At 68.8% G+C, this 115,343-nt stretch carries 88 protein-coding genes and 2 pseudogenes (2 of these 90 running past the window's edge); 32 read left to right on the forward strand and 58 right to left on the reverse strand.

Translation table 11 applies throughout. The features are described from left to right. On the forward strand, window positions 1-994 hold the end of the coding sequence (locus tag AB0O48_RS19875) for an FtsX-like permease family protein (protein WP_365067385.1). The gene continues 1,478 nt to the left of window position 1, outside the view; the window shows 994 of its 2,472 coding nt (coding positions 1,479-2,472); the start codon falls outside the window, past its left edge; it ends in the stop codon at window positions 992-994. A gap of 274 nt (window positions 995-1,268) precedes the next feature. Continuing rightward, complete coding sequence (locus tag AB0O48_RS19880; RefSeq protein WP_365067388.1) at window positions 1,269-2,243, forward strand: AEC family transporter; 975 nt, start codon at window positions 1,269-1,271, stop codon at window positions 2,241-2,243. 64 nt (window positions 2,244-2,307) lie between these two features. On the opposite strand, the gene AB0O48_RS19885 is transcribed toward AB0O48_RS19880, so the two are convergent. Together AB0O48_RS19885 and AB0O48_RS19890 are read right to left on the reverse strand one after the other, a co-directional pair. Continuing rightward, window positions 2,308-2,907: a GrpB family protein gene (locus AB0O48_RS19885; protein ID WP_357252237.1), complete on the reverse strand. Its 600-nt coding sequence runs from the start codon at window positions 2,905-2,907 to the stop codon at window positions 2,308-2,310. A gap of 54 nt (window positions 2,908-2,961) precedes the next feature. Next, the gene (locus AB0O48_RS19890) at window positions 2,962-3,558 is read right to left on the reverse strand and encodes a TetR family transcriptional regulator C-terminal domain-containing protein (protein ID WP_365067391.1); all 597 of its coding nucleotides are present in this window, start codon (window positions 3,556-3,558) and stop codon (window positions 2,962-2,964) included. A gap of 82 nt (window positions 3,559-3,640) precedes the next feature. On the opposite strand from AB0O48_RS19890, the gene AB0O48_RS19895 reads away from it, so the two are divergent. Then, window positions 3,641-4,627 carry a hypothetical protein gene (locus AB0O48_RS19895; protein ID WP_357252242.1) on the forward strand — a complete coding sequence of 329 codons (987 nt, stop codon included), beginning with the start codon at window positions 3,641-3,643 and terminating at the stop codon, window positions 4,625-4,627. Window positions 4,628-4,692: 65 nt separating this feature from the next. Here AB0O48_RS19895 and AB0O48_RS19900 read toward each other — a convergent pair whose 3' ends face one another. Together AB0O48_RS19900 and AB0O48_RS19905 are read right to left on the reverse strand one after the other, a co-directional pair. Further along, a complete protein-coding gene (locus AB0O48_RS19900; protein WP_357252245.1) occupies window positions 4,693-5,217 on the reverse strand; it encodes a hypothetical protein in 525 nt (174 codons plus the stop codon). A gap of 106 nt (window positions 5,218-5,323) precedes the next feature. Next, entirely contained in the window at window positions 5,324-5,923 is a 600-nt protein-coding gene (locus AB0O48_RS19905) for a TetR/AcrR family transcriptional regulator (protein WP_357252248.1), read from the reverse strand. 93 nt (window positions 5,924-6,016) lie between these two features. On the opposite strand from AB0O48_RS19905, the gene AB0O48_RS19910 reads away from it, so the two are divergent. Next, the gene (locus AB0O48_RS19910; protein ID WP_357252251.1) at window positions 6,017-7,462 is read left to right on the forward strand and encodes a DHA2 family efflux MFS transporter permease subunit; all 1,446 of its coding nucleotides are present in this window, start codon (window positions 6,017-6,019) and stop codon (window positions 7,460-7,462) included. Window positions 7,463-7,555: 93 nt separating this feature from the next. On the opposite strand, the gene AB0O48_RS19915 is transcribed toward AB0O48_RS19910, so the two are convergent. The 6 genes from AB0O48_RS19915 to AB0O48_RS19940 form a co-directional block, all read right to left on the reverse strand. Beyond that, window positions 7,556-8,803, reverse strand: coding sequence for a hypothetical protein (locus AB0O48_RS19915; RefSeq protein ID WP_357252254.1), 1,248 nt, complete (start codon window positions 8,801-8,803; stop codon window positions 7,556-7,558). Window positions 8,804-9,040: 237 nt separating this feature from the next. Continuing rightward, complete coding sequence (locus tag AB0O48_RS19920; RefSeq protein ID WP_357252257.1) at window positions 9,041-9,334, reverse strand: MMPL family transporter; 294 nt, start codon at window positions 9,332-9,334, stop codon at window positions 9,041-9,043. Continuing rightward, window positions 9,289-9,792, reverse strand: a complete 504-nt coding sequence (locus AB0O48_RS19925) for an MMPL family transporter (protein ID WP_357252260.1) — start codon at window positions 9,790-9,792, stop codon at window positions 9,289-9,291. The genes AB0O48_RS19920 and AB0O48_RS19925 overlap by 46 nt, the downstream gene beginning before the upstream one ends. Before the next feature lie 130 nt (window positions 9,793-9,922). Continuing rightward, window positions 9,923-10,444, reverse strand: coding sequence for a hypothetical protein (locus AB0O48_RS19930; RefSeq protein ID WP_357252263.1), 522 nt, complete (start codon window positions 10,442-10,444; stop codon window positions 9,923-9,925). Then, entirely contained in the window at window positions 10,431-10,868 is a 438-nt protein-coding gene (locus tag AB0O48_RS19935) for a MarR family winged helix-turn-helix transcriptional regulator (RefSeq protein WP_357252266.1), read from the reverse strand. The genes AB0O48_RS19930 and AB0O48_RS19935 overlap by 14 nt, the downstream gene beginning before the upstream one ends. 41 nt (window positions 10,869-10,909) lie before the next feature. Further along, on the reverse strand, window positions 10,910-12,922 hold the full coding sequence (locus AB0O48_RS19940) for a heavy metal translocating P-type ATPase (protein WP_365067400.1): 2,013 nt from the start codon (window positions 12,920-12,922) through the stop codon (window positions 10,910-10,912). A 36-nt stretch (window positions 12,923-12,958) separates the two neighbouring features. On the opposite strand from AB0O48_RS19940, the gene AB0O48_RS19945 reads away from it, so the two are divergent. Next, entirely contained in the window at window positions 12,959-13,195 is a 237-nt protein-coding gene (locus AB0O48_RS19945; RefSeq protein ID WP_365067403.1) for a hypothetical protein, read from the forward strand. 129 nt (window positions 13,196-13,324) lie between these two features. On the opposite strand, the gene AB0O48_RS19950 is transcribed toward AB0O48_RS19945, so the two are convergent. Next, window positions 13,325-13,612, reverse strand: a complete 288-nt coding sequence (locus tag AB0O48_RS19950; RefSeq protein ID WP_357252275.1) for a hypothetical protein — start codon at window positions 13,610-13,612, stop codon at window positions 13,325-13,327. Window positions 13,613-13,874: 262 nt separating this feature from the next. Continuing rightward, a complete protein-coding gene (locus AB0O48_RS19955; protein ID WP_357252278.1) occupies window positions 13,875-14,771 on the reverse strand; it encodes a LysR substrate-binding domain-containing protein in 897 nt (298 codons plus the stop codon). A 70-nt stretch (window positions 14,772-14,841) separates the two neighbouring features. On the opposite strand from AB0O48_RS19955, the gene AB0O48_RS19960 reads away from it, so the two are divergent. The 3 genes from AB0O48_RS19960 (at window position 14,842) to AB0O48_RS19970 (ending at window position 19,600) form a co-directional block, all read left to right on the forward strand. Further along, window positions 14,842-15,729, forward strand: coding sequence for a dihydrodipicolinate synthase family protein (locus AB0O48_RS19960; RefSeq protein WP_365067407.1), 888 nt, complete (start codon window positions 14,842-14,844; stop codon window positions 15,727-15,729). A gap of 116 nt (window positions 15,730-15,845) precedes the next feature. Next, a complete protein-coding gene (locus AB0O48_RS19965) occupies window positions 15,846-16,388 on the forward strand; it encodes a hypothetical protein (RefSeq protein ID WP_357571272.1) in 543 nt (180 codons plus the stop codon). Between the two features lie 233 nt (window positions 16,389-16,621). Continuing rightward, a complete protein-coding gene (locus AB0O48_RS19970; RefSeq protein ID WP_365067410.1) occupies window positions 16,622-19,600 on the forward strand; it encodes an immunoglobulin-like domain-containing protein in 2,979 nt (992 codons plus the stop codon). 65 nt (window positions 19,601-19,665) lie between these two features. On the opposite strand, the gene AB0O48_RS19975 is transcribed toward AB0O48_RS19970, so the two are convergent. Beyond that, window positions 19,666-21,342: a family 43 glycosylhydrolase gene (locus AB0O48_RS19975; protein ID WP_365067413.1), complete on the reverse strand. Its 1,677-nt coding sequence runs from the start codon at window positions 21,340-21,342 to the stop codon at window positions 19,666-19,668. Between the two features lie 588 nt (window positions 21,343-21,930). Between AB0O48_RS19975 and AB0O48_RS19980 the strand changes: the two genes are divergently transcribed. From AB0O48_RS19980 to AB0O48_RS20015, 8 genes are all read left to right on the forward strand, one after another. Further along, window positions 21,931-23,430, forward strand: a complete 1,500-nt coding sequence (locus AB0O48_RS19980; protein WP_365067416.1) for a protein kinase — start codon at window positions 21,931-21,933, stop codon at window positions 23,428-23,430. 397 nt (window positions 23,431-23,827) lie between these two features. Continuing rightward, on the forward strand, window positions 23,828-26,716 hold the full coding sequence (locus AB0O48_RS19985; RefSeq protein WP_365067418.1) for a glycoside hydrolase N-terminal domain-containing protein: 2,889 nt from the start codon (window positions 23,828-23,830) through the stop codon (window positions 26,714-26,716). 370 nt (window positions 26,717-27,086) lie between these two features. After that, entirely contained in the window at window positions 27,087-29,942 is a 2,856-nt protein-coding gene (locus tag AB0O48_RS19990) for a glycoside hydrolase N-terminal domain-containing protein (protein WP_365067421.1), read from the forward strand. A 227-nt stretch (window positions 29,943-30,169) separates the two neighbouring features. After that, the gene (locus AB0O48_RS19995) at window positions 30,170-32,311 is read left to right on the forward strand and encodes a molybdopterin oxidoreductase family protein (RefSeq protein ID WP_357252303.1); all 2,142 of its coding nucleotides are present in this window, start codon (window positions 30,170-30,172) and stop codon (window positions 32,309-32,311) included. 15 nt (window positions 32,312-32,326) lie between these two features. Continuing rightward, window positions 32,327-32,674: a molybdopterin oxidoreductase gene (locus AB0O48_RS20000; RefSeq protein WP_357571278.1), complete on the forward strand. Its 348-nt coding sequence runs from the start codon at window positions 32,327-32,329 to the stop codon at window positions 32,672-32,674. Further along, window positions 32,674-35,331 (forward strand): nitrite reductase large subunit NirB, encoded by a 2,658-nt coding sequence (gene nirB, locus AB0O48_RS20005; RefSeq protein WP_365067425.1) that lies wholly within the window; start codon window positions 32,674-32,676, stop codon window positions 35,329-35,331. Before AB0O48_RS20000 ends, nirB begins: the two co-directional genes overlap by 1 nt. Continuing rightward, window positions 35,331-35,660, forward strand: a complete 330-nt coding sequence (locus AB0O48_RS20010) for a Rieske (2Fe-2S) protein (RefSeq protein WP_365067428.1) — start codon at window positions 35,331-35,333, stop codon at window positions 35,658-35,660. Before nirB ends, AB0O48_RS20010 begins: the two co-directional genes overlap by 1 nt. A gap of 53 nt (window positions 35,661-35,713) precedes the next feature. Then, on the forward strand, window positions 35,714-37,105 hold the full coding sequence (locus AB0O48_RS20015; protein ID WP_365067431.1) for a nitrate/nitrite transporter: 1,392 nt from the start codon (window positions 35,714-35,716) through the stop codon (window positions 37,103-37,105). Window positions 37,106-37,121: 16 nt separating this feature from the next. Here the strand turns inward: AB0O48_RS20015 and AB0O48_RS20020 are convergent, their stop codons facing one another. Then, window positions 37,122-37,748, reverse strand: coding sequence for a TetR/AcrR family transcriptional regulator (locus tag AB0O48_RS20020; RefSeq protein WP_357571280.1), 627 nt, complete (start codon window positions 37,746-37,748; stop codon window positions 37,122-37,124). Between the two features lie 211 nt (window positions 37,749-37,959). On the opposite strand from AB0O48_RS20020, the gene AB0O48_RS20025 reads away from it, so the two are divergent. Then, window positions 37,960-38,892, forward strand: coding sequence for an NADP-dependent oxidoreductase (locus tag AB0O48_RS20025; RefSeq protein ID WP_357252324.1), 933 nt, complete (start codon window positions 37,960-37,962; stop codon window positions 38,890-38,892). Window positions 38,893-38,995: 103 nt separating this feature from the next. After that, the gene (locus tag AB0O48_RS20030) at window positions 38,996-39,976 is read left to right on the forward strand and encodes an aldo/keto reductase (RefSeq protein ID WP_365067436.1); all 981 of its coding nucleotides are present in this window, start codon (window positions 38,996-38,998) and stop codon (window positions 39,974-39,976) included. Between the two features lie 57 nt (window positions 39,977-40,033). On the opposite strand, the pseudogene AB0O48_RS20035 reads toward AB0O48_RS20030, so the two are convergent. From AB0O48_RS20035 to AB0O48_RS20045, 3 genes and pseudogenes are all read right to left on the reverse strand, one after another. Next, window positions 40,034-40,087 (reverse strand): annotated as a pseudogene (locus tag AB0O48_RS20035) (hypothetical protein); the annotation flags it as partial. 137 nt (window positions 40,088-40,224) lie between these two features. Then, a complete protein-coding gene (locus AB0O48_RS20040) occupies window positions 40,225-40,902 on the reverse strand; it encodes a hypothetical protein (RefSeq protein WP_365067439.1) in 678 nt (225 codons plus the stop codon). An 11-nt stretch (window positions 40,903-40,913) separates the two neighbouring features. Beyond that, window positions 40,914-41,246, reverse strand: a complete 333-nt coding sequence (locus AB0O48_RS20045) for a hypothetical protein (RefSeq protein ID WP_357252332.1) — start codon at window positions 41,244-41,246, stop codon at window positions 40,914-40,916. A gap of 77 nt (window positions 41,247-41,323) precedes the next feature. Here AB0O48_RS20045 and AB0O48_RS20050 point away from each other — a divergent pair, with 77 nt between their 5' ends. Then, the gene (locus AB0O48_RS20050) at window positions 41,324-42,502 is read left to right on the forward strand and encodes an epoxide hydrolase family protein (RefSeq protein WP_365067442.1); all 1,179 of its coding nucleotides are present in this window, start codon (window positions 41,324-41,326) and stop codon (window positions 42,500-42,502) included. Between the two features lie 235 nt (window positions 42,503-42,737). On the opposite strand, the gene AB0O48_RS20055 is transcribed toward AB0O48_RS20050, so the two are convergent. Continuing rightward, the gene (locus tag AB0O48_RS20055) at window positions 42,738-45,446 is read right to left on the reverse strand and encodes an RICIN domain-containing protein (RefSeq protein WP_365067444.1); all 2,709 of its coding nucleotides are present in this window, start codon (window positions 45,444-45,446) and stop codon (window positions 42,738-42,740) included. 562 nt (window positions 45,447-46,008) lie between these two features. Between AB0O48_RS20055 and AB0O48_RS20060 the strand changes: the two genes are divergently transcribed. Next, entirely contained in the window at window positions 46,009-47,139 is a 1,131-nt protein-coding gene (locus AB0O48_RS20060; RefSeq protein WP_365067447.1) for a LacI family DNA-binding transcriptional regulator, read from the forward strand. A 19-nt stretch (window positions 47,140-47,158) separates the two neighbouring features. On the opposite strand, the gene AB0O48_RS20065 is transcribed toward AB0O48_RS20060, so the two are convergent. Both AB0O48_RS20065 and AB0O48_RS20070 read right to left on the reverse strand, forming a co-directional pair. After that, window positions 47,159-47,308 (reverse strand): hypothetical protein, encoded by a 150-nt coding sequence (locus AB0O48_RS20065; protein WP_365067450.1) that lies wholly within the window; start codon window positions 47,306-47,308, stop codon window positions 47,159-47,161. A gap of 72 nt (window positions 47,309-47,380) precedes the next feature. Next, window positions 47,381-47,794 carry a DUF6220 domain-containing protein gene (locus AB0O48_RS20070; protein ID WP_357252344.1) on the reverse strand — a complete coding sequence of 138 codons (414 nt, stop codon included), beginning with the start codon at window positions 47,792-47,794 and terminating at the stop codon, window positions 47,381-47,383. A gap of 76 nt (window positions 47,795-47,870) precedes the next feature. Between AB0O48_RS20070 and AB0O48_RS20075 the strand changes: the two genes are divergently transcribed. Together AB0O48_RS20075 and AB0O48_RS20080 are read left to right on the forward strand one after the other, a co-directional pair. Beyond that, on the forward strand, window positions 47,871-48,176 hold the full coding sequence (locus AB0O48_RS20075) for a hypothetical protein (RefSeq protein WP_357571286.1): 306 nt from the start codon (window positions 47,871-47,873) through the stop codon (window positions 48,174-48,176). Window positions 48,177-48,613: 437 nt separating this feature from the next. Then, window positions 48,614-48,733: pseudogene (locus tag AB0O48_RS20080) on the forward strand (CGNR zinc finger domain-containing protein); the annotation flags it as partial. A 99-nt stretch (window positions 48,734-48,832) separates the two neighbouring features. Here AB0O48_RS20080 and AB0O48_RS20085 read toward each other — a convergent pair. The 4 genes from AB0O48_RS20085 to AB0O48_RS20100 all read right to left on the reverse strand — a co-directional run bounded on the left by AB0O48_RS20085 (window position 48,833) and on the right by AB0O48_RS20100 (window position 53,101). Continuing rightward, the gene (locus AB0O48_RS20085; protein WP_357252350.1) at window positions 48,833-50,059 is read right to left on the reverse strand and encodes a 3-deoxy-7-phosphoheptulonate synthase; all 1,227 of its coding nucleotides are present in this window, start codon (window positions 50,057-50,059) and stop codon (window positions 48,833-48,835) included. A 313-nt stretch (window positions 50,060-50,372) separates the two neighbouring features. Beyond that, window positions 50,373-51,011, reverse strand: coding sequence for an isochorismatase family protein (locus AB0O48_RS20090; RefSeq protein ID WP_357252353.1), 639 nt, complete (start codon window positions 51,009-51,011; stop codon window positions 50,373-50,375). 30 nt (window positions 51,012-51,041) lie between these two features. Then, entirely contained in the window at window positions 51,042-51,827 is a 786-nt protein-coding gene (locus AB0O48_RS20095; protein WP_357571289.1) for a 2,3-dihydro-2,3-dihydroxybenzoate dehydrogenase, read from the reverse strand. After that, the gene (locus tag AB0O48_RS20100) at window positions 51,827-53,101 is read right to left on the reverse strand and encodes an FAD-dependent monooxygenase (RefSeq protein WP_365067457.1); all 1,275 of its coding nucleotides are present in this window, start codon (window positions 53,099-53,101) and stop codon (window positions 51,827-51,829) included. Before AB0O48_RS20100 ends, AB0O48_RS20095 begins: the two co-directional genes overlap by 1 nt. Before the next feature lie 478 nt (window positions 53,102-53,579). Here AB0O48_RS20100 and AB0O48_RS20105 point away from each other — a divergent pair, with 478 nt between their 5' ends. Beyond that, window positions 53,580-55,559: an anthranilate synthase family protein gene (locus AB0O48_RS20105; RefSeq protein WP_357252362.1), complete on the forward strand. Its 1,980-nt coding sequence runs from the start codon at window positions 53,580-53,582 to the stop codon at window positions 55,557-55,559. 153 nt (window positions 55,560-55,712) lie between these two features. On the opposite strand, the gene AB0O48_RS20110 is transcribed toward AB0O48_RS20105, so the two are convergent. From AB0O48_RS20110 to AB0O48_RS20125, 4 genes are all read right to left on the reverse strand, one after another. Then, on the reverse strand, window positions 55,713-57,698 hold the full coding sequence (locus AB0O48_RS20110) for a multicopper oxidase domain-containing protein (RefSeq protein ID WP_357571291.1): 1,986 nt from the start codon (window positions 57,696-57,698) through the stop codon (window positions 55,713-55,715). Continuing rightward, entirely contained in the window at window positions 57,695-58,135 is a 441-nt protein-coding gene (locus AB0O48_RS20115; protein ID WP_357252369.1) for a DUF6220 domain-containing protein, read from the reverse strand. The genes AB0O48_RS20110 and AB0O48_RS20115 overlap by 4 nt, the downstream gene beginning before the upstream one ends. A 311-nt stretch (window positions 58,136-58,446) precedes the next feature. After that, on the reverse strand, window positions 58,447-59,109 hold the full coding sequence (locus AB0O48_RS20120; protein ID WP_357252372.1) for a response regulator transcription factor: 663 nt from the start codon (window positions 59,107-59,109) through the stop codon (window positions 58,447-58,449). Then, window positions 59,106-60,314 carry a histidine kinase gene (locus tag AB0O48_RS20125; RefSeq protein WP_365067462.1) on the reverse strand — a complete coding sequence of 403 codons (1,209 nt, stop codon included), beginning with the start codon at window positions 60,312-60,314 and terminating at the stop codon, window positions 59,106-59,108. Before AB0O48_RS20125 ends, AB0O48_RS20120 begins: the two co-directional genes overlap by 4 nt. Before the next feature lie 942 nt (window positions 60,315-61,256). On the opposite strand from AB0O48_RS20125, the gene AB0O48_RS20130 reads away from it, so the two are divergent. Then, on the forward strand, window positions 61,257-63,920 hold the full coding sequence (locus AB0O48_RS20130) for a BREX system ATP-binding domain-containing protein (RefSeq protein WP_357571293.1): 2,664 nt from the start codon (window positions 61,257-61,259) through the stop codon (window positions 63,918-63,920). A 69-nt stretch (window positions 63,921-63,989) separates the two neighbouring features. Here the strand turns inward: AB0O48_RS20130 and AB0O48_RS20135 are convergent, their stop codons facing one another. Next, window positions 63,990-65,960: a LuxR C-terminal-related transcriptional regulator gene (locus AB0O48_RS20135; protein ID WP_357571294.1), complete on the reverse strand. Its 1,971-nt coding sequence runs from the start codon at window positions 65,958-65,960 to the stop codon at window positions 63,990-63,992. Window positions 65,961-67,148: 1,188 nt separating this feature from the next. Here AB0O48_RS20135 and AB0O48_RS20140 point away from each other — a divergent pair. Beyond that, window positions 67,149-69,443, forward strand: a complete 2,295-nt coding sequence (locus AB0O48_RS20140; RefSeq protein ID WP_357571295.1) for an MMPL family transporter — start codon at window positions 67,149-67,151, stop codon at window positions 69,441-69,443. 140 nt (window positions 69,444-69,583) lie between these two features. Here the strand turns inward: AB0O48_RS20140 and AB0O48_RS20145 are convergent, their stop codons facing one another. Then, entirely contained in the window at window positions 69,584-69,931 is a 348-nt protein-coding gene (locus tag AB0O48_RS20145; protein ID WP_365067467.1) for a MerR family DNA-binding transcriptional regulator, read from the reverse strand. A gap of 33 nt (window positions 69,932-69,964) precedes the next feature. Between AB0O48_RS20145 and AB0O48_RS20150 the strand changes: the two genes are divergently transcribed. Further along, window positions 69,965-71,014 carry a zinc-binding dehydrogenase gene (locus AB0O48_RS20150; protein ID WP_365067469.1) on the forward strand — a complete coding sequence of 350 codons (1,050 nt, stop codon included), beginning with the start codon at window positions 69,965-69,967 and terminating at the stop codon, window positions 71,012-71,014. Between the two features lie 107 nt (window positions 71,015-71,121). On the opposite strand, the gene AB0O48_RS20155 is transcribed toward AB0O48_RS20150, so the two are convergent. The 5 genes from AB0O48_RS20155 to AB0O48_RS20175 are packed head-to-tail and all read right to left on the reverse strand — an operon-like array spanning window position 71,122 to window position 77,842. After that, window positions 71,122-72,540, reverse strand: coding sequence for an adenylosuccinate lyase family protein (locus tag AB0O48_RS20155; protein ID WP_365067472.1), 1,419 nt, complete (start codon window positions 72,538-72,540; stop codon window positions 71,122-71,124). Then, the gene (locus AB0O48_RS20160; RefSeq protein WP_365067475.1) at window positions 72,540-74,516 is read right to left on the reverse strand and encodes an FAD/NAD(P)-binding protein; all 1,977 of its coding nucleotides are present in this window, start codon (window positions 74,514-74,516) and stop codon (window positions 72,540-72,542) included. The genes AB0O48_RS20155 and AB0O48_RS20160 overlap by 1 nt, the downstream gene beginning before the upstream one ends. Continuing rightward, the gene (locus AB0O48_RS20165; RefSeq protein WP_357571298.1) at window positions 74,513-75,721 is read right to left on the reverse strand and encodes an FAD-dependent monooxygenase; all 1,209 of its coding nucleotides are present in this window, start codon (window positions 75,719-75,721) and stop codon (window positions 74,513-74,515) included. The genes AB0O48_RS20160 and AB0O48_RS20165 overlap by 4 nt, the downstream gene beginning before the upstream one ends. Beyond that, window positions 75,718-77,289, reverse strand: a complete 1,572-nt coding sequence (locus AB0O48_RS20170) for an AMP-binding protein (protein WP_365067479.1) — start codon at window positions 77,287-77,289, stop codon at window positions 75,718-75,720. The genes AB0O48_RS20165 and AB0O48_RS20170 overlap by 4 nt, the downstream gene beginning before the upstream one ends. A 10-nt stretch (window positions 77,290-77,299) precedes the next feature. After that, on the reverse strand, window positions 77,300-77,842 hold the full coding sequence (locus AB0O48_RS20175; RefSeq protein WP_357252404.1) for an SRPBCC family protein: 543 nt from the start codon (window positions 77,840-77,842) through the stop codon (window positions 77,300-77,302). 264 nt (window positions 77,843-78,106) lie between these two features. Here AB0O48_RS20175 and AB0O48_RS20180 point away from each other — a divergent pair, with 264 nt between their 5' ends. Further along, window positions 78,107-79,885: a helix-turn-helix domain-containing protein gene (locus AB0O48_RS20180; protein WP_357571299.1), complete on the forward strand. Its 1,779-nt coding sequence runs from the start codon at window positions 78,107-78,109 to the stop codon at window positions 79,883-79,885. 11 nt (window positions 79,886-79,896) lie between these two features. On the opposite strand, the gene AB0O48_RS20185 is transcribed toward AB0O48_RS20180, so the two are convergent. The 4 genes from AB0O48_RS20185 to AB0O48_RS20200 are packed head-to-tail and all read right to left on the reverse strand — an operon-like array spanning window position 79,897 to window position 83,556. Next, the gene (locus AB0O48_RS20185; RefSeq protein ID WP_357252410.1) at window positions 79,897-80,880 is read right to left on the reverse strand and encodes an NADPH:quinone reductase; all 984 of its coding nucleotides are present in this window, start codon (window positions 80,878-80,880) and stop codon (window positions 79,897-79,899) included. Next, complete coding sequence (locus AB0O48_RS20190) at window positions 80,877-81,722, reverse strand: arylamine N-acetyltransferase (protein ID WP_357252413.1); 846 nt, start codon at window positions 81,720-81,722, stop codon at window positions 80,877-80,879. Before AB0O48_RS20190 ends, AB0O48_RS20185 begins: the two co-directional genes overlap by 4 nt. A gap of 3 nt (window positions 81,723-81,725) precedes the next feature. Next, entirely contained in the window at window positions 81,726-82,535 is an 810-nt protein-coding gene (locus AB0O48_RS20195; protein ID WP_357252416.1) for an arylamine N-acetyltransferase, read from the reverse strand. 4 nt (window positions 82,536-82,539) lie between these two features. Next, window positions 82,540-83,556: an amidohydrolase family protein gene (locus tag AB0O48_RS20200; protein WP_357571300.1), complete on the reverse strand. Its 1,017-nt coding sequence runs from the start codon at window positions 83,554-83,556 to the stop codon at window positions 82,540-82,542. A gap of 171 nt (window positions 83,557-83,727) precedes the next feature. Here AB0O48_RS20200 and AB0O48_RS20205 point away from each other — a divergent pair, with 171 nt between their 5' ends. After that, window positions 83,728-84,735: a ketoacyl-ACP synthase III gene (locus AB0O48_RS20205; RefSeq protein ID WP_357571301.1), complete on the forward strand. Its 1,008-nt coding sequence runs from the start codon at window positions 83,728-83,730 to the stop codon at window positions 84,733-84,735. Window positions 84,736-84,790: 55 nt separating this feature from the next. Here AB0O48_RS20205 and AB0O48_RS20210 read toward each other — a convergent pair whose 3' ends face one another. The 3 genes from AB0O48_RS20210 to AB0O48_RS20220 all read right to left on the reverse strand — a co-directional run bounded on the left by AB0O48_RS20210 (window position 84,791) and on the right by AB0O48_RS20220 (window position 88,457). Next, a complete protein-coding gene (locus AB0O48_RS20210) occupies window positions 84,791-86,227 on the reverse strand; it encodes a transposase (RefSeq protein WP_365067678.1) in 1,437 nt (478 codons plus the stop codon). Between the two features lie 77 nt (window positions 86,228-86,304). Beyond that, on the reverse strand, window positions 86,305-87,000 hold the full coding sequence (locus tag AB0O48_RS20215) for an SDR family oxidoreductase (protein ID WP_357571302.1): 696 nt from the start codon (window positions 86,998-87,000) through the stop codon (window positions 86,305-86,307). Window positions 87,001-87,020: 20 nt separating this feature from the next. Further along, the gene (locus tag AB0O48_RS20220; RefSeq protein ID WP_357571303.1) at window positions 87,021-88,457 is read right to left on the reverse strand and encodes an MFS transporter; all 1,437 of its coding nucleotides are present in this window, start codon (window positions 88,455-88,457) and stop codon (window positions 87,021-87,023) included. A 155-nt stretch (window positions 88,458-88,612) separates the two neighbouring features. Here AB0O48_RS20220 and AB0O48_RS20225 point away from each other — a divergent pair, with 155 nt between their 5' ends. Further along, on the forward strand, window positions 88,613-89,314 hold the full coding sequence (locus AB0O48_RS20225; RefSeq protein ID WP_357571304.1) for a TetR/AcrR family transcriptional regulator: 702 nt from the start codon (window positions 88,613-88,615) through the stop codon (window positions 89,312-89,314). Between the two features lie 55 nt (window positions 89,315-89,369). Here AB0O48_RS20225 and AB0O48_RS20230 read toward each other — a convergent pair whose 3' ends face one another. Further along, the gene (locus tag AB0O48_RS20230; protein WP_357252432.1) at window positions 89,370-90,074 is read right to left on the reverse strand and encodes an NAD(P)H-dependent oxidoreductase; all 705 of its coding nucleotides are present in this window, start codon (window positions 90,072-90,074) and stop codon (window positions 89,370-89,372) included. Window positions 90,075-90,225: 151 nt separating this feature from the next. On the opposite strand from AB0O48_RS20230, the gene AB0O48_RS20235 reads away from it, so the two are divergent. Both AB0O48_RS20235 and AB0O48_RS20240 read left to right on the forward strand, forming a co-directional pair. Further along, window positions 90,226-90,645: a nuclear transport factor 2 family protein gene (locus AB0O48_RS20235; protein ID WP_357252435.1), complete on the forward strand. Its 420-nt coding sequence runs from the start codon at window positions 90,226-90,228 to the stop codon at window positions 90,643-90,645. A gap of 203 nt (window positions 90,646-90,848) precedes the next feature. Continuing rightward, window positions 90,849-91,484, forward strand: coding sequence for an NAD(P)H-dependent oxidoreductase (locus AB0O48_RS20240; RefSeq protein WP_357252438.1), 636 nt, complete (start codon window positions 90,849-90,851; stop codon window positions 91,482-91,484). A 757-nt stretch (window positions 91,485-92,241) separates the two neighbouring features. On the opposite strand, the gene AB0O48_RS20245 is transcribed toward AB0O48_RS20240, so the two are convergent. The 12 genes from AB0O48_RS20245 to AB0O48_RS20300 form a co-directional block, all read right to left on the reverse strand. Next, window positions 92,242-97,716: a biotin carboxylase N-terminal domain-containing protein gene (locus AB0O48_RS20245; RefSeq protein ID WP_357571305.1), complete on the reverse strand. Its 5,475-nt coding sequence runs from the start codon at window positions 97,714-97,716 to the stop codon at window positions 92,242-92,244. A gap of 215 nt (window positions 97,717-97,931) precedes the next feature. After that, on the reverse strand, window positions 97,932-99,092 hold the full coding sequence (locus tag AB0O48_RS20250; RefSeq protein ID WP_357571306.1) for an FAD-dependent monooxygenase: 1,161 nt from the start codon (window positions 99,090-99,092) through the stop codon (window positions 97,932-97,934). Between the two features lie 103 nt (window positions 99,093-99,195). Beyond that, the gene (locus AB0O48_RS20255) at window positions 99,196-99,957 is read right to left on the reverse strand and encodes an alpha/beta fold hydrolase (protein ID WP_357571307.1); all 762 of its coding nucleotides are present in this window, start codon (window positions 99,955-99,957) and stop codon (window positions 99,196-99,198) included. Then, a complete protein-coding gene (locus tag AB0O48_RS20260; protein WP_357571338.1) occupies window positions 99,954-102,260 on the reverse strand; it encodes a beta-ketoacyl-[acyl-carrier-protein] synthase family protein in 2,307 nt (768 codons plus the stop codon). Before AB0O48_RS20260 ends, AB0O48_RS20255 begins: the two co-directional genes overlap by 4 nt. After that, on the reverse strand, window positions 102,260-103,531 hold the full coding sequence (locus AB0O48_RS20265; RefSeq protein WP_357252449.1) for a beta-ketoacyl synthase N-terminal-like domain-containing protein: 1,272 nt from the start codon (window positions 103,529-103,531) through the stop codon (window positions 102,260-102,262). Before AB0O48_RS20265 ends, AB0O48_RS20260 begins: the two co-directional genes overlap by 1 nt. Then, window positions 103,528-103,932, reverse strand: coding sequence for a hypothetical protein (locus tag AB0O48_RS20270; RefSeq protein ID WP_357571308.1), 405 nt, complete (start codon window positions 103,930-103,932; stop codon window positions 103,528-103,530). Before AB0O48_RS20270 ends, AB0O48_RS20265 begins: the two co-directional genes overlap by 4 nt. Continuing rightward, window positions 103,929-105,185, reverse strand: a complete 1,257-nt coding sequence (locus AB0O48_RS20275) for a beta-ketoacyl-[acyl-carrier-protein] synthase family protein (RefSeq protein ID WP_357252547.1) — start codon at window positions 105,183-105,185, stop codon at window positions 103,929-103,931. Before AB0O48_RS20275 ends, AB0O48_RS20270 begins: the two co-directional genes overlap by 4 nt. Beyond that, window positions 105,182-105,622 carry a hypothetical protein gene (locus tag AB0O48_RS20280; RefSeq protein ID WP_357252455.1) on the reverse strand — a complete coding sequence of 147 codons (441 nt, stop codon included), beginning with the start codon at window positions 105,620-105,622 and terminating at the stop codon, window positions 105,182-105,184. Before AB0O48_RS20280 ends, AB0O48_RS20275 begins: the two co-directional genes overlap by 4 nt. A 170-nt stretch (window positions 105,623-105,792) precedes the next feature. Continuing rightward, window positions 105,793-106,563, reverse strand: a complete 771-nt coding sequence (locus AB0O48_RS20285) for a 3-oxoacyl-ACP reductase family protein (RefSeq protein ID WP_357252457.1) — start codon at window positions 106,561-106,563, stop codon at window positions 105,793-105,795. Then, window positions 106,560-107,066: an ester cyclase gene (locus tag AB0O48_RS20290; protein ID WP_357252461.1), complete on the reverse strand. Its 507-nt coding sequence runs from the start codon at window positions 107,064-107,066 to the stop codon at window positions 106,560-106,562. The genes AB0O48_RS20285 and AB0O48_RS20290 overlap by 4 nt, the downstream gene beginning before the upstream one ends. Continuing rightward, on the reverse strand, window positions 107,053-108,243 hold the full coding sequence (locus tag AB0O48_RS20295) for an FAD-dependent monooxygenase (RefSeq protein ID WP_357252464.1): 1,191 nt from the start codon (window positions 108,241-108,243) through the stop codon (window positions 107,053-107,055). The genes AB0O48_RS20290 and AB0O48_RS20295 overlap by 14 nt, the downstream gene beginning before the upstream one ends. 995 nt (window positions 108,244-109,238) lie before the next feature. After that, window positions 109,239-110,801, reverse strand: a complete 1,563-nt coding sequence (locus AB0O48_RS20300) for a DHA2 family efflux MFS transporter permease subunit (RefSeq protein WP_357252467.1) — start codon at window positions 110,799-110,801, stop codon at window positions 109,239-109,241. A gap of 130 nt (window positions 110,802-110,931) precedes the next feature. Between AB0O48_RS20300 and AB0O48_RS20305 the strand changes: the two genes are divergently transcribed. Beyond that, the gene (locus tag AB0O48_RS20305) at window positions 110,932-111,525 is read left to right on the forward strand and encodes a TetR/AcrR family transcriptional regulator (RefSeq protein ID WP_357252470.1); all 594 of its coding nucleotides are present in this window, start codon (window positions 110,932-110,934) and stop codon (window positions 111,523-111,525) included. A gap of 233 nt (window positions 111,526-111,758) precedes the next feature. On the opposite strand, the gene AB0O48_RS20310 is transcribed toward AB0O48_RS20305, so the two are convergent. The 3 genes in view from AB0O48_RS20310 to fabD are tightly spaced (at most 10 nt apart) and all read right to left on the reverse strand, a layout consistent with a single transcriptional unit that may run on beyond the window. Then, entirely contained in the window at window positions 111,759-113,345 is a 1,587-nt protein-coding gene (locus AB0O48_RS20310; protein ID WP_357571309.1) for an NAD(P)/FAD-dependent oxidoreductase, read from the reverse strand. Beyond that, a complete protein-coding gene (locus AB0O48_RS20315) occupies window positions 113,288-114,391 on the reverse strand; it encodes a hypothetical protein (protein ID WP_357252473.1) in 1,104 nt (367 codons plus the stop codon). Before AB0O48_RS20315 ends, AB0O48_RS20310 begins: the two co-directional genes overlap by 58 nt. A 10-nt stretch (window positions 114,392-114,401) precedes the next feature. After that, window positions 114,402-115,343, reverse strand: the 3' portion of a protein-coding gene (gene fabD, locus AB0O48_RS20320; RefSeq protein ID WP_357252475.1) for an ACP S-malonyltransferase. It continues 36 nt past the right edge of the window; 942 of the gene's 978 nt are visible here — the last part of the coding sequence; its start codon lies beyond the right edge, outside the window; its stop codon occupies window positions 114,402-114,404.

Here is a 115,343-nt window from a genome sequence, read left to right on the forward strand (position 1 = left end):
CCTGCAGACCAACCTCGAACGGCAGACCACCACGCAGAGCAGCGCGGGAACACTCGCCGAGCGGGTGCTTGTCGCTCCGGGTGGGCTGCCGACGGACACGGCCCGGGAGATCCGCGAGTTGGCCGGGGTGCAGGCGGCCACCGGTGTACGCCGTACGCAGGTGCTGGTGCGGGCGCTCGGCGGAATCGAGCCGGTCAGCGCGCAGTCGGTCGACCCGGCGGACATCACGTCGCCGATGGACCTCGCCGTGCGCGAGGGCACCCTCGCCGACCTGCGCGCCGGCACGGTCGCCCTGTCGGCGATGCAGGCGTCCTCGTCCGGCTGGGATGTCGGCGATCAGGCGGAACTCTGGCTGGGCGACGGGACCCCGGTCACGTTGGACGTCATCGCGATCTACGGCCGTGGCCTCGGTTTCGGCGACATCACGCTGGCCGCCGAGACGGTCGCCGGGCACACGGCCGGGAATACCGACGACGAGGTCCTGGTCCGCGCCGGCCCGGAGGCCGACACCGCACTGGCCACGTGGTCGGCTGCGCGACCCGGCACCGAGGTTCTCGACGCCGCCACCCGTACGCGCCTGCTCAGCAGTGATCTGGCGCTTGGCGCCTGGCTGAATCGGCTGCTGATCGCTGTGATGGTGGGGTACGCGGCGCTGGCGGCCGCCACCACGATGGTGCTGGCCGCACTGGCCCGTCGCCGCGAGTTGGCGTTGCTCCAACTGGTCGGGGTCACCCGCCGGCAGATTCGGGGGATGGTGCGGGCCGAACAGGCCGGGCTGCTCGGCACCGCGGTGCTGATCGGCGCGACGATCGCGGCGCTGACCCTGAGCGCGATCGTGAACGGACTGACCGGCAGCCCGATCCCGTACGTCCCGCCACTCGGTTGGGTGGCGGTGCTCGGCGGCGCGACACTGCTGGCCTTGACGACCACTGTGTGGCCCGTCCGACGGCTGCTCGGGGCTCCTCCGATCGACAACATCGGTGTGCGGGAGTAGGCGTCGCGGCTCGAATATCGGCAACCGTGCCGCCTCCGCGTACATTGCTGAGGCGGCACGGTCGCCCTGACGTCCCGGCCCACCCGGAGCCTCAGCCACGGCTGGTGTTCACCGGGGAGCGGCACGACTACGACGAGGGCGTGGTTGTCGTCATGGCCGACCCCGAGGACCACGAGTTCCGCCTGGTTCAGTACCACCGCTGACAGTGGACGCGTTTTCGCTCGGTCCGGACGGGATGCGAGGCTGAACGCGTGGTCTCCGGATCGGCGTACACGTGGTCAACCCCGCTGCCCGGCTCGCCCGCCCGCCCGCCGGTGACGCCCGGATGAGCCTGGTGTCGGCGTTCGTACCGATCTGGATCCTCACCGCGGTCGGCTACGCGGCCTGTCGTTGGGGCCTGCTGGGCGAGGCGGCGGCGTCGGTGCTCGGCCGGTTCGTGTTCCATCTTGCGATGCCGTCCGCCCTGTTCCTGGCCCTGTCCCGAATGCCGCTGTCCGGGTTCGCCGGCCGCCCGCTGCTCGCCTTCGGGGTGAGCACGGCCGCGGTCGTCGGGTTCGGGTGGGTCGGCGCGAGCTGGCTGTTCGGTCGCCGGCCCGGCGAACGGCCGATCTGGGGCATGGCCGCCGGGTACGTGAACTCGGCGAACCTCGGCATCCCGATCGCCACGCAGGTGCTCGGCAACGTGTCGTTCCTGGCGGAGGTGGTGCTGCTGCAGGTGCTGGTGGTGGCGCCCGTGGTCCTGGTCGCCCTGGACCGGCACAGCGACCCGGCCGGGCGGATACGGGTCGGACGTATCGCCTCCCTGCCGGTCCGCAACCCGGTGATCCTGGCGTCGCTGCTCGGTGTCGCGTGCTCGGCGACCGGCCTGCATCTGCCCTCGACGGTCGGCGCGTCACTCACCCTGCTGTCGGGTGCCGCGGTCCCGGCCGCCCTGGTCGCGCTCGGCGCGTCGATGCACCGCACGGCGCCGTCGCGGGCCGAGCCGGGCGAGCTGGGCGAGCTGGCCGTGATCACCGCGCTGAAGCTCGTCGCACAGCCGGTCATCGCGTACGCGGCCGGGCTGGCCCTGCACCTGTCGGCGCCGCAGTTGCTCGCCGTGGTGGTGTGCGCGGGCCTGCCGACCGCGCAGAACACGTTCATCTTCAGCCAGGAGTACGGCGTCGGCGAGGCGGTGGCCAACCGGGCGGTGGTGGTGACCACGACGCTGTCGCTGGCCACCCTGGCCGCGGCCGCCGCGCTACTCGGGTAGGTCCGTCAGCTACTCGCCGGCAATCCTGGTGAGTCACGCCGACCATGGCGCTGGCGGCCAGTCCTCAACGGTCGACGCCGCCCGGGGACCAACCGGTGGCGGCAGCCCATTCCTCCGCGACGGTCACGACGAGGTCGACCACCGGATCTTTGACGTCCGTGTAGACGTCCAGGTCCCCGACGGCGGCGGCCAGAGCGCCCTTGAACCGTGCGTACGCTGGCACTGCTGCCGGGTGCGCCCGGAACCAGTCCCGGAACAGCAGGGCGAGCCGCTCATTCGGTGAGCCTACGAGCCGACAGTGCAGGTTGACATCCCGCTCACCGGCGCTTTGCTTGTTCCAGTACCGCTTGGCCCACCTGTGTGGCGGATCGTCCCGACCGGCCGGTACGTGGTCTCGCTCGTATGGCCGTCGGCAGAATCCGAGGGCGGCCAGTGGTTCATCGAACGCGGCTACGGCGGCGTCGAGGTCAGCGACGCTGACCTGCAGGTCGATCACCGGCTTGGCCGCCATGCCGGGGATCGAGGTGCTGCCGATGTGATCCACCCGCCGCGCCACCGGTGCCAACACGGTCCGCAACTCGTGGACGAGCGCGGCTCCCTGTTGCGGCCAAGCTGGGTCGGGCGCGGCGATGAACATGGAGGCGTAAGAATCTGGGACGACCACGGGTGGCACGGTAGCGCAGCGGTCGGGGTCGAGCCGCTGCCCCCGTACGGCCGATCAGCGTTCAGCCGCGGCGGCTGGCGCGATCTGGTCGAGGTGTGCGCCGACGGTGGCACTGGCGGTTGCGTTCGAGGTCCGGCCGGGGCGCAGGAGGGCGTGCAGGATCACTCCGTCGACGAGGGCGTAGAGGCGTTCTGCCTCGACCTTCTGATCGAGCCCGGGGCGGAGTGCACCGGCGTCGGCCAGTCGCCGGATCATGGTGGTGAAGGCGTCGGTGAGGCGACTGTCGATCTCCTTGCGCAGGCCGGCCATTGTCGGTTCCACGACGGCGCGTGCCGTGAACGCGAGCCACACCTCGCACTCGCCACGCCGCGTCCGGTCCAGCGGCAGCATCTCGTCGATCATCGACCGGACCACCGCACGCTGGTCGCCCGTGGTGTCCACGGCTCGGATCCGCTCCTCGATCCGTTCTCCCACCAGCCGTAGGGCGAATCCGAGGAGTTCGGACTGGGTGGCGAAGTAGTGGCGCAACGAGCCCATGGACAGCCCGGCCTCGCGTGCCACATTTCGCACCGATGCCTGCTCCAGCCCGTCCCGCATCACGATTCGCCAGACCGCTTCGGCGAGCTCGGTCCGTCGGGTCTGCGCATCCACCAGCTTCGGCACCACTTTTTATAACACACTCGTGTTACCGTCTTGCTGTTAACACAACTGTGCTAGATAAGCGGGGGCTTCTGTGTCACGTCAAGAACGAGCCTGGCTCACGGCAGCGGTGGTCGGCTGGATCACACTCAACGGCGCGGTACTGCTCCTCGCGCCCGGCGACGCCCCCTTCGACTGGCCGGCTCAGCACGACCCGCCATCCGGGCCCGGCCAGGTGATCGCCGCTCAGGCCACCCTCGTCGAGTTGGTACTGCTCGCCGCCATCGCTTACGCGCTCACCCGTGGCCGAACCGCACCCGTGATCGCCGAGCGCGCACCGATGCTCCCGACCGCTCGCCGCGAAACAGGACTCGTCCTGACGTACGCCGTCCTCGCCCAACTCGGTGGCCTGCTCATCGGCCGAGGGCTCGGCTGGCACCCGATCGGCTTCCACCTGCCCGGTACGCTCGTCGGTGCCACCGATCCGGTCGGTCCCGCCGAGGCGATCGGGTGGGCCACGTACAACGTTGTGGTCTACGCGCTGGTGCCACTCCTGTGGTTCCGGCGGCGGTACACCGCCCACCAGATGTGTCTGCGCTCGGCGGATCGGCGTGGCGATGCCATCCTCATCCTCGCCGTGCTGGTCGTCGAATCGCTCGCGCAATGGGTGGTGCTCGGCCACGCGTTCGCCGGCCTGGCGCCGGGTCAGCTCGCCGTCGGAGTGCCACTGACCTTCCTGCTGTACTTCGCTGGCACGGTGCTGCCCACGGTCATCTTCGTGCAGGGCATCCTCGTCCCCCGCTACGCCCGTCTGACCGGCTCCACCACCGCGACCCTCGTTCTCGGCGGCCTGACGTACGCGGCCCTGCACGTGTTCGAGGGCTGGGGCAGGTTCGGGTCACCGCGCGAGGCCACGCTGACGATCCTGTTCGTACTCCTCATCTACACGCTGCCCGGCGCGTTCAAGACCTGGCTCACGGTACGGACCGGCAACGCCTGGGTGCACGCGTGGGCGTACCACGCCTTCGCGCCACACACGATGCACGACACCGGGCTGATAGTTCGGATCTTCCGCCTCTGACACGTACGGCTCTGCCACCGACCCGCTGCTGATGCCGGCCGACTGCATCTCGGCGCTTGTCACTGTTACGCGTTTTCGTGCTGGGGCGACGGCTCTGTTGCCGCGGCGTCGTTCAGGCCGAGCTCGGCGGGATAGCTGCCGAAGTGCTTCAGGTTGAACTTGCGGACCGCCGTGGCCCACGGATTGTGCGTGGCCAGGTGAACCAGGTGCTCGAAGTGGGACAGGTACGTCTCGCCGCGCTGGGCACGCTCGGCGAGGATGTAGGGCTCCAGGACACGCCAGGCCTGCCGGGAGCGGTAGCTGACGGTACCCACCAGGAGCCTCGGATCGACCGCCGCAAAAGCGAGCATCTGGCCCAGGCCGTTGTAGTAGAGGGACAGCCGGACCACATGGTGGCGTGCCTCGGCCGGCAGGTCACTGACACTGACACCGGGTGGCGGGTGGCGGAGGGTCAGCTCCTTGAGGACGAAGTCCTCAGCGTGGAGAAACTCGTCGCTGGATCGGTCTCGGGTCAGCAGTTCGATCGCGACGAGGGTCTGGTTGGCGGTCTGCGCCGAGCGCAGCTGGCGTACCGCGAATACGACGGTCACGACAACCGCGACCGCAGAGCCGCACGCCGCGACGACATCCGCCAGATCAGATATCACAGATCCCGAGGTTAGTAGGTCGAGGCGAACGTCAATGGCTGCACCGCCATCACCGGCAGGCTCGCGTCGCCGCCTCCCCGTCGGGTGCGGATTCGCCGTCCGGATCGGGCTTGTAGATGGTGTCGGCGATCTCCGACATCCACGGTTCCGGCGCGACCGCGTCCGGCCCGATGACGCGGATCGACGCCATCACGGTGAGCAGCATCCCGGTGGCCAGGAACTCGCGAGTCTCCTCCGCGGTCGCCCCGGTCAGGTCTCGGACCAGCTGATAGATCCGGCCGAAGCGGACGCGTACGGCGGAGCCGATCGTCGGGTCGGAGCTGGCCGCGTACCCGTGCAGCAGGACGGCGAGCAGGTCATGCTCGGTCAGTAGCTCGTCGTAGGCGGTGGCCAAGGTCGGCAGGTCCTTCTGTCGTTCGGCCGCTCGATGGAACGCCTGCTCGATCCGGCCGGCGGCGTGTTCGACAGTGGCGATGAACAGGCGCTGCTTGGAGCCAAACAACCGGATCACGTACGGCTGCGAGACACCGGCCAGCCGCGCCACGTCATCGGTGCTGGTGCCGGCGTAACCGGCGGTGGCGAACGCCTTGACCGCCGCGGCCACCAGTTGTTCGCCGCGCTCGCTGGCGGTCAGCCGGGTCCTGGTCATCGGTACTCCTTCGAAGGGATGTTGACATGTTATCAGTCGATAGCTACTTTAACAGGAGCCTAGTTATCATTCGATAACAACAAGGAGCCCCTGATGCCCTGTGCAAACACCGTCACCGAGAGCGCCGCCGTGCTTCCTCCCGGCCCACCCGACCGGCCCGACGGCCCACCCCTGGCCGCCGTGCTCGCCGCCGTCGGCGTGCCGATGTTCATGGTCACCTTGGACAATCTCGTCGTGACGACGGCACTGCCGGTGATCAGGACGGAACTCGGCGCCTCCCTGACCGACCTGCAGTGGTTCGTCAACGCGTACACGCTTCCCTTCGCCGCGCTGCTGCTCACCGCCGCCGCGCTCGGCGACCGGATCGGCCGTCGCCGGCTCTTCCTCGCCGGCATCGGCCTGTTCACGCTGGCCTCCGCCGCCTGCGCCCTGGCCACCGAACCGTGGATGCTCACCGCCGCCCGGGCAGTCCAGGGAGCGGCCGGAGCGGCCGTGATGCCGCTGTCGCTCACCCTGCTCGCCGCGGCCGTCCCCGAGCGGCGTCGCAACGCCGCCATCGGAATCTGGGGCGGAATCAGCGGTCTCGGTATCGCTGTCGGCCCGCTGGTGGGCGGAGCGGTGGTCGAAGGGCTCGACTGGACGTGGATCTTCTGGCTCAACGTACCGATCGGACTGCTCGCCATCGGACTGGCCGCGACCACCCTGCGCGAATCACGTCGCCCGTCGTCCCGGCTGGACCCGGCCGGCCTGGCCCTCTCCACCGTCGGCGTGCTGGCCCTGGTCTGGGGCGTGGTGCACGGCGAGGAGCACGGGTGGATGTCGACCGGGGTGGTGGCGGCGCTGGTCGGAGGCGCCGCGCTGATCTGCGGCTTCCTCTGGTGGGAGCGGCGAACCTCGGCCCCGATGCTGCCGCTGCGGCTCTTCCGCTCCCGCACCTTCAGCCTCGTCACCGCAGTGGCGTTCACGTTCTCGGTCGGCGTCTTCGGCTCGGTGTTCCTGCTCGCTCAGTTCTTCCAGGTGGTGCAGAAACTGAGTCCCCTGGAGGCAGGGATACGCACGATGCCGTGGACCATGGCGCCGATGGTGGTTGCCCCGCTGGCCGGGCTCCTGGTGGGCAGGCTCGGCGTCCGCAACCTGATCATCGCCGGCCAGAGCACCCTCGCCATCGCGCTCGGCTGGCTCGCCCTGGTCGTTGCGGCCGACGTCGCCTACGGCGTGCTCGCCGCACCACTGGCGCTGGCCGGCATCGGGATGGGACTGACCTTCGCCCCGATCAGCACCGCGACCATGGCCAGTGTGCCGGAAGACGCCCGGGGCGCCGCCTCCGGCACCAACAACTCCGTCCGCGAACTCGGCGTAGCCGTCGGAGTCGCCGCGCTCGCCTCGGTCTTCGCCGCCAACGGCGGGTACGCCACCGGCACGACCTTCGTGGACGGCCTGACGCCGGCGGTCGCGACGGGTGCGGCCGTGGTCGCCCTCGGTGCCCTACTCGCCCTGGGGCTACCCCGAACCACCACCCCGCCGACAACAGAACACTGAGCGGAGACCGCTGATGGACGACGCTGCGATCAACGTGCATGAGCGCCCCGGTGGGCCGTCCGGATTCCGACGGCCCACCGGGGGTACGACGGGTCAGAGGCGGCCGGCCGGTTCCGGGCGCGCGTCTGGCTTGATCAACGCCGGGAGCTTGCGCTCGAATCGGTTGAAGAGATTCATCGACGGCAGGATGGGCTTGATGCCCGTGGCCTGCTGGGCGACCTGGGCGCCCCAGACCGAGGCCCGCAGGCGCTGGTTCGGGGTGCCGTGGTGACCGGGGTCGTCGAAGTAGCAGTCGCCGACCTCGTAGAACGTCTGTTGCGCCTGGTGGATCTGGACGCCGTTGAAGTTGAGCCCGCGCGGGTGGGTGACGAAGTAGGTGCCGAAGCCGTCGGCCATCAGTTCGGTGCGGCGGGTCGCCTCGGCGCCGGTCAGCGGGCTGTCGAACAGGCCCTGTTCGAATTGAACGTGGTGGGCCATCTCGTGGGCGAGGATCGCGCGCGCGCCGGCTGTTCCCAGGCCGAGTGCGCCGATCGCGGTGAGCATGCCCTCGCCGAAGACGACCTTGTCCGGGACGTCCCGCAGCAGCGGGTCGGCCTCACCCTCGGCGGTGAAGGCGTAGGCGTTCAGGGTGAAGATCGGGTTGCGTCCTCTGTCGAGCGCGGGGACGGAGCCGATGATGGCCATGATCTCGGCGGCGGCGGCTGCCGCCTGTTCCTCGTCCAGTCCCCAGATGAAGGCGACCATCCGAGCTACCCGCGCGGGATCCTGCAGCATGTCGTTCTGCATGGCCATGAGCTTGACGTCGAACAGGTTGACGTCCCAGAACTGCTGTGCGTCCTTGAAGGTCCGCTTCAACGTGCTCTTGTGGCTGGCGGGCAGGCCGTAGTCCGCCTCGTTGTTGGGCTGGCCGTAGATGAGCGCGTCGTAGGCCGCGTAATCCAGGACGCCGAAGATGAGCAGGACCAGCAGGGTGTCCAGGTCGACGCCTTCGAGCAGGCCCTGTGTGTACGTGGTGAACTGGGTGTCCTGGCACTGGTAGAGCGACGGGTCGATCGCGCCCTCGACCAACTGCTGCGCGACGGACGGTCGCAGGCCCAGCCTCTCCCGCTTGTCGGCGAGCATGGCTTGCCAGTTGTCCGGTAGCAGCGCGGCGATGGCGGCGATGCGTGCCTGGGTCTCCGGGTCCGCGGCGGCGCGGGCGGTCGCGAAGTCGAACCGCGGCGGGGCGACGATGCCCCCGCCTGCGCTGGCGCTCGCGGGGGGCGCCGCGTGGACGGGCCCCGGGGTCAGTCCCAGGCCGAGGACGGTTGCCGCCAGCAGTGCGGGTATCCGTCGCCTCATGCACACTCCTCGTTGTCCGGCGAGCCTCAGGTGTTGAGGCCACGATCAACTATCGGTAGCGGCATTGAAACACATGGGTGTGCGGTTGCACACCCTCCGAGATCAGATCGCCCGGCGGGGGCTGCCGAAGGCGACCGGGGCGGCCGAGGCGGCGACCTCGCCCACGGCGTGAGCGACGGTATCGGGGAAACGCGGTGGACGGGACGTTTCGCCCCGCCCACCGCGTGAGGCGATTGCTCAGTGCGCTGAGGTGGCCGCTGACTCCGAAGGGCTGGCCCCGGCCGGCGTTGCCGACGGGTCGGAGCGGGCGGCGTCGCCGTGCCCGGGCCACCATGCGGCGTGGCCGCGGAGCGCGGTGATGCCGGGGACGAGGAGCAGGGACATGATGAACGCGGACAGCACGATTCCCACCGAGACCGCGAAGCCCATCTCGGTCAGGAACGACACCCCGGCGAACAGCATCGAGGTGAACGTGCCGGCGAGGATCAGACCGGCCGCGGCCACCGACGGTCCAGCGTGGTGGATCGCCAACGAGGCGGCGGTGCGGGGATCGTTGCCGGCTCGAACAGATAGAGGATGATCGGCAGGGAGAAGGACACTCCGGCCCGGTCGCCGATGCCCTGGAAGGCAAGGACGGTCGCCCCGAGCGTCGCCACGAAGCCGAGGCCGACTGCGATCATGAGGTAGACCGGGGCGACGATGCTGCGCAGGAGTAGCCCCAGGATCACGGCGATCAGCACCCTGCCACCGGGAAGATCACCAACAGGTCGCGGTTGTTCGCGTCGCGGATGTCGGCGAAGACGGAGCTGACACCGCCGACCAGCGCGGTTGTTCCGGCGGGGGGCCTGGTCGTGGGCCACCTGCCGGAGGTCGTCACCGGCCAGGTCGAGGGCCGAAGTCGAGTACGGGCTGGTGTTCAGCAGCAGGTTGATCTGAGCGATCGCGCCGTCGGAGCTGACGGTGGCAGGGCTGCCGTCGGGACCGGGCATCGTCGACGCAGACGTCCGGAGCACTTACATCGCCAACGTCCACGTCACGAGGCGCATCGACGTGGATGCTTCGAGCGCGTGGTCAGCGCGGCGTCTCGCTGACCGGCAACCTCATCCATGTAAACGGTGTTCAGCGGGTGGCGTGCTCACCGTGGTCGCCGACCTGCGCGTCGAACCAGTGGTGCAGAGCGTTGCGGAGCTCGGTGTCACTGGTGGTGTAAGTGACGCGTCCCCCGCCGGCGGTGGTCTCGTAGTCGATGGTGATGCGTCCGCCGTGCGCACGGAGCGCTTGCAGGCCGGGCATCTGGTCGCCGTGGATCGCGGCCGGGTCGGTGAAGTCGCCGCGGCGGAAGCGGGAGGTCTCCTCGTGCAGGTGCTGCTGGATGAGGGCGACCTGACTGGCGTCCTGCGGGTCGTCGGCGGTCACGGTCTGGACGCCGCCGCTACCGCTCTTGGTGAATTGGTGCGTGGTGCGTTCCAGGTCGAACGGCATGACTGATGCGCCCCGCTCGGCCACCTCGGCCTGTCGGCTGGACGTCACCGGTGTCGGCGTCGAGTCGTCGGCGCATCCGCTGCTCAGGGTGATGGCGGTGGCGGTGGCAGCGACCATGAGCAGGGTCCGGGTTCGAGAGTGGCGGTCAGGACGGTTCATCGGCGGCCTCCGCGAGGGTCTGCAGCGCGCGCACCACGGCGGCGTGTTGGTCGTCGGGTACGCGAGCGAGCAGAGCGGTGAGCCGGTGCCGGCGGGCGTCGGCCTGGCGAGCAGCAGCGGTGATTCCGGCCTCGGTGAGCAGCAGCACGACGCCGCGGCCGTCACTGTCGGCCGTCTCGCGGCGCACCCAACCCCGGTTGACCAGGTTGGTGACCAGGCGGCTGACTGTGCTTTTCTCCAGCCGCAGCCGGCGGGCCAGTTCCGTCTGACGGATGCCTGTCTCGCGGGCGATCTCCACCATGGCGTGCGCCTCGGAGACCGGCAGTGGCTGTCCGCATGGCGTTCGGTCGGGCTGATGGAGGCCGAAGTTGCGGATGAACCGCAACAGGGCGTCCTGCGCCGCATCTACCTCCTCACTCTGCATGGTTCGACGGTACAACCAAGTCGTTCGATGACACAACCACTTCAGCGATTGGATGGGGAGCGCCCTCCGCGGTCCTGACCCGAATCGTCCGGGTGGCGTAGCTGCACGCGGCGCAGCAGTTGGGCGTTGAGCGCGACCACGATGGTGGAGGCGGACATCAGCACCGCGGCGACCGCGGGACTCAGGCTCACACCGGCCCAGGCCAGAGCACCGGCGGCCAAGGGCAGGGCAACGACGTTGTAGCCGGCGGCCCAGGCCAGATTCTGGATCATCTTGCGGTACGAGGCGCGCGAGAGCCGGATGACTCCGGTGACCCCGCGCGGGTCGGAGGAGGCGAGCACGACACCTGCGGATTCGATCGCGACGTCGGTGCCGGCGCCGATGGCGATGCCGACGTCGGCGCGGGCGAGCGCAGGAGCGTCGTTCACGCCGTCACCGACCATCGCCACCCGCAGCCCCCGGCGTTGCAGCTCACCGACCGCCTCGTCCTTGTCGGCGGGCAGCACCTCGGCGAACACCTCGTCCTCACCGGGCCGGAACCCCAGGTCGGCAGCGACCGCCTCGGCCACCGGCCGCCCATCCCCGGTAATCATGACGATCTTGCGGATGCCCTGTTGGCGGAGGTCGGCGATGGCTTGGCGCGCCTCGGGGCGGATCTGGTCTTCCAGGGCGAGGGCGCCGATGACGGTTGCCCGTTCGCCATTGAGGCGCAGCAGGTGCAGGACCGCCGCTCCTCGTCGGGACCACTCGGCCCGGTGCTCATCGAGGTCAGCGGGTGCCGTGGCGTCGAGTTCGCGCAGCAGGGCGGGTCCCCCGACGGCGTAACCGACGCCGTCGACGTCGGCGCGTACCCCGCGACCGGTCAGCGACCGGAAATTGGTCGCGGTGCGTCGGGCGCCCTGTTGGGCGGCGGCGGTGACGATGGCCCGCGCGAGGGGGTGTTCACTGTCGGCCTCCACCGCCGCCGCGACGGCCAGCACGTCCGTCTCGCTGACGCCGCCAGTGGCGGCGACACCGGCGACGACGTGCGCGCCGCGGGTCAGGGTGCCGGTCTTGTCGAACAACACCGTGTCGATGGTGCGCATCCGTTCCAGGGCGAGGCGGTCCTTGACCAGGATGCCGCCCTTCGCCGCCACGGCGGTCGACAGGGCGACCACCAGCGGTATGGCCAGCCCCAGCGCGTGCGGGCAGGCGATCACCAACACCGTGACGGTACGCACGACGGCCTCGTCGAGGTTCCCGACCAGTGTCCAGATCAGCAGCGTCGCAGCGGCGGTGACGGTGGCGATGTAGAACAGCCAGGCCGCGAACCGGTCAGCGAGGACCTGCGCCCGGCCGCTGGACTGCTGGGCCTGCGCGACCAGGCGTTGGATGCCGGCCAGGGCGGTGTCCTCGCCGACGGCCTCGACGCGCACCCGGACGGCCGCGTCGGTGGCGACCGTGCCCGCCACCACCCGGTCGCCGCGTTCGCGGCCAACCGGCCGGGACTCACCGGTGATCATCGACTCGTCCAACTCCGCGCGACCGTCAGTGATGCGCCCGTCGGCCGGCACCCGCCCACCGGGACGCACCAGGACAACGTCGCCGACACGCAAGTCGCTGACCCGCACCCGTTCGGGCTGCCCGTCACCGCCGAGGCGTTCGGCGTCGTCGGGCAGCAGCGCGGCCAGGGCCGACAGGGCGCCCTGGGCCTGACCGATGGCCTTCATCTCCTGCCAGTGCCCGAGCAGCATGATCGTGACCAGCGCCGCCAGCTCCCACCAGAAGTCCAGATCGAACACGCCCAACGCGGTCGCCCCCGAGGCCACGTACGCGACGGTGATGGCCATCGCGATCAGCAGCATCATCCCCGGCGCCCGGTCACGGACCTCCCGCACCGCGCCCTGCAGGAACGGCCACCCGCCGTAGACGAACACCACGGTGCCCAGCCCCGGTCCCACCCAGTCGACGCCCGGCAAGTCCAGCCGGTAGCCGAACCAGTCCATCACCATGTGACTGGTGACCACGATCGGCACCGTCAGGACCAGGCTCAGCCAGAACTTGCGGCGGAACATCTCCGGGTCGTGGCCGGCGTGCTTGTCATGCCCACCATGTCCGGCAGTACCGGCATGGTCGCCGTGGGCGCCGGGCTGAACAAGCTGCCCGCCCAGACCCTCTCGGCCGATTTGGTCATCACCCTGACCCCCGTGTCGTTCCACGGCCTCACCCGGGGTCCGCATCTGGTGGTGCTCATCGTGCGACATCCCGCATCGCCTCCTCACCCTCAAAATACCCCCGGGGGGTATGTCCGTCCAGGTGTGTCGATGTTCCGCACGTCACCCACCTGAACCCAACATTTGTCGGCGACGCGGGACGGGAGACCGCAGTTGGTCACTTCGCCACCAAAGGAGCACCGGCCGGCATCGCGTCGACACGGAAGCTGCCGCGACGGCGCGGCACGCCTCCGGTTCTCGCCCTCAGGGGCCGAGCCCGGCTACGGTGAGGAGCACCGATGACGCAGAGTCAACAGGGCCGCCCTGAGATCGTCGTCGGACTGGTGGCGACGCCGCCGGGCCCAAGAGCAGCGCGTAGTACAGCGCCCCAACGAGCAGCACCGCCGCCGCCGGGCGGCGGCAGGCATGCCGCAGCGGCTCCAGCAACCACCGGTATCGGCCACGGGCCACCCGACGGACCAGCACGCCAGAGGTCAGGTCCACGACCACCGCCGCCACCAACGCGGCTACCACGATCAACGCGGTACGCATCAGAGGCCGTTCACCGTAACCCCGATGCCAGATTCCCCCGGCTCACTGCCCAGTCCACGTGCCCAGCGTGCCACCCCGTCCAGTGGCAGGCGGCCAACATCGGCGAACAACCCCCGACCACAGCTGCGTCAGCCGCCCGACGGCCGCTCTCCGGTTGTCACCTTGACCGCAAAGCTCACTCCTGGGCCGCTGGAAGTCGACCGTGGACATCCGGCCGTAGAACGCGAGCCCCAGCCCATCCTCAGCGGTGACGATCCGCCGATTAAGCAGGCTCACCTGCGCCGAACAGTCCAGCGGAGGCGTGTAACGCGGCGACGACGGCCGCTACTGCCGGCATCTCGGCCGCGCCGCGGCGGTACCCGATCCGGGTGCGACGTCGAGTCGGTGCGGCGATCAGCCGTACTCCCGTCTCCGGCGCGAGCACCGCTAGTTCAGGTACCAGTGCGACCCCCTGCCCGGCCCGGACCAGGGCAAGCACAGCAGCGAAGTCGTCGATGTGGTGCCGTGCACGAGGCGTGAAGCCGGCGCCCCGGCACACCCGCAGAGCCACGTCGTGGCACAGCGTGCCCGGGCTGGCCAGGATCCACGAGGTGTCGTGGGCATCGGCGAGCGTGGTGACCCGCGCATCCGCCGCGACGGCGAGGTAGACGGCCTCGTGCAGCAGTGGCACCGATTCCAGCGACGGGTCCGTGCCGGCCGGCACGATGTCGTAGTCCTGCAGCAGGCCCACGTCGAGCCGGCGGTCACGGAGGGCGCCAGGCACCGCGACCGGGTCGAGTTCGCTGACCGACAGCTCCAGCCCTGGATGGTCGCGGCCGAGCGAGACCAGCGCCGCCGGCAGCACCGTGCGTACGGCGGAGGGATGGGCACCGATGCGGATCTGCCCGGCGGGTTCGGAGCGTACGGCGGCCACGGCGGCGCCGGCCTCCTCCAGCGCTGCGAGCACCGTCGCGGCATGACGCACGAGCACCCGGCCAGCGGCGGTGAACTCCACCCGGCGGCCACTGCGCCTCAGCAGCGCGACACCGGCCTCGCGTTCCAACACGGCCAGTTGCTGGGACACCGCCGATGGTGTGTACGCGTGGACGGCGGCGACGGCGGCGATCGTGCCCAGCCGATCCAGGTCACTGAGAAGCCGCAACCGGCGTCCATCGAGCATCAGCTCACCTTACGCATCAGCCAAGGAATCGGAACTGGATCTTACGGGTGCCGTCGGCCAGGCTGCATTCATGACGTTGAACGGCGTACACGTTCCCCTGATCACTCCCTTCGACGAGGCCGGGGCGGTGGACCTGGGCGTACTGGAAGAACTCGCGTACGAGGTGCTGTCCGCCGGCGCTGCCGGTCTGGTGGCCCTGGGCACCACCGCCGAAGCCACCACCTTGAGCGCGAACGAACGTCACCAGGTGCTGGAGGTGTTGACCGGGGTGTGCGGGAGGCGAGCCGTCCCGCTACTGGTCGGTGCCAACACCGCCGAGGAACTGCAGGCGCTGGCCGCCCGCCGATCGGTGGTCGCCGCGCTGTGTCTGGTGCCGTCATTCGTGCGCCCCGGGGAGGACGGCGTCGTGGCACACTTCGACGCCCTCGCGGCGGCCAGCCCGGTGCCGCTCGTGGTCTACCACGTACCGCACCGCACCGGACAAGATTTGTCGACAGGTGCGGTACGGCGGTTGGCGGCGATCGACGCGGTGATCGGCATCAAGTACGCGCCAGGCGCCATCGACGGTGACGCGGTCGATCTGCTCACCGACCCACCCCAGGGGTTCAGTGTCCTGGCCGGCACGGACGAATTGCTGGCGCCGATGCTGGCACTCGGCGCACACGGTGCCATCCTCGCCTCGGCACACGTGGCCACCGCACAGTTCCTCGCGCTGGTCGCAGCCTTCCAGGCAGGGCAGGCGGATCAGGCACGGCCACTGGGACACCAGCTCAGGCGACTGTCCGCCGCCCTGTTCGCCGAGCCCAACCCCGCCGTGATCAAGGGAGTACTGCACGCGCAAGGCCGTATCCCGACCCCGGGAGTACGGCTGCCGCTGCTGCCAGCGGCCGCAGCCAGCATCGACACGGCGGTCCGACACCTGGGTGTCACGACTGCGGGTCGGTACGCCATAGCCTGATTAGCGCGTGACGCCCAGGCAGTCCGCCCTGCTGACGGCTTCCGCTCATCGACACGAGCGGACGCCGGGTGCAGTGCAACACGGTGTTCGCGGTGCGGACCGGGTATTTTCCCGGCGTGACCGAGTACGCCGCTCTGCTGCACGCCTACGGCCCCGCCGTGGACACCCCAGGCCATCTGGCGGCGCTCGCTGGGGACGACCCGACGGCCCGCGCGACGGCGCTCAAGCATCTGTGGTCGGCGATCATTCATCAGGGAACGCCGTGGACCGCGACCCCGCCGGTCGCCCTGCACGTGGCCGCACTGCTCGCCGACCCGCGGGTGACCGATCCCGGCCTGCGTGCCGAATTGCTCAACTTCCTGGCCGCAGTGGCCGAGGCGGGCAGCAGCACGGACAGGGACCTGCCCGAGCCAGACTTCGACGTGGACGCCGCTCTGGCCCAGGCGCTTGCCGATGGCGACGAGGAGGGGATCTGGGAGGACGGGCGGCTGCAGGGTGCCCTGTACGTCCGGGCGGTGCTCGGCTGCCGGCAGATCGTGCCGGCGTTGCTGGCCACGGCCACCGCGGCGTTTTCCGATCCGTCCCCGCGGGTCCAGGCGGCGGCCGCGCGCACGATCGGTGCCTGCGGTGGGGTGGCGCCGCTCGCCCGGAGGAGCTGACCCGAGCGGCCGGGCCGGACGAGCGGGCCGCCCTGGCCCTCGGCGTCGCGCCTCGCCGCCATCCGCAGAGTCCTCACCCGGCGGGACGCGCCTGTGCGGGCCGACGGACGGACACGATTCTCGCGGGACCCGCTGAGGCGGCGACGCACTGCGTTGACCTGGCAGCACGCCGTAGTTAGCGTCAACAGTTCCGTCCACCTTAGAGAGATCCCACCCCGACCAAGGAGGATCAGTTGAGACTGCGACAGCGAAGGCCACGTCTCGGGCTGAGTCGCAAGGGTAGAGGTGTCGCGGTCCTGGCACTGGGTGCGCTTCTGTCGGTCTCGTTCGCGGCGACGCCCTCGCACGCCGCCGAGGAGCATCTCGACGAGGGTCTGGTACACCACTTCGCCCTCGACGAGACCAGTGGGACGACGTTGGTCAACTCGGGTAGCGCGGGCGCGGCGGCGAACGCCACGCTCGTGAATCCCGAGAAGGCGGCCCTGACCGGTGAAGGAGTCAGGTTCAACCCCGACTCCTACGAGGGCGCCCTCGACGGCGCATACGTGGCACTGCCGAACGACATCACCGCCGGCATGTCCAACCTCACCGTCGACTATGACGTGTGGGTCGACCCGGCAAACGTCGGCGAGCACCAGATGTGGGGTTTCGGCCGCAAGTCCGGCTCGTGCGACGTCGACACCGGCGCCGAGGGCTCCATCTTCGCGTCGAACACCCAGCGGTTCCGCGTCGCGGTGGGTCCGGCGAACCTCCAACAGAACCGGGTCCGCATGCTCGAGGGAGCGTGGACCCATGTCACCTACACCCAGTCACTGAACTCGAACGGAACGAGCTGGACCGGCCGGCTCTACCTCGATGGCGTGCTGCACGCGACGTCGACCGACCTGACCACGGCGCCGTCGGTGAACGCGGCGGGGACCAACTGCAACTTCCTGGGTCGCTCGCAGACGTCGGGCCACTACTCGTTCCGCGGAACGATCCGGGACTTCCGCGTGTACGACCGGGCGGTGCGTCTGGACGAGACACTCCTGCTGGCAGAGAAGACCGTCTCCGATGGGGTTCGCGCCGACGCCGCGGCCATCGACCTCGGCCTGACCAGTGCGGTCGTACGCGATGTCGTTCTGCCCAAGGTGGGCTCCGTGGCGGGCTCGACCATCACCTGGACCAGTTCGGACCCTTCGGTCGTCGAGGTCAACAGCCCGCCAGCCCTCGCCAGCGCACGCAAGGTTGCGGTGACCGGCAGGATCACCCGGCCCGCGCAGGGGCAGCCCGACGCGACAGCCACGCTCACGGCGACTGTCCGCAAGGGCGGCCAGGAGGTCACCACCCGGGAGATCCCCGTCGTGGTGAAGGCCGAGTTCGACGACGCGCAGGCGGTCGACCGGGACGCCTTCGACCTGACCCTGGCCGACACCGACGACGTACGCGGAAACCTCGACCTCGCGGCCAAGGGCGAGTTCGGATCCACGATCACCTGGAAATCGACCACCGGCCTCGTCACCCCGACGGGTGCGGTCAGCCGCCCGGCCTTCGGCCATGAGGATGTTGCCGCCACCCTGACGGCGACCATCACCAAGGGTTCGGCCTCGGAGAAGAAGTCGTTCCCGGTGACCATCACCGCCATGCCGCGAACCGAAGAGTACGAGCGGTACTTCATGGGGTACTTCAAGGGCGAGGGTATTGCCGACGGCGAGCAGATCATGTTCGCCACGTCCAACGGAAACACCGCCCTGGACTGGACAGGTCTGACCGGAGGTCGGCCGTCGCTGATCTCTCAACTGGGCGACCAGGGGCTTCGTGACCCGCACATCGTCCGCTCACCCGACGGCGACACGTTCTACATGATCGCCACCGACCTGAACTGGTACGACCAGGGTGGATACGCCATCAACGACACCCAGTACATCGAGGTGTTCGAGTCGCACGATCTGGTGAACTGGACCCCTCAGCGGCACGTGAAGGTCGCGCCCGACAACGCGGGCAACGCCTTCGCACCAGAGTCGCTGTGGGTCGAGGAGATCGGCGCCTACGTCGTGTTCTGGGCGCAGTCGCTGTGGAGCGACCCGGTGAACCGCACCGGTCAGGGCAACGCGCAGATGTGGTACGCCACGACGCGGGACTTCAAGACGTTCTCCGCCCCCCAGGTCTGGCAGGATCCGGCCCCGCTGTCGCGGATCGACACGACCGCCATCCGGGTCGGTGACCACTACTACCGGGTGACCAAGAACGAGGCTGGCAACCAGGGCTCGGACATCTTCTCGGAGAAGCACACCGACTTCCTGGACAGCAACATCGACAACTGGACGTTGGTCGCGCCGGCTCTGGGGCGCACGACGTGGGCCGCCAACCAGGGGTACGAGGGACCGGTCGTCTTCAAGGCGAACCCCGGTGACACCTCCTGCCCCGGCCAGTTCTACCTCTGGGGTGACCGGTACACGAACGGTGGGGGTTACCAGGCCGCGTGCCACGAGGACATCGAGGCTCCGACCTGGAACGCCAAGGCGATCACCATGACCAACGCGGGTGTCGTCCGTCCGCGTCACGGCACCGTGATCCCGCTGACCGTCCGCGAGTGGAACGATATCCGCGGAGTCCCGAACAGCGACGTCACGACCGCCACCGAGGTGGCAGTCGAGCCGTACGCGAGCGGCGCCCAGACGACCACGGCCACCGTGACGGTCACCGCAGCTGACGGTTTCGAGACCGGCGGTCAGGTGCGGCTCAGCATCGGCTCGTGGTCGAAGCTCGCCCACCTGAATGGCGGCGCAGCCACGGTCACGCTGCCGACAGGTCTCCCGGCGGGTGCCCGGACGGTCAAGGCCGAGTACCTCGGCTTCGACTACCTGAAGGCGTCGGTGGGTACGGCATCGTTCGAGGTGCCCTCGGGCACGGCCGCCGTCAAGGTCCAGGCGAAGGCCAAGCCGGCGTCGGTTGTCCGCGGGGGCACGTTCAGATTGAACGTGACCGTTGGGCCGGCGGGCGGGCGCAGGCACCACGCTCCGACCCCGACCGGCGAGGTCACCGTCACCTTCGGCGGCACCGTGCACGTCGTGCCACTGGCGGACGGTAGGGCCGCCGTCGAACTGCCGACCGCCAATCTGCAGCCCGGGGCCTACCGGGTCCACGTTGCCTACTCCGGCAACCCGACCTACCGGCCCCACGCCGCCAATCACCAGACGTTGACGGTGCGGAAGCCGCATCTGCACCCGTAGCACAGGGAGGAGCGGGCGAGATCTGTTGATCTCGCCCGCTCCCACCGCACGGCCCAGCAACCGGACTATCGAGTGAGCATGCCCTTCTCGACGGCCAGGTTGTAGTTCTCCCCGAAGACGTTGAGTTCGTGGACGCCGACCTTGACGTTCTCGGTCGTACCCAGGACCTTCAGCCGGACTGCGTTCGTCAGCACCCGGTCGAAGGTGACGTAGTCAGCCGTGTACGCGGTGGAGTTCGTGCTTCTGTCGACCAGAGGCCGCCACGTGTTGGTGGGGATATCCTTGTACTCCAGCGTGTACCGCACCGCGTTGTCCTTGGTGAACGTGCGTCCGAGCTCCTTCCACTGGATCTGCGCGGCGGAGATGTGGAAGACGGTCCCGAAGCCCCTGATGTACGTGGGCGCGGCATCGCCGTCAGCCGGCTCCCACCACGTGGATAGGGAGCGGTCGCTTCCGTAGTACGGGTTGCGCCCGGGCGCATAGCTGCTCGCCCAGTACGCCTGGCTGTTGGTGGCCACATTGTAGAGTCCGGTGTCGTCCCTGCCGGAGATCTTCTTCCCCGGGGCCAATTGGGGCGTGTTCGACAGCTCGCAATCGATCGCTCCCCGTTTCGGACCGGCGGGAGTCACGTTGCAGATGTCCATCCCCAGTCGCCGCTCGAAGAACTCCTCGTACGCGATGACATAGGTGTAGAAGAACACCAGGTTGCCGGACTTGTCGAGTACGAAACTGCCGTGCCCAGCGTTCGGATATACCGCACTCGGGTGGTTGTTTCCGTAGCCGATGGGGTTCTGCTGGGTGACTTTGTAACCGGACAGCGGTTTGTTTGATGTCATCACGCCGGTCGCGTACGTGGTGAACTCCGTGCCACCGGATGCGACCGAGAGGTAGTACGTGTCCCTCACCTTGAACAACTGCGAACCCTCCACGTACCCGTGCGTGTAGGTCGCCTTGTTGTCACCGATGTGCTGCCACTCCTGGCGCGGGTCAAAGGTCCAGAGCACAACCGGGTCGCTGATGAGCTGCCGAGGATTGTTCGGGTCGAGTTCGACGCCCATGATCGGCGAGCCGATGTTGTACGTCAGGTACAGCCGACCGTCGGTGTCCGGGAAGAACTGCACGTCGCCAACGCTCAGGGTCTGGCCGGTCGGGCGCAGGAAACTGCCCATGCTGGTCCACGGCCCGGTGGGCGAGTCCGCTTGATAGACCGGCGTGTTGTTGCCGGCCATGTAGAACTTGTCGCCGAGCTGCACGACGGTTGGTGCGACCAGGCCCAGGTTCATCTGGTGGGGCGTCCACGTGAGGTAGTCGGTGGTGGACCAGACAGTGCGGTTGTTGTTCGGTGCGTTCTGCATGGCACCAGATGCGTAGAGATAGATGGTCCCGTCGACGTTCAGCGCGGACCAGTCCGCCCCGGTCCGTGCGGAGTTCTCGGAAATCCTGGTGAACCCGGCGGTGGATCGGCTCGCGAGAGTCCGCCCGGACGCTGCCGTCCACGTCTCCAGGTTCAAGCTGGCCGGGATCTGCGAAGTGTCTGCGACATTCTCGTCCGTAGGCGGCATCGTTCCCACGATGTTGCGCACGGCCATCCCGGGCAAATTGATCGGGTTCACGTAGGTCTGAGCCATGTCGACGCCGGCCAGTGGCACCTTGGCGGACGGGGTTTGCGGTCCGACGCCGGGCGCCGCCGGCGGCACGGGTTTCTCCGCCGACGCCGGCACGATCGGCGTCAGTTGACCCACGCCCATTCCTACCGCAAGAGCAAGGACAATAGCCGCCAACCCTCGACGTCGATTGCCGGCAGTCCTCTCGATAACCATTAGGTACCACCTTCCGTCTGGGCGTATTTAGCGCTAACAACGGGCGGTCCGATTTGCGAATAGCCGGCCTGACGTGGCTAATTGCTGGATGTGAGGCATCGCTCGACCGTGATCACGAAGGGTGGGAGAAGCTTTCCGACCAGTTGGGCTTCCAGCGCACACGCCCATCGATTCGGTCTCGTCCGGCGCGGATCAGCGGCCGGCGACTGTTAGCGCTAACAACGTTTCGGTGATGTTAACGGTGCTATTTGGAGCGTGTCAAGAGCATCAATGCGCCGCGACTATGCTGATCATGGTGTCGACTGTTGGTTGGTGCAGCCGGCGTGGTTGACGGATTCACCCGGAAGCGAGCGGCCACGGAGTCGGATCGCGTTGCTCCGGGAGGGCGGCACCTCCCGGCGCCCGGCGACATTCCTCAACGGATGGACCAAGCTTAGATCGTGACGGTTGGTGACCAGCGTCGGAGCGGGTCGCCATGCCACGACGAGTCCGCTCTGGCAAGCTGTCCCAGTGATCGCCGGTGATCTGTTGGACGACAGGTATCAGGTCGAGGGCCGTCTCGGCGCTGGTGGCATGTCAGTCGTCTGGCGGGCGTGGGATCGGGTCCTCGAACGCGCGGTGGCCGTCAAGGTTCTGGCCGGCGCGCAAGCTGCCGCCCACGGCGCACGACAACGCATCCATGCCGAGGCCAGGGCCGCAGCGGGCCTCTGGCACCCCCACGTGACGAGCGTGTACGACTTCGGCGAACACACCGATGCCGCCGGGCGTCAAGTGTCGTACGTGGTGATGGAACTGTTGCCCGGCCAGACCCTGTCTCAGCGACTTGCCGCCGGTCCCCTGCCGCCGGCCGCCGCGATGCGGACGTGCGCGCAGGTCGCCGAGGCGCTAGCCGCCGCGCATGACCGTAATCTGGTGCACCGGGACGTCAAACCGTCCAACGTGATGCTGACGCCGGCCGGTGTGAAGGTGGTCGATTTCGGTCTGGCCGCCACCGTCGGTCGGCCGGAGCTGGAGGCGGACGGGAAGCTGTTGGGCACCGCGGCCTACCTCGCGCCCGAACGACTCACCGGTGGCACCGTCCTGCCGGCCTCCGACGTGTACGCGCTCGGACTGTTGCTGTACCGAACGCTTACCAACGAGCTGCCCTGGTCAGCGGAGACCCCCACGCAGATGTTGGATGCGCACGTGTACGTCGATCCGGCACCACTGCCGGACATCGAGGGAGTGTCCCCCGAGGTTCATCGTCTCCTCGACCGTTGCCTCGCCAGGGATCCCGCTGATCGGCCGGACGCCAGGGAGGTGGCGACGGCCCTGCACGGTCTGAGCGACGACGCCGAGCGACACGTGGCACGATCAGCGCAGCAGGTACCCGTCCCGCTCGTACCGCTCGCGGCCACCGCCAGTACCTCCACCGGCCGGCGTCGCCGCCTCCTCGGCTCGTTGTCGATCCCCGTTCTGCTGGTGACGGCAGGGACCATCTGGTTCCTCCTCCCCCAGTTTTCGGCTATCGATGGCAGGTCGGACGGAGCCGCTCCTCGACACGGTGTCACCCCGCCGGGCGCCGCCGATGCGCCTGCCACCGAGGCACCCACTCCCCGGCCGACGTCCGCGGAGCCCGCACCAACTTCACGACCAAGCCGAACGTTCAGCGCTCCGGCTGGGCCGGCTGCACCTGTCTTCGGAGCCGGCTCGTCGGCCAGTCCCGGCCCTACCGCGCCACCGAGCGGTGAGCAGATGACGGCGACGGCCACTGCCGCGCCGGCACCGGCGGCCGCGAAGCCAGGCAAACCCGTTCGGGCACTCGGTGGCGTGGTGACTGTGCTCTGCACCGGCGGCCAGGCTCGCGTTGCGAACGTCGCTCCCGCCGCCGGCTACCGCGTCACCGATTACGAATCGGGTCCGGCCAGGGAGATCCGCGTGGTGCTGCTGTCCACCGACAACAAGAGCGAGATCAAGGCGCGGTGCGACGCCGGTACGCCGTCGCCGAAGATCAAGGAGAGCCGCCAGTGAACGCACCCGATGGCGGGCCGACCGCAGCCGGTGCGTCGGCGGTAGTGCCGACGAGTCTTTCATCCTACCTTTGCTGCGGCTTTTGCCAGAATTGATGGAATTTCGAGCTTAGGCACAACATAGATGAGTTGAAATCCTTGACTCAGTGCCAGTGTTGCCGGTTAATCACATCTACATGTCGGCTGTGTTCACCCGCCCGGGTGGTCAACGACATCGGTCGGTCGTCGAATCGATTCGGTCACGGCCGGCACGCACGCCTTGACTCGAAGCCATGCCCATCTTCTTGCCGAATCGATTCGAACATGGAGAACCGTTGTCCGTAGCCCAGAACCGACGGGCTGCGGGCGCCGGACGACATGACGCCCAACCTTCAGCCTCGGCTCGAAAGGAACTCCTGATGACGGACCTGCCCGTGAGCCGTAGGCGCCTGCTCGCCACTGCCGCGCTGACCGCCGGCTCGGCGACCCTGATCCCGGCCGTGGGCGCCGGACGGGCCGCCGCCGCTGCACCCCAGGTCACCCTGCCCGAGCGCGGGATCTACGACGCGACCGCAGCGACAAACTGGACGGACGGGTTCCTCACCGGCAACGGTGAGTACGGCGCCGTCCTGTACGGAACGCCGACCCTCGAAAAGGTGATCTTCAATCATCATCGCTTCGTGCTGCCCAACGGCAGCCGGGGCGTGACCCCGCCAGTGATCTCCGGGCGGCTGGCCGGCGTACGAGACAAGGCGCTGGCCGGGAACTACGCCGGAGCCAACTCGGACTTCGCGGCCGGCTGGAGCCTGCGCTGGACCCAGACCTACCACCCCGGCTTCGAGTTGCAGATCAGCACGCCCGGCATGACCACCGCCAACGGGTACGCCCGCAGCACGGACTTCCGGACCGGGGAGGTCACCTCCACCTGGACCGACAGCAACGGCACCTGGACCCGCCGCGCCTTCGCCTCTCGGGCCGACAACGTCGTCGTACACGAACTGACCCCGGCATCCGGCCGCTCGATCGACGCGACCCTGAGCGTCAACACCTCCCTCGCCGGTGTCCCCGGCTCGGTCCGTTTCACCACCCTGGCCAGCGTCATCGACGGTTCGGGTTACCTGAACCTGCGGGGCACCTACCCGTCCGGGCAGGGCGCGTTCGGCTTCGAGGGCGTCACCCGGGTCGTCGCCACCGGTGGCACGGTAGCCGCGAACGGGTCGAGGATCGTCGTCACCGCGGCAACCAGGCTCCTCCTGCTGACCAAACTCGACAGGTACGAGTCACCCACGGCCTGGGACAGCAAGCCGTTGCACGCGGCGCTGGCCGCGGTGCGCGCCGACTATGCCGAGCTGCGGCCCCGGCACGTCACCCTGCACTCGGCGATGTACGACCGCTCCCGCCTGGACCTGAACGTCTCTGCCGCCGACCGGCAGCTGTCGACCACCGAGCTGATCGCCCGGCAGAACGCCAACCGCAACATCATCGATGTGGCCCTGCTGGAACGGCTCTACGACAGCGGCCGTTACCTGTTCATCAGCTCCAGCGGCGTACTGCCGCCGCGGTTGACCGGAATCTGGGCCGGCACCTGGAATGGCGCCTGGGCCGACGATTTCACCACCGATGCCAACATCAACCTCCAGGTCGCCGGCGGCAACATTCTCGACCTCACCGATGCCATGCAGGGCTACTTCAACCTGATCCTCGGCCAGCTCGCGCACTGGCGCACCAACGCTCGCAACCTGTACGGCGCCCGCGGCTTCCTGGCCCCATCACGAACCGACGGCGAGTACGGATACATGCTGCACTTCGACCCCGGCTTCCCCGGCCAGTGCTGGACCGGTGGCGCCGACTGGTTGCTCTACCCCCTGCTGGAGTATTACCAGGTCACCGGGGATCGGACGTTCCTGGCTGAGAAGCTGGGACCGGCGCTGATGGAGCTGGCGCTGTTCTACGAGGACTTCCTGACCCGCACCGACTCGGCCGGCCGTGTGGTGTTCGTGCCGTCGTTCTCGATGGAGAACTCGCCGGCCAGCACGAACGTCCTGCTGGCGATCAACGCCACCGGCGACATCCAGGCCGGCAGACACGCCCTGCGGGCGGCTGTCGAGGCTGCCAACGCGCTCGGTGTCGAACAGGGCGCCGGCCAAGGCGTCGCACGCTGGACGGCCCTGCTGGCGAAGCTCCCGCCCTACACCATCAACGGCAGCGGCGCCCTCGCCGAATGGTCCTGGCCGGGCCTCACGGATCGCTACAACCATCGGCACGTCCACCACCTGTACGGCGCGTGGCCCCTGCACGAGATCAATCCCGAGGAGGCGCCCGGGCTGGTCACCGCCGCGCTCAGGGCCCTGGCGCTGCGCGGTGACGAGAACACCTCTGCGCACGGCAGTCTGCATCGAGCCCTCGCCTCCGCTCGACTCAAGGACGGTGCCGGCGTCTACAGCAACCTCCGGAAGATCATCGGCAACAACATGCTCTTCCGGTCGCTGATGACAGCACACAACCCGAATCTGGAGACCTACAACGCCGATGCGGCCAACACGCTGCCGGCCGTGCTCAGCGAAGCGCTTGTGTACACCAGGCCCGGCGTCATCGAGCTGCTGCCCGCCGTGCCCGGTCAGCTCGCCAGGGGCACCATCACCGGGGTCCGCGGCCGCAACCAGGTCCGCATTCACAGCCTCTCCTGGGATCTTCCCGGTCGCTCGGCAACCGTGGTACTCACCTCGACGATCACCCAGGCGATCACCCTCCTCAGCCGGCGCGGGATGGCATCCATCACCACGTCCGCGACGGTCACCCCCTCGCCGCTCGGTCCGCAGGCCCGGGTGATCTCGTTGACGGCCGGGCAACAGATACAGGTTGTCGTAGGTCTGCCAGCCGCCGCCGGCGGCGTCGTTCGACTGGTCAACCGGCGCAGCGCAAAGGTGCTGGACGTCAACGGCGGCTCCACCGCGGACGGGGCAACTGTCATCCAGTGGCCGTGGACCGGCGCGGCCAACCAGCAGTGGCGGCTGCTGCCCAACAGCGATGGCTCATTCCGGCTGGCCGGTGTCAAGAGTGGGAAGGTCCTGGACAGTCCAGGTGGCTCGGGCCAGGGCGCGGCACTCGTTCAGTGGGCCGACAACGGCGGGCGTAACCAGTGGTGGAATCTCGTCCCCGCGACGACCAGCGGATATTACCGGTTCGTCAACGTGAGCAACGGCTGGTGCGTCGGGGTCGAAGGCGGCTCCACCGCAGACGGCGCCAGGGCGGTCCAGCAACCGGTCAGCAGCGAGATCAGCCAGGAATGGCAGATACTTGATGCCTGAGGCGGAAGGTGCCGGGTCGGCCGCGGGTCCGGCCGGCCCAGAGGGTACGTCTGACCTTTAGGCGATCGCCCGCAGTCGATCGCCTCCTGCGCGTCGACTGCGCAGGGGGCACGGCGCGAACGGTGTGGACTGAGCTTATGAGCCTCTGCCCGGTCGGGACGACAGCATCGCATTGTGGTCCCACGGCAACGCATTGACCACCTTTTATCTCTGTTGTTAACATGTGACGTCTGACGATTGGTGAACGCCGTAACACCCTAGAAAACTCAGGCGACGTCCTCGTCAACGTTCCGCTTTCCCTGCCCTGCGATCGTCAAGGCCGGGGCAGCTGGGGCCGCCGTGCGTCGCTCGGCTGCACGAAGGAGACAAGATGTCTGAAGTGACACGACGGAAACTTCTCGGCGCCGGGGCGGCGGGAGCTGGTGTCATGCTGCTGCCGGGTTGGACCGCAGTCGCTCGGGCGGGGTCGACCGCACCCCCACAGGTGCTGGCAGCCAACGACATGGCGTTGTGGTACGACGAGCCGGCGGGTACGGATTGGTTACGGGCTCTGCCGATTGGCAACGGCCGGTTGGGCGCGATGGTGTTCGGGAATGTCGACACCGAGCGGCTGCAGCTCAACGAGGACACCGTGTGGGCCGGTGGCCCGTATGACTCCGCCAACACCCGCGGTGCGGCCAACCTGGCGGAGATTCGGCGGCGGGTCTTCGCCGATCAGTGGACGCAGGCGCAGGATCTGATCAACCAGACCATGCTGGGCAGTCCGGTCGGGCAGTTGGCCTACCAGCCGGTCGGCGACCTGCGGCTGGCTTTTGGCAGTGCCAGCGGGGCGTCGCAGTACCAGCGGACCCTCGATCTGACCACGGCCACCACCACTACCAGCTACGTGCTCAACGGGGTGCGGTTTCAGCGTGAGGTGTTCGCCAGCGCACCGGACCAGGTGATCGTGATCCGGTTGACCGCCGACCGGGCAAACGCGATCACGCTCACCGCCACGTTCGGCAGCCCGCAACGGACGACCGTGTCCAGCCCGGACTCCGCCACGATCGGCCTCGACGGTGTTTCCGGCAACATGGAGGGCATCACCGGGCAGGTCCGGTTCCTTGCTCTGGCCAATGCCGCCGTGAGCGGCGGTACGGTCAGCAGCTCCGGTGGCACGCTGCGGGTCTCCGGCGCGACAAGCGTCACCCTGTTGGTGTCGATCGGGTCCAGCTACGTCAACTACCGGACCGTCAACGGCGACTACCAGGGCATCGCGCGGCGGCACCTCGCCGCGGCCCGCACCATCGGCTTCGACCAGTTGCGCGGCCGCCATGTGGCCGACTACCAGGCGCTGTTCAACCGGGTGTCGATCGATCTGGGACGCACGACGGCGGCCGACCAGACCACCGACGTACGGATCGCGCAGCACGCGAGCGTCAACGATCCGCAGTTCTCCGCGCTGCTGTTCCAGTACGGTCGCTACCTGCTGATCTCCTCCTCACGGCCGGGCAGCCAGCCGGCGAACCTGCAGGGGATCTGGAATGACCAGATGGCTCCCTCCTGGGATTCGAAGTTCACGATCAACGCGAACCTGCCGATGAACTACTGGCCGGCCGACACCACCAACCTGGCCGAGTGTTACCTGCCGGTCTTCGACATGATCAAAGATCTGACGGTATCCGGCGCCCGCACCGCTCAGGCGCAGTACGGCGCGGGGGGTTGGGTCACCCACCACAACACCGACGCGTGGCGCGGCTCGTCGGTGGTCGACGAAGCCCTGTGGGGAATGTGGCAAACCGGCGGCGCCTGGCTGGCCACCATGATCTGGGATCACTACCAGTTCACCGGAGACATCGAGTTCCTGCGCGCCAACTACCCGGCCCTGAAGGGCGCCGCCCAGTTCTTCCTCGACACGCTGGTCAGCCACCCGACGCTCGGCTACCTCGTCACCAATCCGTCGAACTCGCCCGAGCTGCGGCATCACACGAACGCCAGCGTGTGCGCGGGGCCGACGATGGACAACCAGATCCTGCGTGACCTGTTCAACGGCGTCGCACGGGCCTCCGAAGTCCTCAATGTGGATGCCGCCTACCGCGCCCAGGTACTGACCGCCCGGGACCGGCTGCCGCCGACGCGGGTCGGGTCCCGCGGCAACATCCAGGAATGGCTCGCCGACTGGGTGGAGACCGAACGGACTCACCGGCACGTCTCCCACCTGTACGGGCTGCACCCCAGCAACCAGATCACCAAACGCGGCACACCCCAACTGCACCAGGCCGCACGACAGACCCTGGAACTGCGCGGCGACGACGGCACCGGCTGGTCACTCGCCTGGAAGATCAACTATTGGGCCCGGCTGGAAGAGGGCACCCGCGCCCACAAGCTCCTCCGCGACCTCGTACGCACCGACCGGCTCGCACCGAACATGTTCGACCTGCACCCGCCGTTCCAGATCGATGGCAACTTCGGCGCTACCGCCGGCATCGCCGAAATGCTGCTACAGAGCCACGCCGGCGAACTCCACCTCCTGCCCGCCCTACCATCCGCCTGGCCAACCGGGCAGGTCACCGGGCTCCGCGGCCGCGGCGGATACACCGTCGGCGCCGCCTGGAGCAGCAGCCGAATCGAGCTGGTCGTCACTCCCGACCGCGCCGGACCCGTCCGCGTTCGCAACCGGATCTTCGCCGGCACCTTCGAACTGCGCGACGAGACGAGCGGCAGCGCCGTCCAGCCGACGCGGATCGAGGCCGATCTGGTGGAGTTCACCGGCCAGGCCGGCCACACCTACCGCGCGTCCGGAGTCAACTCGGGGCCGGTCGAAACTGGTGCGTACTACCGGCTCGTGGCCCAGCACAGCGGTAAGGCGGCCGACATCAACGGTGCGTCCACCGCCGCCGGCGGGTTGCTGATCCAGTGGCAGAGCTCCAGCGGACAGAACCAGCAGTTCGAGTTTCTGCCGGCAGACGCGGGCCACTTCCGGATCAGGGTGCGGCACAGCGGCCTGTTCCTGCAGGTCGCCAGCAACAGCACCGGCGCCGACATCACCCAGCAACCCGACGCGCCCACCGCCGCCAACCAGCAATGGCGGGTCGACGACCAGGGCGGCGGGGTGGTCAGACTCATCAACCGGCAGAGCGGTCTGGCAATGGACGTTTGGCAGGCTTCGACCGCCGACGGTGCCCGCATCTCTCAGTGGACACCCGGCACCGGCGCCAACCAGCGATTCAAACTCCAACGAATCTAGCGGCTGTCTCACAGCTACAGATCGCGCAAGGGCAGGTTGGTCCACTGCGCGTCGATGTGTCGGGTGTGTTGTCAGCGCCGCCTCAATCGCGGCGCTGACACTCACTCGGCGAGTGATCGTGGTGGCGGTCATGGCGCGGCGGTGCCGACCGGGTGTGGTGCCCGAGGGTCGCAGAGCGTTACGACCCCGGTATGGATCGGAAACAGTGCCGGGCAAGCATCGGACGCGTGAGCACATCGCCCATAGTCGATACGCACTGCCCCTACTGCGCCATGCAGTGCGGGATATCCCTGACGATCGGCGACGGGCCGCCTCGGCTGGCTCCCACCGAATTCCCGGTCAACAGGGGCGGTCTGTGCGCCAAGGGATGGACGGCTGCCGACCTTCTCGACCACGGTGACCGGCTGCTGAGCCCGCTCGTCCGTAAGGATCCCGCCGACCGCACCAGCCCGTTGCGACCGGCAGGCTGGGACGAAGCCCTGGACCGCATCGTCGACGCCATCCGGGCCAGCCAGGACCGGTACGGCCCGGACAGCGTCGGGGCCTTCGGTGGCGGCGGGCTGACCAACGAGAAGGCGTACGCGCTGGGCAAGTTCGTGCGGGTGGCGCTGCGGTCGGCGTCGATCGACTACAACGGCCGGTTCTGCATGTCGTCCGCGGCGACCGCCTCGAACCGCTCCCTCGGGATCGACCGTGGCCTGCCGTTCCCCCTGGCCGACATCGCCCAGGCGCAGGCCGTGCTGCTGGTCGGCGCGAATCCGGCGGACGCGCTGCCGCCGTCCATGCAGTACTTCGACGCCGGACGGGCCGCTGGTGCGCGGCACATCGTCGTCGACCCCCGCCGCACGACCACCGCGGGGGGCGCTCACCTCCACCTGCAGCCACTGCCGGGCACGGACCTCGCACTGGCGAACGGGCTGCTGCACATCGCGATCCGCGAGGGCCTGGTCGACGAGACGTACGTGCGCGACCGCACGAGCGGCTTCGACGCGGTCCGGGCCACCGTGGCGGCGTACTGGCCGGACCGGGTGGAGCGGATGACCGGCGTGCCGGAACGGGACCTGCGGGAGACGGTACGGCTGCTGGCGACCGCGACGTCGGCGATGGTGCTCACCGCTCGCGGCGCCGAGCAGCACAGCAACGGCACGGACACCGCGCAGGCGTACCTCAATCTGGCCCTCGCCCTGGGCCTTCCCGGTCGGCCCTTCTCCGGCTACGGCACGATCACCGGGCAGGGCAACGGGCAGGGTGGCCGCGAGCATGGGCAGAAAGCCGATCAACTGCCCGGCTACCGGCGCCTGGACGACCCCGCGGCGCGCGCACACGTCGCGGCCGTCTGGGGCATCGACCCGGACGAGCTGCCCCGGCCGGGCCGGTCGGCTTGGGAAATGCTCGACCGGCTCGGGACCGACGACGGAGTACGTGTGCTGCTCGTGCTCGCCAGCAACATCGCCGTGTCGGCCCCGCACGCCAACCGGGTGATGGACCGGCTGCGGGCGCTGGACCTGCTCGTCGTCTCCGACATCTTCCTCTCCGAGACCGCAGCCGTGGCCGACGTGGTGCTGCCCACGGCTCAGTGGGCGGAGGAGGAGGGCACGATGACGAATCTGGAGGGGCGCGTCATCCGCCGCAAACAGGCCCTGTCGCCGCCGCCGCAGGTCCGCACCGACCTGCGGATGCTCGCCGACCTCGCCGGCCGGCTCGGGCGCGGCCGCTACTTCGACGACGATCCGCGCCGCGTCTTCGACGAGTTGCGCCGGGCCAGCGCCGGCGGCACAGCCGACTACGCCGGGATCACGTACGAGCGTATCGAGGCGGAGCAGGGGGTCTTCTGGCCGTGCCCGAGCGAGGACCATCCCGGGACACCACGGCTGTTCACCGACCGGTTCCCGACCGCCGACGGGCGGGCGAGGTTCTTCCGGGTGGAGCACCGCGATCCGGCGGAAATGCCCGACGCCGACTATCCGTACGTGCTGACCACCGGCCGCAACATGCAGCAGTACCAGAGCGGCAACCAGACCCGCCGGGTCGGTGCCCTGACCATGGCGCTGCCGGACGCCCGGGCCGAGCTGCACCCGGACCTCGCCCGGCGGCACGGCATCGCCGACAACGACGTGGTGGAACTGCGCAGCCGACGCGGGCGGGCGCTCTTCCGGGCGCGCCTCACCAACGGCATCCGCCGGGACACCATTTTCGCACCGTTCCACTGGGCCGGCAGCTCCGCCGTGAACGCGCTGACCGACCCGGCGCTGGACCGCCATTCGCGGATGCCGGCCTTCAAGGCCTGCGCGGTGTCGATCGCGCGCGCGGGCGGCCCCGACGACACCGACCTGTTGACCAACCCACCGCCCAATCCAGCATCTCTTTGAGCAAGGAGCCTCGCTGTGCACACCACTCCCCGTTTCCTGCAAGGCGTCTACAGCTTCGAGGGCAAGGGTCTCGACCGGCCCGGCCTGGTCGACAGTTCGCTCAGCTACGTGGTGCCGGGCGGCGTCGTCGCCCAGCCGGTCTACTTCCGGGGCGGCAATGCCAGTGATGAGTTGATCTGTGTCCTGCTCGTGCGCGACGGCCAGCCGATGCGGTACTTCCCGATCGGCGCGAAGTCCGACGTCCACGTGCCGCTGCGGGTGGTCGAGGACCTCGACTCCGGCACCGGTCTCGAGGTGCACGTGGCGGCGCCGGCCGGGGTGTCCGGCACCGTGATCGTCGACCTGGGGCTGGTCGAGGTCTGATGGACGCCGTCGACAAGCGCCGGCGCCTCGTCGTGGTGGGCAACGGGATGGCCGGCGCCCGCACGGTCGAGGAGATCCTCGAACGCGGCGGGGGCGACCAGTTCGCCATCACGATGTTCGGCGAGGAGCCGTACGGCAACTACAACCGCATCCTGCTCTCCAACGTGCTCTCCGGGGTCGACGACGAGGCGGGCATCTTCCTCAACGACATGTCGTGGTACGCCGAGAACGGCATCACCCTGCACGCCGGCACCCGGGTCACCCGCATCGACCGCTTCGCGCGACGGATCTACGCGGACGACGGCACCGAGACGCCGTACGACAAGCTGATCATCGCCACCGGCAGCCGGGCGTTCGTCCCGCCGATTCCCGGCCTCCACCGCCCCGGGCGCGGCTACCACCAGGGAGTGTTCGCGTTTCGCACCATCGACGACACCCGCAACATGATCCGGTACGCCCGGGAGCACGAGCGCGCGGTGGTGATCGGGGGCGGCCTGCTCGGTCTGGAGGCCGCCCGTGGCCTGCAGAACCACCTGGCCCACGTGACCCTGGTGCACGCCGCCGGCCATCTGATGAACGCTCAGCTGGACGCGCAGGCGGGCGCGATCCTGCGGCGCAGCATCGAGCGGCTCGGCATCGAGGTCGTCCTCGGCGCGCACACCACCGAGGTGCTCGGCAAGCACGCCGTGACGGGGGTCAAGCTCAAGGACGGTCGGACCATCGCCTGCGACGTCGTCGTCGTGGCCGCCGGCATCCGGGCGAACGCCGAGATGGCCGCGACCAGCGGGCTGCCGGTGGAGCGGGGCATCGTCGTCGACGACCAGATGCGCGTGCAGGACGAGGTCGACATCTACTCGGTCGGCGAGTGCGTCCAGCACCGCGGCGAGACGTACGGCCTGGTGGCTCCGCTGTGGGAGCAGGCGCGAGTGCTCGCCGACCACCTCACCGGGACGAACCCGAACGCGGCGTACCACGGCTCTCGGCTGGCCACGAAGCTCAAGGTGGCGGGCGTGGACGTCGCCTCGATGGGCCTGAAGGAGGCGGAACGCGACGACGACGAGACGGTCGTCTTCGCCGAGCCGCGCAAGGGCGTCTACAAGAGCATCATCATCCGCGACGACCGGCTTGTCGGCGCGACTCTCCTCGGCGACGTGCGGAAGGTCGCGTTCCTCATGCAGGCCTTCGACCGTGGGCTGGCCCTGCCGAAGGAGCGGGTCGAGATGTTGTTCGACCTCGGCACGCCGTCGGCCGACGTGAGTGCCGCGGAGCTCGGCGACGACGTGCAGGTGTGCAACTGCAACGGCGTCACCAAGCGGGCGCTGGTCGGCACCGTGCAGGGCGGCGTGAAGACGCTCACCGGTGTCATGGACGCCACCCGTGCCGGCAAGGGCTGCGGATCATGCAAGGGCCTGGTCGCCCAGATCGTCGAGTGGGCCGCTGACGGCAAGGTGGAGGACGACCCGGCCGCGAGCTGGTACGTCCCCGGTGTGCCGATGCCCAAGGCGGAGCTGATGGCGGTGATCCGCGAACACGGCCTGAAATCCGTCTCCGCCGTGTTCGCCACCCTCGTGCCCGGCCGCGAGGAGGACGCGAAGAGCAAGATGGGCCTGGCCTCGCTGCTGCGGATGATGTGGGACGACGAGTACGTCGACGAACGCGACGCCCGCTTCATCAACGATCGGGTGCACGCCAACATCCAGCGAGACGGCACCTTCTCGGTCGTCCCCCAGATCAAGGGCGGCGTGACCACACCGGCACAGCTCAAGCGGATCGCTGAGGTGGCCGAGAAGTACTCCGTACCACTGGTGAAGATCACCGGCGGGCAGCGCATCGATCTGCTCGGCATCCGCAAGGAAGACCTGCCCAAGGTGTGGGCGGACCTCGACATGCCGTCCGGGTACGCGTACGGCAAGAGCTTCCGTACGGTCAAGACCTGCGTCGGCTCCGACTTCTGCCGCTTCGGTGTCGGCGACTCCACCGCTCTCGGCATCGCGATCGAGGACCGGTTCAAGGCCATCGAGGGCCCCGGCAAGATGAAGCTGGCCGTCACCGGCTGCCCCCGTAACTGCGCAGAGGCGTACGTGAAGGATCTTGGCGTGGTCGCCATCGACGGCGGCAGGTGGGAGATCTACGTCGGCGGGGCTGCCGGCGCCCACGTCCGCAAGGGGGACCTCCTGGCCGTCGTCGACTCGCCCGACGAGGTCATCACGCTGACCGGCCGGTTCCTGCAGTACTACCGAGAGAGCGCGAACTGGCTGGAACGCACGTACGCGTGGGTGCCCCGGCTGGGCATCGACCACATCCGGGCGGTGGTCGTCGACGACAGCGACGGCATCGCGGCGCGGCTCGACGCGGCCATGGCTGCCTCCGTGGCCGCGTACCGGGACCCGTGGCTGGAACGGCGCGACCCGGTCACTCCGGGGCAGTTCCGCACCTCCCTGCCGTTGGCGGTCCTGCCTCAGGTGCCGGTCCGCGAGCCCGTACCGGTCCCGGTCCCGGGGCCGGTGGTCCCGTCGATCGGCTCCGCGGTGCCGGGGGGCGACTCGGCCGGCGTGCCGGGGGGCGACTCGGCCGGCAACGGACACGGTGGCAACGGCCACCAGGGGCGCGGCGACAACGGGAACGGCGCCGGTCCGGCATCCGTGAGGCGGTCGTGATGGCCAGGCTCGTCGCCGTGGAACACCGGCTCGGGCCGGTCGACGAGATCCCCCTCGGGGAGGGGCGTGCCTACGCCGTGGGTGACGACATGATCGCCATCTTCCGGCTGCGTGATGGCAGCCTGCGCGCGGTGTCGGCGGTCTGCCCGCACGCCGGCGGGCCGCTCGCGGACGGTCTGGTGGACATGAGGGTCGTCGTCTGCCCCCTGCACCAGAACACCTTCGAGTTGGCGACCGGCCGTTCGACGACCGGACAGTCCCCACTCACCGTGTACCCGGTCCGTGCCGACGCCGACGGACGCCTGGTGGTGGGTCTGCCGCCGGCCTGAGGAGCGAACCAAGCACGGTGTCGAGCGGACCGAGGACTCACCTGGGAGGAACCATGACCACGGCCGTGCCCGACAGCATCGAGCAGGACCGGCGCAGCCTGACCCTTCGCGGACACTGGATCGACGACTGGCGGCCCGAGGACCCCATCTTCTGGGAACGCCAGGGATCCCGCATTGCCCGGCGCAACCTGATCTTCTCCATCTTCTCCGAACACATCGGCTTCTCCATCTGGACGATGTGGTCGGTGCTGGTGCTGTTCCTCGGGCCGCAGTACGGCATCGACCCGGCCGGGAAATTCCTGCTCACCGCCGTGCCCGCACTGGTCGGCTCGGTGCTGCGGATCCCGTACACCCTTGCCGTGGCCCGGTTCGGCGGCCGCAACTGGACGATCATCAGTGCGTCGCTGCTGCTGGTCCCGAGCCTGCTCGGCGCCTTCCTGATCCGGCCCGGCGTCTCGTACGCGACGATGATGCTCATCGCCGCGCTGGCCGGCGTCGGCGGCGGGAACTTCGCCTCCTCGATGGCGAACATCAACGCGTACTACCCCGACCGGCTCAAGGGCTGGGCGCTCGGCATCAACGCCGGCGGTGGCAACCTCGGCGTCGCCGCGGTCCAGCTCGTCGGCCTGTTCGTGCTGGCAGTCCTGGGGACGGCCAGTCCCGGCATCGTCGCCGGCATCTACCTGCCGGCGATCGTGCTGGCCGCACTCGGTTCCGCGATGTTCATGGACAACCTCAGCCAGGCCCGCAACGAGAAACGGGCCATGCGTGACGTCACCCGCGAACCGCACACCTGGATCATGTCCCTGCTCTACATCGGCACGTTCGGGTCGTTCATCGGCTTCGGGTTCGCCTTCGGCCAGGTCCTTCAGGTGCAGTTCGCCGACACCTTCAACACCCCGGTGAAGGCCGCGTACCTGACGTTCCTCGGGCCGCTGCTCGGCTCGCTCATCCGTCCCGTGGGCGGTGCCCTGGCCGACCGGCTCGGCGGGGCCCGGGTCACCTTCGCGAACTTCGTGGCGATGGCGGCCGGCGCGTCGACCGTCCTGCTCGCCTCCCAGCAACGTTCGCTGCCGTTGTACCTGGTCGGCTTCATCGCGCTGTTCGTGTTCAGCGGCATCGGCAACGGCTCGACGTACAAGATGATCCCGGCGATCTTCCGGGCCAGGTGCGGCGTACGGGTGACCGCCGGCGGCGCGGCCGACCCGCACGACCGGGCGGCGGAGCACGAGGCCCGGCGCCTCTCCGGCGCGCTCATCGGCGTCGCCGGTGCCATCGGCGCGTTCGGCGGAGTCCTCGTCAATCTTGCCTTCCGGCAGTCGTTCCTGACCTACCAGAGCGCGGATGCGGCCTACGTCGCCTTCATCGCCTTCTACGCGGTCTGCTTCGTCCTCACCTGGTACGTGTACCTGCGCCCGTCACCCGGGAGACTTGAGGGCGTCTGACAGCCGGCGGAGACGCTCAGAGGTTGAGGCGCAGCAGGTCGTCGAGACCGCTCTTGAGCACGTCGGTGCCGAGGCCGCGCTCGCGCAGCTGGTAGCTGATCAGGGTGGCCGAGACCGGCGCGAGTAGCGCGGCCGCGACGTAGTGCGGGTCGACGTCGGGGCGTGCCTCGCCGAGCAAACCGGCAAGGTGGGTGTGGTAGATCATGTACGGCCCGCTGCGGTATCGCGCCACCGGCGAGCTGGCCTCGGTGACCAGCAGCATTTCCAGCTGCGCCTCCACCCGGTCCACCAGTGCATGCAGGAAGGCATGGATCCGCTCGGCCGCCGGCGCGCCGGGGCCCAGCGGCGGCGGGCCCTGCAGGAAAGCGGCCTGGAAAGTGGCCTCCTCCTCGTCGAGCAACGCGAAGATCAGTCCGGCGCGGTCGCCGAAGCGGCGGTAGGCGGTGCCGGTGCCCACTCCCGCGGCCCGCGCCACCTCGTCGAGGGCCAGCGCCTTGACGCCCTCGGTGGCGACGATGCGCGCGGCGGCGTCGAGCATCTTGCGGCGGTTGCGGGCGGCGTCGGCGCGTTCGATTCCCGGTTGTCCCGCGACCGGCAGTGTCGCGGGGACCGGCGTCGCTGCCGTCTCCGGCTCTCCAACCACCCGACAGTCCTCTCTCCCGCGGCCACGCCTCCGGCAGCCGGTGCGCCCGTCCGCCCATTCTGCCGTGACCTGCGCGCTGTCGCGGCAGTGTAAGCAGTTCTTCGCAGGTCGAGGCCAGCGGTGCGGCGACGTTGCAATCGGAAACCTTTCCGGATAGCCTTCCCGATTAAGTGGAACACCTTCCATTTAGACCGCAGAAAGGCCCGTCACCATGAAGGCACTCGTCGCACCTTCGTACGGTCCGATCGACCAGCTCACCATCGCTGAGCTGGCCAAGCCGGCACCCGGGCCGGGACAGATCCTGATCAAGCTGCGAGCGGCAGCGCTCAACCCGCTCGACGTCAAACTCGCCACCGGAGTGATGCGCGAGATGATGCCGGTGTCGCATCCGTTCGTGCTGGGTCTGGACGCGGCCGGCACAGTAGAAGCGGTCGGTGAGGGCGTCACCCGATTCACCCCCGGTGACGAGGTGGTGGCGTTCACCCACCCGGTCGCCGGCGCGGTCGCGGAGTACACGTTGGCTCTGGACGGCCCCGAGGTGGTGGCCCGGCCGGAGACGCTGGACCCGGTGGACGCCGCTGCTCTGCCGGTGGCCGCGATGACCGCGGCCGCCATTGTCGAGCAGGCCGGGCTGAACAGCGGCGACTCACTACTGGTGGTCGGCGCGACCGGGGGTGTCGGCTCGTTCGTGGTGCAGCTCGCCGCCCAGGCCGGCGTCCGCGTGGTGGCGACCGCGCCGCCGTCGGACGCGGACTACGTGCGTGGCCTCGGTGCCGCGGTGACCGTCGACTACACCTCCGGCGACACGACCGAGGAGGCGCTGCGCCACGTTCCCGGCGGCGTCGACGTCGCCGTCGATCTGATCAATGCCGGTCCCGCACTGGCCGGAACCGCAGCCGCTGTCAAGCGCGGTGGGCTGCTCATCTCTCCGGCCGGTGGTCCGCCGGTCTTCGACCGTGAGGTGCGCGCCTCGTACGCCCACATCGAGGCCACCAACGGCCTGCTGCAACGGATCGTCGAGGCGACCGCATCGGGTCGGCTGCGGGCCGAGGTGAGCGCCCGGTTCCCGTTTGCCGAGGCGCAGCGCGCGGTCGCCGAGTTCGCCGGCAAGCACACCCGCGGCAAGGTCGTCATCACCTTCTGACCGTTGCCACCACGGCGCCCCGAGCGGCAAGGAGACCCACGGTGTACGACACATCCCGAGGGCAGTAGTCCGTCGTCATCTCCTCACCTGGAAGGAATCGCGGATGCATCACCGCGTGCTCGGCCAGAACCTGACCACCTCCGCTCTCGGCCTCGGCTGCATGGGCATGAGCGAGTTCTACGGTGACCGCAACGACAATGAGTCGATCGCCACGATCCACCGGGCGCTGGAGCTCGGCGTCACCCTGCTCGACACCGCCGACATGTACGGCCCGTTCGCCAACGAGGAGCTGGTCGGCAAGGCCGTCGCCGGCCGCCGCGAGCACGCGGTGATCGCCACGAAGTTCGGCGTGGAACGCCGCCCCGAGGATGGCTATTTCGGCATCAACGGTCGCCCTGACTACGTGCGCCGGGCCTGCGACGCGTCGCTGCGCCGGCTCGGAGTGGACCACATCGACCTGTACTACCAACACCGCGTCGATCCGCAGGTGCCCATTGAGGAGACCTGGGGCGCGTTGGCCGATCTCGTCGCGAGCGGCAAGGTGCGCCACCTCGGCATTTCCGAGGCCCCGGCGGACCTGGTGCGCCGGGCTCACACTGTGCACCCGGTGACCGCCGGACAGTATGAATACTCGCTGTTCAGCAGGGAGCCGGAGACCGAACTGCTGCCCACCCTGCGCGAGCTGGGCATCGGGCTGGTGGCGTACTGCCCGCTCGGGCGGGGGCTGCTGACCGGCGCGATCACCGACCTCACCCAACTGGAGGCCGACGACTACCGGCGCGGTACGCCCCGTTTCCAGGGCGACAATCTGCGGCACAACATGGAACTGGTAGCGCGGGTGCGTGAACTGGCCACCGCCAGGGACGTCACCGCCGCCCAGCTGGCACTCGCTTGGGTGCTCAGCCGCAGCCCCGACGTCGTGCCGATTCCGGGCACCAAGCGACGTCGCTACCTGACAGAGAATGTCCAGGCACTCGACGTCGAGCTGACGGAGGCCGAGCTGAACGCGATGGACGCGGCCCTGCCGCCCGGCGCCGCGGCCGGCGGCCGCTACCCGGAGCAGCCGCCGCTGGCGCGACGCTGAATCGGATCGGCCGGGCACTGTGCCCGGCCCTCCGGGCCGTGGACAGCCGATCATCGGCTTGCCGAAGACCGGCATGAGCTGTTTCGACACCGCACGGGTGAGCGGCCACAGCCGGCTCCCGGCCGCCGCGGGATGTGCACTTACTCGGACCGGACGAGACCGGCTCCACCGGCGACGAGGGTCTTCACGCTCCGGGAGTTAAGGGCTCGCCGCGCGGCATCGCGCGCCGGTCGGACGGTGGCTAGGTCCTACGGGTGGCGCAGCCGCGAGGTAAGAAGCTCGTCCAGTTCGGAGCCGAAGTCCTTCGCGCCGACGAGACCCTCGTAGACCAGGGCGACCTGTCCCGGCCGCAGGTCCGGGGTCAGACAGTAACTCAACAATCCGCCGTCCGAGCTGATCTGCAACAACCGGGTCGACTCGATGTCGGCCTCCCAGCCGTCGATGCCCTCCGGCCAGTCGCTGAGGTCGGCCAGCGTTTCCATGTGCCGGGGACGTACCGGCCCGTACGACAGCCGGTCGCCCGAGACGAAGCCGGCGTGCACCTCGCGCAGAAAGACCCGCAGCGGCTCGGGGAAGCTATCCCAGAACGGTGGCGGTTCACCGAAGCTACGCGGGTCGTAGCCGACCCAGCCGACGGACCCGCCGTCGTCCGCCCGTCCGACGTAGACCAGCACCGGGCAGTCATCGGTGATAGCAGCCTGGACGTCGACGAAACGCGTGCGCAGCGCCTCGGTGAACCGGGGCAACAGATCGAGCAGACCCCGGTTCCACAACGCCGCTGCACTGCGGCATCGGTTCGCCGGATCGGTGGAGCGCGCGATCGGCCACCACTGCGCAGGAATCCGGGACAGTTCGGCCGAATCCGGGCCGACGAAAGCCAGGGACCAATTCTCCAAGCCGACCCTGACCTCGACCGGATCCGTCACGTCACTCCCCGTCAACCCTGACTCTTCAGCAGCCGGTCGATGATAGCTCGCAACTGCTCGCTGACCTGGTCGGCGAGGGAGACCTGCTCGTCTCTCCACTTCGGATCGGCCATCGCCATATCGGCCACGCGGCGAGATTGCGGCGACTTGTTGACGCTGTCCGACAGCCACTGAAGCCCGGCATATTGACGATCCGTTCCGGCGAGACGATGTGGTCGGGCGAGGCCGTGGAGTCGCCGTCGGCGTTCGTCCCAATGACCTTCGACCGGGGGTACGCCGGGTCTGGCGCACCGACGACCGGTCTCCACCACCAGAAGCTTGTCGACGTACGCGGAGGTTGTCATGATCCGTCCATGACAACAACTCATGGCACGGATGGCGGTGCCGTCACCGTCCGTAGCGCGGCGAGGCGGTGCGGCTCATGATTCCCTCGTCGCAGGACCCGACGAGTGTCGAGCCGTTCCGGGTGCACGCCAGCCCTGAGGAGTTGGAGGACCTTCGCGCGCGCCTGCGGGCGACGCGCTGGCCGGACGCGCCGGAGGACGCTGGGTGGTCGCTGGGCACAGACATCACCTATCTGCGCGAACTCGTCGACTACTGGGCGGAGGAGTTCGACTGGCCGGCGCAGGAGACCGCTCTCGCGCGCCTGCCGCGCTTTCGCACGCGGATCCGGGACATGGGCGTCTCGTTCATTCGTGCGCGTGCCGTCGCGCCAATTGGGCCGGTGCTGCCGCTGGTCCTCTGCCATGGATGGCCGGACTCGTCGTGGCGCTACGAGAAGGTGGTGCCCCTGCTCACCGACCCCGGGGCGCACGGCGCGGACCCGGCCGACGCCTTCGACGTGGTCGTGCCGGACATGCCGGGCTTCGGGCACTCGGACCGTCCTGCGGGAGGACCCCTCGACTCGATCGCGGTCGCCGACCTGTGGGCCGAGCTGATGACCGCGCTCGGTCACGCGAGTTTCGGTGCCGTGGGAGGGGACATCGGCAGCTCAGTGAGCCGCTATCTCGCCCTGAACCATCCCGAGCGAGTCGTTGCCGTGCATCGCATGGAGGCCAGCCTCCCGGTTCTCACCGCCGTTGACCTCGCCCCGGAGGAGCGGGCCTGGCTCGACGCCGCCGCCGCGTGGAAGGCCAGCGAAGGCGCGTACGCCGCGATGCACCGCACCAAGCCGCAGACCGCCGCTGTGGGGCTGACCGACTCACCCGCCGGACTGGCCGCCTGGATCGTCGAGAAGCTGCGGTCGTGGAGCGACTGTCACGGCGATATCGAGCGGAGCTTCACCAGGGACGAGATCCTCACCCTGCTCACGCGCTACTGGCTGACCGGAACGATCGGCTCGTCGATGCGCATGTACGTCGCCAACGCCGCGATCCCGCCGGAACAACACGCCCGCAGGGTCGATGTACCGTCCGGCTTCGCGCTCTTCCCCGGCGACACGCTCCACCCGCCGCGGGCCTGGCTCGAGCGCACGGCCAACGTCGTGCGCATCACCGAGTTCGACCGGGGTGGCCACTTCGCGCCCTTCGAGGAGCCCGAGCTGTACGCGCAGGAGCTGCGCGAATTTTTCTGGCCCTACCGTTCGGTCGGCCGGACCTGACCAGGCCCGCGTGGGCTACCACCGACCGTCCGTGCACTCAGCCGCGACGCCCGGGCCTGGCTCACGTACAGGTAGCGAGCGGACCGGGGCCCGCGTCTGTTCGGATCGGTAGCTCGTGTCCCACAGTGATTGGATCGCGGCCGACTCGGGGGCACAAACCGTGCCCCCGAGTCGGCGCGACAGTCGGCGGCCCGTTCTACCGGCGGCCGAACTTGACACTCACCTCTGCTACTGGTCAGGCGGGCACGAACTGCCACTGCTGGTTGGTCCCGCCGTTGGCGGTCCACTGCACGACCTGCGCCCCGTCGCTGGTCGAGGCACCGGAGACGTCGGCTGCCAGTCCGCTGCCGCGGGCGACGATGGTGTAGTAGCCGTTACCGGTGGGCCGCAGGTACCACGACTGGTTGGTGCCGCCGTTGGCCGACCACTGCTGTAGTTGTAGGCCGGCCGTGGTGCTGCCGGCGTTGACGTCGAGCATCTTTCCGGAGGCGGTGTAGCGCAGGGTGTAGGCGTCCTGGGTGGTGCTGATCGTCCAGGTGGGGGTGCCGCTCTGCTGGACGGCCTTGGCGCCGTCGGCGGTGGAGTTCCCGGCGATGGCGAGGGGTTTGCCGCTGTTGCGGTTGACGATGCGGTAGGTGCCCGCTGCGGGCCCGGTTCCGCCGCTTCCGCCGAGGGTGAAGTACTCGACCGAGTCGGTGAAGGTGGTGCTGCCGGCCTTCGTGGTCGACAGCTGTAGGTACACGCGGCTGCCGGTGGCGGGGGCGGTGAAGGACACCGGTTGGGTCACCCGCGTGCCGAGTGGGATGGTCAGGTTGCTGCTTCCGGACGCGACGACCGCGCCGGTCGGGCTGTCGAGCCGGGCGGTCCAGGCCAAGGTCACCGAGGTGTTGGTGAGGTCGTCGTTGAACACGGTGATGTTGCGGGTCACCGTGGCGCCGCGGGCGTAGCTGGGCACCGCCTGCGGCAGCGGGAAGGTGCCGTTCGCATCCGAATTGCCGGAGGCGGACCAGTACGGGAGGTCGATCGCGGCCACCGGGTTGAACGCCGCCTGCACCCGCTGGATCTGCGGGTTGCTCCACGGGTCGGGCAGGTTGTCCACGCCGTAGATGGGGTGACCGCCCTCCTCCGGGGTGAAGTCGGTGGACCGCACGCCGGGCACCACGCTGGCCCAGGCGGACAGCAGGGTGTACGGACGCAGGTCGGTGGCGCCCTTGCCGCGCTTGGCAGCAGTCGCGGTGGCGAACCACTCGAAGCCCTGCTTGTTGTTGCATGCCGGCCAGATGAACTCGCCCTCGCCGTCGGGCCGCCCGTTGACGGTGACCAGGCCCTCCCCGTACCTGCCGAAGCCGTCGACGTAGTGCGGGATAACCGCGAAGTTGGCGTACGTCATCCCGGGATACAGGCTGACATTGTTGCCGACGCCCACCTCGACAATGATCGGCCGGGTGCCGTCGGCGCCGTTCATCGCCGCGTACAGGTCCTTCTCGAACTGTTCGGAATCCTGGCCGCTCTGGTTCGGCTCGTTGTTCTGACTCCAGCGGATGATCGCGGGGTGATTGCGGTCGCGCAGGACCAGCGCACGGGCGTGGTTGATCATGTTGTCGCGCCCGACGGAGTTCTGCCACTCCTGCGAGGATTGGGAGCCGCGAATCGCGACCTCGTCGATGATCATCAGGCCCATCTCGTCGGCGACATCCAACATGTACGGGCTTCCGGGCTCCTGGTGGATGCGCACCACGTTGTAGTTCAGCCGCTGGTAGTTGTCCACCGCCTGCGGCCAGCCGCCGTTGCCGGACGACGGGGGCAGGAAGCCGGGCAGGGTGTGGTACGCGTCGCCCTTGCCGCCGTTGTTGATCCGGTCATAGTCGGCACCCTGGAGGTTGTCGCCGCGGAAGTTCACGCGCACGCCGTTGAGGTAGTAGTAGTCACCGTTCTGGGTGGCCTCCCGGAACCCGAACCGGTACTCGGCGTCGCTCGTCCGGCCGTCGTCGGTGACGGCATGCACCGCCAGCCCGTGCAGCTGCGCCCGGTACCCGGACCGGTACGGCACGTTGGGCCACCAGTACGAGGTGCTGTCGAGGTTCCACGCGACCGGCCCGACGGTCACGGTCGCGGTCGAGCGGGCCGCCACGGTGACCGTACGGCTGGGCAGTGCCGGGTAGCTGAAAGCCGTTCCGTTGCTGGACGACAGCGACCCGGTCAACGTCACCGACCGGGAACTGCCCGACGTGTTCCGCACCGTCACGTCGTAGGTCAGCGTCTTGTTCGCCACCGACGTACGCACGAATGTGTCGCTGACGTACACCGCCGGGTACACCCGCAGGAACGCGGACCCGAAGATTCCCTGCGGGACAGCCTCGGACCACGTGGCGGCGTCGGGCACCAGGTACCGGCCGTTGGATGCCTTCAACGCGCCGCGGCCCTTCACGTTCACCGTGATCGTGTGGGTGGTGCCGGGTGCCGCGTATGCGCTGATGTCGAAGTTCGACGGGGTGAACGCCGTCGTCTGGGTCGCCACCACTCGGCCGTCGACGGAGAGCGTCGCCTGGTGGTTGACGGCGCCGAACTCGATCCAGGTCGACTGCGGCTGCCCCGAGTCCGGCACGGTGATGCTGCGCGAGTACACCGCCTCGTTCACGGTGGTGAAGCCCTGCTTGTACCAGCCGCCGCCGGGTACCGCGATCGTGGTCGCCCCCCGACCCGCGGGCGTGAAGTTCCACGTCCCGGCCAGGTCGACCGAGGTGAGCGCGGCGTTGCCGGCCGCCACACCGTCAAGTCCGGCGGCCGCGACACTCTGCGTCGCGACCGGCGCGGCCAGGGCCGACCCGGGGGTCGCCAGGGTCAGACCACCCAGCGTCAGAGGCAGGGCGAGGGCCACGGTCGCGGCCAGCCCTCTGGCCAACGCCGACAATCGGCCACCCCAGTGGACGTTCGTACGATGCACGGTTACCTCCTGTGACTCACCCGACAGCTCCGCAACACCGGTTCGGAGCACAGCCTCAGGGCCGAGACTCGAATCGATTCGACAAATCTGCCGGCGTCGCCGACCACCCGGGAAGGGTGGCTGCGGCCCAGATACATAGGTATGTATTTAATGGGCGTATCGCGCGTGAAGTCAAGGTTTCAAGGCGGTTACTTCCTGCTCCTGGCGCCTCACGAGCTTCGAGTGGCCGCCGATAATACGGCCCTTCCGGAGTGCTGGGCATCGCGCTCAGGCACTCCGTGTCGCCGGCCCGCCGACGCGGTACCGATCGAATAGCGAACCGATTCGCCCCTGCGGTCCCGGCTGCGTGACGCGCTGAAGACGTGGACAGCACTGTGGCCCTCGGTGAAGTCGGCGGGCGGCCCGGCCTGACTTGTTCGCTTCGAAAATGGAGTTAGGGTGCTGGTAAGTAACGCGCTTCGCCCACGTTACGAGCGGGTTGCGGGCTCGTGACGGCGAGTGTCTGACTGCGTAGACATGACTGCGCAATCATACAGGACGATGGCTGGCGATGGGAGGTGCCGTGACGCGACTGGCGAGGCCGGGTGGAAGCCCTCCGACGCCGCGCAGCGTGGACGTCGCGCGGCTGGCCGGCGTCTCCCAGAAGACGGTGTCCAGGGTCCTCAACGACGAGCCGTATGTCTCGGCCGACGTGCGCCGGCGGGTCCTGGACGCCGCCGAGGAACTCGGCTACCGGCGCAACCAGGCGGCCCGGGCGTTGGCCTCCGGGCGGACCCGGTCGATCGGCGTGGTGACGCTCGGCAGCGCCTTGTACGGGCCGGCGTCGTGGCTCATGGGCATCGAGCGGGCGGTTCGGGAGGTGGGCTACACGCTGCGGGTGGTCACCACGATCGAGGGCGACCCGGGCGGCATCGCGAGCGCCCTGGCGTCGCTGCTGGACCAGGGCGTGGACGGCGTCATCATCTCCGAGCCGATCGACGAGGGCGTCGGCCTCATCAGCGTCGACGTGCCGGTCCTGGTTCTCGGCGCGCCGCCCACCTTCACCGCGCCGCAGGTGGTGACCGCCAGGGTCGGCGCGGGCCGGCTCGCGCGGGCCGCGACCGAGCACCTGCTGGAGCTGGGGCACGCGACCGTCCATCACCTGGCCGGCCCGCAGCGGTGGTATTCGGCACGGGATCGTCTCGCCGGCTGGCGCGAGGCGCTGCGAGCCCACGGCGCGGACGAGCCGCCTGTCGTCGAGGGCGACTGGTCGGCCGCGTCCGGCTACGCGGCGGGCCGGGAACTGGCCGGCGACGGCACCGTGACCGCGGTGTTCGCCGCGAACGACGACATGGCGATCGGGCTCATCCGCGCGCAGCTCGAGGCCGGGCGCCGGGTGCCCGAGGACATCAGCGTCGTCGGGTTCGACGACATCCCGGTCGCCGCCTACGTCACTCCCCCGCTCACCACCATGCGGCAGCCGTTCGACGAGGTCACGCGGCAGGGCCTCGCGCTGCTGGTGCAGACCATCGAGAAGCCGGACGTCGAGCTTCCACCGGCAGCCGACCAACCGGTCGAGCTCGTCGTCCGCGCCTCGACGGCGCCACCACCGCCCCGGCCGATCCCGGGACGTGGCCGCCGAGCGATCCCCCATGCCCACGGTGGCCCGCACGGTCAGCCCGCCGACAGCGGAGTCTCATCCACCCAGCCCTGATCAGCGTCGATCCGTCCACCTACGGCGGCGTCACCCGAGACCCGCACCGGCCCACCACCAGCCCTCGCCCGGCCAGCACCGCCATCGGCACCGCCCTCGCCGCCGTCAGCACCAGCGCTGCGGCGAGCAGCACAAGTGCGGGCCTGGCGCGCCGCAGCGCCGCGGTCACGCCTGCGGCCCAACCACGCGACGGCGCCCAGCAGCGTGCAGGCGTGGTCCGGGACAATCAACGCGGCTGTGGTTATGACGCCGTTCGGCTGAGCTCGGCGCGCCGCCACGCGATCTGGAGCGACCGCTGCGCGACCCAGACGGTCACGCCGAAGATCGCCAGCGCGTTCATCCCGTGCAGGCCGAAGACGATGTGCCCCGCCTCAGCCTCCCCAAAGGACTTGGCGAGCGCCCGGATCATCCCCTGGACGAGCGTCAGCCCGGCGATCAGCGCCACCATGCCGATGAGCCGTCCGGGCATCCGGGCGAGCGCGGCGACGACCAGGCACACCACAGCGAACACGAAGATCGCGATCCCGAGCACGCGGTGGGGCATGAAGGCCTCCTCGTCGGACACGTGCATGAACGCGCCGCTGGCGGCTAGGTAGAACACCGCGACCTCGGCGAGTAGCAGCACCGACGTCAGGCCCGCGAGGAGCTTTTTCATGTCGCTGAGCGTAAGCCGATTGCGTCATCGGCGCAGGCCCGTCGGGTCTGATCATGATAAAGGAGGAGGTTCCCCTTTGGACCGGACACCCAAGGCCCTGTCTCATCGGCGGTCGACGCCATTCATTGATCGCGACGATGTGGAGGCTGGCCTGGTAGCGGACGACGAACTTGTCGTACCGGGTCGCGAACGCGCGGTGGCGTTTCAGGCGGTTGATGTGGCACTCCGCAGCGTGGCGCTGCTTGCAGTTCTCGGAGTCGAGGTTGGTGGTCTGCCGCCCTTCGACCTCTTCTTCGCCGGTTCGCGGCCCGGTCGCCTGAGCTTCAACCACTTTGATGGAGCGGTGGTTACCTGCTGCCGATTGGTGCAGGGGTGGTGGTAAGTGGCTCGGTCAGGCTGGTCGGTTGGCGGTGCCAGGCGGTCTCGTATTCGTCGGGGCGGAGGTCGCCCAGTTCCTTTTGGATGCGGCGGGTGTTGTACCAGCCGCAATGGCAACAGAGGACGCCCGTACCAACCAATGGCCGTCGAGCCTGGGAATCGAGATCGGCGCCTTGTTGAAGGTCGCGGCCGCTGTTGACCTCTGTATCAACGTTGAGGGCTGGACTGGTTCTCGGCGTGGGCGCAGCGGCCGCGGTCGTCGACGAGAATGATGGGCCGGTAGATCGCCGGCGGGCTGAGCCTTGATTGGTCGCAGGTCGAGAGCCTTGCGCGAGGCGCAGGATCATCACGACGTGGCGTTGGTCGAGCAGGCACAGTGAGCCGCCGCTGTGGCCGTGATGGAGTCGGACCAGGACGGACTCGCCCGCTGGACACTGCCCGGCCGTCGAACGCGGATGGCCCCTCCTCGACCGGTGGGGCCGGCGTCGCTCGTGCAACATGGCGAGTTGCGGTAACCGGGCCGAGGTACGGGCCGATGCCGCCCGCCAGCAGCCGGGCTGACCAACCGTCACTCCACACCAGGCTACGGTCGCGGCGTTCCGCTCGCGGCGAAGGACCGGTGCGTACGGGTTCTTTCCAGGGATGCGGGTACCGGCCCGGTCAGCAACGACCCATCGCCGTTCCCTTGGCCCATGCCTCGATGAGTTCGGTGGCCTGGCCGGGGTTGAGCCGCGGATCGCACAGTGAGGTGTAGTGACGCTGCAGTTGGTCCTCGTTCTCTACGGATCCACCGATACATTCGGTCACATCGTCCGCCGCGACCTCGATGTGGAGACCGGCGGCGTGCTGCCCGTTCTGCCCCATGATGTCACGAAAGCGCAGCGCCTCGGTGATCACGTCGGTGAGGTGGCGTGTCTTCAGGCCGTTCGAGGCTTTCACGGTGTTGCCGTGCATGGGGTCGCTCAACCAGACCACCGGGTGTCCCGCATTCACCACACGGCGGACTATGGATGGCAGGGCCTCCTGGATCCGGTCCCGACCCATCCGGGGTATCAGGACGAGGCGGCCCGGCTCGCGCCGCGGGTCGAGCGCCTCGCACACCTGCAGGACATCATCGGGGTCGGCGTCCGGTCCGATCTTGCATCCCACCGGATTGACGACGGAGGAGAGCATGGCGACATGGGCCGCAGCCGGCTCGCGGGTCCGCTCACCCACCCAGGGCAGGTGGGTCGAACCCAGGTACAGGTCGTCGGTGTCCGGGGCGCTGCGGACCAGCCGGGACTCGTAGTCGACCACCAGCGCCTCGTGGCTCGACCACGGGCCCTCCGCCGTCGCCGTACGTCCGTTTCCCTGACGGTAGCTCCGCATCACCCGCTGTACCGCGTCGCTGGCCTCGTAGGCCCAGACCATGCGCCGCGGGTCGGCTCTGCGGGTCCTCGACCCGGCGATGTCCGAATTGATCATGTGCCCTCGAAAGGAGGGGATGCGCAGCGCGTCGTGCCACTCCATGGCCTGCGATCGGGGCTTGGCGAACTGTCCGGCCATCCGGCCGACACGGATGACACTCTGACCGGTGAGCTCACCGAGCCTGTCCCCCAGCCGGTCGATGATTTCGAGTTTGCCTGAGGTGTGCCGGGGCGTGCACTCGTAGAAGCTCTCGGCGCAGTCGCCGACCTGCAGCAGAAGAGTGCCGGTGGGGGCCAGTGTCGACAGCGACTCCCGCAGCTGCCAAATCTCCTCGGTCGTCACCAGGGGTGGCGATGAGGAAAGCGAATGACAGACCTCGTGGTACGCGGGGTGGTCCTGCCAGTCCGGTTGTTGAGCCGCCGGCATGCCCTGCCACGGACCGAGTGGGGCGAAGTCCGCCGTAGAGCTGGGTTGCTGCATCTGTCCTCCACACAAGAGATCAGCGAGACGGGCCTGCGGGAGCCGCGGCAGGCCGCGAGCCGATCGCCAGACGAGCCCGGCGACGGCCCGGTCGCGCCGGCGCTAACCTCCCGGTCGAGGGGTGTGCGCGGATAGCGTGGCCCAGCCGCCGGTGTGTGCGCATCACGTCTTTGCGTTGCCAAGAGCGGCATTGAATGGGCTGGGGATCCACATCCGGGAGAGCGGGTATGGCGCGTTCGCGTCATCGAGTCGCCTGGTGACCACACCCACGGCGAGGATCCACAACACCACCGACAACCCCGCGAACCGGGCGCTAGCTCTCCAGCGCGGCCAGCACGTGCGCCGTGGTCAGCGGTACCGCGCAACGATCCGCCGCGTACCGAAGCGCCATGAGATGGTCGTCGAGCGACAGGTCGGCCAACGCATCCGACACGAGGAACGGCTGGATGTCGCGGCTGAACGCGTCGCTGGCGGTAATGAGGCACCCCATGTGCGCGTAGACGCCACAGACGATGATCTGATCCCGGCCCGACCCCCGCAGTCGCTCCTCCAGGTCGCTGCGGAAGAACGCGCTGTAGCGCCACTTGGTCAGCACCGTGTCGCCCGGCTCCGGGGCGACGTCGTCGGCGATGCCACGATCGGCCTCCGCGCTGCTCATGCCGGGACCCCAGAGGTCGTGCAGCAGCCCGCGGTCGCGACGGCTCATCCCACCCGGCTGTGCCGTGTACAGCACCGGCACCCGGGCCGCGCGGGCCGCCGCGAGCAGCTTCATGACATTGGCGAGCAGGTCGGTGAGCGGGGACTGCCCGGCTGGGAACGGGCGTAGGAAGTAGCGCTGCATGTCGTGCACCAGCACGGCGGCCCGGTCCGGATCCGGGCGCCAGGGCATCGCCGCACTCGGCAGATCGCTGTCACCGGGCATGGGGTACGCCGCGATCGGGGTCATGACCATGGTTCGTCTCCTATTCGGCATCCGACGACGTCACACGTGCAGGGCCGCGCCGCCGTCCACGTACAGGTCGTGCATCGTGACGTGACCGGCCTGGTCCGACACGAGATACGCGACCGCTTCGGCCACGTCCCGCGGCTGGGCCAGCTTTCGAAGCGGAATACCGACGCGGTACGCGGCCGGCGAGCCCTCGACCACCTGCCGCGGATCACCGGCCTCGCCGAGCATCGCGCGCAGCATGGGTGTGTCGGTCGAGCCCGGCGAGACGACGTTGCACCGGATGCCGTAGTCGGAGAGTTCCAGCCCCAGACATCGGGTGAACTGGGCCGACGCGGCCTTCGAGGCGGCGTACGCGGCCATCTCCGTGCGCGGCACGCCGGCGGCGTTGGATGCGATCGTCACGATCGCACCCCGTCGGCGGCCGATCATTCGGCGGGCCACCGCCCGGGACAGGTGGAACACCCCGCCCGCGTTGATCGAGAAGGTCTCGCTCCACTGCTGGTCCGACAGCTCGACCACCCGGCCGGTGTGCAGGACGCCGGCCGCGTTGACCAGGACGCCGATGGGCCCGAGCTCGTCCTCGACGCGCCCCACGAGCGCATCCACGGCCTCGCTGTCGCGCACGTCGACGAGGTAGCCGCGGACCGAATCACCCTCCGCCTCGATCTTGGTCAAAACGGTGTCGAGCGCCTCGGCGTTGCGGTCGACGGCCGCGACGTGCGCCCCCGCGCCTGCCAGGAGGCCCGCCACGGCGGCACCGATGCCCTGCGCCGCCCCGGTGACCAGTGCGACCGTCGACTCGATTCCGGTCAGTTCCATCATGCGCTCCCGCTGGTCGTAGTTGCCTGCTCGGCGTCGTACCCGAAGAGCCATTCATGCCGGTCCAGACCGGATGCGGTCTGGGCGGAGGTGTCGCGGCGATGCCGCGCTTGCCCGTTGACGAGGTGGAATGTCTCCGCGTTGGCACGGGACTGTTGCTGGATCCGCGTCGTCCGGGGAAGGCGGATACCTTCGTAGCGGCGCAAGGCCGCGCTCAGGTCGCCCGGGCGCGCGTCGGCCAGACACGCCGCGAGCACCACGGCATCCTCGATCGCCTGGTTCGCGCCCTGCGCCTGGATCGGTGCCATCGGATGCGCGGCGTCGCCGATGACGGCCACCCGTCCCGAACTGAGCCGCTCGATGCTCTCCCGATCGTGCAGCGCCGACCTGGTGATTGTCTCCGCCGCGTCGATCACCCGTGTCACGTCCGGATGCCAGCCCGCGTACGCCGCGGCGAGCGGGGCGACGTCGCCCCGCGCCGACCACGACTCCTCTCGCCTGTCCGAGGCGGACATGGTCGCCTCGAAGCTCACCTGCCGACCCGACGACACCGGGTAGCACACGAGGTGTTGGTCCGGTCCGAGCCACGACTGCACCCGGATCTCGGTGAGCAGAAAGCGCACCCGCTCGACCGGCACCAGTCCCCGGTAGAGCGTCTGCCCGGAGGGGCGCGGCCGATCGGCCACGATCTGCTCACGTGCGATCGAATGAATGCCGTCGGCCCCCACGACCAGGTCCGCCGTGACCGTCGGACCGTCGGACAGGTGCAGCCGCGCCTCGTCGGCGCTCTGCGTCACGGCGGCGAGGCGGGCGCCGAGGTGCACCCGGTCAGGCGGCACGACGGAGAGCAGGCTGGTAAGCAGGTCCGCGCGGCGCATGGTGTAGTAAGGCGCGCCGAAGCGGCTGCGGCACAGACTGCCCAGCGGGGTGCGTTGCAGCCGCCTGCCGTCGTCCCAGCGGCGCATCTCGATCGCCTGCGGCACGACCGCAACGCCGCGCAGGCGATCGCGCAGGCCGAGCTGATGCAGCAACCGGGTGGCATTGGGCGCCACCTGCACTCCCGCACCCACCTCGGTCAGGTGCTCCGCCTGCTCGTAGACGTGGCAGTCGATCCCGGCCCGGCGAAGGGCGGCGGCCAGGGCAAGGCCGGCGATTCCGGCCCCGGCCACAGCCACCCGCATCTGAGGCATGTCGTTCCCGTCAGTAGTAGAGGAGCGCTTGTCCCAGTCCTCGTCGTGCCTGAACAGGCTGCACGGCTTGACCACCTCAGGCATGCTCGTCAGCGCCTCACGTGGGATCAGGGTCCCTGGCGTCTGGGTCGTCCACCGCTACTGATCCAGCTCCCGGGACGGACCCGCAGTACCGACGTCGGCCGCCAGCCCCAGCAGGTCACCGGCCCTCCGGCCGCCCGCCCAGACGACCGCGGACGACCCACGCCAGGGCGCCGCGGCGATACGCGGGCGGCATGACGAACGCGCTCGAGAGTCCGCGCAGAAGCACCGCCGCTTTTTTGGACCAGCACATTCACAGCCATGTTCACCGCCCTCGTTGAGCCGGCAATGTCGTCGACAGTAATGGCGATGCATTTGCCCGACCACTACCCGCTCGAGTAGTGGTGCCGCATTCATCTGTTCACGCCATACCGGCCGCACGTTACCGGGAATACGGGATCGTGGCGTCACGTCATGTGCTACGCCTTTCGCCGCCGCAGTATCGAGAGGGGTGATCTGATCTCATGCGAAGGGGAGCAATATGGACGGGACGCATTCGAGCATGGCCGGACCCCCGGATGTTCTGGCCGGCCTCGGCGAGGACGGGCGCGCCTTCGCCCTGCTGTATCGGCCCGACCCGGCCAAGGACGCGCGCGTGGAGGTCCTGACCGGCGACGTCCACGACGTGGGCAGCCTCGCCGAGCTGCCCCTACCCGGCGACCCGGCGAGTGGCGCCCGGCACGACCTGCTTGTGGCGGTCCCGTACCGGCAGGTCACCGAACGCGGGTTCGACTGCCACGACGACCATGCGCCCCTGCTTGCCATGCGGATCCACGAGCAAGCCGAACTCAGCCTCGATCAGGCCCTGGCCGGCCTGCCCGAGCAGAAGGTACGCGTGTCCGACGCCGGATTCGACGCCAGCGACGAGGACTACGCGGCGATCGTCAAGCGCGTGGTGGGTGATGAGATCGGACAGGGCGCCGGATCCAACTTCGTCATCAGGCGATCCTTCGCCGCGCGGCTGGACGACTGTTCGGCCCGCACGGAGCTGGCGATCTTTCGGCGGCTGCTGACCGGGGAGCTGGGTTCGTACTGGACGTTCCTGTTCCACACCGGCGCGGGGACATTCATCGGCGCATCACCGGAGCGGCACGTCAGCATGGCAGACGGCACCATCTCGATGAACCCCATCAGCGGGACCTACCGGCACCCCTCGACCGGGCCGGACATTTCCGGTTTACTGCAGTTTCTGAATGACCCGAAAGAGGCCAACGAACTGTATATGGTCGTCGACGAAGAACTGAAGATGATGGCGCGTATGTGCACCTCCGGCGGTCGGGTGCACGGCCCGTTTCTCAAAGAGATGGCACGTCTCACTCACTCTGAGTATATCTTGACCGGTCAGAGCGACCTCGACGTACGCGACGTGCTGCGGGAGACCCTGCTCGCGCCGACCGTCACCGGCAGTCCGCTCGAGAACGCCTTCCGGGTCATCACCCGACATGAGACGACCGGGCGCGGATACTACGGCGGCGTTCTCGCACTGATTGGCCGTGACGCGATGGGCAGCCGCACGCTCGACTCAGCGATCATGATCCGCACCGCCGAGGTCGGCAACAACGGCAAGCTGCGCCTGGGCGTCGGCGCCACCCTGGTCCGTGACTCCAAGCCCGAGTCCGAGATCGCCGAGACGCAGGCCAAGGCCGCGGGCATGCTCGAAGCGCTCGGCCTCACGCTCGACGGCGACGGCGCCGCGGGCGAGCCCGCTGTCACGGGGGCGCACCCGTCGCCGTCCACCCATCCCCGGGTCCGGCTGGCGTTGCAGAGCCGCAACTCCACGCTGTCGCGATTCTGGCTCGACGGGGCACACCGGACGAGCCCGGAACCGGAGTTGGACGGTCGGCGCGTCCTGGTCGTCGACAACGAGGACACCTTCATGGGAATGCTCGGCCATCAGCTGCGATCCCTCGGCCTCCGGACCACGATCACCCGATACGACAGTCCGCTGCAACTGGAGGGCTACGACCTCGTCATCGTCGGTCCCGGCCCCGGCGACCCCAGCGACATGACAGACCCGCGCATGAACACGCTCCGCACGCTCACCCGTGAACTGCTCGCCGGCGCGGTCCCGTTCCTGTCCATCTGCCTGGGCCACCAGGTCCTCGCCGCCGAGCTGGGCTTCGACCTCGTACGGCGCACGGTGCCCAACCAGGGCGTCCAGATGCGCGTTGACCTGTTTGGCCGGTCCGAACTCGTGGGCTTCTACAACACCTACACCGCCCGTTCCGCACACGGCGTCATCTCACGAGGGCAGGGCAAGACCGTGCAGGTGAGCCGAACCCCGGAGACGGGCGAGGTGCACGCCCTGCGCGGCCCGGGATTCCGATCCGTGCAGTTCCATCTCGAATCCATCCTCACCCAGCACGGCCCGCAGATCCTCAGCGACCTACTCGTCTCGCTACTCAAGGAAGCGCAGAGCGCCGCCGCCGCTGATACACGTGTCGGCGCGCGTCAGCACTAGGCGGTCATGCGGTGCCCCGGCCGGTCCGGCAACGCCGGGCGATGCGTCCGGCAGCCACCGCACAGGGGGCAGCTCGCCCTCGTCACTGAAGGTGTCAGGCTGCCCTCGGTGTCGGTCACGCGAGGACAGCCCGCCAACCCTCGGGCCGGCACGTCAGTGAGCGTGGCCGCCGCCTGCGAAGGGAGTACTCACACCGTCGTAGACGAGCCGCAGCATCATGCCCTGCTCCTGATGCGGCAGGTTGTGGCAGTGGTTCATCCACACACCCGGGTTGTTGGCGCGGAACGCCACCTCCCAGACCTCTCCCGGCCGCACATCGAAGGTGTCCACCCAGAGTGGGCTCCCGGAGGAACGCTCCCCGTCCCTGGAGAGAACCAGCACGGAATGGCCGTGCAGGTGCCAAGGGTGAGTCTCGAGGCTCCGGTTGACCACCGTGAAGCGGACGACGTCCCCCTCGGCGACGACCTGGTCGGGGACCGAAGGATGCCCGCGACCGTCGACGGTCTGGGCGAAGGCCGGGCGGCCGTCGACCATGGCCAGAGAGCGGTCCAGGACGAGCGTGAAATGCCGATCGGCGTTGTCGGTGTCGAACGGTACGACCGCGGGCTCGCCGTAGTGCAGCAAGTCGAGCTCGGGCCAGTCGGAGGTCTCCGGCCGGGCCGGATCGTTCCCGGCGTAGCCGGTCGGGCGCAGCAGCAAGCCCTTGGCGTGGCCGTTGTCGACCACGAGTGCCACCGGCGTCTCCGGCATGGTCAGGACCGCGTCGTACCGCCCACCGGCGGGTATGCGGAGCCCGACCTCACGCACCTCGCCCGGCCGGTTGAGATCGCGGCCGTCAACTGCCACCACCCGGAACGGCGTGTCGGTCAGCGCGAACCAGTGCGGATCCGAGTCGGTGTTGATCATTCGCAGTCGCACCAGCGCGCCCGGACGGGCGGTGTGGACGGTGCGATCGGCCTGGTCCCCGATAACCGCGACGTCGTCGAAGGTGTGCACGGGCAGCGTCAGGTCCAGCTCTTCCGCCGGCTGCCTCTCTCGCGGACTCACAACGAGGGTCCCGTACAGCCCCTTGCGCACTCCGGGGTGCGATACCTGGTGCGTGTGATACCAGTACGTTCCCACCTGATCGGCCTGGAACCGGTAGACGAACTCGCCGCCCGGTTTCACCGCGTGCTGTGTGGCGCCCGGCGCACCGTCCTCGCCGCACGGCACGTCGTACCCGTGCCAATGCACGGTGACACCGTCGTCGATGTCGGTGTTGCGAAGCGTCACCTCGATGAGATCACCTTCGGTCGCGGTGATCGCCGTGCCGGGCAGCCGGCCATCGTAGGTCCACGCGTGGACCTCACCTCCCGACGCGAGGCTCACGTTGGCGGTCCTGGCGGTGAGTGTGTGCTGCCGGGTGGCGCCGCCCGGCATCGGGACGCGGGGCCCTCGCAGATCAGCCACCGAGACCGTCGCGGTGGACCCGGAGGCAGGTGCTGGGCCTCCCCCGGTGACCACGGCCTCGGGATCCCGGAACAGCAGACCGACACCGGTGGCCCCTGATCCGACCGCGACCGCCCCGCCGGCCACGCCGAGGAACCTGCGGCGGGAGAGCTCCGTGGGACGTCGCGATCCCGGCACTTGGCCGCTGTCCGGGGAACTGGCGTCGGTCTGCTCTCCGGTCGGTGTCGTGATCACCCGCATGGTCAGGAGTGCGCCCGCGCAGACCAACGAGACGGCGATCAGCGCGGTGCTCCAGGTGAGGGGAAAGCCCGCGAAGAACGTCACCATCAGGCCGGCCAGCGCGGCGTATCCCGCCGTGAACAGCGCGACGAGGCCGCCGGCGGGCAGGCCCTCGCCGGGGGTCCGGCGCGCCGTACGCAACCAGGGTCCGGTGAGAAGCACGGCGGCCAGTCCCGCGACGCCCAGCATGGGAAGGCTCAGCAGCACCTTCTCCTGCACGAACCACCAGCCCCGGTCGGACAGCGCCGCCACGGTGGCCACCCGGGCGAGCGTCACCAGGACCGCTCCGACGAGCAGGCCGAACGCGAGCCGATAGCGCCGGAGGGCCGCCGTGACACCGGCCGCGAGCCAGGAGGCGACACCCAGCAGCGCTACGGCGTAGTCGAAAAGGATCCAGTGGAGCGTACTCATGATACCGATCGCGCCGAGCCAGCAGCCGTGGTGGCGGGCGTCGTCGCCTTACGGCCTCCCACCTTCTGCAGGATCGTGTGGAGCACGGCCATCATGATCAGCCCGTTGACCGCGTGCAGGCCGAACACGAGCTGTCCGGCGGTCGTAGTGCTTCCCGAGTCCCCGAATGCCTTCGAGATGACCACGATCACGGGCTGCAGGATGGCGAGGCCGGCGACCAGGGCGGTGAGGCCGATGATCTGGCCGGGCATCCGTCCCACCGCGGCGACCACCGCCAACACCACGGCGAGGAAAACCGTGCCCATGCCCAGCAAGCGGTGGGGCCGGAATGCCTCGTCATTGGGCGCGCTGTTGAACGCACCGTTGCCGGCCAGGAAGAACAGCACGAAAATCGCGAACATTAACAACGCCGCCAGCCCGACGAACGCTTTACGCATGGGAGTCCCTTCAGGTGGGTTGAGCCGCAGGGGTGTTCGGGTCTGTGTTGCCGGTCAGGCGGTGCGGCGGGAGCGGGCGACAGCCGGCACGCCGACGACCAAACCGGCCAACCCCATCGAGGATCCCTTCGGCTGCCGAACAGAGGTACCTGCGTCAGCGTAGGCACCGAAGGGGTCACTGGTCGTCATGCGGAAGGAGCGAATTGATCTACTGCCGGGGCGGTACGCACCCGGCGCACTGCTGCATTCGCAGCAGCCACATACCACCGTCGCAGCATCGCGACCCGACTTGCATTCGGCCTCCCGACCGGTCAGCGGTGCAGGGGACTCACCAGGCCGGATTCGTAGGCGAAGACCACGAGCTGGGCGCGGTCGCGAGCCCGGAGCTTCGTCATGGCCCGATTGACATGGGTCTTCGCGGTCAGTGGGCTGATCACCATGTGGTCGGCGATCTCATCGTTGGACAGGCCCCGCGCCGCCAGGACGACGGCCTCGCGTTCGCGGTTGGTCAGCTCCTCCATCCCCGGGCTGACCTCCGCGCCGGGCGGCTGTGCGACGTACCGGCCGATCAGCATTCTGGTGATCGACGGTGCGAGCAGGGCGTCACCCCGCGCGGCGACGCGAACGGCGTGCAGGAGGTCGTCCGGCACGATGTCCTTGACCAGGAACCCGGCGGCACCGCTGCGCAGCGCATTGAAGACGTATTCATCCGAGCCGTAGTTGGTCAGAATGACCACTCGCACCCCGGCCAGGTCCGGGTCCGCGACGATCTGCTTGGTCGCCTCGATGCCGTCCATGACCGGCATCTGGATGTCGATCAGGGCGAGGTCGGGCAGGTACTCCCTGGCGAGGGCCAGCCCCTCCCTGCCGTTGGCGCCCTCGGCCACCACCTCGATGTCGTCTTCGGCGTCGAGAAGCGCGCGGAAGCCGCTGCGAAGGAGCGGCTGGTCGTCGACCAACAGGACACGGATCATGAAATTCGCGCCACCGGCAGTTCAGCCTGGACGGTGAATCCGCCCTCGGTACGCGGTTCCGCGCGCAGGCTGCCACCCAGGGCAGTGACGCGTTCGCGCATCCCCAGCAGCCCGACTCCGTGCACCGGGGCAGAGCTGGGCTTGGCCGTTCCGTCGTCATCGATCCGGATGGCGATGGCGTCTGGAAGGTAGTCGATCCGGATCGACGCGTTTGCAGCGGCGGCGTGGCGGGCGGTGTTGGTGAGCGACTCCTGGACGATCCGGTAGACGGTCCGGTCCACCGCGTCCGGCACGTCCTGCCGTTCTCCTTCGATCGTCAGCGTCGTGCTCAGGCCGATCCCATGGGCCCCCGCCAGCAGTTCCGGAAGGTGGTCGAGACCATGTGACGGCGACTTACTGACGTCGCGCAGCGTCTCCAGGGTCGCCCGCAGCTCCCGGGTAGCCTCACGGCCGGCCTCCTGGATGGCCAGCAGGGACTCCGATACCTGTTCGCCACGCTTGCGGGCCAGGTGGACCGCGACTTCGGCCTGCACCTTGATGATCGAGATCTGGTGGGTGAGCGAATCGTGCAGCTCCCGTGCGATGTGCAGCCGTTCCTGGGTCGCGCGCAGCCGCGCGGTTTCCTCGCGGGTGTGCTCGGCCTCGTCTGCCCGCCGCTCGGCCTGCCGCAGCGCCTCACCCGCGGCAGCCGCAGCGATCAGCCAGGCCAATTCGAGGACACCGCGGGCCTGTGCGATCGGTTCCTTCGCAGCACCCTCGGGGGAGGTCATGATCGCGAGCGGAAGAACGGTCATCACCACCACGCTCACCACCAGCGTGTCGATCCGGTGCCCAGACCGTACGGCGGCGTACACCGCGATCAGGTACGCGACGGCGGGCACCGCGAAACCGATTGCGTTGTAGCCCACCACGCACAGCCCCGTGAAAATCAGGACGGGAATCGGAGCCCGGTTGATGGCCGCCAGCGCCAGGCCGCTCGTCACCACGAGCGCGTAGCCGAGCAGTTTGAGGCCCGTGGTGGAGTGTTCCCCCGCCAACGCGGTGATCAGCAGCGCTGCCGCCACGCCAACCGCGATGATCCAACTCTTGATCCGGTTCCAGACATCGGAGAGTCCAGTCCTCATGAGCGCACTGTAGCCGAGCACGCCGGCTTCGCGTCGCCGCAAACCGCGCCGCTGCCGCCGGGCGGCAAGTGACGTGTCCATCGTGGACAGGCGCAGGCCTGTTGCCGCCGCCGACCGTCGCGTGTGGTTGTGGTCCGTACGACGATCAGCCGCCGCGTGACGACTGGCCGCACGGGTCGCGCCGCCCTACGGGGCATCGATCCCCTGGTCAGGTGGCGCCTCCGTCCGGGCCGGCACGCGCGATGACCCCGGTCCTCGCGGTCCACGGTCCTCCGGCGCCGCCGCGGGCACCCCGCTCATCCCGCTGTGGTGGCTTCGCGGGTCCACCACGAAGAGCGGGATCAGCTGGCACAGGACTCTCGACAATCCTATTTTCCCTGATCAGAACGCATTTCCTCGTTTCGGTCCACTCCTTGGACAGCCCCGTGACGAAGGGCCGAGACCAGACGGCGTGGACGACTCCGAAGTCGATGCCGCGGCCTTCCACGAAGCGGCGTTCGTGGACATCCGAGAGCAGAGTCCCGATGGGATGGTCCGTCTTCGGGTGAGGCCATTTGACAATGCAAGGCAAAGGGATCTCGGCCATCCGGAAGGGACCTGAATCCGCAGTCGAGCTATCCCCGGTGGCGTGACGCGATCACCCCCTTCATCCCAATCTCACACTAATTCCTTGAGAACGCGTCAGTTCAAGCGCGGAAACTCTGACCTATTCCGTTCCGGACGCGCGCATCGACCCGAAGGCAATGCGATTTCGCGACCAGCGCATCCGCGGTCTGCACGGCTCAACGTCGAGTCGGCATCGCCTGACAGTAATCTCGCCGCGTCGTCCTGCACACTACTCACGCGAGTAGTGCACGCTGATACACGTCTTTGCGCCGTCCCACCGCAAATCCCGTATAACTGGGTTAGCTCTTCCGACATCAGGTGCCTCGACTGTCCGGTCGGACAGTCGAGGCACCGCGATGACGGCCATGCCCCGGACACGCGTCGGACGATTCTCCAGAGAGACACGGAGCGGTAAGCATGAGTTCACTGGTAGGGCGTGAGCACGCACTGTCCTCGTTGGGTAGCCGTCTGGACGCCACCCTGCGGGGGTCGAGCAGTTGCGTCATCGTCGACGGGCCGTTCGGTGTCGGCAAGACCCACCTGCTGAAGGCCACGGCCCTGGAGGCGGCCGAGCGCGGCCTGACCGTGGTCGCCGGCCGAGTGAGCGTCACCGATCAGCCGATCCCCGTACATCTGCTCATCAACTTCCTGCGTCACGTGATACCGGGTGAAGTCGACTTCGATGAGCTGGCCCGCCCGGACCGGAACCCCTTCTGGTTGATGGATCGTGTCGGCGAACTGGTCAAGAGCGCCGCGCGCAGAAATCCCGTGGCAATCGTCCTGGACGATGCCCAGCGGCTCGACGACGTCAGCGCCCTGGCCCTGCGGGGGCTCGTGCAGTCGCTGGCCTCGTCACCGGTGCTGTGGCTGCTCGCACGCCGACCGGTTCCCATCCGGTCCCTCGCCCAGCACGCCGTCGATTGGCTGGTCGAGCACGTCGCGGTGCGGCTTCACCTGGGGCCGCTCGACGGCGCGGCGGTAACCGAGTTCTGCACCGGCATCCTCGGCGCCAAACCGGACGCATCCATGCTCAGCTGGGCGGCCCGCTGCGGAGGCAACCCGTGGCTGATGGAGAACGTCTTCAGCGCGCTCACCAAAGCGGGACAGATGATCATCGCGGACGGCGCGGCTTCGGTGGTGTCCGACCGTCTGCCCAGAGGCGTTTTCACCGCTGTCGCCAGCCTGCTGGACGAGATGTCGCCCGAGGTTCGGCGACTGCTGGTCAACGGCCGGAGGATCGGCCAGACGTTTACGGTCGAGGAGGTGGCGACCTTGCTCGGCGAGCCGGCTCACGAGCTGTCCTGCGGCGCCGACGAGGCCGTACAGGTCGGCCTGATGCGACGCGACGGCACAAAGCTGACGTTCGCGCAGCAGGTGATCGGAGAGGCGCTGCAGTACGCCCCGTTCCAGGAACGGGAGCCCGGCACCGTGTCCACTCCCGCGGCCACCCCTGCCCCACCCAACGTTGCGAAAGCCCGTTCCGTGTGGCTGGTGCCGCTCCCCCCGGTCGTGACGCCGTCCGCTCTTCCGCTGCCACGGGAGCGAGGACGTGGCGACGACATGGCGGCTCGGGCCATCGCCCAGTTGGAGCGAACGTTTGTCGAAGCGCCACGAACGCTGGCACGTGCCCTGCGCCTGCTTGCCACGGCGGGAGAGTGCGCCGAAGCCTGCCGTCTCGCGGACGTGGCCCTTCGCCCTGGTATCGAGGCGGCGACCGAAGCGCACCTCGTACTCGAGCTGGGGCAGGGACTGCGGGACGCCGCCAGCCACGGTATGACTGTCGAGCTTCTTCAGCGAACCCTGGCCCGACAGGACGTCTGTGAGCTGGATCGCGCCAAATTGAATCGGGCGCTCGAGGACACCACGAACCGCATGAGCGACGTGCCCGGCGGTGTCACAGCACCGTGGCGCACCCAGCCCCCGGCCCCGTACTCCCGCGAGACCACTGAGCGCCCGCTCTGGACGTGGCTGGTCCGGGCCCTCCTCGCGGCCGATCAGTTCGAAGAGGCGACATCCGTCCTCGCCACCGTCGAGCAGGACGCGGACAATCTCGGAGCGGCCTGGTCGGAGTCCCTGTGGCACGGCCACCGCGCCGAACTCCTGGTTGCGGCAGGTCGACTCGAGGAAGCGCGGCTCGAGGCCGAGGCCGCGCTTCGTCCGGCCGAGCGGTCGGCGTCGGCAGACTCCGTACCCGCGCGCCTCGTGCTGGCCCACATCAGCATGCATCAGGGTGATCTCGCCACCGCCAGTACCCAGCTGCGCATGACCGAACGGTTGATGACCGGTGACGCGACAGCCGACAAGGCTCGGCTGAACTGGGCGCTCGCGCAGTTCCACGCGGTCAGTGGGCGTCCAGCGATGACAGTTCAGATCCTGAGCAACAGCGAGGGGCACGTCGTACCCGACCCCCTGCTCTTCATCGAAGCTCCGACGGCTGCGGCGACGCTCGTCGTTCAGGCCAAGCGGGCGGGCCTCGGCTCGGAGGCCGAACGGGCGGCCGAGTTCGCCCGGCGGATCGCCCAGCGCAATCCGGTGGTGCAGTCGCTGGCGGGGGGCGCCGAGCACGCCGAGGGCGTCCTGCGCAACGACCCGGTCGCTCTGCACCGCGCCGCGGATATTCACCGATTAGCCGGACGTCCGCTGGCGGCGGCGACCGCGCTCGAGCACGCGGCGCGGGTGGAGCAGAGCCTGCGGAACAAGGCCCGAGCGGCCCGGCTACTCACCTCCGCCGTAGATCTCTATCTGGAATGCGGTGCGCAGGGTGACGTGGACCGGGTGCGGGAGAAACTGCGTCATCTCGACGCGCACAATGTCCGTCGGCTGGATGCCGAGCGGCCCAAGTCGGGCTGGGAAAGCCTGACGAGCGCAGAGCTTCGCGTCATCCGGGCGATCATCGACGGCCGGACCAACCGGGAGGCGGCGAGCGCACTGTTCCTGTCACCGCACACCGTCGACAGCCATCTCCGGCGGGTGTTCTCGAAGCTAAAGATCAACAGCCGCGTCGAACTGACCAGGCATTTCATCGCCCACGAGGCAGTCCCACCCAGGGTCTCGGCACAGCGATCAGGTGGTACCCGGTAGGGCCAGTCCGCCGGCTGATCAGATCAGCCGGCGGAGCCGACAAATGGTCCTCTGCGATTCTTCCGACTATCAGCCGGCCCGACCGTCGGCGCGGCCGGAGCCCCATTTCTCCTCGTCCATCGAATAGATTGCCGCTCTGCTCGAGTACATCGCGGCCGCGTTCGCCAACTCGACACGGGTGTTGATGTCCAACTTCTTGTAGACCTTGCGGAGGTGGTAGTTCACCGTGTGCGCCGACAGATGCACCTGTTTGGCGATCTGCCGATTCGTCAAGCCCACGCTCACCAGATAGGCGATGCGTTGCTCCATGTCGGAAAGAGCGGACCAGCGGGTGGCAAGCCGCGAAGTGCCCTCTTCGGAGTGGGTCGACGCGACCGCCCGTGCCCCCGCCGGCGCTTTGGCCGCATAGAGCTTGGCGAGTTCCTCGGTCGCCAGGGCCACTGAGATCGGATCCGGCGACTGCACGATGATGAGCGCGAGCGCGGCCGGGGCACTGTTCGCCAATGCGTTTGCATGCATGGCGGTCAATCCAATGATCGGGAAATCCGGATTGTCCTCGGCCAGACCGTCGACCGTCCGGAGAACGCTGTACTCAAGGTCGCTGTCGCCCACGTCTCGCGCGAGAAGCACCAGGAAGGCAGCGGCACTCGGAACCTCGATGTACAGGCTCCGCTGCGTCGGCAGATGGCTGTACTTGCCGGACAGTAGCTGGGCCCCCTCCCAGGGTCCTTCCTTCTTGACCGCGATGAGCATCTCGGCCCAGGCATACTGCACGGAGTCGAGCACCACCTGGTTCGCCGCGGCGGTATGCGCCCGCTGCAGGTACTCGATGGCTGCGGGCAGGTCCTCCATGTAGAACGAGGCGGTACTGAGCACCGAGTAGGCAAGGGGTCCGAGCATGGGAACGGCGTCCCGCTCCTCCGCGGCGATCGCCAGCGCCGCCTCCCGACGCGCGTCTCCGATACGCCCGGACTGGAGGAACAGCCGGGCCCGCATGGCCGCACACGCTGCCGTCCAGACCGGTACGGGCAGTCCGCGCAGCCCGGCCTCGGCGTCATCGATCAGCGTCTCGGCCGCGTCGAACTCGCGAAGGCTCACAAGTTTCCCGGCCAGAGCGAGTTGAGAATGAAGACACCAGACCGGATGAGCATGCTCGCTGAGGCGAACCGCGTTGCGACCAAGCTTGAGGCCCTCGGCCAACCGCCCCGTACGCCACAGCACATTGGATCGTGCCGTCAGCGCCATCGCCGCGGCGATATCGCCCGGCCCGGCCCCTCGCTCCCGCAGGATCCGCTCGGAGGCGATCTCGGCTTCTGCCCTGCCGAGCAGGTGGTAACCCAGAATAAGAGACGCCTCCGCGTCGAGCCGAGCGGCCAAAGAGATGCCCGGACTGGCGAGAACACGCTCCGCCGCACGGACTCCGGCTGCCGCGTCCCCGTTCATAATCAGGCTGTGCGCCCGGGAGCACGCCCCGCCGGCTTCGTCCTTGACCGTGCCGGACGATTCGCTCGGCCGCTCGGCCAGCCATAGCCGCTGACCGTACGCCGGGGTACGTCTCCTGGAAAGACTCATCGCCTCCCGCCGCAGGGCGTCACGTGCGGGGGCGGGGATGGACTCGATGATCGCCTGCAGAACAAAATCGCTCTGAAACGCAAGTTGGTGCTCGGCGGCGACGACGAATCCTGATGCCATTGCCTCATCCAAGGGAGAGAGCAATGTTCCTGAAGATCTGTCCAGCAATCCTGCCACATCCTCCAGCCTGAAGGATTTCCCCAATACCGCTGCCACCTTCAGGAACTGCTGACAGTTCGCACTCAGGTCATTCAGTCGGCACACCACAAATTCCAGGACGCGACGGGGAGTCCGCCGCGAAACCAGTTTCAACGTGCCATTAACTCCCCGACCGCCACTGACTTCCCGAACAAGCCCCTCCTCGGCAAGCCCGAGCGCCAGCTCGGCGAGTAGCTGGGGATTCCCTCCCGCACCGGCGGCGAAGTCGATCAACTCATGGTCCAAGGCGGCCCCGAGGATGTACCGCAAGACCCGCTCGTCGGCATCCTCGCCCGGCGGCCTCGGCACCAACCCGTTGGTGACACACACGGCGGCCAGAACCGCGTCTGACCTCTGGTTCTTTAGTTTCGGTCCCGTTGTCATAATCCCCCCGAGATTATGCGCACGCACCTGAATGAAGACCTTTAAATCGATAGGTCACGATCACGCTACCACAAACAATGGCGCTCATGGATCATGTTTGGGCCGCACCCCCGACCACCAGGCATCAGGGGTAAGTCGTGGCCATTCGGGCAGCCGCGACCAATATCGGACCAAACTGAGCAGTAACGTCAACGGCATTACTCCCCGCTACTCTTTCGCTCACCTTCAGCCGGGGCATCGCTCGCCCGTCCCGACCTGACTTACTACCCCTTGTCGTGCAGGTGATGGAGGCGTGTCGCCGAGTCGGGCGGAGCTGGTGGACCGCTGACAGGGACACGGCGACCCCCTCGCGGGTAGGTCTACGTTGCCGCCGGCACTCTGGCGCCGTAGATCAGCGGCGGGGCTGTCCACCGAGGTGTGCGGGCGACCAAGGCCGTTGCGGCTGCGCACCAGCGGGGGGTGCAGCCCGTCCCCGCCGGCCTCGCCTACCGCGCATCGCCCCAGGTGTTCCTGATCGAACGCACAGTCACCGTGGGCCGCCGCACCACACCTACCAGACGCAGCGCCCGTCGACCGGATCGAGCGACTGCCGGGTCGGAATGGTCACCATGGCTCGTCCAATCGAAGCACCCGACGCGCGGAATTCGTGCGCTACCGGAGGGTAGCGGTCGAGCATCGACACACCTCGTGCGTCGTACAAAATTGCGCGATCGCGCAAGCGCTGCGCCGTATGCCGCCTCAGGTCGCGGTGAATCGGCGCGAGATTGACGATCGCCCGAGCCGCCTACCAGGACACCTGAGCATCACGACATCGATGCGGAGACAACAGACACTCCGATCGCCGGACCGGTCCGGTATTTCCGAGCGGTCCGGCGCGTCAAAATCCTGAAATTGCGGCTCAGTTAATACGCATTGACCGATTTTGACGACAGTTGCAGCCAGTTGAAAGCCCTCGCCGGATCACCACCAGCGGTAATGCTCAAAGCATCGAATGCGACATAGAGCCGCAAATGCGTCGACTGTCGGAATCTGTCCCCTCCCGACGACGGCGAATGCCGACGAGCTGTACTGCGGATGGAGTACCGCGCCCGTGGTAGCGCGGCCCGAAAAGTGCCTTCATCTGCATCTCGACGCGGGCACCCCCGAACACGAGTATTGCACTGCAAGCTAAATAACTATGAGGAGAAGCTGATGCCTACCGAGAGTCCACGTACTGATGGAGCTCTGGCGGGACTGGCCCGGTTCTGTTATCGGCGTCGTCGACTGGTGCTCCTGAGCTGGATCGTCGGCGTCGTCGCCGTGGCGTTCCTCGGCTTCAGCTACGGCGCTCCCTCCGACAATTCGTTCTCCGGCGGGGACTCCCACTCCGCCCAGGCCCAGGCCCTGATCGAGAAGCACTTCCCCGACCAGCAGGGCGACACGCTCACGCTCGCGATCAAGGCGGACAAGGGGATCGACGACCCCGCCGCTCGGCAGAAGATCGAGAAGGTCCTCGCCGACCTGGCCGCCTCGCCCATCACCGGGCCGGTGATCTCGCCTTACGAGGACCAGAACCTCGTGACGGCGGATCGTCGTATCGCCAGGACGACCATTCCGCTGACCAATGTGGACGTATCGATGTCCGAGGTCAAGCCTCTGGTGGACACCGTCAAGGACGCATCCGCCGACGGGGTGACGCTGGGGCTGGGCGGCGAGAAGGCCGAGGAGGCGGAGACGCCCCCGCAAGGCACGGCCGAAGCGGTGGGCATCCTGGCGGCAGCGGTGATCCTGTTCATCGCCTTCGGGTCGCTGGTGGCGATGGGCCTGCCCCTCATAACCGCACTGCTGGCGGTAATCGGCGGCATAGCCCTGATGCAGCTCGCGGGGCACCTGATCCCCTCGCCCGACTTCACGGTGATCGTGGCCGTCCTGATCGGACTCGGCGTCGGAATCGACTACGCACTGTTTATCCTGACCCGCTACAAGGACAGCCTGCAGGAGGGCGACGATCCCGAGAGCGCCACGGTCAAGGCCATCACCACCGCGGGTCACGCGGTTCTTTTCGCCGGCACGACCGTGGTGATCGCGCTGCTGGGCCTGGTCGCCATGGGCCAGAAGATGATGATCGGCGTGGCGATCGGCGCGTCGACGACCGTGCTGGTGACGATGAGCGCCGCGGTCACCCTGCTGCCGGCGCTCCTGGGCTTCACCGGACTCAAGATCAACTCGCTGAGCCTCCCCCGTCGGACGGCCCGCCGGACGGCGGCAACCGGCATGCCGGCGCGGGAGCGCTCCACGCCCGCCGAGCGCTGGGCCGGCGTGGTGCAGCGCAAGCCACTCATCGCCGCGGTCCTGGCCACCGCGATCCTCCTGGTGCTGGCCGCACCCGCGCTGTCGATGCGGCTGAGCCTGCCCGACGCCAGCGTCCAGCCCCGTGACCGGAGCAGCTACACCTCGTACGAGATCCTCTCGGAGGGCTTCGGCCCCGGATACGGCGCACCCTTCATCTTCGCCGCTGCGGTCGACTCCCGCGACGCCGACCTGAGCCCCGTCGTCGAGGCGGTCCGGAACACCGACGGCATCGCCTACTCGACTCCACCACGGATCAGCGAGGACGGGCAGGCCGCCATCTTCATGGCGTTCCCCAAGACCGGGTACCAGGACGAGGCGACCGCGGACCTGGTGCACAAGCTGCGCGACGACGTGCTGCCCGCGACGCCAGGCGGCGAGGACGTCTACCTCGGCGGCCCGAACGCCGGCGCGATCGACTACGCGGAAGACACCAGCTCACGACTGCCCCTGATGATCGGGGTCGTCATCGTGCTGTCCCTGGTGCTGCTGCTCCTGCTGGTCCGGTCGGTCACGATCGCGCTGCAGGCCGCGGTGATGAACCTGCTGTCGATCGGCGCGGCCTATGGCGTGCTGGTCGCGGTCGTGCAGTGGGGATGGCTCGGCTCGGTCCTCGGGTTCCCCACCGAGATGCCGATCACGACCTGGGTGCCGATGATGATGTTCCCGCTCCTGTTCGGCCTGTCGATGGACTACGAGGTCTTCCTGATCTCGCGGATCCGGGAGGAGTACGAGGCCACCGGCGACACCCGCAGGGCCGTCACGCGCGGCTTGGCACGGACCGCCAAGGTCATCACCGCCGCCGCCGCCATCATGATCGCCGTCTTCACGACCGCCCTGCTCGGCCCCGACGTCTCGGTCAAGCAGATCGGTCTCGGCATGGCTGTCGCCGTGCTCGTCGACGCCACGATCATCCGGATGATCCTCGTCCCAGCGGTGATGGAACTGTGCGGCAACGCCAACTGGTGGATGCCCGGACGTCGGGCACCAAAGACCACCTCGGCACCCCCGGCCGAGGTTGAGGAAGCGGCCAGAGTCTGACCCTTCCTCGGGAGGAGTGCGGGGAACCCCTGAACACATTCCCCGCACTCCTTCCCCAAGCCCCCACCGCAATAGGGTCCGACATACGGCGACTCACTCGGCCCGATCGTGGTCGCGCCGATCGCCGGTCCCCCCGCCGGTCAGAGCTCGCAGAGTTTTCGGTGGGAACTGATGTCGTCGAGTGTCTGGTGAAGTTCGGCAATACGTCTGTGGGCTTCGGTGGTCAGTTCCGTGTGGAGCCGCTTCCAGTCATCGAACGTCGGACTCGGGCCAAGGGTCCCCAGCAGGGTCGCGATCTCGTTGATGCTGAGCCCGATCCGCTGGGCGACCTGAGCAACTCTCACCCGGCAGGCGGCATGGTCATCGAACCGGCGCTGGTTGCCGCTGGTACGGATGGCGGTGATCAGGCCACGAGCTTCGTAGAACCGGACCGCCGAACTGCTTACACCGCTGTCCCGGGCGACGTCTCCGACGGTGAACGATGCCATCAGTCCATCTCGCCTTCCGGTTGACTTCAACCAATGTTGAAGTTCTACCGTCGTCAACAGAAATTGTCAACGGCGGTCCGGCACCGGCGGGCCAGACGGATCAGGGGCAAACACATGCGTGCGATTCAGGTAACCAGGTACGGCGGTCCGGCGGTACTGGCGCCGGTAGACCTGCCCGACCCGCTAGCAGGGACCGGCGAGGTTGTCGTACGGGCCGAGGCTATCGACACCATCTATCTCGAAACCCAGATCCGGGGTGGTTGGGGCGAGGTGTTCGGTGTCACTCTGCCGTATGTACCCGGCGGCGCAGCAGCGGGAACGGTGGTCTCCACCGGTTCGGGCGTCCCCGAATCCTGGCTAGGCCGACGAGTCGTTGCCGGCCCCGGAACGCGGGGATCCTATGCCGAGCTGATCCGCACCGGCACGGACCGGCTGGTGCCGGTCCCCGACGGCCTGGACCTGCGGGCCGCGGCTGCTCTTGCGCACGACGGCGTCACCGCCACCGGCATCATCGACGGAGTTGGAGTCAAGCCGGGCGACCGGGTGCTGATCCTGGGAGCCGCGGGCGGCATGGGAACGCTGCTGGTCCAGCTTGTGCACCAGCTTGGTGCACAGGTCGTCGGGGCTGCCCGTGGCGCGGTCAAGCTCGCGCTGGTGCGGCGGCTCGGCGCCGACGCTGTCGTCGACTACACCGAGGACAACTGGACCGACGCGGTACGTGCCGCGTTCGGCGGCCTACCGGTCGACGTGCTGCTGGACGGCGTCGGGGGCGCTCTAGGCACGCAGGCATTCCATCTGGTGGCCGACGGCGGACGCGTGTCGTCGCATGGGGCGGCGAGCGGTGACTTCGCCACAACGGACCAACAGAGCACCGGCTCCCGCGGCATTGTGGTGCGTGGTATCGCGGACGTTCAGTTCGAGGCGCCGGACATGGTGCGGCTCGCAGGCAAGGCTCTGACCGACGCCGCGGCGGGACGGGTACGTCCGGTCATCGCACAGGAATATCCGCTGTCCATGGCAGCCGACGCTCACCGTGCGATGGAGGCTCGGTCGATCCCGGGTAAGGCGCTGCTCATTCCGTGATGGGCCGGTCGGCCACTCCCAATCGCCTGTGGTTTTCGGCGTTCATCAGCACCAGGTAGGTGCGCGTCCGGGTCTGGACGAGCCGTATGGCGGGCCCGACCAGCTCATCACCGTGCTCCGTTAGGGCCCGGCCGGTCGCCGAGCACCCCGTCCACCAGGTGGCCCGCCGCGCCGAGATACCGGGTCGGATCGCCGATCCGAGCCAGGTCTTCGGCGGTGTAACGGTCCCGCAGTTCCGGTGTTTCCGCCAGAACGTCGAACAGGCTACGCAGGGTGGCCTCCGCTTCCGCGGAGGCCCGGGTCAGCACCTCCTTGATCCGGTCCCGGCCGACCGTACGGGAGAGCTGGGCGGCAATCCGCTCGGAGGTGAGCTGGCCGCGAGTGATCGTGAGGTTGGCAGCCATCCGGTCCGGGTGGACGACCAGCCCTCGTGCCAGTGTCACGGCCGTCTCGGCGGCACCGCCGGTCAGCCGCAGGCACTCGCGCAGCAACAACCACTCGGCATGCCACACCCCGGCGGACCGCTCGTCCTCACTGACCAGCGCCTGGGTGAGTCCGGCCGCCATCGGCGCCACCTGGAGAGCGGCGCTGCGGATCAGCGTGGCGAAGACCGGATTCCGCTTGTGCGGCATTGCCGAGGAGGCACCTCGACCGCTGGCCGCAGGCTCCGCCACCTCTCCCACCTCGCTGCGGGCGAGCGAGAGCACGTCGACCGCGATCTTGCCCAGAGCGCCGGCCACGAAGGCGAGCACCGCTGCGAGGTCCGCCAACGGAGTACGCAGCGTGTGCCATGGCAGCGCCGGCCGGCTCAGCCCAGTCTCCTCCGCGAACGCCACCACCAGGCCGTCCACGTACTCGGGACCGGGCTCGGTGGCGCCGTCCAGCGCCGCGTACTCGAGATAGCCGGCCAAGGTACCGGCCGCCCCGCCCAGCGACACGGGCAGGCCCTCGTCCCGTACCCGACGCAGGCGGACACGCGCGTCCACCAGCAACTGATGCCAGCCCGCCGCCTTCAGCCCGAATGTCGTGGGCGCGGCGTGCAGGGCCAGCGTGCGCCCGGCCATCGGCACGTCGCGGTGAACGAGGGCCAGCTCGGCGAAGGCGTCGGCGGCCTCGCCGAGATGGCCGTCCACCACGCTCAGTGCGTGGTGTGCGACCATCATCGCCGCAGTGTCCAAGATGTCCTGGCTGGTGGAGCCCCGATGGACGTACTCGGCGGATGCGGGGTCGAGCTCCGCGACGGCTCGGGTGAGTCGGCTGACGAGGGCCACCACCGGATTCGCGGTGTCCCGGGCGGCCAGCGCGATCTCCCGGAGGTCAAAGAGCTCGGCCCGGGCAGTACGGGTGATCACCGCGGCGGCCTGCAGCGGCATGGTGCCCAACCGGGCCTGCGCCCGGGCCAGCGCCGCCTCGGCGTCCAGCATGGCCTGCAGCCAGGCCCGGTCCCCGACGACCTGCTCGACCCTCGTGCCGGCGCGCACCGGCGACAGCAGCCCGCTGTCTACCGCCACGTCCACGTTGCCCATCACACGATCACCCCGTGGATGCCGGCGACCCCCGAGGCGTCACGGTCGGTCACCGTGGGCCCCACTGGCGGCAGTGACCTGAGTTCCGACGCGATCGCGTCGGCATCGGCCAGGATCACCGAGTCGACGCCGGGCCGGACGCCGGCCGCGGTGACCCAGTGCACCGACTCGGTGGGCACACCGAACGCGAACCGGCGAGGGTGGGCCTGGTCCTGGGCGTCGATGACCCGGTAGGGACGTTCGGTCACGGCCAGTCCTCCTGTTTCATGTCTGCCTCCGTTGCCGTACGGGATCCGGTACGGCCGGCATTGCTCGGTGTCGAGCATGTGGCGCAGCAACGGCTCGGCGGTGCCGGACAGATCCGCCTCGGGTAGTCGCGCCTCGATGAGAACTCCGGCACGCACCGGCGGCCCGGGCACCACCCGCGACGTCGCGACGAACGCCGGCGTCTGCGTGTCGATGACGATCTGGGTACCGGGCCCGGTCAGCTCCAGGACACCCGCCTCGATCAGCGCGACCATCTCCTCGACGCGCCGAGCCGGTGGACCGATCGACAGGAACGCGTTGAGCGGCGTGTACCACCCGGTCAGCTCGTCGCGGTAGGAGTCGCCGTCGATGCCGCCGTGATCGACCGCCAGGCGGATTTCGTTGCGCAGATCACGAAGAACGTCCAGAGCGGCCTTCAGCGGCCCATGAACATTGCCCGCGTGCGCCTCGGCCACGTCGCGAGCCAGGTACTCGATGAGCCAGGCCCGGAACTCATCCCGATTGTCGAAGGTGCGATCACGGTACGGATGGGCCAGCCGATCCCAGTCCCAGCGGTCCACCGTCGGTACCTGGCACTCGTCGAGCAGAGCCGCGTGCCGCCCTCGCGGCGCGGCCAGGTAGCGCTCCACGAAGGAATCGGCCTGGTCGACCGCCCCCGCCCGGCGCAGCCACGTCGCGTAGTAGACGCTCTCCACCTCAGTGGCGATCAGTGGCCACAGGTCCCGCCGGAACCGGATCGACTCGCCGCGCGCACGACGCGCTCGCAACTGCGCCACCGCCTCCGCGGTCAGCAGCCGGGGCAGGTACCGGCCGGACACCCCCTTCTGGTTGTCGCCGCGGGCGTGCGCCGGCACTCCGCGCCGCGAACTGGCGTACAGCATCGGCTCGGCCCCGCTCGGTCGGTACCGCAGGCGCCGGTCGGCCCGGTCGAACGTTCCCCCCCGACCCACCGTCAGCAGGATCATAAAATCGAAGAAGGTCAGCCCGAGCCCCCGCAACAGCACCGGCTCACCCGCGACGATGTGATCCAGATCGACGTCGGCCGGACTGGCTGGGGGCAGGTAGGTCAGCCCGTGGATCCGGGACAAGCTCGCGGCGCGGGCCTGCCGGGGATCCAGCCGGGAGGCCACGTGACCCAGGGTGAGCACGACGGCGTCCAGGTGGTGCAGCCGGGTGCCGTCGGCCATGCGTACGCCCTGCGGGCCGCCGGTGACGCCCGAGGTGTCGGCGATCGCCACCGCCCGGGAACGGTGAGAGCGAACCGACATGTGCGGCGGCGCGTTCGCGACGACCCGACGGAAACTGTCCCGCAGGTAATGGCCGTAGAACGCCCGGCTGGGATAGTCGTCGGGGCCGAGTTCCCGGGCCTCGTCGAGGATGGCCTGGTCGTGCCCGCCGAGCGGGCCGAGCAGCGCCACGCTCTTCGCCCACTCGTAGAGGCTGGGTCCAGGCTCGATCGGGCCGCCCAGCCGAGAACTCGGGTCGGTGTAGACGGTGATTTGCGAGGCGACCGTATTGGTGAGCAGCAGCCGTGACTGGTCCGTGCGCCACACCGCGCCGGAACCAGGGACGGCGGGATCCACCACGTGCACGGTGATGCTGGCGCAGGCCCGATCGTGGCGTTCCTGGGCACAGAGTCGTTCCAGGACGGACAGGCCGCGCGGTCCGGCGCCGACGACACAGATCTCCAGATGACCGGTACGGGTCATTGCATGGCTTCACTCGGTCGTCGGGCGGCTACCCGAGCCCCGTGCATCCAGGCCACCGTGTCGTGCAGCTGTTCCGGCGCCATGGCGGCGAGTGCGCGGTTGCGGGCCGACGCGGCGTCGCCGGCAGCGTGCCAGAGCCGGATGCTGTCGCGGGAGATGCCCTGTACCGCCGAGGTTCGCTCCCGTCGCGCAGCGGCGTACTGGAGGAGCACCCGGCTCACCGGCTCGACGCCGTGGCCGAGCAGGTCGCCGAGTACCACCGCGTCCTCCAGGGCCTGGCAGGCCCCCTGCGCGGCGTAGTGCAGCATGGGGTGCGCGGCGTCGCCGAGCAGGGCGACCCGGCCGTCGGTCCAGCCGTCGATCGGTGGCCGGTCGACCAGCACCCAGGCACGCCAGTCGTCGCTCAGGCTCAGCAGGTCGCGGACCGCAGGGAGCTGGGACATCGCGGCCCGCACCAGGGCGCCCTCGGTCGGACGGCCGGCGATCAGCGTCGACGCGCCGTTGAAGTGGCTGGCCGCCATGTTGAGGTAGGCGCCGCCGCTGATCGGGTAGTGCACGAAGTGGCAGTCCGGGCCGGCCCACCAGGTGACGGCGTCCCGGCGTACCCGGGCGGGAACCCGGTCCATGGGGACGATGGCGCGGTATGCGGTGATGCCGGAGTTACGCGGCTCGCCGTCGTCGATCATCTGACGGCGGATCCGGGAGTGGATGCCGTCGGCTCCGATGATCACGTCGGCCGGCAGCTGTTCGCGGGAATCCAGATGGACGGTGGCGCCGGCCGCGGACTGTGTGTACCTGGCGACCGACGCGTTGGGGCGCAGGGTTATCCGGGGCCGCCCTCGGCAGGCGTCGAGCAGCTGGCGGTGCAGCTCTGCGCGATGGACCACCACGTACGGGCTGCCGAATCGACGCTCGTACTCCTCGGTCAGCGGCATGCTGGTGACGTGCTCGCCACTCACTCCGTCCATGAACCGCAGCTCGGACATCGCGACGGCGCTCGCCCGGACCTGCGGGCCCAGGCCCAGCACGTCCAGCGCGTACAGGCCGTTGGGCGCCAGCTGGATACCCGCGCCCAGCTCGGTGAACTCCGGCTGGCGTTCCAGGACCGTCACGTGATGTCCGTGTGCCGCCACCGCGAGGGCGACGGCGAGCCCGCCGATGCCGCCTCCGGCGACCAGGACACGTACGGGCGCTCGCGTGCTCATTTCGCCGCGCTGCCCCGGTCGAGCAGCTGTCGGGCCAGCTCCAGCCGCTTGATCTTGGTGGTGGCGGTCTCCGGGAGGTCCTGCAGACGCCACTGCACGGGCGGTGCCATGGCAGGCAGGGTGGCGACCGCGGCGGCCCAGCGGGCGATGTCGAGCGGGCGGTCCCCGTCAGTGCAGATCACCGGGACCGGTGGCCCTTGCGGAGCCGGCAGGATGATCACTTCGACGAGTTCGTCGAGTTGGGTGAAGAGGGTGTCCTCGACCGCGAGCGTGCTGCCGAACCCGTCGATCTCGTCCACCTCACGGTCCAGCAGGTGCAGGCAACCCCACCGGGTCCGGTAGCCCAGGTCGCCCATCCGCCACCACGATCCGTGACGCTGACCCTCGTACCGCTCCTGCTCGCCGAGGTAGGTCACGATGCGCCCGTCGGTACGCACCTCGATGTAGCCGGGATTCTCGGAGGTGGGGCGGCGCCCGTCCCGGCTCACCACCCGCACGTCGGTCATGCCGGGGAACGGCATGCCGACGCAGCGCCCGTCGGCGCCCTCCGGCCGCTTGCGGGTGAAGGCGCGGGCAGCCACCGGACCGACCTCGCTTTGCCCGTACAACTGACCGAAGACCGGATTTGGATACGCGGACGCCGCGAGCATCCGCCGCACGGTCCGTGGATGGATGGCATCGAACGTGCTGCTGAAGTAGCGCACCGCGGCGAGCGGCCGACGAGGGTCGTCCGCCAACCGCTCCCAGCGCAGGAACGAGTTGGGATGGGTCTCCAGCACGCCCGGCCGGTGGGCCGCGAACAGATCCGCGGCGCGGTCCGGGTCGTTGTCGGCCAGCACGATCAGCGGAAACCCCCGCAACAGGGTGATCGCCAGCGCGGTGAACAGCCGGGAGTGCACGAAGGAGACGTGAATGGCCACCGGGCAGCGGCGCCGAACCAGCGCGGCGATCGACGCCTGCGGTCGGTAGCGCGCCTGGAGCGTCCGGCTGGTGTGGACGGCGAGCTTCGGTATGCCGGTGGTGCCCGAGGTGTGGGTGATCAGGGTGGGCTGGTCCGGCGCCATGATGATCGGAGCGACCTCCGGCACGCCGGTGAGCGCCCGCAGGGCGGTGGTACGGGGATGCTCGCCGGCTGCGAGCAGCACCCCGGCGGTCTCGGTGAAGACCGGCTCCGGCAGCTCGTGCTCGAGCTTGGCGCGGTCGGTCAGCAGGTATGGCCGGCCGGCGCGACGGATCAGCTGAAGGACCGTGGCACCGTCGAGCTGGGGAGAGAGCAGCACCGGCACGGCGCCGATCCGGGCCAGCGCGCATGCGGTCAGCGTGATGTCGAAATTGTGAGACTTGTACACCACCACGCGGTCCGTGGGCCGCACCCCCACGGCGTGCAGCCGGGAGGCGAGGTCGGCGATCAGGTCGGCGATGGCACCGACGGTGATCCGCCGCCCCAGCTCCGGCGCCACGTCGAGGTCGTGGTCGAGGGTGATGTCGGTACCCGGGTGGGCGGCCGCGGCTCGCTCGAAGAGCGTGCCCAATTGGATGCCTCGGTTGGCGATTCTCTGTAGAAACATGTCAGGACTCCTACCGCTCGCTCTCGACGATCGCCCTGATGCGGCGCAGCGTCTCGTGCAGGTCGGCGCCGACCTTGGCGCCCCATTCGGTGATGAACCGCCGGCGCTCGTCGTCGCCCATGTCCTGGGTGATCTTCCGGATTCCCTCGGTGGGCGTATCCATCCGGAAGTGGTGCACGAGCCGGCAGCCGTTCGGCTCCCGGATCATCCGGAAGGCCCACACGCTCGTCTGGGCACGGCCCTGGCTGTCTCGCATCGCCCAGCTGAACTCCGTGCCGGGGACGGCCGTATGGATCTCCGCCTCGGTGGTCCAGGTGCCGCGAACGACCGGCGCCCAGGAGACGACGTCCTCGCCGCGCAGGTTGTGCCCGCGGAACACCGCGCCGGGCGTACCGGGGGTGCCGCTGATCCACTCGCCTCCGGTGCACTCGGGACTCCACTCCCGGCTGCGGGGAAGGTCGCTGACGAGCGCGTACACCTCGGTCGGGGTGGCTTCGACGATGAGTTCCGCCTGTGCTTCGAACAGTGGCGTGGTGGTCTCGGTTTGGGCCATGGGGAGAATCGTCGGTAACGACTTCCGGGGGGGTCAAAGCGTTCGAAGCTGATCCATCAGGTCGCCACCGTCGCTCGCGCCGACCGGCGAATTACTTGATTCACGCCATATTCTTCGCGCCGTCCGACGCTCTAGCCTGGATCTCGGGTAGCGATCCAAGTGCGCGGCGTGACGATGGGTGATGTGACATGCACACCCGCTCGGCATCGTCGGGAGGTGCCGCGCGCCAACGCCCGGGACGCGACTATGGACACGGGGAGAGTCATGTCTACGAAGATCGACCAAGGCACCACCGTGCTTGCAGAACCGCTGCTGTCGGCCCACCCACGTTACGGATTCGTACACGTCGCTGAGCCGGACGGAGTTGCCGACCAGGTGCAGGGCCTCGTCCCACCGCAGGACGAGGGAACCCTGCTCCAGGACATCGCCCGTCAGGGGCGGCGGCTGCTCGACGCACCTGTCGCATTCGTCGCCGTCGTGTCCGAGGAGGGGCCCGCGATCACCGTACGCGCGGTGGACGGCTCCGGCATGGGCAGCGAACTGCGCCTGCCGGGGAACCACCCGTCCGCTGCGGCGCTGCTCGACGGCTTGTCTCTCTGGTGTCTCTCGGACGATGCCCGGGGGGCCGCCGGACAGCCCTTGGTCGGCCCGCGCGATCCCCGCGAGGAACCGTTGCACCCGGTGATCGCCGTACGACTCGGCCGCGTTCATGGATCCGCCCCCCGCCGTTCGGTCACCGCGCTGTACCTCAGCGACCGGCGGCCCCGGGCGATCATCGTCAGCGAGCGCATCCAGCTGACCTCGTTCGCCCGGCTGGCCGGCGCGGCGATGGAAAAGACGCAACTGCTCGACCTCGCGATCGCCCGGCTCTATGGGCTCGAGCAGCAGTCCGCCCGCGCGGCCGCCGACCTGGACCGGCTACAGGCTCTGCGCTCGGTGCACTACGGCTTCATCGACCTGGCCGTCGCTAGGGGTGACGCGCAGGCTTTCGTCGACGAGGCGGACCGGCGGATCGGCGGATCGGTGCGTCTGTGCACCGCCGACGGCCTCGTGGTTGCCGCGAGCCGCCCCACGGCGGGACGCGGCGACCGCACCGAGGCGCTCCCTGGTCCGGCCACCTCCGGCCGGGATCCGATCACCCACGACGTGCGTTCCTGGGTGGTCCCGGTACTGGCCGGTGACCGGCGAATGGGAAGCCTGCTCGTCGAGATCGACAAAGCGCCGGGCGAGCCCGATCACCAGCTACTGCTCCTGATCGGCCAGGCGGCGGCGGTCATCCTGCGGCAACTCGACGACAGCATGGAGAGTCAGGCCCGGCGGGCACTGCTCAATGAAATGATCACCTCGCCGAAGCCCGCCGACACACTCGTGGAACAGGCCCGCAGGCTCGACGTCCACCTGGACCGGCCGTACGTCGTGGTGGTCCTGCGTCCGGACGGCGTCAGCCCGCACTGGGCGTCGGTGTGGAGCGCGGCATTCGCCGCCCGTAGCGGTGGGCTGTCCGCCATGCACGACGGCGACATCGTGCTGCTCCTGCCGGGAGACACCGACCCGGCCGAGGTCGCCCGAACGGCCGCCGACGAGTCGCGATCGCTCTTCGGCCGGCCGGTGACGGCAGCCGCCTCCAACCCCAGTTCCGGCCCCGTAGGCGTGGCCGCACGGTACCGGCAGGCCCTGCGCTGCCTGGAAATCATGATCCTGATGGACCTGGGCGGCCGTGGCGTATCCGTGCAGGAGCTCGGTTTCCTGCCCATGCTGCTGGCCGGACGGGAGGGCATCGACCAGTTCATCGACACCACGCTCCAGCCGATCCTGGACTACGACCGGCACCGCAACGGCGACCTGGGCCGAACGCTCGACGCGTACTTCCAGTCCGGGCGCAGCCCGACCAACGCGGCGAAACTGCTGCACATGCACCCGAACACCGTCACCCGGCGGCTGGAGCGGGTGACACGGCTGCTCGGCTCGACCTGGCAGCGCCCCTCACGGGCACTGGAGATACAGCTCGCGCTCCGCCTCCACCGCCTGCTCACCGAGCTGTGACACCCGCCGGGTCAGCCGGGTACGACGAGTGCCCGGCGCCCGCGCATCTCTCCGTCCTCCACCATCTGGTGCACCTTCGCCATCTCGGACAACGGGAAGCGGACCACCTCCCGTGGGTTCAGCCGGCCCGCGGCCAGCAGCCGGTTGACGGCGCCGGCAGCCTCCGCGAGTTCGGCGGTCGTCGCGTGCGAGATGACGAAGCCGACGATCGACCGATCCATCATGTAAAGGTCACCGACGGGCAGTACCGGCCTGGTTCGGGCACCGGCGAGCAACACGATCCGGCCGCGGGCCGCGAGCCGCCCGACCACCAGATCCAGATCGTTGGTGCCGGAGGTGTCCAGGTAGATGCCGATGCCCTCCGGGCAGGCCGCCGACAACCGTTCCCCGAGATCGGGCGCCGCGTAGTCGATGACCTCCGCAGCGCCCGCGGACCGGCAGAACGTCTCGTCCCGGGGCGCGGCGGTCGCCACCACGCGACCTCCCAGGGCCACCGCCAGCGTGATCAACGCCGTGCCGACGTTGCCGCCGCCCCCGCCGACCACTACCGTCTCGCCGGGACGCAGGCGTCCGTGCACGGCCAACGCCAGGTACGCGGTCGCGGCCGGATGCAGCACGGTTACCGCCTCCGCCGACGCCTCCGCAGGCAGGTGATAGAGCCGGTCCGCGGGCACCACGACCCGCTGCGCCGCGGCGCCCTGGCGGCCTCCGTGGCCGAGGCTGTTGCACCAGACCCGGTCCCCGGCGTGGAACTCGGCGACACCATCACCGGAGCGTGCGACCACACCGACCAGGTCGCGGCCCACGACGAACGGCAGCGGGACGTGCGTCCGGAACGCGCCCGAGCGGACAAACGTGTCGACATGATTGACCGTCGTGGCCACGACGTCGACAAGCACGTCGGTCGGTCCGGGATGCGGCGTGGGTAGGTCGCCGTACCGGATCGCGGCGGCCGGCCCGAGCCGGTCGATGTACGCGGCACGCACGGTCGTCACCGCAGCACCAGGCTCTTAAGGCCGTCGTCACTCTGGAAGAAGGACATGCGCATGGAATCGTCGGCGTACGGACCCGGCGCCGGGGGCTCGTCCATGGTGATCCCGAACCAACGCTGGTACGCCTCGAGCACGGCGGCGTCGCCGACCAGGATCTCGGTGGTCTGCCGGCCGTCGGCGAGGACGGTCAGCTTGTTGCCCTGCAGGGTGACGCGGCCATTCTCCAGGGGCAGGGAGCAGAACATGTTCTGCAGGAACGGTGACGCCGGATGGGTGCGGTACCACCACAGGTTCTGCCGGAAGTCTGGCAACTCGGCCGGCTCGTCATAGAAGCGGTACTGCAGCAGATCGTTGCGGTACACGTCGGTGGTGTCCGGCTCCGGGCGTCGTGTGCTGAACCGGCCGTGCGGATCCACATGCGGCTCGGTCGTGCCGAGCCGCATCGGAAAACGACTGCTCTTGCCGAAGCCGACGTCGGACATCCAGCGTGAGCCGGTGTCCGGAAAGTGGACGGTCATCATCACGTGATTGTGCGGGGCGGTGAACCGCCCGGAGATCCAGACCCGGCACTGGTGCAGCGTCACCGGGAAGTTCAGTGCCTGCAACAGCAGGTAGAAAGCGGTGTTGATCTCGTAGCAGCCGCCGCCCCGCCGCCGGTACACCACCTTGTCCACGATCCGCTCGTCCATGTAGATCTCGTGACCGAGGTGATAGTCGATGCTCTCAAACGGCACCGTGAGGGTGTGCCGCTCCTGCAGGTCACGCAGTGCGGCGAGGTCCGGGCGCTCGGGCCGGTCGGCGCCGATCCGGACCAGGTAGTCCTGCACATGCTGCTCGGTCAGCACGGTTCAGTCCTGTTCGTACGACATACGCATTGACTTGTTGGCGTGCGGGCTCGGCACCGGCGGCTTGTCGAGCGTGATGCCGAAGTACTTGTCGTACGCCGCCAGCAGATCCTCGTCGTTGGTGATCCGTTCGATCCGCCGCTGATCCCCGTCGATCACCACGAGCTTGTTCTCGCGCAGGATGACCCGCCCGTTCTCCGTCGGCAGCGTGGTGGACAGGTTCTTCAGGAACGGCGAGTCGGGCGAGGTGCGGTACCACCACACGACCTGCATGCCGTCGCTGGCCACGATCGGCTCGTCGTAGAAGCGGAACTGCAACACGTCGGCCCGGTAGACGTCGGTGGCGTTGTCGGCGACCCGCTTGGTCGAGAAGGTGCCGTGCGGGTCGTCCTGCGGCTGCGGCGACTCCAGCAACAGCGGATAGCGACTACTGCGGCCCAGCCCCACATCGACCAGCCACCGATCGTCACCGAACCGCACGGTGCTCACGGAGTGGTTGTACGGGGGCGTGAATTCCTGCCCGAGCCAGACCCGGCCCTGGTGCATGGTGATGTCGAAGCCCAGCGATTCAAGCAGATAGTGGAACGAGGTGTTGATCTCCCCGCAGCCGCCGCCCCGGCGCTGGTACACGATCTTCTCGACCACGCGCTCGTCGACGAAGATCTCCTTGCCGAGGTGGTAGTCGATGGTCTCGAACGGCACCGTCAGCGAGTGTCGCGCGTGCAGCAGCCGCAGCGCGTCGGCGTCGAGACGCTCCGGCCGCGAGGTGCCGATCCGGTCCAGGTAAGCGGCGACCGTCGTGTCGTCGAGCATGTCTTCACCTCTCTGTGGATGGGAAGCTCTCCGTGGGGCGGAAGCGGGGAAAGAGCCTCTCCGCGTTGGCGCGATTGACCGCGGCCCATTCCGGCGGGTCGAACTGCGCGAGGCGAGCCACTCCCGCACCGTTCGAGGCGCCAAAGCTCTCCGGCATGAACGGGTAGTCGGAGCCGACCAAGATTCGTTCGACGTTGGCGAAGAGCCGGAGTGAGGCGAGCGAGTGCCGGCCACCACACATCGCCACGTCGAAATACAACCGTCGGAGCACGGCGATCGGATCGTCGGGGAGGCGGGCGGCGAGCTCGCCGTTGATGATCGAGCCATAGGTGAGCCGGTCGGCGTAGTAGCTGATCCCACCACCGCCATGCGGCAGGATCATCGGCAGGTCAGGGAATCTTTCCAGGGTGCCGTTGTAGAGAAGCTGGGCGGCCAGCCGCACCGACTCGAACGGGAACTCGTAGAGGGAGAGCGGCAGGCCGAAGGTGGGCTGGCCGACCGAGGGCGGAACTCCCGGGTGGATGAAGATCGGTGTACGCCGCCGCTCGGCCTCGGCCAGCAGCGGATCGAGCCGACGGTCCCCGACGTAGATCCCGTCGTAGTTGGTCAGCAGCCCGAGCCCGTCGAGGCCGAGCACGTCGATCGCGTACACGAACTCCTCGACGCAGTCGTCGAGGTGCGGGAACGGCAGGACCGCGAACGCGCCGAAACGGCCAGCGCCGTCGGCCACGAATTCGGCGAGATACTCGTTCAGTCGGCGCGCGAAAGCGCGGGATCGGGAACGCTCCAGCATCGGCACGCCCGGCCACAGGTTGACCACGGCCGCGCGTATTCCCTGCCGATCCATCATGGCGAGACTGCTGGCGACGCTCCAGGACGGCCGATCGACACCGGAAAGCACAGCGACGCCGCCCATATCGCGGACCGCTGCGCTGTAAAAGTCGGGAATGATGTGGTGGTGCACGTCGATGGCATCCATCCACGGCGATCCGGCCGGCTCGTTGTCGGGGTTGACGTCCACATTCGAATCCTTGCGATCGCACATGTCCCTGCCAAGGACGCCGGGGCTAATGTGTCATCTCTCTTTCGACTGTTGCTCGGGCGGTCCGGGTGCCATACATTAAGCGACAAAATCCGTGCCCGTCCGTATCGCTTTCGTCGACGGGCTCCGGCGAAGGAATGGATTTGGTGAATGCTCACATTTCCACGAGGCGAACGGCCGGTCGGCGTGCTCGGCACCGGCTCGTACCTGCCGGGCAGGGTGGTGACCAACGCCGAGGCGGCCGAGCACGCCGGCGTGACCGGCGACTGGGTGTTCGAGAAGACGGCGATCCGGGAACGGCGATGGGCCAAGGCCGACGAGGCGACCTCTGACCTCGCGATCAGCGCCGCGCGAATGGCCCTCGCGGATGCCGGCATCGACGCCGCGGACCTGGCGCTCGTCATCGTGGCCACCTCGACCCCGGATTCCCCGCAACCCCCCACCGCCAGCATCGTCGCGAGCGAGATCGGCGCTGGCCGCGGCGCGGTCGCGTTTGATGTCAACGCGGTGTGCAGCGGCTTCAGCTATGGCCTGGCCGTCGCCGAGCGGCTGGTGGCCGCGAATGGCGACCGCCCGGCGCTGGTGATCGGCGCCGACGTCTACTCGCGCATCCTGTCTCCGCGCGATCGCCGCACGACGGTCCTCTTCGGTGACGGGGCCGGAGCCGCGGTGATCGGCGTCGGCGCGACGCACAGCATCCTTGCCACCCGGCTGGTCAGCTTCAGCGAGGCGCACGGCCTGGTCGGGGTGGCGGCCGGCGGCAGCCGCTTGCCGGCCTCGGAGCAAACCATGCGTGACGGCTCGCACTACTTCACCATGGACGGGCGCGGTGTACGCGACTTCATCGACGACCACGTGACCCCCGGCATCGCCGGGTTCCTGTCCGAGCACGGGATACGGCCGCAGGAGATCAGCCACCTGGTGTCACACCAGGCCAACGGACGGATCCTCGCCACCATGGCGGATCGGCTCGGAGTGTCGTTCGAGCGGTTCGCCACCACGTTGGGCGTCTACGGCAACACCGGGGCGGCGTCGGTACCGATCACCTACGACCAGCTGCGCCGCTCGGGTGCGGTCCGCCCCGGTGACCTGCTACTCCTCGCCGCGTTTGGTGGCGGGATGACCATGGGGATAACTCTTCTGCAGGTGGCCCGGTAGAAGGAACTCGGGTACGGCGGGCGCCGCCGCGGTGAGCGCGGCGCCCGCCCACCGCTCAGGACGTACGCCGGAGGGCCGGTTCCGCGCAGCCCCGCGCCGCGAGGACGGTGTGCGCCGCCGAGGCCAGCGTGACGTGTCGATGCCAGCCCCGGTACGAGCGACCGGTGAAGGCGCGCAGACCCACCCGGTCACCGGTCATCTCCAGATCGTGTCCCACCCGTGGGACCAACGACGTCAGGCGGACCAGGTCAGCGAGGCCGACATCGCCGCGGCTGGTCAGCCACAACTGGCCGGGACCGGACCCGCCGGGCGCGCTGAGCTCGACCATGAGCAGTGGGTCGTGTGCCCGGGTGCTGGGCAACCGAACCGCGACGGTGCCGGCCAGCACCGGCGGATTCGCCGTCAGGCCAAAGACCGGCCGCCGGCTGTGCCGTGCCGCCGCCGCCAGGTCACCGGCGCACTCGGCGGCCGATCGCCCGGAGGCGACTAGGCGCAGACCGGCTGGGATGCGGATCAGCACCGGCGCGCCACTGGCGCGGAGCCGACGGACCACCATCCCGGCCTCCATCTCCCGTGCGTCGACCAGCACGAGGTCGTCCGCCGCAACCCCCAGTTCGAGATAGGTCTCCACGGTGCAGGCGCCCAGGGACTGCGCGACCATGTCGTCCGGGATGGCCGCGCGCCGCCGGCGGTGCTCGTCGGCCAGCCAGTCCTCGTTGAGGTGCAGACGCCAGTTGACCGGGGCGACGAAGTCGGGCGTGGCGGCCCAGAGGCCCACGGCGTGCTGCGCGTTGAGCGACTGTCCCAGGCCTGGCGAGTACTTCCGGCCTACCCCCACCGAGTGCGTCCCGGCCTTGCGGATCAACGTCGGGTGCAGCACCCAGGCCGACACGTTGGCAACCCGGGTGACATGGCGGGTGAGTGCCTGGCGGACCGGCATCCAGTCCCAGGTGGAATCGCTTACGAAATGGTGCAACGCCTGCTCTGCCGCGGGTTCTGCCGATATGGCGGCAATGTTGCGAATGGATTTGCGCCCACGGGTCAGGAGGAGCCCTCGGATGTATTCCATGCCACGCCTGCGTTGGTCACTTCGCGGTAGTCCGGCCAAGATGTCCGTACACAAGTCCGTGACGTCGTCGTGCAGACGCATCCTGCCTCCTCGGGGCATCCAGCGGCGAACACAATGAGCTTGTAATGCGCAGCGGGGATGGTCGAGGTGCTGACAGCACCGCCTTTGAGGCAGCGGTGGTTGCCGGAGGCGCATCTCACGCGATGACGCCGGAGAGAGCGACTCGGACGGCGCTGAACCTGACATAATCGATTGCCGGCAAATGTTGAGGCCCGCCGGGGTCGTCCACGACGGGCCTTGGTAGATCGGTCTCTCCTGGTGGAATCCACGTGATGCCCTGGTGACCGCAGCCGGCTGATCGTGCGGCGTCCACGCCGGTACAGGCGACCTGATGACCGCGGTCGACCTCCCCGCCCGGACCATCTCCCGGCTGATGGGCCTGGCTGGGCAGCCGACCGTCGCCCCGGCCGCTGCTGTCGCGGCAGCCGGGGCGATGCCGTTCACTTGCCGATGTGAAGCGCTTCCCGGACGAACATCTGGGCGAACGTCGGGGCGCCGGTGGTCGTGACCACGTCGATGAACTGACCGAGGTGATTGTCTCCGGTCGCCTCGCGAATCAGCAGGTCAGCAAGATCGATGCGGGACGTGAACCGGCCGGGCAGCCGGCGCGGCTCGGCGCGGTAGTCGGTGACGACGTCGCCGTCGAACAGACCGGCGGGACGGATCACCGTCCAGTCCAGGCCGCTCGCCTCGACCAGCTTCTCCATCCGGGCCATGTCGTCGTAGACGGTGCGGCCCATCCGGAGCAGGATCGGCGCGATGATCTTCTTGAAGGTGAACGTCTCACCCTCGGCGTGCTCGCCGGTGGTGCCGGTCGACGTCACGCAGACCAGTCGGCGCAGGCCGTGGTCCTTCATCGCGGCGATGATGTTGGCCGCCCCCTGCGAGTAGACCCGCACCGTCTCCTTCGTGTACGGGACGCCGAGACTGGAAATGACCGCCTGCTGCCCCGCGATCACGGCGTCCACCGCGGCCGCGTTCAGCACATCCGTGCCGACCACCCGCAGCCCCGCTCCACTGAGCGGGAAGGACTCCGGGCGGCGGGTCACCGCCGTGACGAGGTGTCCCCGAGCCAGTGCCATCTCCGTGGTCAGCCGGCCGGTCGGGCCGTTCGCGCCGAACACCACGAGTTTCATCGAACCTCACCTCTTCTTGACTACGTTCCTTGCGATCGATGGTCCGGCCGGCCGATCGTCCAGGCCACGACGGCCGCGCCGAGCACGACGCCGGCCGCGACGATCAGCGCCGTCGCGTAGCCGGTCACCGTCGCCTCATTCCGCGTCGGGGCGTCGGTGCCCGAGCCGATCAGCAGCCCCGCGGTGGTGCTCGTGGCGACGGTGTTGAACAGAGCGGTGCCCACCGCCGCCCCGACCTGCTGCACGGCGTTGTAGAGGCCCGACGCGACACCGCTGCCGGCGGAGTCGGTGCCTGCGGTCACCTCGCTGGTCAGCGGGGTGAGCACAGAGCCAAGCCCCATCCCGGCGAGGATCTGTGCCGGCAGCAGGTACAGCAGGAAGACATCGGGGGTGTCCGCCCGTGCCCGGGACAGGATCAGGATGCCGGCGCCGAGGGCCAGCAGACCCGGCACGGTGATCACCCGGGTCGACACCCGGCCGTGTAACAGTCCGGCGACCACCGCGCCGGCCACCGCGCCCACGCTCGTCACCACCAGGACCAGACCGGCCCGGACGGGGGAATACCCCAGCACCGTCTGGGTGAAGTAGGTCATGAACAGGTAGCAGCCGAACAGCGCCAGCTGTAGCAGGAAGACGGTGAGAAGGGCGCCGCCGCGCCGACGGTGAGCGACGATGCGCGGGGGCACCAGCGGGTCGCGGGACCGCCGTTCCACCACGACGAAGGCCGCGAGCAGTGCCCCGCCGGCCAGCAGCAGGATGAGCGTGTACGGGTCCGCCCAGCCGTGTGACGCCCCCGCGCTGAACCCGGCCACCACCGTGACCACCGACGCCACGCTCAGCAGGACCTCGGTGGCTGCTGGGAAACGGCCGCCGGTGAGGCGCTCGCCCCGCGGCAGCGCACGAGCGCCGAACAGGCCGATCGGCACGATCACCAGGTTGATGAACAGGCACCAGCGCCAGCCCGCGTACTCGGTGAGCAGGCCGCCCGCGATCAGGCCGATGGCCGAGCCGGCCGCGCTCACCGCCGCGAACGCGCCGAAGGCCCGACCCCGCTCCCGCCCCTCGGCGAATATCGTGGAGAGCAACGCGAGCGCGGCCGGCGCGAGCAGGGCCGCGCAGCATCCCTGTAGTGCCCGCCCGGCGATGAGCGCTGGCGCGTTCGGCGCGGAACCGGCCAGGGTCGAGGCCACGGCGAAGCCGGCCAGCCCCCAGACCAGTGCCCTGGGGTGCCCGACGATGCCGCTGATCCGACCGCCGGCCAGGAGCAGCGCGCCGAACGGCAGGGCGTAGGCCGTAATCACCCACTGCCGGGCCCCGTCCGACATCTGGAGAGCGTCCTGCACGGACGGCAACGCGATGCTCACGATGGTCGAATCGAGCACGATCATCAGTTGCGTCAGGCAGATCGTCGCCAGGATCCATCGCGAGCGGGTCGCAGCCGGTGCCGCCGTGGTCACGTCGTTCACCTTTGTCGCACTCGCCCCCCTGGCCGGGCTCGCGCACGAGCCAGTGGAACGCCGGTCGGGCACCAGAACGTTGTTCCGGTGCCCGACCAATGTACTACGCTCACCTTCACAACGACCAAACGAGGGCTCGGAAGGCAGGTGACGCCATGGCCGGTCAGGCACGTCCCGGCAAGGGTGTGTGGCTCAGGACCACCTCTCCACGTCACCACAACCCGCCACTGAGCCTCACGCGCATCGCGACCGCCGCCGTCGAGCTACTCGATCGGGACGGCGTCGGTCAGCTCACCATGCGCCGGCTCGCCGAGCATCTGGGCGTCGGCACGACGACCCTGTACTGGCACCTCGACACCAAGGACGACGTGCTCGACCTGGCGGTCGACACGGTGTTCGCCGAGTCGGCACCGGAGCAACACAGCGACGACTGGCGGGCGGACATCACCGCCCAGCTCACCGACTGGCGCGAGACACTGCTGCGACACCCCTGGTCGGCGGCGCTCCCCCTGCGGCAGCGTCCCGCCGTCGGCCCCGGCTTTTTGTCCTGGATGGAATTTCTCCAAGCCGCCCTGACCCGGGCCGGATTCAGCCACCGCGACGTCGCCGCGGCGAGCTGGGTCCTGTACAGCCATGTCCAGGGGTCCGCAGGCAGCCAGACCGCGCTGCGCTGGTCGGCCGAGGAACGTCAGGAGGGTCAGCGGTTACTGGACGACCAGCGTGACCTCTACCCGACCCTGGTCGCGCAACAGCACCTGCTCGACGACGACTGGGCCGGAAACTTCCAGCTCGGGCTGGCGTACGTGCTGGACGGCCTCGCCGCCCGCCTCCGCCCGCCCGGCAACCAGGCCCGATAAACGCCGGACCGGCCCGCACCATGTGCGGGCCGGTCCAGAACGGGAATCAGAGGAATCAGAGGTCGTACTTCTTCAGCACGTCGGGACCCACGTACTGGATCGCCGAGGTGGTCTGCTCCCGCCCGATCTTGAATGCGGTGGCCACCTCGACCAGACGCAGCGCCTGGTACTCGATCGCCGCGAGGTTGTCCTCGTGGACGTTGCTCGCCTCGTGCCGGGAAACGCTGCACGTGCCGTACGGGGCGCCGTTGTTCGGCAGCCCCAGCACCGCGACGCTGGAACCGTTGGGCACGATCAGCGAACCCCAGTGGCAGATGACGTTGTGCAGAGCCAGGATGGCCGTCTGCGCGCCAGCGTGCGGCATCGAGGCGGACGCGAAAACGCTCACCACCTTGTTGGCCAGGTCGCCCGGAATGGCAACCGGGCCGGAGTGGTCGATGAAGTCGATAATCTGCGGAGCCGGCAGGCCGAAGTGCACCGGCGTGCCAATCATGATGGCGTCAGCCGCCACCAGATCCGCCATGGTCGCCACCGGCACGTCCGCCGTCTCGGCGTTGAGCTCGGCGTACACCTTGCGGTCCAACACGATGGGATTGGGCAGGTCAGGAACCCTGTAGAGCTGCGCTTCGGCGCCAGCCTTCACCGCCGCGGCGGCCGCGGCCACGGCGAGCTGGTGGGTATTCCCGCTGCGGGAGTGGAAGAGGATTGCCACCTTGATCACAGAACGCTCCTCACGGGTCGATGCGCCTGGGCATCGCACGGACCATCTACGGGCATCCTGTCGACCGCGACCGCGCCGACAAACGGCACGAACCTTAGTTAGTCACCTCCGGGCCGTTTCCGCCACCGACCTGACACAACCGGGCCGCCACCGTTGACCGGCGCGTCCCGGTCCCGATGTGCTGCGACCCATGTCGAACGCACCCGAGAAGCCGCTCACCGCACCGGCCGATCCCGAGGAACTCGTGCCGCTGTTCGAGCACGCCTTCAACACCCGCAACCTCGACCTGCTCGAGGAACTCTTCGAGCCCGACGCGCTGCTGGTCCTGGCCCCCGGCGAGGTCCTGGCCGGCGACGAACGGCGCGCACGCAACCAGGAGAAGCTCCCGCACTTCCTGCCTATCAAGGTCGCCATCCGCCACCAGTACATCACCGGGGACATCGCCCTGCTGATCAACGACTACGTGCACGAGGGAACCACCCCGGATGGCAAGCACCTGCGCATCGAAGGCACCGCCGTCGATGTGCTCCGGCGCGGCGCCGATGGCGCCTGGCGCTGCCTTATCAGCAACCCGGCAGGCATCAAGACCGCGGGCGAACTCCCGCACTGACGACGCGGGTGGACCCTGCGGTGCCCAGCCCGGCCACCTGGCGGCGGCCTCTTACGCGGTCCTTCGCCGGCAACTGCGCCGGTCCCGCGCCGCGCCGGCCCGCTGTCTTCCGGTGAACGGGCCCGCATCCGCACCGGCGAGTAGATCCGCCCGGCGCGCGGTCCTCAGGCCGCCGCCGGGCCCTACGGATACGGAGAACAGGTATGACGAAGCTCCTGGTCGTCGTCGGCAGCATCCGCCCCGTCCGGGCTGCCGACCTGGTCCTGCCCTGGCTGGCGTCGCGGGTCAGCGCGCACGGTGGCTTCGAGGTCGAGATCGCCGATCTGCGGGACTGGGCGTTGCCGATGTTCGCCGAACACCTGGGTACGGTCGGCGACATCGACGACCCCACCTGCTCCGACCCGGTCCTGCGAGCCTGGAACACGAAGGTGCAGGAGGCCGACGCCTTCATCGTCATCACCCCGGAGTACCACCACAGTCTGCCCGGCAGCCTGAAGAACGCCATCGACAGCGTGTGGCCCGCATTCGGCTTCCGCAACAAGCCGGTGGCAGCCGTCGGCTACAGCGCTGGCATCGGGGGTGGCAGCCGGGCCGTCCAGCATCTGGCGCAGATCGTCATCGCGGCCGATGCCGTGCCGCTGCGCAGTACCGTCTTGCTGCCCTTCGTACAGACGGCCTTCACCGCAGCCGGGGAGCCGGTCGACCGCGCGACGGACGTCGGTCTGCGAATCATGCTCGACGACCTCGCCTGGTGGGCGACCGCGCTGAACAAGGCCCGCGCGGAAGGCGAACTCGCGCCTGGCCAGGCGCGCATGATGTCAGCGCTGACGTCGGCCTAGTGTCGTACGCTGGGGCGACTGCGGATTCGGCGGCTCCGTCTCGCATCCGCTGTCGGCGATGCGTGACGCTGTTCGCTCGGCTGTCCGGGACAGTCCCGGACCGGCTACGGCTGGTTCAGCGATACCATCAGCTCGGAACCCCCACTGGACATCACCTGGCACAACGGTGGTAGCGGCGGGTTCCGATCATTTGTGGGTTTCGATCGCACAGCTGGGCGCCGAGCCGTCGTCCTCGGCAACACCGACCGGTCGGTAACCGAATTGGGTTAAGGGCTGCTCGTGGGACGAGCCTTACCGGATCGGGGTCCTGCCGGGCCGGGTTCGCTGGCCATCGCGGTCACCGTACTCCTCAGCCTCGGCGGGGTCTGGTCCTTCTCCTCTCAACGGTGCGACACCCCGAACGGCTGAAGCTCGTCGTGAGCGGGATCTGGGCCGTGGCCGGACCCGCACTGGCGTACCCGGTCGGCGCCTGGCAGGTGGTGCCGGCGCTGGTGTGGGCCGTCGGTGCTGGCCTGTCGGCAGCGGCACTGATCCTCGCGGGCACACGCTGGAATTCGGCCCGGACATGCCATGGCCGCCGCTGGGCGTGGCCACGCCGACTGAGCGCCGGCCTGTGCGAGGTCTCCGTGCAGATGTTCTTCTTCGTCGACGAAACATCCACCGGAGACCTCGCTACATCCGGATCACCAGTACACCCTCAAAACACCAGCGCAGCGGCAACGATCAACGCCTCCGGTGTCACCGACTGTGGTCATAGTCAGCCGGTCCGCTCGATCGCCGCCGCGATCCGCGCGCGAAGTTCGGATGCCGGTATGACCGCATCGACCGAGCCGACCCGCACCGCGCGTTCGATGCTGTGCACCCGGTCGAATTCTGCAGCCAGGGCGGACAGGTGCTCAGCTCGCACAGCGGTGCGTAGGTCAGCGAGTTCAGTCACCAGGTCGGCGCGTTTCTCCGCAACATCAGTGGCGGCGATGCGCTGCTCGAGCCCGCGAATGCGTGGATCGTCGGTGGTGCGGGCGTCGACGGTACGGGCGAAAACGACCGCGGCGGCGGGGGCGCCGCCGATGACCGAGGCGAACGAGCCCTCGACGGCGAGCACGGTCATGTTCGGATTGAGCGCCTTGGAGAACACCACAAACGCACCGCCGTGGTAGCGGGAAATGACACAAAACACCACTTTGCCATCGAAGTTGACGATGGCGCGGCCGATCTCGGCGCCGTACTCAAGTTGCAGCCGCCGCAGAGACTCCGGTGATCCATCGAACCCGGACAGGTTCGCCAGCATTACCACCGGACGGTTGCCGCTGGCGGTGTTGATCGCTCGCGCCACCTTCTTCGACGACAACGGGAAGAGCGTTCCGGCGGTGAAGGATTCGGGTCCGTCCGCAGGCGGGAAGCCATGCCGTGCGACCGGCCCGGACTCGATGCCGATCAGGCATACCGGCCAACCGTCGATGCGGGCGTCGGCCACGACCGCGGTCTCAGCCTCGGCCATGTCTGCCCAGCGTTCCACCAATGGGTGGTCCTGGTCCGAGACCGCCTGCAGCACCGCGCGAATCGCGAACGGCTTCTTGCGGTCCGGATTCGCGGTCGCGGAAAAGATGTCGCCGACGGTGATGAAGTCACTGTCGGGGTGGTGGTGCGGGGACGCGGTGACGTCTCGGGTGACCGGGTCGATGGTCGACGCGCGGCGTGGTCCCCGCTCGCCCTGGGTCACGTACGTGTGCGCGTAGTGGCTCAGCAGAATTTCCTGCGCCGCAGCCAGGGTCGGGACGAAGTACTGGGCCTGCCCGTTGGGTCCCATCACCCGGGCGTAGCCGCCGATGCCGAAGTTGTCCTCCGCCGAGACACCGCCGGAGAAATCGAGCGACTGCTTGCCGGTCAGCACCATCGCACCGGCGGGCGTCATCACCAGAATTCCCTTGGTGTGCATCAGCATCGTCGCCTCGGCGTTCCAGTACGGCTGAGCGCCGACGTTGATTCCGGCGACCACGATGTTGATCTCGCCGCCGTCCTGGGTGAACTGCACTATCCGGCGCAGCGCCCGGGCCACCCAGTCCATGTTCTCGGTGCCGGAGTCCATCGAGATCCGTGCGCCCGCCGATATCGCATACCACTCCACCGGCATGCGTTCCCGCTCAGCGAGGTCCAGTGCCGCGACAATCCGGGCACACTCGGGTTCGGCCAGCGCGCCCAGCGCCCGGTGGGGATCCCCGAACAGCGCGACGCGGCGTACTCCCTCGGGATACAGCTCGGTTGGCGTGGACACCAACCCGACCACGATGCCCGCGCGGTTGCGCCCGCGCGGCCGGTCCACCTCGACGAGAGACTCCCCTTCGAGGTCGAATTCGGTGAACTCGCCTCCGGGGCCGCGCACAAGGTCGATCAGCTCGTAGGGATACACCGCACCGCGCCGGCGCACCCGCAGCACCTTCTGGTCGTAGTCGTTCAGTGGCGCGAGCGGTTCCGTCGGCGCGGACTCGACCGACACTTCGGTGCCACCGCTGAGGTCATAGCAGAACCGGGTGACCTGGAATTCGTACGAGTCGTTTGGCTGGCGCACCCGCCCGTGCACCACCACGTCCTGGATGCCGGCCCGCACGATCTGCGGCGCGGTGGCGTGTAGCCAGTCCGCCAACTGCGCCGTGTCGACGTCGATGAACGGGCGAATGTCGAGCCAGACGTGGTTCAGATCCAGCCGGCCCCCTGCCGGGTCCAACTCACGGCGCGCCTTGGCGACCGCCTCGGCGCAGACGCTGAGGACGGTCTCCGCACCACGTACGGCGATGATCGCCCCGTCGGAGTCGCGAACCGGTTCGAAGCGCCGCAACTGCGCCATGGCGACCAGTCGCTGATCGGTCGGATTGTCCTTGGCTACGGCGTGATACAGCAGCATGTCCGGCGGTGCGGGAAGCTGGGTCAGGTGGAAGTCGCGCAGCCGCCAGAGATGCAGCCGCCGCCCGATCAGCGGATGCACACCACGGATCACCGTGTCCTCCACCAGGCCCGCCGCGCGCCGCCGGAACGTGAAGTGTTCCAACGGCCCGCCGTCGGGAGGTGGCAACGCGACGCTGATACGGCGCGCATGCCCCGCCAGCCCGGTATGCCGCAGCGCGGCCAGCAGTTCGGCCGCCCGCTCCTCGACCGAGGCGGGCGCGTCCGGCCAGGCCAGCAGGAGGTCCGCCACCCGCACATGGTTGGCCGGTGCGGCGTCGAGCAGATCACGTAGCGTGCTCACCAATGTGCCGGACGCGCCGTCGCGCAGGTCCGTCATCCGGCCTACGGTCGCGGCGCAGATGGTAGGCACGACGTGGCGCGGGCGCAACTCAAGCCGGTAGTCGCAGACCACGAACGCCCGACCGGCCACAGTGAGGGTGCGTACCGCGCCCAGCCGTTGCTCGCCGTAACGGCGGCGGCACAGCACCTCCAGCAATGGATCCACCGGGGCATAGGTGTCCTGGAACAGCCTCGCTACCACGATGCGATCCAGTGATTCCGGAATATCGGCGATGGCCGCGATTCGCCGGGAGCGCTCGGGGGAATCCGGCATGTCGGCGAGCGCACGAAGCTCGTCGGGTACCCCGGCCAGCATCGCCGCCCGGGCGCCCTCCGCCTCCGGGTGCAGATACCAGCGGAACACCACGCTACGAGCCAGATCGGCCAGCAGGGGCGAGCGGCCGGCGACGACTCTGATCAGCCGATCCAACGCGGGGCGGATACCGTCCTCGACCGGGCGCGGCTCACCAAGCCACACCTTCAACAGCTCCTGCACTACCCGGGAGCTGTCATTGAAGCGCTTGCAGGCCAGCACGATGCGATACACCGCCTGCTCCAGCTCAGGCGCGCGATCGACTTCCGTGACTCCGTAGCGGGCCAGGATGCTGTCCAGCGTGTGCCGGAAGCCCGGTGACAGTGCGCCTCGGTTCACGTCCAGGCTTTGCAGGTAGGTGTGCAGCTGTTCGTGGCGGCTGCGGTGCGACGACTCCTCCGGCTCCGGGGTGGACAGTTCGACGATGTCGCAGAACGACTCGATCAGGGCGGCTTCGCCGGCCAAAGGCGCGCCGTATTCGGCCACCAGGCCACTACGGTCGCGCAGGTAGCGCGACAGCGCCGGATGCGGATCGTCCGCTCGATCGAAACCCAGCACCGCGCTGGACAGTTCATTCAGCGTCAGCTGCGCGCGAAGGGCCGCGGAGTCGTCGGCAGACAATAGCGGCAGCATCAGGTCGACCGGCTCGTGTCGCACCGGGTCGGCGTCTTCCCCTACTGGATCCAGTTGTGCCAGTAGCGTTCCCGTGTCTACCTGGCTGCCGACTGAAACCAGCAGCTTGCGCACCCGGGCGCCGAACGGCGCGGGTAGCACGGTCTCCATCTTCATGCTTTCCAGCACGAGCACCGGAGCCCCGGCGGCGATCTCGGCGCCTTCTGCAACCGGTGTGGCCACGACCAGCGCGGGTGCGGGTGCCCGCACCGCACCGCCCTCGTCCCGGCTGACCCGGTGCGCGACGCCATCGACCTCGACGACGTGCACGGTGCCGTGAGTCGCGGTGATGATCCGGTAGCTACGGTCGCCGACCGTCAGCCGGCTCGAGTACCGGTCTTGCCGTTCGATATCGGCGTCGAACGAGATGTCGTCGATGCCGATCCGGTAGCGGTGCGCACCGATGCGGGCAGCCGTCACCGGATAGCCGCGGCCTGCCAGTTTCACCTCGACGGCCCGGGCGGGTTCATCCAGAGTCTGCGGCCGTCCGCCGCGGCCGGTTTCCCATAGGCGGGTCCTGCGCGCGTGCTCCTCCTCGTCGTAGCTGGCGATGGCGGCGGCGGCCAGGGCGATGCCGATCTGCTGGATGGCAGCCAGTCCGCCCGCTGCCCGGACTCGATCCACCCAGCGGGTGTCGGCGGTGGCGTCGATGACCTCGGGGGCGTCCAGCAGCGACATCAGCAAGCTCTTGTTGGTGGCGCCGCCCTCGATGACGACGGTGGTCTCGGCGACCGCGCGGCGTAGCCGGGCCAGTGCCTCGTCACGATCGCGACCGTAGGCAATGATCTTCGCGATCATCGAGTCGAAATCCGATGGTATCTCGTCGCCTTCGACGATACCGGTGTCGATGCGCACGCCTGGTCCCCCAGGCCAGCGCAGCAGCTCGATACGGCCCGGCGCGGGCGCGAAGTCGCGGTCGGCGTCCTCGGCGTTGAGCCGCGCCTCGACGGCGTGCCCACGTTCGACCGGACGATCGCCGCGCAACGGCAGCCCGGCTGCCACCTCGATCTGTGCCTTGACCAGATCGATGCCGGTGGTCAGTTCGGTGACCGGGTGCTCGACCTGCAGTCGGGTGTTCACCTCGAGGAAGGCGAAGAGTTGCTCCTGCGGCTGGTACAGGAATTCGACCGTGCACGCGCCGCGGTAGCCGACGGCCAGAGCGAGCCGTTCGGCCGAATCCTTCACCGTCGCGATTTGGTCCCGGTTCAGCAGCGGTGAGGCTGATTCCTCGATGATCTTCTGGTTGCGCCGCTGCACGGTGCAGTCACGCACCCCCAGGGCCCAGGCGGTGCCGTGCGCGTCGGCAATCACCTGCACCTCGACGTGGCGGGCACCGGTGACCAGCCGCTCGAGGAACACCACCCCGTTGCCAAAGGCTCGCGTCGCCTCCTCGCTGGTGCGGGCGTAGGCATCGCGCAGTTCGTCGGGCGATCCGACGATGCGGATGCCACGGCCACCGCCACCGGCGGTTGCCTTGAGCATCATCGGATATCCGATCTCGGCCGCCTGCGCCAGGGCGGCGTCAAGCGACTGGACGGGTCCCCGGCTCCACGCCGCGACCGGGATGCCGACCTGCTCGGCCAGCAGCTTGGCACCGATCTTGTCGCCCAGTGCCCGCATCGCTTCCGCACTCGGGCCGATGAAGGTAACCCCGAGCCGGTCGCACAGTTCCACAAATGCGGGATCCTCGGCGACAAACCCCCAACCAGCCCAGGCGGCGTCGGCCCCGGTATCGGTCAGCGCCCGCTCCAGCACCGCCAGGTCCAGGTACGGACGTGCCGAGGCGGGACCAAGGCAGTATCGCTGGTCGGCCTCGCGCACGAAACCGGCGTGCCGTTCACCATCGGTGTACAGCGCAATGGTCTGGATCGGTTCGCGGTCGCGGTGTTCGGCATTGCACTCGCGGACCGCGTGGATCAGGCGGCGAGCCGCCTCACCACGGTTGACGATGGCGATACGGGTGAACACGCCAGTCACTCCTCAGCGGAAATCTTCGACAAGACGGGTTCGATCCGGCTATCGACGCAGCAGAGCCGCGCCGAGACTTACCAACCCGACGGTCAGCGTGGAAATCATGATCAACGACAGCAGTCCGGCGACGCGACGGGTCGACTAGGACAATGCCGGCGCCTGTACGAACGGGGGCCTGGTTGCAGTCTCGACGGAGATGAGGCTGCGTCTTTCTACGGATGGGCAATGAGATCGGTGCGAGCTTTGGAGCGGGACCGCTGAATGGCGTAGACGGCGCGCAGCGCGACCTTGTCGCGCACCACCCGCAGCGGAGCGGCCTCGAGCAAGCTCATCCGACTCACCATCCGCGAGATTTTGACGAACTCGTTGGCGCGGCCCGTGCGGCGCTGCTCGTACTCGCGAAGCGCCGCGACGGGATCGGCCGCCGCCTTGAGGACGCGGGCCAGACAGACCGCGTCCTCGACAGCCTGCCCCGCGCCCTGCGCCATGTCGGGCGTCATCGGGTGCGCGGCGTCACCGAGCAGACTGGCGCGTTCGAATCCCCAGTGCCGCAGGGGATCCCGGTCGACGACGTCGCTGCGCAGGATGGCATCGGGCTCGGTGGCGGCGATCATCCGCTGGATGTGGGCGGGCCAGCCGCGGTACGTCTTCAGTACCGCGGCCTGGCGTCCGGCTGGCGGCTCGGGCGCGCTGGGCGGCGATTTCAGCATCGCGAGCCAGTACAGGCGTTGACCGGTCACGTGATAGTGCAGGATCCGCGCACCCGGACCCCAATAGATCCGCATCTCGCCGACGGGGATCTGCGGATCGGTGTAGTCGGTGATGCCGTGCCAGGCCGCCATTCCGGAATACCGGGGCCGAGTCGGGCCGTGCAACTGCCGGCGGACCATCGATGCGATGCCGTCGGCACCGATCAGCAGATCACCGCGCTCCACGCTGCCGTCGGCGAGGCGGACCACCACACGCTTGGTGTTCTGCTCGAAGCCGATCAGCTCCGAGTTCAGCCTCAGCACATCCGGACCGAGGGTCTGCAGCAGCAGGCGGTGTAGATCAGGGTGGCTCATTCCCACCGACGGCGCGCCGAACTCGTCACTCAGCGCTGCCAGGTCGAACGAACCCAGCGGACGTCCCCGCCAGTCGAGGTTGCGGTGCGCGGTGACCTTTGTGCCGATCTCAGCCACCTGATCGGCGAGGTCGATGTGCTGCAGGGCGCGCATGGCGTTGCTCCACAGGTGGACTCCCACGCCCTTGGCGAGCTCGTCGGCACCTGCCCTCTCGATGACGACGACATCGATTCCGATGCGGCGCAGGGCGATAGCGGCGGTCAGTCCGCCGATACCGGCGCCGACGATGACGACCCTGCGAGTGCTCATTGCGCCGCATCCAATTCCACGCCGCCGCGCAGGCGGTGCAGTGGTGAGCGGATGATCATCGAGGGAAACAGGTTACTCGTGCGGTCTGCGAGGGCGGGCATGATCAGCTCCTGATCGACTGGTTGGGCCGATGGAATTCACGGAAAGTGTCGGCGACTCGGGCAGAGTCCTCGATGTGCAGGCCGTGCCCGACGCCGTCGAGGCGGATGTGGCGGACGTCGGCGAGCAGCTTGGTCGCCCGCCGGACGTCGTTGTCGGACATGAACCCGCCACAAGCGGGATCGGCCTGTATCAGCAGGGTCGGGCAGCGTACCCGCGCCAGCAGTTCGTCCGGGTGGTAGTCGCGGGTCATCCGCCTGTCGTGATACTGGTTGAGCACCTCGGTATCGAACTGGTGCAACGATGTCGCCAGCGATCGCAAGGCCAGCGGCAGCCCGGCCAGCCAGGCCGTCCTCACCTCATGCGGGATGTCGTCCGGATAGATGCCGGAGTCAGCGATGACCAGCGACCGCACCAGGTCCGCTCGGCGGGCGGCGACGGTCAGCGCGATCCAGCCGCCCAGCGAATGCCCGAACAGGTGCACCGGTGCGCCGACCACTTTGTCGGCGAAGTCGATGATGTCGGAGGCGAAGCCGTCGATGCCGTAGTCGGGTGCCCGGTCCGAAACGCCGTGGCCGCGCAAGTCGGGGGCGTACTGGTGGTAGCCGGCCTGCAGTGCGAGCATCAGCGGTCGGTACACCTGCCAGCGGGCCGCGGCACCGTGCACCAGTAGCAGTGGCGGACCGCTACCCGGCAGGATGCCGTAACCCAGTCGCCGGCCACCGATTTCGACCTCGCGGGTAAGCGGTCGCGCCTTACCGGTCAACGCACCGGCCCAAGGACAAGACCGATGTGAGTGCCACCTAGCGAGCTGCTCACAACCAGTGCCGGACCATCCATCTCACCGGCGGTCGCCACGGCCAACGCCAGCGGGGCGCCGGCACCGATCGGCTCGCCGAACAACCGTTTCGGCGCGATCCTCGGCGGTGCGGCAGAACCCTCGAAGAGCCGCGCCAAGGCCAGGTTCTCGGGATCGTCTACGTCCGGCAAACCGATCGTGTTGGTCCACACGGCGGTGACGTCTGACGGTCGCAGCCCGGCCCGCTCCAACGCATCCCGCAGCGCTCGCTCGATGCCGTGCCCGTCGCGATCCCAGCGGCCGACCCCCCTACCGTCCGACGCGATTCCGTAGCCCAGCAGTTCGGCTCGCGGACTCGCGCCACGGGCGGCTGCCGCACTCGCCCGCTCGAGCAGCACGGCGATACCGGCCTCGGCCAGGCCGAATCCGTCGGTGGTGAGTGGCCCGATCTCGCCGTAGGCGTCGATCACGGTGTCGGTGAGGGTATCCGCGGCGATCGCCAGCATGCCGTCAGCCTCGTCGCGGGACAGGATGTCGAAGGCATAGGCCAACGCGCCCGCACCGGCCGCGTGCCCGGCGGTGACTGTGGTGGTCGGGCCGACCGCGCCGACGTGCATGCTCACCTGCCCGGTCGCGGCGTTGTAGACAGTGTTCGGGAACAGGGCGGGGTTGGCCGCGCGGGGGCCGCTCTCGAACAACGGGCGTGCGAATGCCTCGATGGTTTCCATCGGGCCGATTCCGGTGCCCAGGACGGTGCCGACGCGGGTCCGGTTGCCGTCATCCAGGGTGAGGCCCGCGTCCTGTAGGGCCAACCGAGAGGCGACGACGCTGAAGATGCCGAGCCGGTCCATCCGACGACGCGCCTTGGTCGTCAGGTACTCGCCGACGTCGAGCGGGACACGACCGACTCGGGCGCCGGACTCGTCGGTGGTGCATCGGCGGTCGTTCGCGAAGGCTTCGCGCAGCACCTCGGTACCCACTCCAGCCGAGGAGAGGACGCCGACGCCGGTGATCACGATGCGGTCGGCGGTCGGGGTAGCGGGCGGGGACGCGTCGCGGGTCAGCACCAGGGAGGCGTTGGCACCACCAAAGGCGAAGTTGTTCGACATGGCGACGCCGATGTCGAGACGGCGGGCGACATTCGGCGTGTAGTCCAGATCGCAGTCCGGATCACCGGCGGTGAAGCTCGCGGTGGGTGGGGCCAGTTGTTCCTCGATCGCCTTCACGGTCACGATCGCCTCGACTGCCCCTGCCGCGCCCAGCAGGTGACCGATCATCGATTTGGTGCTGCTGACCGCTACCGACCGGCTGGCATCGCCGAGACCGACCTTCATCGCCATGGTTTCGGCCGGGTCGTTCTTGGCGGTGCCGGTGCCATGGCTGTTGACGTAGACCACGTCCTCGGCCGCGCGGCCCGAAGACCGTAGCGCGGCCTGGATGGCCCGCGCGGCGCCGGTGCCGTCCGGACGCGGCGCGGTGGCGTGATAGCCGTCGGCCGAGAGCCCGAGCCCGGCCACCTCGGCCAGGATCGGACGGCCCAGTTCGCGGGCCAGGTCGGCGCGCACCAGCACCAGCATGCCGCTGCCCTCACCTAGCGACAGCCCTTGCCGGTCTTTGGAGTACGGCGCCGCGGGCACGGGGGACAGCGACTCCAGCGAGTTGAATCCGGCGACCAGCACATCCGACAGCGCGTCGGTGCCGCCGGCGAGCACGGCGTCGGCGCGGCCGGAGCGGATCAGATCGGCGGCGTAGCCGATGGCGTTCGCGCCCGCCGCGCAGGCGGTGTTCACCGACAGCACAGGACCGCGCACGCCGAACGCGCCGGCCAGTGCCTCCGCGATGGCCTGCGGTGGGGTGAACAGCAGCACCCGCGGATCGACGGGCTCGCCGCGCTCGCGTGCCAAGTACCAGTGCCGGGCGCTGAGCAGTCCGGCGTTGCAGGTGCCGAGCACCACGCCCCAGCGCTCGGCCGGGACGGCGTCGTTGCCCAGTCCTACCGACCCCATCGCCTCCTCGGCCGCGATGAGTGCGAAATCAAGTGCGCGGTCGGTGAATTCGGTCGGATAGCCCACGTCGTGCTTAGGGGAGTGGCCGGCCACGACCTCACCGGCCAAGCGGGTGCGGTACCCGTCCATCGACATGTGCTCGACCGGGCGGATCGCGACCTGGCCCTGGCTGGCGCCGAGCCACAGATCCTCGGCGGTCGGTCCTTGGGAGGTGATGGCGCCGACGCCGACGACGACGACGCGGCCCTGGCTGGGGGTGTTCATCACTGCGGTGTCCTTCCTGTGTATGTCCGGAGGACGAGTGCGACATGCTGGCCGGCGAACCCGCGGGTCAGTGCAAGGGCGTAGCCCACTGACTGCTCGCGGGCTACATCGACGACCCAGTTCGGTCCTGCGCACGCGGGGTCCGGGTCGGTCATGTTGAGCAATGGCGGTACCACGCCGTGCCGAGTGGCCAATGCGGCGACCGCGATGTTGAGCGCGCCCGCGCCAGCGACCAGATACCCGGTCGCCGCCGTGACCGCGGTCGCCGACAGTCGCGGCAACGCGTCGCCGAGGACCGAACGCAGCGCCGCGATTTCGGCAATATCACCTGACGGTGAGGCGGCGCCCTCGGTGACGACCAAGCTGAGTGCGTCCGGCTCGATACCGGCTTCGGCGAGCGCCGACTCGATAGCCCCGACCACTCCCGCTGCGCCCTCCGGATCGAAACCGCGCCCAAACCCGGCGATCTCGGCGTACACCGAGGCACCACGGTTGGCGGCGGATTCGGCGTCCTCGAGTACCAAGAATGCGGCGCCCTCACCCGGTACGAATCCGTCTCGGTTGCGGTCGTAGGGCCGTATCGCTCCTGCACCCAGATCGTTTCGGGTGGTGAGCACACCCATCGGGTCCAGTTTCGTCATGCTCCACCAGGAGGTGGGATCGTCGAAGCCGCCTGCGACGGCCACGGCCGCTTCACCGCGCAGCACGGCCCGGTAGGCCCGACCGATCGCGGTGGCGCCGGCCTCGCCGGTGCCAGCGAAATACGTGTTGGTACCGCGCAATCCGTGCGCCTGCGAGATATAGAACAGCGCCGCCGCCTGCAGGCCCTCGACGTAGAACAGTGGATAGAACCGTGCCGCGCCCTCGGTGCCCATCCGCGCCAGGTCGGCGGTGCCGTCCGGGTTGCGAGCCAGCAGCACCGCGTCGAGCACCTTGGCCGGTTCGGAGATCTCCTTGTTGCCACCGAGGAACAACCCTGTGCGATCCGGATCGTCGATAGTCACCCCGGCGTCGGCGAGCGCCAAAGCCGCACCCGCAACGCCGAATTGGTCGTTGCGTGTCATGTTCCGCAGCACCCGCCGGTTCACCGCGAACGGTGCCGGATCGAAGTCGATGACCTCGGCCCCGAGTCGCGACTGTAGCGAGCTCGCGTCAAACCCGCGCAGGGCCCCGACCGCACTCTTACCGTCCAGCAACGCATGCCACGTCTGTGCTGTGCCGACACCGAGCCCGGTGACCAGTCCGACGCCGGTCACGACCACCCGCTTCATCGCGCACCGCCGACATCGCTCTGCGAAAGAACAAGACGAGCAACGGTTGTCACCCGCTTGCCGTCCACCAGCACGCGTGCCGAGCAGGCGCCGAGTTCGATCAGATCGACCCTCAATTCCATGCGGTCGCCCGGCCGTACGAAGTGGCGATAGCGCACGTTGTGGGCTGCGGCCAACTGCCAGGTGCCATCGAAGGTCTCGGTCATCAGCAACCCCGCCAGCTCGGCCAGGGACCCGAGGATCAGCACGCCCGGTAGTACCGGAAAAAGCGGGAAGTGGCTGTCGAAGATGTCGAGGGTGCTGGGCACATTACGCACCGCTGTCGCGGCACGGCTCGGCTCGAGGGTGACGATCCGGTCCAACCCGACCAGCGTCGGAGCTGGTGCCGTGGTGGCGATCATGGGGTCTCCCTCCGCAGGATCAGGCAGGCGTTGGTGCCGCCGAACGCGAATGCGTTGACCATGACGGCATCGGTTTCCACCGGTTTGGCGACGCCGGCGACATAGTCGAGGTTCAGCGCGGGATCCGGGCGGTCGAGGTTGATGGTCGGCGGCGCGTATCCGGTGCGCAGCACGCCCAACGCCCCCAGCAGGCCCGCGGCGGCGGCTGCCGCGGTGATGTGGCCGATCATGGATTTCACCGAGCTGATGGCGACCCGGTCGGCGTGCTCGCCGAACACGTCCTTGATTGCCCTCGTCTCGCAGATGTCGTTGCCGGGTGTCGAAGTGCCGTGCGCGGCGATGTATCCGATGTCGGACGGTTGCAGCCCTGCGTCGTCCAGCGCGTGTGCCATCGCAAGGCTGACGCCGCCGCCGTCCGGTGGTGGATCGGTCATCCGGTAGGCGTTCATCGTGGCCGCGTATCCGACGATCTCGGCGTGTATGTGGGCACCGCGTTGCCGCGCGGATTCCAGATCCTCGAGCACGAACATCACCGCGCCCTCGCCGAGCACGAAGCCCGACCGATCGGCGCTGAACGGTCGCGACGCCCGCTCGGGCTCGTCGGCGTGCTCGGTGGTGAGCGCACCGAGCAGCGAGAAACCGAGCACATCCAGCCAGGAGATGAGCGAGTCGTATCCCCCAGCCACCATCATCCGGGCCTCCCCCTCCTGGATCAGCCGGTACGCCTCGCCGAGGGCGTGACCGGAGGCGGTACAGGCGGTCGAGACTCCGACCATGGGTCCGGCACACCCACCGGCCCGGGCAATGGCGGCGGCCGGGGTGTTCTGATCGCGTTCGAGCACATGCTCGACCGGCTGCTGGTACAGCGGCAGCGACTCCCGTAGTCGGTGAAAGATCTCCGCCATCTCGGCCAGCGACGGCCGTCCGGCGGTGGCGCCGACGCTCACGCCGCGCTCGCCCGGCCGGTAATCGCCTCCGCCCGACAGTCCTGCATCGGCGAGGGCTTCCAGGGCGGCGGCGACTCCGAAGGCGCCCGGGCGCGACAGGTTGCGCCGTAGCGCGGCATCCGGGATGGCGACTTCCGCATCGAAGTTCTTCACCATGCCGGCGATCCGGACGGCGAAGGTCGACACGTCGAAGGAGGTGATGGGACCGACGCCAGATCGCCCGGCCCGCAGGGCACTCCAGGTGGCGTCGGCGTCGTTACCGACTGGCGTCACCGCACCAATACCGGTAATGGCTACGCGTCTCATGCCCGCACCAGCCCTTCGAGCAGACGGCCGCTGTGCGCGTCGTCCTGCAGATCGCCCGCGTCGATGAGGGCACACATGATGTCGGTGGCGCGCATCAACACGCTGCCGTCGACCTGCGCCGTGCCCGAGAACACGGCCATCTCGTCCGACATCGTCTCCACGGTGCCCTCGAGAACCACCACGTCCCCCGGCCGGGCGACGCCGGTGAACTCGACGCCGCCGATCTGCAGCAGCGCGGCTCGTTTACGACGCTCGGTGGACAGCATGATCAGCCATGTGCCGGCCTGACACAGCGCCTCGAGTACGAGCGCGGATTCGAGGACCGGACCGTCCGCGGACTCGCGCAGGCCCGACTCCGCGGCCGAGACGAGTTTGCGGCCGCGAACACGGCTGCGGGGCTCGTACTCGTCGATCCGGTCGATCAGGTGGAATCGCACGGCACTCAGGCGGTTACGGCCGCGCGGGACTCGACCAGCGTGACCAAGCCGAGCTCGTCGGGCAGGGCCGCCGCGTCCTCGGCGACGGCGGTACGGACCTGGGGGAACAGGGTGTCGTTCATTACGACGTTCCTTCTCTCCAATTGGGCGATCAGAATCGGTGGCGGGCCTTACCACTCGGGACGGCCGAGGCCGAGCTGAGCGCTGGCACCGCCGTCTACGGCGATCGTGGCGCCGGTGGTGTAGGCCGAATCGGGGCTGGCCAGGTGGACGACCATGGCGGCGATGTGCTCAAGCCGGGCGAAGTCGCGCATCGGGATCTGCTTCTTGATGCCCTTGCCGCCCTTGTCGACCAGTTCCGCCACGAGATCGGTCGGGGTAAAGCCGGGCAGCACCGCGTTGACGCGGATGCCGAAGCGGGCCAGTTCGACTGCGGCGCATCGGGTGAACGCGTTGACCGCACCCTTGGACGCGGAGTAGTTGGCCTGCCCGGTCCAGCCGCGCTCGCCCATCACCGAGGAGATGTTGACGATCGCGCCCTCCCGCTGAACCATGAAGTGGTCCAGCACCGCCTTGGTGCCGTTGAAGACGCCGCCAAAGTTGACGTCCATCACCGATCGCCAGTCGTCGGCCGTCATGTGGTAAATGAGCTTGTCGTGGGCTATGCCGGCGTTGTTCACCAATATGTGCAGGCCGCCCAGTTCCGAAACCGCCTGTGTGGCCATCGCTTTGGCTGCGTTCGGGTCCGCGACGTCGCCGCCGATGGCGATCGCTCGGCGCCCGCTCGACTCGATCTCGGCGACGAGATCCTTGGCCGCGGCTTCACTCGAGCGGTAGTTCACGGCCACGTCGGCCCCCTCGGCGGCCAAGGCGAGCGAAATCGCGCGGCCGATACCGCGGGCACCGCCGGTGACGAGCGCCACCTTGCCGCTCAGGTTCATCGCGTGCGCACCATGCGGTCACGGGTACGGATGCCGAAGGCGAGGAGGCTCCCGACCGGCCGCGGCAGTTCGGATTTCGGGACCATGCCCAGTTCGCGGCCCACACCGAGCTGGTCGGCCTCCTGCCAGCCTTCGATGATCTTGCCGTCCTTCATCCGCACCATGCTCATGGCGTGCAGGGTCACGACGCGGTTCGTGGCGGGCAGGCCGTTGAAGATCCCCGCGTGGGTTCCGGTGGCACTCCACACGACCGCCACCAGGTCGTGCTCGGCCACGAGGTGCTGCAGGTCCATCACGAAGTCGGGTATGCCGGTACGGATGTCATTCATCGCCGCACGCAGGCCCTCGCGGCCCTTCGGGTACTTGCCGTCGCGGACCATGTCGTGGAAGACCACGTTCTCGTCGACGACTTCCTCAGCCACGCTCCAGTCGCCCTCGTTCCATGCCTTCTGGAGGTAGTGCTTAATGATTGCCTTGTTCTTTTCCGCTTCATCTGACGGCATGCGACAACTCCATATCGAGTGCGGAATGACTGCGGGCGTCCAGTGCGAGCAAAGTGGGGGTGATCCGGGCACCGATCGTGCGCAGGATCAGGTGGTTCATTTGCGGGCCGAACGGTCCGCGCCACCCGGTTGCCTCGCCGATGCGCCGCGAGGCGAGCGCCAGCGGCACAGTCACCGCACGGCGGGCCCGCTCGTAGTCGCGCAGCGCGGCGATGGGGGCGCCGCGCCGGGACAGATGGTGAGCCAGCGTGACCCCGTCGGTGAGCGAGGTGCCGGCGCCCTGACCCAGATCGAAGGTCATGGCGTGGGCGGCGTCGCCGAGCAGGGTAATCCGGCCGCGGCCCCACCGCCTCAAGGGTGGGCGGTCGACGGTGTCACGGCGGTGCACGGACTCCGGCGCAGTCGCTGCGAGCAGGTCGCCGACGATCGGATGCCAACCACGGTAGGCCGTTTCGAGCGCGCGAAGCTCTCCGAGGTGGTCGCCGTCCGAGCCTGCGGGAGCGTTGCGGGTGCACCACCAGTTGACCCGTCCGTCACCGAGATGAAAGAACGCGAACCGGGCCGCGTTGCCGTGCATAATCCGGAAAACGTGTTGGGGCGCGCCGCAATCGGTCTCGGCGATCCCGGACCAGTGCGCGTAGCCAGGGTGCCGGGCCGGGCTCAGGCCGTGCAGGTGCGCGCGGACCCTCGAATGCAGCCCGTCGGCGCCGATCAGCACCTGGCCGGTTTCGACCCGGCCGTTGGTGAAGATCGCGTCGACACCGGCAGCGGTCTCGCGGAACTCCCGCAGCGTCGAGTTCAACTGCAAGGCTTCGGATCCGAGTTCGGCATGCAGGATGTCGACCACGTCGGCCCGGCGGATCGCCAGCGGGCGAAGGCCCGGCTCGACGGAGCGCGAGTCCATGTCGACGCGGTACAGCAGGCGGCCGCGTTCGTCGCACATCTCGAACCGGTCCACCCGATGGCCCGCCGCGCGCACCTTGTCGGCCACGCCGAGTCGCCGCAGTGACTGCATGCCCGCGTACCAAAGCACATAGCAGCCGCCGTAGCGGGTGCCGCGTTGACTGCGTGCCTCGTAGACGACGGCGTCGAGGCCGGCCTGCCGCAGCGCGAGTGCGGCTGCGGCGCCGCCGATACCGCCACCGATAATGAGAATGGGTCTTTTGGACGTGAGCATGTGCCCCCCGGAGAATTCACCGGGCCATCGGAATCGCATGGCACGGCAGAAATGTTGGCGCCTGCTGCGCCGTTCACCTTGCCCGCAGTGAGTATCGCAGCGAGTTCAGGTTTCTGCACTTGTTGGTCGAGTTCACCGCGACCCCACGAACACGACCCAGCTTGGCAAGAAAGGACGCACAGTTGACTGGATAGGCCGTGGGTTGGCGCGGTATCTGTTGTGGAGGTTTGTCAGTTGACGGATCGTGCTTGCCTAGTCGTCGCCGATGCCCCTCGTTTGAGGAGTTGGTGGCGCGTGCACCCCACGTCGCCGGGATCGGGGTGCATCTCAGGAGCACCTGCTTCGATCGGCCCTCATGCTCGGCGCGACAGTCGCCGTCTAGCGGACAGGCGAACCGCAACGCAGGCACCACGCCTTGCTCGTATGGCTGCGGGCCCGCCGAGACGACCACCTACGCGTCGCCAGCGGCGCCGCGGTGTCCCTCGACGACGGTCGTCGCCGGGCAGGGCAGGTGCCTGCCGACGTGCCCATGTACCAGGGAGGCGGCGTCTGTCCGGTCAGGGCACGCACAATGGAATAGCCGCAGCCCGTCGGGGCTGCGGCAGTATTCCGTTCAGGCTACCGGCCGCCCCTGTTCGGTCAGTCGTTCTGCGGCGGTCCCTCGGGCTCCAGCTCCGCCCCGTCACCGACCACATCCGACAGGTCCGGGCACCTCGCTTCGGACACCACCTTCCACGCAAGCAGGCGGATGCGAATTCAATTGGTGTTGGCCTGGCGTAGATCATGGCTCGCTCGTCGCCGGCGCCCGATCTCGTCGTACTCCTCCTCGGGTTCGCGGGATGCCAGAATCCGCTGCCGCAGGGTTACCGGTTGCACGTTCCACCTTGGGGCCGATCGCTCGGGTGGTGGCGCGGGCCGAGGGAGAGTTGTCCAGACTCGGTTGCACGACCGGTCCGCCTTCGGATTTCGGCCGGGCTATCGCTGGGACCCGGGCCTCACCGCCTCAGGCCCGGCATGAGCAGCGCGACCACCCCTGCCGCAGCGGCGGTCGCGATCGCCGCCGCCAGTGAACCGGCGTGCAACGCCGACATGAACGCGTCCCGGGTCGTCTGCAGCGCCTGTTCCGCCACCTGGGGGGGCAGTTGCTGAACCACTCCCACCGCCGCCACCAGCGACTCCGATGCCGGTTCCGACGGCAACCCAAGTGTGGCGAATCCACTGGTAATCCGGTCACCGTAGACCTGGTTCATCACCGAGCCGATCACCGCGATGCCCAGCGCCGCGCCGATCTGGCGGGTGGTGTCGTTGACCGCGGACCCGGCGCCGAGGCGGTTCGCCGACAGCACGCTCATGATCGTGTCCGTGGCGGGAGCAGTCCCCCAGGCGAGCCCAGCGGCCATCAGCACCATCGAACCGACCACCGGCCCCCAGTAGTTGGACTCGGCGGTGAGCTGCATGGCCACCACGAAACCCGCGCTCAGCGACAGCATGCCGAGCGAGATCACGAGCCGGGGTCCGATCCGGACGGTCAGCGCCATACTCAATGGCGCCATTACGCCCATGACCGCCGCGAACGGCAGGATGGCCAGGCCGGCCTTCAAGGTGTCGTAGCCGCGGATCACCTGGAAGTACTGGGTGATCAGGAAGACGAAACCGAGCAGCCCGAGGAAGGCCATCATGATCGCGACGCACGCCGCCGTCACCCGCCGGTCGCGGAACATACTCACATCGAGCAGCGGTTCGACAGTGCGCGCTTCCCACCAGGCGAACAGCGCGAGAAGCACGGCAGCACCGGCGAATCCGCCCAACGTCACCGCCGACAGCCAGCCGTCACTCGGGCCTTCGATCACCGTACGCACCAGCAGCCCGACACCGGCCATGGACAGCAAAGCGCCGAGTACGTCGAACCGACCGGTCGACTCGGCACGCGACCTGGGCAGCAGCAGGAGCCCGCCGACCAGCGCCACTGCGATCAGCGGCAGGTTCACCAGGAACACCGACTGCCATGAGAAGTGCCGAAGCAGCAGACCACCCGCGACCGGGCCGACGGCGGCCCCCAGGCCGGAGACCGCCGACCAGATGCCAATGGCGATGGCTCGCTCCTTGCGATCGGTAAAGATCGCCGACAGCAGCGCCAGCGTTGCCGGATAGACGAATGCGGCCGCCACGCCCATCGCTGCCTGGGCGGCGATCAGCTGGCCGGTGCTGGTGGCGTTCGCCGCCGCCAGGGAGGAGGCCGCGAAGAGCACCAGGCCAACGTGCAGCGTGCGTTTGCGGCCGAATCGGTCGCCGAGACCGCCGCCGGTGAGCAGCATGACCGCGAACACCAGGGTGTAGGCGTTGACGATCCACTGCATTGAGGTGGTGGAAGCACCCAGGTCCCGCCCCAGCGTTGGCAGGGCGACGTTGACCACGGTGCTGTTGATCACCGCCAGCATCACGCTCACACACACGACCGCCAGCGCCAGCCAGCGGCGTGCGCCGGTGGGTGTGGCCGGGTCGGGAGTACCCAGAGTCTGCTCAGAGGTATCAGCCCGCTCGAAAGTGGGTGTGGACACGGCATGCCTCCTGTGGAACAGACTGCGGTATCTGTGTAACGTTGTTCTACAGCATCGTCATCGGGCCGTCAACCAGGTCCAAGCGGCTAAGGTGACAGTCCGGCAGCGCGAACCGAGGAGACCGAAACAGATGGCTGGTCGCACCCGCACGCCGAGCAAGGACGTCGAGCGTGCCCTCGTCGACGCCGCCGAGGCGGTCCTGATCCGCGACGGCTTGGCCGGGGTCACTGTGCGGGCGGTCGCCGCCGAGGCAGGGGTGGCGCTGATGGGCGTCTACAACCGGTTCGGCGGCAAGGACGGCCTGGAGTCGGAACTGCTGATCCGTGGCTTCGAACGGCTGCGGGCCGAGGTCGCCGCTCCGGCCGACGCCGACCCGATCGTCCGGTTGCGAGCGGCCTCCGCAGGTTACCGCGCGTTCGCTACCAAGCACCCGCAGCACTACCTGATCATGTTCCACGCCTCGGCTGGCAGGCACTTCACCAATAAAGCGGTGCAGGAAAGCGCCAGCCGGGCGTTCGGGGAGCTGGTCTCGCACATCCGTTACGCCATGGCCCGCGGCGCGATCACCGAGAGCGATACCGTCGAGCTCGCCCAGCAGGTCTGGGCGGCGCTACACGGCGCGGTCTCGCTGGAACTCAACGGCGCCCTGCGCTCCCCCGACCTGGCGAGCAGCTACACCAGGCTGGTGGACCTGATCATCCGCGGACTGCAGGCACACCGCTAGTTCCGTCTCAGCTTTGATTAGACGCTGTGGAACACGCCCCGGCGGACCATCTTGTCGGTCAGAGCGGCGAACCAACGACCATGAGACAGAACACTAGTCGGCAACGACATGCGGCGATCCAGCGAAACCCGGTGCAGCCGCGTGATATCCGGGCCCGGTGATCCGAAGGACCGCCGCATCGGCTCGACGACCAACGTCGCTGTCTCAGCCCATCGGCGTGATCGCTCCTACAGCTACTGGCGCGCCCCAGTCAGTAGCTCGTTGACGAACGACGGGCCGCCGAAATCCGGTATCGCCGTGGGGTGTTCGAGGTCGGCAGCCACCATGGCCGCCGTGGCTCGACCCGAGGTGAGGGTCCGCAGCGAGGAGGTGCCCTCCTCGGCCCATTGGCCGGACAGATACAGGCCCGGCAGCGAGGTGCGGTGCGGCAGCCGTTTGCTGGCGGTCTGCGCGGGGGTGTTCTCCCAGCCGTAGGCGGTTCCGCCAGCGCTGCGGCTGTAGCGGAAGAGCGTGTCGGGGGTGGCCATGTCGACGATCTCGAAGGCGTCGCGCCAGCCGGGCACACCCGCCTCGACCGTGGACAGCAGGGCGTCGGCGTGCGCGTCCCGGATCGCGCGCCAGCTACCGTCGGCGCCGGCTCGGACCAGGCTGGTGACCACACCCAGGTGCCCGCCTCCTGGTGCCAGTTCCGGGTCGGCCAGGGTCGGCACGGTCACCCAAATGCCACCGGGCCGGGCCGCCTGCACGTCAGCCCAGATGGCGTCATGGTCCCATGATCCGAACACGAAGTTCTCGTGTGCCAGGCCCAGTTCCGCCGGATCGGCGTGCAGCACGCCGTAGAGCACGAATGCCGAGGGCGCCAGGCGATACCGGTCAACTCTGCGCCGCAGCGCGGTCGGTAGGAGGTCCCAGCCGACCAGTTCGCCGAACGTCTGCCGCGCGTCGGCGTTCGAGACCACCGCGCGAGCGTGCAGCACGGTCCCGCCCGCCGTCTCGACGCCTACGGCGCGACCGTCCTCGACCAGGATGCGCCGCACCTCGTCGCCCAGCAGCAGCTCGCCGCCGTTGTCGCGGACCGCGGCGGCCAGGGCGTCGACCAGGGTCCCGAAACCTCCGCGCGGGTAGAAGGTTCCGTGATGCAGGGTCTCCAGCATCTGGTTGAACAGTGGGAACGACATCCGCGACGGCGGCGAGCCGATGTAGGGCCAGATGCTGCCTATCGCCGCCGCACACTGCGGGTCGTCCAGAAACTCGTCCAGCACCTCGGTCAAGGTCGACAGCCGATAGCGGAAGACCAGGGGTGCCGCCGCCATTGCGGCATCGAGTCCACCTGGGCCGACATGCTGCGGCAGCGCAGCGAACTGGGTGAACATCTCGCGGCGCAGTTCGAACAGCCGCGCCAATCCGTCGGCCTGTCGCGGGAACAACCGTTGATGCAGCTCGAGGAACGCCAGCCGGCCAGGCGGCGCATCGACAGTCAGGCTCGGGAACCGCGCCTGATACGTCTGCGGTAACTCGCGGAACTCGACGCGATCAGCGACATTCAGGTGGTCCAGCACCCCGGGAATGAACCCGGCGGGACCGGCATCCAGGGTGAAGTGAATGGCCGGGTCGAACAAGTGGGGACCTCGGCGGAAGGGCTGCGCATAGCCACCGGGCGCCGCGTTGCGCTCGACCACCGCGACTCGCAGACCGGCGCGCGCCAGCAGCGCCCCGGCCGACAGCCCGCCCAGGCCGCTGCCGATGACGACAACATCAAACATCAGACGGACTCGTTGCTCTGCGTAGCGGGGGTGGGGGTGGGGGCGGTCCAGTCGCACACGATCCCCCCGTACATCCATTTCGTCGCTTCGACGCCGATGATGGCGACGCGCTGCCCCGGCTGGATCATGCCGTTGCGCCACGCGTTGTCGAGGAACAGCGGCACCGCCGCGCAGCCGCAGGCGCCGGTCATCGCCAAATTGTCGAAGATGCGGCCCTCCAGGGCCTCCCAGTCCGCGGTCTTTACACCGGCGTCGCGCATCGAATCGAGCATCCAGCCGGCATTGCCCTCGGGGATCAGGCACCAGTCGGCGTCGGCCGCGGCCAGTTGGCCGGCCTCGAGCGTGTGCGACAGCGCCTCGGACACCATCACCGGCGTGAAGTCCCCGGCGCCGACCACATCGACCCTGAGGTCCACCAGCTTCTTCGACCGCTGCTGCTGCAGCAGCGGCGCATGGGTGCCACCACCGATGGCCCAGATGCCCGGCTTGCGCAGGCCACCGATGGCCCTGGTGGCACCACGGCGCAGTCCGCCGTGCTCTCCCGCGCGCACCACGATCGCCCCTGCCCCATCACCGAACATGTAGAGCGGGATTCGGTCGCGCATCCGGATTCTGTCCGGCTCGGTCTCCAGGAATACCGGCGCGATGGCGGGCGAGATGGCCTCCACCCCGATGACCAACGCGGTGGTGGCATTTCCCTGTTCGATCCAGAGCCGCGCGATGTCCAATGCCTGCGCGGCACCCGCGCCACCGGAGCGGATCTCCAGTGTGGCACAGGACTCAAGACCGAGCTTTTCCTGCACGAGGTTGACCGACGGCGGCAGCGTGTAGTCCGGGGTCCCGGTCGCCAGGATCATCAGATCCACCTCGGCCGGCTCGACCTCGGCGGCGGCCAACGCCGCCACCGCAGCCTTGTACGCCATCCCGGAGTTGCTGTCGAGGTGCTCGCCGGTCCGAGGATCGATCATCCAGAAGCGCTGCTCGATGGTCAGCCCGTTCAGCACGTCGTCCGGCAGCGGGCCAACGAGCTTTTCGATGGTGGCGTTGTCGATCGGGTCACCGGGCTGGTATCCGCCGGTGCCGATGATCTGGGCGGTGCGCATGGGAGTCCTTTCAGACGGTGCGAGGCAGAACGCTGGCGTCGAGCAGAGCGGCAATGCGGCGCGCATCGGAGGCGGAATGGCAGTCCAGGTCGGGGTACGTGCGCCGGCAGATGCCCGTCAGCACCCGGCCGGGCCCGACCTCGGCGAACGTGGTGACGCCGGAATCGACGAGAGTGGTCAGGCTGTCCGTCCAGCGGACCGGCCCGGCCAACTGCCGGCGCAGCGAGTCACGCGCCTCGGTGCCGGTGGTGACGAATCCGCCGGTGGCGTTGGCCACCACCGGAATACGAGGATCGCGGAAGTCGACGGTGGCCAGCTCGGTGGCGAACTTCTCCTCCACCGGTGCCATCAGTGAGCAATGGAACGGCGCACCGACCCCGATCTTCATGATCTTTCCGTCGGGGGGAAGCTCGGCCGTGGCCCGGCGCAGAAATTCCGCGACCGCCTCGGTCCTTCCAGACACGACGGTCTGCGTCGGCTCGTTGTAGTTGGCCACCTCGACCACCACACCGGAGGCTGCGGAGGCTTCCGCGCACAACCGCTCGACCACCGATGCGGTCAATCCCAGCGCGACCGCCATCGTGCCTGGGGTGGTCTCGTTGACCGCGGCCATGAGCTCGCCGCGGTGGCGGACCAGTCGCAGCGCGTCGGTCCACTCCAGTACACCAGCCGCGACCAACGCGGTGTACTCCCCCAGGCTGTGTCCGGCGACGGCCACCGGTTCGGGCATTCGCTCGGTGAGCACACGATATGCCGCGTAACTCGCCACGAATATCGCAGGCTGCGTGATCTCGGTACGGCGCAGCCGATCCTCGGGCCCGGTCCAGGCTATTTCCGAGAGCGGGAAGCCCAGCAGCTCGTCTGCGGTTTCGAAGATTTCCGCGACGAGATCGGGACGTTGTACGTAGAGGTCTCTCCCCATACCGACACGCTGGGAACCTTGACCTGGGAA

The sequence above is a fragment of the Micromonospora sp. NPDC085948 genome, assembly GCF_040686315.1.
In the GTDB taxonomy this organism is placed as follows: domain Bacteria; phylum Actinomycetota; class Actinomycetes; order Mycobacteriales; family Micromonosporaceae; genus Micromonospora.

Bases quoted from the DNA above. Each gene is read 5' to 3' on its own strand.
- AB0O48_RS19905 (WP_357252248.1), bottom strand. From the start codon at position 5,923: ATGACCAGGACCCGGCTGACCGCCAGCGAGCGCGGCGAACAACTGGTG.
- AB0O48_RS19910 (WP_357252251.1), top strand. From the start codon at position 6,017: ATGCCCTGTGCAAACACCGTCACCGAGAGCGCCGCCGTGCTTCCTCCC.
- AB0O48_RS19915 (WP_357252254.1), bottom strand. From the start codon at position 8,803: ATGAGGCGACGGATACCCGCACTGCTGGCGGCAACCGTCCTCGGCCTG.
- AB0O48_RS19925 (WP_357252260.1), bottom strand. From the start codon at position 9,792: ATGCCCGGTCCCGACGGCAGCCCTGCCACCGTCAGCTCCGACGGCGCG.
- AB0O48_RS19930 (WP_357252263.1), bottom strand. From the start codon at position 10,444: ATGAACCGTCCTGACCGCCACTCTCGAACCCGGACCCTGCTCATGGTC.
- AB0O48_RS19935 (WP_357252266.1), bottom strand. From the start codon at position 10,868: ATGCAGAGTGAGGAGGTAGATGCGGCGCAGGACGCCCTGTTGCGGTTC.
- AB0O48_RS19940 (WP_365067400.1), bottom strand. From the start codon at position 12,922: ATGTTCCGCCGCAAGTTCTGGCTGAGCCTGGTCCTGACGGTGCCGATC.
- AB0O48_RS19945 (WP_365067403.1), top strand. From the start codon at position 12,959: ATGTCCGGCAGTACCGGCATGGTCGCCGTGGGCGCCGGGCTGAACAAG.
- AB0O48_RS19950 (WP_357252275.1), bottom strand. From the start codon at position 13,612: ATGCGTACCGCGTTGATCGTGGTAGCCGCGTTGGTGGCGGCGGTGGTC.
- AB0O48_RS19955 (WP_357252278.1), bottom strand. From the start codon at position 14,771: ATGCTCGATGGACGCCGGTTGCGGCTTCTCAGTGACCTGGATCGGCTG.
- AB0O48_RS19960 (WP_365067407.1), top strand. From the start codon at position 14,842: ATGACGTTGAACGGCGTACACGTTCCCCTGATCACTCCCTTCGACGAG.
- AB0O48_RS19985 (WP_365067418.1), top strand. From the start codon at position 23,828: ATGACGGACCTGCCCGTGAGCCGTAGGCGCCTGCTCGCCACTGCCGCG.
- AB0O48_RS19990 (WP_365067421.1), top strand. From the start codon at position 27,087: ATGTCTGAAGTGACACGACGGAAACTTCTCGGCGCCGGGGCGGCGGGA.
- nirB (WP_365067425.1), top strand. From the start codon at position 32,674: ATGGACGCCGTCGACAAGCGCCGGCGCCTCGTCGTGGTGGGCAACGGG.
- AB0O48_RS20010 (WP_365067428.1), top strand. From the start codon at position 35,331: ATGGCCAGGCTCGTCGCCGTGGAACACCGGCTCGGGCCGGTCGACGAG.
- AB0O48_RS20015 (WP_365067431.1), top strand. From the start codon at position 35,714: ATGACCACGGCCGTGCCCGACAGCATCGAGCAGGACCGGCGCAGCCTG.
- AB0O48_RS20025 (WP_357252324.1), top strand. From the start codon at position 37,960: ATGAAGGCACTCGTCGCACCTTCGTACGGTCCGATCGACCAGCTCACC.
- AB0O48_RS20030 (WP_365067436.1), top strand. From the start codon at position 38,996: ATGCATCACCGCGTGCTCGGCCAGAACCTGACCACCTCCGCTCTCGGC.
- AB0O48_RS20045 (WP_357252332.1), bottom strand. From the start codon at position 41,246: ATGACAACCTCCGCGTACGTCGACAAGCTTCTGGTGGTGGAGACCGGT.
- AB0O48_RS20050 (WP_365067442.1), top strand. From the start codon at position 41,324: ATGATTCCCTCGTCGCAGGACCCGACGAGTGTCGAGCCGTTCCGGGTG.
- AB0O48_RS20070 (WP_357252344.1), bottom strand. From the start codon at position 47,794: ATGAAAAAGCTCCTCGCGGGCCTGACGTCGGTGCTGCTACTCGCCGAG.
- AB0O48_RS20085 (WP_357252350.1), bottom strand. From the start codon at position 50,059: ATGCAGCAACCCAGCTCTACGGCGGACTTCGCCCCACTCGGTCCGTGG.
- AB0O48_RS20090 (WP_357252353.1), bottom strand. From the start codon at position 51,011: ATGGTCATGACCCCGATCGCGGCGTACCCCATGCCCGGTGACAGCGAT.
- AB0O48_RS20095 (WP_357571289.1), bottom strand. From the start codon at position 51,827: ATGGAACTGACCGGAATCGAGTCGACGGTCGCACTGGTCACCGGGGCG.
- AB0O48_RS20100 (WP_365067457.1), bottom strand. From the start codon at position 53,101: ATGCCTGAGGTGGTCAAGCCGTGCAGCCTGTTCAGGCACGACGAGGAC.
- AB0O48_RS20105 (WP_357252362.1), top strand. From the start codon at position 53,580: ATGGACGGGACGCATTCGAGCATGGCCGGACCCCCGGATGTTCTGGCC.
- AB0O48_RS20110 (WP_357571291.1), bottom strand. From the start codon at position 57,698: ATGAGTACGCTCCACTGGATCCTTTTCGACTACGCCGTAGCGCTGCTG.
- AB0O48_RS20115 (WP_357252369.1), bottom strand. From the start codon at position 58,135: ATGCGTAAAGCGTTCGTCGGGCTGGCGGCGTTGTTAATGTTCGCGATT.
- AB0O48_RS20120 (WP_357252372.1), bottom strand. From the start codon at position 59,109: ATGATCCGTGTCCTGTTGGTCGACGACCAGCCGCTCCTTCGCAGCGGC.
- AB0O48_RS20125 (WP_365067462.1), bottom strand. From the start codon at position 60,314: ATGGACACGTCACTTGCCGCCCGGCGGCAGCGGCGCGGTTTGCGGCGA.
- AB0O48_RS20130 (WP_357571293.1), top strand. From the start codon at position 61,257: ATGAGTTCACTGGTAGGGCGTGAGCACGCACTGTCCTCGTTGGGTAGC.
- AB0O48_RS20140 (WP_357571295.1), top strand. From the start codon at position 67,149: ATGGAGTACCGCGCCCGTGGTAGCGCGGCCCGAAAAGTGCCTTCATCT.
- AB0O48_RS20145 (WP_365067467.1), bottom strand. From the start codon at position 69,931: ATGGCATCGTTCACCGTCGGAGACGTCGCCCGGGACAGCGGTGTAAGC.
- AB0O48_RS20150 (WP_365067469.1), top strand. From the start codon at position 69,965: ATGTTGAAGTTCTACCGTCGTCAACAGAAATTGTCAACGGCGGTCCGG.
- AB0O48_RS20155 (WP_365067472.1), bottom strand. From the start codon at position 72,540: ATGGGCAACGTGGACGTGGCGGTAGACAGCGGGCTGCTGTCGCCGGTG.
- AB0O48_RS20160 (WP_365067475.1), bottom strand. From the start codon at position 74,516: ATGACCCGTACCGGTCATCTGGAGATCTGTGTCGTCGGCGCCGGACCG.
- AB0O48_RS20165 (WP_357571298.1), bottom strand. From the start codon at position 75,721: ATGAGCACGCGAGCGCCCGTACGTGTCCTGGTCGCCGGAGGCGGCATC.
- AB0O48_RS20170 (WP_365067479.1), bottom strand. From the start codon at position 77,289: ATGTTTCTACAGAGAATCGCCAACCGAGGCATCCAATTGGGCACGCTC.
- AB0O48_RS20175 (WP_357252404.1), bottom strand. From the start codon at position 77,842: ATGGCCCAAACCGAGACCACCACGCCACTGTTCGAAGCACAGGCGGAA.
- AB0O48_RS20180 (WP_357571299.1), top strand. From the start codon at position 78,107: ATGTCTACGAAGATCGACCAAGGCACCACCGTGCTTGCAGAACCGCTG.
- AB0O48_RS20195 (WP_357252416.1), bottom strand. From the start codon at position 82,535: ATGCTCGACGACACGACGGTCGCCGCTTACCTGGACCGGATCGGCACC.
- AB0O48_RS20205 (WP_357571301.1), top strand. From the start codon at position 83,728: ATGCTCACATTTCCACGAGGCGAACGGCCGGTCGGCGTGCTCGGCACC.
- AB0O48_RS20210 (WP_365067678.1), bottom strand. From the start codon at position 86,227: ATGGTCCGGGCGGGGAGGTCGACCGCGGTCATCAGGTCGCCTGTACCG.
- AB0O48_RS20215 (WP_357571302.1), bottom strand. From the start codon at position 87,000: ATGAAACTCGTGGTGTTCGGCGCGAACGGCCCGACCGGCCGGCTGACC.
- AB0O48_RS20225 (WP_357571304.1), top strand. From the start codon at position 88,613: ATGGCCGGTCAGGCACGTCCCGGCAAGGGTGTGTGGCTCAGGACCACC.
- AB0O48_RS20235 (WP_357252435.1), top strand. From the start codon at position 90,226: ATGTCGAACGCACCCGAGAAGCCGCTCACCGCACCGGCCGATCCCGAG.
- AB0O48_RS20240 (WP_357252438.1), top strand. From the start codon at position 90,849: ATGACGAAGCTCCTGGTCGTCGTCGGCAGCATCCGCCCCGTCCGGGCT.
- AB0O48_RS20250 (WP_357571306.1), bottom strand. From the start codon at position 99,092: ATGAGCACTCGCAGGGTCGTCATCGTCGGCGCCGGTATCGGCGGACTG.
- AB0O48_RS20260 (WP_357571338.1), bottom strand. From the start codon at position 102,260: ATGAACACCCCCAGCCAGGGCCGCGTCGTCGTCGTCGGCGTCGGCGCC.
- AB0O48_RS20265 (WP_357252449.1), bottom strand. From the start codon at position 103,531: ATGAAGCGGGTGGTCGTGACCGGCGTCGGACTGGTCACCGGGCTCGGT.
- AB0O48_RS20270 (WP_357571308.1), bottom strand. From the start codon at position 103,932: ATGATCGCCACCACGGCACCAGCTCCGACGCTGGTCGGGTTGGACCGG.
- AB0O48_RS20275 (WP_357252547.1), bottom strand. From the start codon at position 105,185: ATGAGACGCGTAGCCATTACCGGTATTGGTGCGGTGACGCCAGTCGGT.
- AB0O48_RS20285 (WP_357252457.1), bottom strand. From the start codon at position 106,563: ATGAACCTGAGCGGCAAGGTGGCGCTCGTCACCGGCGGTGCCCGCGGT.
- AB0O48_RS20290 (WP_357252461.1), bottom strand. From the start codon at position 107,066: ATGCCGTCAGATGAAGCGGAAAAGAACAAGGCAATCATTAAGCACTAC.
- AB0O48_RS20295 (WP_357252464.1), bottom strand. From the start codon at position 108,243: ATGCTCACGTCCAAAAGACCCATTCTCATTATCGGTGGCGGTATCGGC.
- AB0O48_RS20305 (WP_357252470.1), top strand. From the start codon at position 110,932: ATGGCTGGTCGCACCCGCACGCCGAGCAAGGACGTCGAGCGTGCCCTC.
- AB0O48_RS20315 (WP_357252473.1), bottom strand. From the start codon at position 114,391: ATGCGCACCGCCCAGATCATCGGCACCGGCGGATACCAGCCCGGTGAC.